We start from the raw sequence: 115343 nt of genomic DNA on the forward strand, positions 1-115343 counted from the left end.
AGCGGGTTTGGCCTGTCAACCACCACAGCCGCAACCGCTGAAGCCCCGTCAACCAGGCTTGCAGCCCAGCGCCCTAAGTCTGTCAACCCGTGTCAACCACCCCGCTGCAGCGGGTTTGGCCTGTCAACCACCACAGCCGCAACCGCTGAAGCCCCGTCAACCAGGCTTGCAGCCCAGCGCCCTAATTCTGTCAACCGGTGTCAACCGCCGCGCTGCAGCGGGTTTGGCCTGTCAACCACCGCAGTCGCCGCCACTAAAAGCCCTGTCAACCAGTCTTGCAGCCCAGCGCCCTAATTCTGTCAACCGGTGTCAACCGCCGCGCTGCAGCGGGTTTGGCCTGTCAACCACCGCAGTCGCCGCCACTAAAAGCCTTGTCAACCAGTCTTGCAGCCCAGCGCCCTAAGTCTGTCAACCCGTGTCAACAACCGCGCTGCAGCGGGTTTGGCCTGTCAACCACCGCTGCCGCTGAAGCCCCGCCAGCCAGGCTTGCAGCGCAGCGCCCTAATTCATGTCAACCGGTGTCAACCACCCCGCCGCAGCGGGTTTGGCACCACAGCCGCAACCGCTGAGGTCCCGTCAACCAGGCTTGCAGCCCAGCTGCCCTAATTCTGTCAACCGGTGTCAACCACCCGCTGCAGCGGGTTTGGCCTGTCAACCACCGCAGCCGCAGCCGCTGAAGCCCTGCCAACCAATCTTGCAGCACAGCCGCAACCGCTGAGGTCCCGTCAACCAATCTTGCAGCCCAGCGCCCTAATTCATGTCAACCGGTGTCAACCGCCGCGCTGTAGCGGGTTTGGCCCTGTCAACCACCGCAGGCGCAACCGCTGAAAGCCCCTGTCAACCAGTCTTGCGGCGCAACGCCCTAATTTTGTCAACCGGTGTCAACCACCGCGCTACAGCAGGTTAGCCTGTCAACCAGTGCAACCACGACCACCCGTAGCCCTGTCAACCAGTGTCAACCACGACACGGGTGGGCTGATAATTTCGGGATGGGGAAATTGCACCCACTTTGACGTGCTCAGCGGTCTTAGCGCGCCACAAGAAGCCAACTAGGGGCGGCCGCTGCCAGCGATGCGACGCGAGTAAGTAAACAGCACCCCGTATTTTGCTTTGTCGTGCTGGCATCCTTGGAAACATAAATTTCCCACGCATGCACACGTGATTATTGTGCTCCACACGCCAGCGATCTGTTCTTGCGGAAACATTCCAGGCCCTCAAAATGCCTTTCTTGACGGAGTACAACCTGCGTCAGCGGGTGTGCCTGGAGGTGTGCAGCAGAAGCATCGCCCTCTTTTCGCACACCAAAGCATCATCATTCTTGGGAGTGCAACAAACTCTCGCCGACGCTAATGGGATCGCAGTTCATCTCCTTTCTTTCGAGATAACCAACAGACACTGGGTCGGCTTTTTTAGCGACCATCCCAATGCCCTGGTCATCACTCCCAAGGCGAGCATTAAGCGAAGGCAAGGGGGATGGGTCGTTCCACGCACTCACCGGGGCAGGCAAAGCAACCACATCGGCAGCCCCATAAATCTTGGGAATCTCATTTGGGACGACTACAGGAGCAAGCTGCAGGGTGTAACTAGAAAGACATTTGCGCTCGCATTCAAACACGCCCTGATCCCTTACCGGCGACATTACGATGGGGCCAGCGGGAGCCATAGGGCGAGCGAAATTGGGGCGTCGAGGGATATGTCATTCGACCTCGGTCCGGAGTTCATCGATGATGTCAGTGGCTCGGCATCTCTTCGTAGCAGCCCCATATCTGAAAGCGGAGACGACGCCAATGTCGATGCTATCTCCAGCGGCCCGGCATCTCTTCGTCCCGAACCCGAAAGCGGAGACGATGCCAATTCAATGGAGAGCATGCCACTCCCAGAGGCAAGAGCAGAGGAAGGCATCTCTGACGACACCTGGACCAAATGCAAACAGGTCATCCCAAATCTCACGACGACTAAGAAGGAAAGCGCCACCCGGCGCCAGCTCGACCGCATCATCTATTGGCATACGCACCCCGAATTAGAATGGAGGAACCTCCGCTGCGGCTGGAACACAATTTATCAGCGCCTTAAACGTTGGTACGATGAAGGGATTTGGGAGAAACTGGTGCCTCTCCTGGACCCTGACAAGAAGTGGCCACGCAAGTTCGGACCTCTAGCTCGTGCCGAGGCAGCGCGGTCATCCGCCACAACCCAACCGGTGCCGCCCGTTGGATGTATCTGTGAGACGAATGAGCTTCCAATGGAGCGACAGGCAGAGTTGCTGGCAGGCTTGGATGCACTTGGCCGCCAGGATGCAATTGACCGCAATCTACAGCAGCTGCAAGCCGAGCTAGCCGGCCTTCATCTCTCTCGCTCAAGCGCGTCTCCAGCGACGGCCGAGTGATCACCGGCATCAACGGCTCGACTATCACGATGTCGCTGGCCGCGCGAAAGCGGAATGCGCTGACGACGTCAGCAAGTGGCTGACTGTTAGAATGGGTCCTCATACCGATCAGGTGGTTCTCGCCTGAGGCGACAGATAGGCAGATTCCTCGCATTGCCGCATGTACATAGGCCTTCTCTTCTCGATCGTGTTCTAGAAATTTGCAGTCTAATTGTGCTTTGAATGAACGACCGGCTCGCGCATGTCCCGCTGGCGACATCCCGGTTGAACGATGTGCAGGCGAACAAATGTGAAAGAGCGCGTGATTGGTGCGGCTTGGCTGGCAAACTAAAAAAGGTGGCCCTGATGGCACACGGGCCGCTCGGTTATGCAAGTCCACGCCGCCACAGCGTTAGGGGCGGGCCGTTCATAGGACGTCACTGTCGTTCCAGGCTGCAATAGAGCAATCGAGCCTTGATGCCGAACCGACTTTTCGTGCCTCACCAATGTTCACCGAGATCGTTGCAATGCTGACCGTAACGGGATGGATGTGCGTCTGGGTTGTGTCTATTCCAATGCTATTCACCAATCGACGGCCTGCCGGGGGCTCAAAAATGCAATATTTTTTGTGACAGGCTGCAGCGCGTCATGCAGAAATATGCCTGCCTTCCAGGTTCATACGCAGCAAGGTTGGATTTGTGGCTGACAATGTCATGCTAAGGGTGTTCGCTGAGCCAGACGCCGACGCAGGATAAAGGAAGCCTTGTCGACCTCTTGACGCTTTCCTGCACCCTTCCATTGTCAAGTTGTCACTCTCGGGCACCTAGCCACCGCACCAAGTCTTCACGACCGGACAATACTTTAAAGATCATTCCATAGCACCTAACAATGGATTGGTTATCGGCGCTGCCGCGCAGTCCTGATCGTACGTTCGCCAACCGACCGCTTACTGGAAATGTACACTTAGAGGACCAAATGGTTTTGGCTATCGGTAGGCCAAACCTAGGCTCCAATCCTGAAGTTCCGCTCGCACACGAACCTCTGGCAGATAATTTTGCGGTATCTCGCGAAACAACTACCACCCCCATTGAAGACCATGATAGCGACGACATCGGTTACTACTTTAACCCAGCTAGCCATGGTGATGACGTACCAGGCGACATAGTTAACTCTTACTTTGACAACACCCAGGTTTTCTCGTCCGCATTTGACCCGCCGAACTATCACGACGACACGACAGTTACAATGCCATGCTACCGGGGCCCGCTGCGGCCCTTCGCATCAGCATTGGGCGGGAATGCTCATGAAGACGATGACAACATCACCGTGATTGAGGAGGAAATGCAGACCGCACTTATTCCGCTCGAAGACGAGCAGGCAAAAACAAAATGCGAACTCTCGTTTTCCTCAGCAGAGAGGGCCGACTGGAAGCTATTGATCAGCGGACTCGAGGTCACTCGAGCTAATGTTGGATCTGAGGTGACTTGTCACGCCGGAGCCACCAATCCCCCTGAAAGACAGAATATTAACTCTTCGTTGATGCAGACCGAAGTGGTACCTGACGGCATCGACGACGGTTGATGCCTTGGTTGGAATATATTAATTCTTTTGGAGCTATCTATTTGGCAGATATGGCTTTTTTCCATACCCCATCAAACCCTGTGGTAACCGTAGCTAGAAACTCAATCGAAGAACAAGTTCACTCGCCCGCTGCCTGTGCTCAACCTCCATAGCGGCCACTGAGAATGCCAATTCATGAGATAATGATGACACGCTTACGTGACTTGGGGGTGGCATGGGGGCCAACTCCGCTAAGGGCTCGTGAGCAGACTGATTTCTCACCGGCGTGAGCCCGACGAGCAGTGCCGAACCATGCCTGATGCTCGTCGAAAGGAGGGAGGGATCAGCAGAACACCTTCATGCGGCCCTAGCCCTAGTCGAGGCACTCCTTTGCGACACGGAGGAGGGCCAGCAATAGTTCCAGCTAGCCCCCCTCCCATCACAATCACACATGTGATGACGCCTGTCATACGCCAGAGCACATCCAGGGCTGATTAGCAGATCCAGGCTGCTCTTAAGGGGCGTGGCCTCGAGCTATAGGCAGGGAGTATTCCGATAGTTGATTTCAGCTGAGACATGACTGACCTAAGGGCAGTTCACCTTACCGGCATAAAAGCTGTCCGCCTTCGACCGGCAAGAACTTCATCACCCTCAGCTGAACCACCTCCCTTGACGCGAGCCGGCAGGATCTCCATCGTCATGTCGCGTTTCCAAGCTGGCGCAGACTTCCTTGGCTTTGTATGCCGGGTCGCGCAGTGGAAATTTTACTTCCTAGACCGCCAGCCAAACGACATCTACCTCCTGGCGCACGCAATTTACGCCTCTGGTCGCTCTCCGCGTCTGATCAGCGTCATCCAGTGCCGCGACGACCTTTCGCCGGACGAACCTGTATCACGGATTGCCACGCCTACCATCCTATGCGGCAACAACGGCATTTGGACCAACTTCGAAGAAGACGATGTGCTGAAGCCAAGCCTCTGGCGCTTTGCACCCCTTACGTGTCCCATGGAACTGAAGGAACTGCTCAACTACGCCTTCGGGTCGGCGAGCCCTTACATCTCCGAAGATGAAGTAGCCCAAGCGATCCTTTCCCTTTGCATAATGCGCATACTTGCTTCGCACCGTGTGACACCTGCCTTAGCAAGCACAAACTATCATTTGCGGCGCGTTGGAGAGCCTATCGAATGCTGCCTCCCAACACCACCGGCATCCGCTACGCCCTCGGCATCCTCCACGCGCCCGGCATCCCCTGACCTTTCTTAATCACTAGGGGCTCCCCGAATGACTTATGGGAAGAAAACCCCGCAGCACGGCAGGCATAATCTGCTCCAGCTTTGTGATCCGCCACGTCCGAGGTCAGTTGCCGTTCATTGGATCACACTCGCAAGCCACCCCCCTGTCGGTGCTCTGCTAGCGCATCGCAGCGGTGCCGTCACAGTTGTTCGTTACAATGGAAGGTCGACAGCCAGGCCCGCGGACTGAGAATAGGAGACGCCCCCGGCCCTTCCTTTCCTTCTCCATGCCCATCTTTATTTCATCCTTTCTTTTCGTATGGCTCCTGCCCCTATGACTAAGTCGTATCTTCTTCAATATGGATTCTGTTTCACAACGGTTATCTTTTGCTTTCGTTGACTTTGATATTACTGTCCTTCCGAAATGCGCACTGCAATCCTATGTCAAGGTGGCGTGTCAACCTGGGGATCGCACCATCAGAATTCCAGTCTGCACCGACGCTTCATTCCTAGAAATCCTTCCTCTCTGTAGGAACAAGCCTCGACTCATGCCAATTGCGAACAATGCGGCTTTCCTTCCATGCAATGACAAGGTCGTTGTCTGGTATTTTTGGCGGGCGACATGGATGTCGGATTTTCTGGCGGCCGCTGTTGCGAATCTTGCCATCGCGACAGCGCACGCTCGGGAAGATTTCAAGAAGGAGTTGAAGGCGGCATTGGACAGGGCTCTTCCCGCACAATGGCCCACGCATGGCGGAAGTACGGTCGCCAGTGACGCCAGTGATTATCCCGATCGCGCTGGTACGATCCCGCAGGTCAAACTCGACCCTGGGGACCTGGCGACGGCATGGGACAAAGCTGTTCGTTTCTGGCGCGAAGACGTCGACGCCGATCGCCGAACCGTTGGCGGCCTCCGCCCCTGCCCGCTCGACCACTTCGTCACCGATGATGAGGCCGTCACACCAGGCTCCGTGCCGACTGCAGCGGATCAACGGACCGAGCCCGGCATAGGTTGTCAAGCCGACCCCGAGCCTCGTGTCCTTGATGATGGGGGAGGCCACCTTGGGAATGTTTTCGCGAGCCTTGGCAGGATGCGGCAATGGTCCGGGATCGTGAGATATGGGCTACGACATCGCATTCCCGCTTAGAGAGCGCACGCTAGTTTTGTTGCAATGAACATGTCCAATTTCATATATATTCGCGTATTTCTTTAGATAGGTCATTCCATTCACATAGCTTCTCATCAATGTTATCAACATCGTATGAAATTGAATACCAATTGTAGAAAACCCGAACGTCAGGCCGCCTCCTCTTTCGTAACCGCGTCAAATCTAGGGTGCTCGAAGCCGTTGGAAGCATCGGCCGCAACTCCACAGCAATGGAAGTGCGCCCTTTCTGGTACATCAGTGCAGATGAAATCCGGTTTGATGGCCTCTTCGGCCCGACCCGGCGTGGCATAGAGCTGTTTGATCATTCTAAGACCGGCTAGCGCCGGCCACGGTACCAAATCCCCAGTCTTGAGATCGTACGTGTAAAACTCTCGAGTGCCATCTGGCAGGGGCAGGGACACATCGTACGCCCTTGTTCCAGTCCCGATTTTCAGATTTTCGAACCCGCCATATGTTCTCGCCCATTTTACGACCTCGACTATGGCGAGCTCGGCATTGACGGCACGCCGGACTTCATCGATATGCATGTCTTTGATCTCGAGAGGATCGACACCGGAGCACATGACAAGAAGTGCAAAGAGGGGCACTCCTTCGTTGGCGAGACTCATCAAGAGCACTTTGCCGACCTCGACAAAGTCCGCGACCGTGTTAGCAGGCATGTGGTATCTAACCGCCAAGGTGATGAGCTCGCTCGGGTACAGGTTGAGCACAAGCTTGACACGCTTTCTCCACCCAGAATAGTGCTCTTTTTTTTCGATTTTCTCAACGAGTTCTGGCCCAGAACTGATGGTGAAGGTGTAGAACATCAACAGAATATTATCATGTTGCGAACTCTTACTGATCCTCGCTGCAAAATCAGCTATGTCGTCATTACGGCAATCGGCCATGAAGGTTCCAGTTGGGACGATTTTCCTGGCCTGCTCGAAAAAATCGTCGAACGTCATAACTGTATCCCCGGAGTGAGTGCCAGTGGGCGCGAAGTCGTTGTGCCGAAACTGCCGGACCAATATCGGTTTGCCCGCGATATCCTTTTGCAACAACTTACGGTAGGAACCCTTGATGCCGGTGGTGCGTAAAGGCGAGAAATCGTGGTCGACAATAGCTCCGTTTTCTCGCGTGACCACGATATCGAACTCGTGGTTGCGAAGCCCTCTTTCTGCGGCCGCTCGCAATGTCGACAGACCGTTCTCGGGAAGTAACTGTCCCGGAAAGTAGTTAAATCGATGGGTGATGACCTGCAAGTGTTCCCATTGCTCATGCCCACGCTGAGCCAGGTTCTCCATCGAGTGGAGAAAGGCAAACAATTCACCTGACATGCCGGGAGGAGCACGCCACGGGTCGGGCTGCACACAGGGGAAGACATAGGTTGGATTCTAAATCCATATTAGCGTATACCGTTGCATGCAAGGTGTTTATGCCTACCGCCATCGTAAATCACCTGGGTCTGTATTGAGATATTGTAAGCTTTTGTGGGTAGAGGGTACATTTATTGGCAAATCTATCATGACACCGAGGTCGTAGGATATTTTGAGGGGTAAACATATCGTGACGCCGAGGTCGGAGGCGCAGAAAATTGGCATGGTTCGCTTATCCGCTCCATTGTATTTGAGGGGCCAGAACTCACTTCCATTATCGTTCCTGATACATTTGACCTTTATTCGCAGGTAATCTGTGCGATCGTGAAGTGAACCGGCGATGGCACGGGTCCTGCGGTTCTTCTCGCTCCTTACGGCATATCGGTATTGCACGTGCGCCAAGGACGGCGTCTATCGCCGTGAATTCGGCCAGTACGACGGGGCGCAGTCTGCCGTGTCGCGGCACCGGTCTACACTCAATGCGGTTGTTGAAAATTGCCGGGCGGAGCCGCAGCTACCCGTGAATGCCTTGAACCGCCTGCTATTTCTAACGCAATTGTTTAACAAAAAGTGCGACGTTATCAGTAGCGGTGTCCCATTGAGCCAACGCTTCGCGACCATTCTGCTCCCAACGCTTATTTTCGAATTCCTTGCAATCTTTGTCCCGTTGCGGATTGAAAGTTGGGGGTTCCTAGCGGCCGGGCTTGGTACGCTGGCTTTCACCCTGATGATCGCGGTGTCACTGGTAGTCCTGTTTCCACCGGCAGATCTCACGCTCGCTCTCGATCATGCCACCTCCAGGTTGCTTTCTGCTCTTCCGGCGCTGCTCGGATTTTCGCTCACTCTTGCTCCCGATTCTGGCTACTTGCGAAGCAATAGGTATTATCGTGCAGGCTTGGTCGTGCTCCAGGTCCTGACACTCGTTGTCCTGACCTATCACAAAGCATTTTTTGAACGGCTGGAACTAAATGATATTCGCCACGACTTACCGTTGCCTGTTAGGCGACACATGGCGAGATATGCCCTACTATTGCTGGCGTCGGACAAGGCCTTCCGCGAGGACGCGGACAACCGGGCAAAGAGGAACGACATCACTGACCACATGGTGATAGCTGTCACATTGCTCAAAGCCGATAGCTACAATTTCATCTGGACGCTCATTGTGCTTTCAGGGGTTCGTGTACGACGAAGAGGTTATGCTCTCGCGCCAAAACTCATTCTAGTGCCCCTGGCGGCTACAATAGGAGGCGTAAATGTATATGCCTATCACACCGAACCGCTGGCCTTTACCGACAAGCTGGGCTGGGCGATCATGGCAACGCTCGTCATGACCTCGTTCGCGATCTTGCCGTACTATTCATTGAGTGCGGCGACTGTTCAGTGTACAAAATGGATCGCAGGCACCGCGGTCAATACGCTTCTTGTCACAGTACCAGTCATCGCAACTCAAAACAGGGTACTGCAAAGTTCGTGGACCTTCGGCCTCCTTGCCGGTGGAAATTGCGCCGTGCTCTTGTTGGCTTCTCACCATGTCAGCGGCGCCTTTGGCTGGGTTGCACTCTTCGTCGCAAAACTGTTATCCGGAACCGATCCCGATACTGAGAGCCACGAGTACTATCTGTCTCTTGTCCAACAGTTGCGAGATTTCGCGGACGGCGGTGGCGAGGCTGACAATGCGCCGGCTGATATCGAGCCCCGCCCGCTATACATCGGTCCGGCGAGTGAAAGCGAAGACAGATAATGGACGAACGAGATTTTGCTTTGTGATGCCACTGGGCCGAGGTGGGTATTCGGATGCGGGTGTCTGTACGGGCTTGACGATCGGGTGTAGCCGGCGCGATTTAGTCCCTCTCTGTCCGTTCCGCTCGGTCAGTCCAACCGGTGCGGAATTCAGGCCATGACGCTTTCCCCTCGGCCTATTCGGCCTTCTCGGGCATCGCATCGGCATGTGTTGAGCAACCCGTTTGGCATCGCGAGCTCCGGGCAGGCGCTAGAGGTTAGGGTCCGGGTTAGGGATAGGGTTAGGGTCTCCCACTAGGGTTAGGGTTAGGGTCTGGCACCCCAGGGTTAGGGATAGGGTTAGGGTCTGCCACCAGGGTTAGGGTTAGGGTCTCCCACCACAGGGTTAGGGTTAGGGTTAGGGTTAGGGTTAGGGTTAGGGTTAGGGTTAGGGTTACAGATACATATATCCTGCCGCCGCCGCCGCCGCCGCCGCCGCCGCCGCGCGATATATGTGTCCTTGGCGCAGATTGGCGAGCGAGGCGCTCCGGGTGGATCACCGAGATCTATAACGTCGAGGATAACATCCGGGACCGGGCGCCCATCATCGTCCATGGCCACCAAACAGCCAACAGGCGCCGCTCGACGGTGGTCCATGATGCCTGTGTAAGGACAATTAGTTCGTAGGGCGACGGCCTTTCTGATCGCGCCCGGGAACCAGCATGTGCAGAGCACATGCTGGCTTTTCCAGCAGCTCGATGTTCGCGACTGCTGCCACCAACACCGAAGCTTGCTCGTTCGGTCCGCTAGAACGAGCGCTGGAAGCGAAGGGCGCCGCCAATGCTGCTCTTCTTATCGGCGCCGGTCCAGTTGCTGAAGTCCGCATCGCCGAACTTGCCAGCGTTGAGATAGTCGACTTCCGCGGTGATGGTGAAGCCTGGTACGATGGTGTAGGCGACGTTCGCCGCGATGCCGAGATTCTTGCCTTGGTCGTAGGAGATCTGGGTGTTGACCGACGTCTTGTCGTTGAACTTGTAGGTGCCGCCACCCCAGATCGCCCAGTGCCCGTACCACTGCTTGTAGAAGCCGCGGCCGCCATTTCCGAGGTAGTCCGACAGGTTGTTATCGGTGCCGTAGCCGCCCATGATCCAGAGCGACAGCTGGCTAGTGGCGGTCACGTCCAGACGAACCTTGCCGGCAAACTCGTCATAGTTGCTGTCGTATGAAGCGACGCCGGTGATCGCGCCCCAGTCCTGTTTGTATTTGACGCCGCCCACAACATGAGGGACGTAACTGTCGATCGTGAATGCCTTGGAACCCTCTTCAAGGGAGACCACGGCCGTGAAGCCGTTGCCTGCATCGAAGTAGTACTGGATGACGTTGGTGTCGTAGGAACCGAAGGGAACGAGGGTGTCGGCGATGACGCTGCCGGCATAACCGATAAATGTATTGAAGGCCGATTCGTCCTTGCCAACGCGCAATCCACCGAGCTGGATCCACGCGAAATTCAGCGAGGCGGGTTTGTTGTAAGCGCCGACACCACCATTGCCGTCGGGGCCAAGACCGCTTTTGGCGGTATTGCCGAAATTGAAGCGGGTCTGTGTGTACGTCTTCAAAGTGCCGAGTTCGGTTTCCTGGCCGCTCCAGGTCATCAAGGCAAAGCGCGCGTTTTTTGCCCAGGTACCGTTGATGCTGCCGTCCTGACGGTCGAGGGCTTGCGCGCCGTCGAGACTGCCGAGGTCGCCTGCCCTGATGTCGTAACGGATGTAGCCGCCCACGCGAAGGCAGGTTTGGGTGCCAGGGATGTAGAAGTAGCCGGCGCCATAGATGTCGCACACTCTGACGTATTCGGCCGGCTCGGGCTCCGCAGTAACGATAGCGTCAGCGGCGCGGGCGCCGGTGACGGCGGCCAAAGCCGCGGCGGAGCCGAGAAGAAGGCTCTTGATATTCATTTTTTGATCTCCACTCAAAAAGATTGAAAAAGGGCCGGGTGTCGCTGCTCAACGACTGCATCCCTTCCCACTCCCCATGTTCGAGAACCAAGCGCAGCGCGCCGTCCCTCGCGGTTTGAGTGCTATCGATTGCCTCCAATAATTCAATAAATTAAAGCGCTTTTACATCGCATTTGTAAGTGCAGTTGCGATTATATCACAAGAATTCAAAGTAATACTGCACATCCTGAGCAAACTGCCCAAATAGTTTATTGAACAATTGGACAATATGGACGTTTTGTGCTTATTTCGTGATGGCGCGCGCCTGCCGTTCAACGACAACCCGTCTCAAACGATGGCCGACTATCGGCGCGCTTTTCTTGAAAGAGAATGATTGAGACGAGGCAAGGCGAGCGCTTCCAGTCGCCAAGCCAGACCGTCCGAGGCCGGCTTCTAGCCGATTACGGGCGTAGCTTCACGGAGCCTCGTCGTTCGCGCCTATGTCGAACGCCGCCAGATAGGCACTGGAGGAAAATGCTCTCGCGGCCAAAGCGACCTCTTCGACCAAATCATGCCTGAGCATCTCGATCGGGATGCGCCCTTGGAGAAGGGTCGAAGGACGTGTCAACCAAAGCCAAGCGAGCCGGGGATTGGTGATCGAGGCAAGCACCTTCCGCATCCCCGGGGCGGGCCTGCCATCGATGAACTGAGCCAACGGGAACACGTGCTTACGCGCACCCTTGCGCAACGCCACCACGTCGTTGTGCCGTTGCCACCAGTGCAGCGTTGATCTCGGTATGCCGTAGTGCTCTTCTAGGAAAGTTGGCCCTGCTACTTCTCCGGCCCAGGCTTGAATCTGAGGGTTCTTCCGATCTCGCGCCTCGGGGACCGGACGTGCGAGTCTCTCCTCGACCTTTCCCGAAGGCGGAACCTCCCCACAGATGCCGACGTCAAAACGCAGCCCTGCTTCGGCGACGAGCCTGCTGACGAATCCGGAAGCCAAGACCGTCAGATCGTCGTGGATTGCTTGCTGGCTGGCCGGCGATGGCAAGCTGGCCGCCACGCACTTGCAATTTCCCTTGCACGACGAGATTGGACTGCGTTCCTTAGCAAACGCATCGTACCGGGCCAGGACACGGTGGATCTCTTTTGCAATGAGGCTAGATAGCTCATCAATACGAGCTTCATTTCCCAAATCAGGTAATTTGGCCATCTGTGGCTTCCCCTTGCCAGAATAGCGCCTTCAACCCTCACGATTAGAGCATCGCCTATGCGCCCATCGCACTCAGCGATAACTCGACCTTGTACTTGGCGGTCTCTCCACCTGCTAAAATCAATGGATCTTCTGCTGAGTTGCTCTCTGGATCGAAATGCCGGGCAGGTTCCAAGGCGAAAGCATATACCCCGGACTGAAAAGCTCTCCAGATGCCAAAATTTGGCAGCTCCTTATGCGAAAACGAGAGCTTGGCGCTTATCCCGCCCAGAAGGGCGCGGTTGCGAAGTTCGATTGAGGCCGTCCAGAGATCGGAAGCGATGGGAATTTCCTGATAGCAGTCGACAAAGTCTTCCCGTGGGCGTTTGTCCTCGCCATTGAACGCCGCAGCCATCTCTCTGCTCAGGTTCCCAGAAATCTCCAACGCCTGATCGACAAAAGGATAGCCGAAATTGACGTGGTAGAGGATTGCATGTGGCGTAGGCCGAAATCCTCGGTTCTCAACCGTGTCGGCAATCCGGATCACATTGCCGAATACGTCGATCTCTATGCGGCGTTGCAGGACAAGGTTTTCTGCGAACACCGAGCTTTGCCTGACAACGCCCTCAGCCCAGATGACAGGGACGTCCGTGCGCCAGTCTATGCCATAGCCCGAGATGGTGGCGCGCTGGCTGGAAATCCTGCCGTGCAGAGGATTGAAGACCTGCTTGCGATGCTTGTGGATATAGCGATCGGCGTTGTCCCGCCGGGCGCCACCTATGTGGTCGAGGCCGCAGGTGACGACAAAGCCGTCGAGGTTCCTGTAGAAACCAACGCCATCTTCGGCATCGACCGGATGCGGTGGCCAGGGCATTCCGTTTGCGCTGTTCCAGCCGATGTTTATCCCACGCCAAGTTGCGGCCGAAATATCGAAGCCCCGGTCTACTGCGATCTCGAATGCGATTCCCATTGCGTTTCGAACGACAAGCAAGCGCTGGCCTCTGCCGGGACCGTCCTCGACCTGAAGAAGCCTAATGTCCGAGACTCCTCTTCCGTCCACGGTGCGACGGCGCAGCTCATCAAGGGACATCCGCAGCTCAGCTGGCGCGAACTTATCCATGGCCAGCCCCGTTCATCATCTTGTTCCCGACTGTCTTCAGCAGCGGACGGACTTTTGCCAGAAGCTCTTCGCTTCCGCATGCGAAGCGCAGTTTCGCCCTTAGATCAATGTGGTCCCAGTTGATGGTATGAGATATCCCGAGATTACCTAGTATGGGCAGCCCAGCCATGACGTCCCAGGTAGAATCTCCCAAGGCGAGATAGCCGTCAGTCTCACCCGTGGCCACCGCAATCAGCGAAAGCGTTGCCGCCCCGCAGCAACGGAAGCCGATACGAAGTTCGTCAGAGATGTAGCGCAGCACCTCCAGGCGGTCTTCGGTGGCAACAGAAGGGTGTAGGCCGATCCCAACGGAGGCCCGCGACAGGTCGAGCTTTGGCAAGGATGGCATTGGCTCGCCATTCAGCCGCGTTTCAACATGCTTTCCCCCAACCAGCATCAGATTGCGCATGGGAGCATAGATCGCTCCAAAGTCCGGCCGGCGGTCTTCATATGAGCCGATCGAGACCGCCCAGTCCTGTCCGCCGCGCACGAAATTGAACGTTCCGTCAATCGGATCGATCACCCATACACGCCCAGAACTGCCAGCCACGTTAGCGCCTTCTTCGCCGTAGACGCCGTCATTGGGAAACGCCCTGCGCAGGGCGGCGATCAGGAATGCTTCGACCTCTCTGTCTGCCTTGGTGACGAGGTCGAGATGCCCCTTGTTTTCAACCGACACGCTTGCCAGCGATTGGAGATGCGACAGTGCGATCTCGCCGGCCTCACGGGCGATTGATTCCACGACAGACCCCATGCTGCCTATGGACGACGTCGGCTCATCCCTGATTGCAGCCATAGACTTCATTTCCTCATGTCACTCACAACGGCAGTTCGTGCTATGGGATGACGATCCCCAACCTCAAACAGCGCGTCAGCAGATGATTCAATCGCCACCCCTGTTTCGCCCGCGGACCGGGCTATTTGTTCAGCAAAGTCCAACCGGGCGGGTACCAGGCCACAACCCTTGATGAACTCGACGATCCAGGCGACATCGTCGCACACCAGCATATCGATCAGGCCTGCGCGCATGTGGGATTCCAGCAAATCGAGATAATCGAATCCGTAGGAGCGCCTGAGTGCAAAGTGGCTCGGTGGCGGGACATAGTGGCTGACCGAAATGCCTGCGGCGTGGAGACCTTCGCCGATGTCGGGCGCAAACTGCGGATAGTCCGTGTTCATAACGTCCATCATCGCAGAACGTGCCGCGGCAGCGGGCTCGACCAGGCGGTGGTAGTTGATGCCCATGGTTCGGATGCAAGGCGCAAGGAGCTTGACGTCGCGTAGCACCACGTAATCGAATGAACTGATCAATACACGTTCGGACATATTCGCCTGTTCAACCAGCCGAACCACCTGCTCGAGATAGGCAGTGCCTTCGAACTTGTCCTTGATTTCGACAATCAGAGCCAGGCCGAGGTCGCGGCAATAATCGAGCACATGTTCGAATCGCTCGATCGGCTGCCCCTCGACGGGAACACCATTTCGGTTCCTGGTCCGGAGCTGAGCGATCTCGGCATGGTCCATCTGCCTGATGAGCCCGGTCCCGGTCGAGGCGTTGTCAAGGATGTCGTCATGGAACACGACCAAGCGACCATCTCGCGTGACCCGCAGGTCAATCTCGCAAAGCGAGGCGCCGAGCTCGGCGGCGCGTTGTAATGCGGGGCGGGTGTTCTCGTGACCCTCGATGGAATGGCCGCGATGACCGCAGACTAGAACGTACCCGGAGCGCGAAGGAAGAAGGTCGAACATCGAATTCCCTTTGTCCAAATTGAAGTCGAGATGCAGTGACCAGCGGCATTGTGAGCAGGCTGACCCCGAACACCAAAGGCCGATCGTTCGCTGAACCCGTTTCACGGCATCGAAAGTCAAGACCCGTGATAGTTTGGGCTCGAGCGAATTACTTAAGTCCGCTCCTTGCGAAGCTTGCGATGAACCTCTTCTGGAGGATCAGGAAGATGACAATCATCGGCAGGGCCGCGAGAACGCCCGCCGCCATGAGCACGTTCCAATCGGTCGTGTATTCCCCCCGCAGCAACGCTAGACCTGGCCCCAACGTCATCTTCTCGATCGATCTGTTGACGACGATCGGCCAAAGCAGTTCCTTCCATTCTGCAAGCGTCGTCAGGATCGCCAGCGAGATAATGCCACTGCGCGCGACCGGCACGACAATCGTCACCAGAATTCGAAGGTGGGACGCTCCGTCCATTCTCGCCGCCTCGATCAATTCCCTCGGGACGCCACGAAAAAATTGATAGAGCAGGAACACGCCAAAAACGTCGAACAACGAAGGCAAGGCGAGAGCCACCAGCGTATCGGTCAGACGCAGCCACGTGATGATGGAATAGCTGGGGATTATGAAAATATCGCTCGGAACCATGATCAACACGAGAACCACAATGAGGATGGCCCTCGCCCCGGGAACCTTGATAATGGCGAGCGCGTAGGCGGCCATCGAACAGACAATGAGGGTGCCAACCACACGGCCGATCGACACGATGACGGTGTTGAACAGCAAGATCGCGAACGGGAGACGATCAAAAACCTCGCGTACGCCGTCAAGCGTCACGGGAGACGGTATCAGGTTTGGTGGAACCTGAAGGGTCTGACTCGTGCTCATCAGCGCGGTGGCGACCATCCATGCGAACGGCGCCAGGATCACGAACCCGAGACCAAACACGACGGGATAGGTCCACCAACGGACACGATATTGTGTTAACATCAGCCATCCTCCCCATAATGTACAAAACGATGCTGAAGCCGCAGCAAGAAGATCGACGCTGCCAGGATCAACACCAACAGGAAGAGGGAAACTGCGGCCGCATAGCCGCGCTGGCCCGTGTCGAAAAATGCGAGATAGTAGTAATAGTAGACCAGCGTCATCCCATAATTGGTCGAGACTGAGTGTTCGACAGGGGGCAGCAGCAGATAAACCGCGTCGAACAGCTTGAAAGTGCCGATTGTCGTCGTGAGGATCACGAAAAACAGCGACGGCGTTAAAAGTGGCAGCGTGATAGAAAAGAACCGCCGCATGGCGCCGGCTCCGTCAAGCATGGCCGCTTCGTAGACATCCGTGGGGATGTCCTGCATGCCCGCGTAGAGAATGATCGCCGGGACGCTGAAGGACAGGTAGACAAAGATTATCGAAACGACGACCGTGACACTGGTTTCGTTCCCGAACCAGCTGATTGGGGTCGCGCCAATTGCATGGATTGCCGCGTTGACAAGTCCGTATTGTGTCTGGAACAGCCACCCGAAGACGAGGATGATGGCCGTCGGCAGGCACACCGCAGGCAGAAACACGATCGCACGAAACGCCGTCTCCCCGCGAAACCGGTATTGCATGAGCAATGCGCAAAGCAGCGAGACGACGACGACGCCAGGTACCGCGATCGCGGCGAACTTGACGGTATTGTACAGCGCGATGACAGCCTGGCTGTCGGACAGCAGTCTGCGGTAGTTGTCCAGGCCGATAAAGCGGGGTGGGCCGAACGCGCCAGCCTTGGTGAAAGATAGCCACACGTTGTAGCCAAACGCATAGAAACGAAAGACGATAAGGCCTGCGAACAATGGGACCAGAAAAAAATAGCCAACCGAGGCCTGCCGCCATCTCAGGCTGACGAGCCAGGGAGTACCGCGGCTCGTCCCTTGCTCGGCGCTTCTAAGGCGCAATGTGAAAGTGTTGGTCAACGCAGGGCCTCGTCGAGAATCTCATCGATCCTCTTCGCGGTATCGGACGCCGACATCGATCCCGCATAGAACGGTCCCATCACAGCACTGCTGACCTTGGCGTTACCGGTGATGATCTTCGGATATTGCGTCGTGGTCCTCAGGTAGCTCCTATCGATTGTCACAGAGAGCGCTTCCTCCAGGCCGGCCAGCTTTTCGTTCGCTTTCACGAAAGCCGCCAACGTGGCTTTGGACCTGTTTGCCGGGAGACCCGCCCCACCCTCAACATGACGCAGCGCGCCCTCATCGGAGGTAAGAAACCTGATGAGCTCCCACGCCTCGTCCTTATGCTTCGAATTGGCATTCATGACATAGACAAGGCCGTTGGTGTCGGTCGTCCACGACCCGTTGACCGAAGGCATCCGCACGACCCGGAAAGTCCCGCTCGGAAGATCGGCCTTGGAGAGAAGGCTGAGGTTCCACGACGGGATTTCTGCCATCGCAAGCTTCCCGGAGATTAGCGCCGATACGGGATTGAAGTCCGAAGAGTCGGCCACTTTCAGGATCAGCCCCTGATCCTGCAGCCCCTTGATCATCTCAAGAGCCCTAATGCCGGCACTCGACGACATCACGCCCTTGTTATTTTCAATCACCTTGCTGCCTAAAGCGTGGACCAGGCTCGCGACGCCATTGTTGAAGGAAAAGTTGTAGTACAGGGCAACGTCGGATGAGGTCTGCCTGGTCTTGATTTCCCCTGCAATCCGGACCATGTCCTCCCAGGTCCAATCCGGCTTGGGGGTCTCAACGCCGAGTTTTTTAAACACGTCGGCGTTATAGACGAACGTCCAGGCATCCATATCTTTTGGAACACCGTACTGCTCGCCACCGATCTTGTATAGATTTACAATCTGCTTATTGTAACCATCGAGAGACAGGTTATCTTTCTTGATGTACCGAGTCAGCGGCTCCAAGGCGCCGCCGTCGACGTAGTAAGAGGCCCTCGAGCTTTGCCACATCACGTCCGGACCTTCGCCGGCACCAAGAGATGCGTCGAGCTTCGTGTAATACTGATCCTGAGGGACCTGGACGAGAGAGACTTTGATGTCGGGATTCGCGGCCTGAAACGCATCTACCGCCTTTTGAACGCCCGCCTTCTGGGCCGGGTCCCATATCATCAGGCTCAGGCTCACACCGCCGGCGCTCCATGCGCAATTGATGCTCGGCACCGATGCAAGCATCATCGCAGCCGCACCGAACACTACACTTCTTCTGCTAAAGGCAAACATGGGGTCCTCCCTGCTTCGTCAAGAAAACTGCTGATAGATGGCGCGACATTGCGGGCTTAGCCTGCGATGACGAATTTCTTGCGCAGCCTTTCGGACGCCGTGTCGATGATGGTTCTTGCGCCAGCGTCGGTGACGACAACGCCAACTTCCTCGATCTCTGCGGCGACTGAAAAGCTGGTTTTCGTAAACTTCGAATGGTCGGCCACGACGATCGTTCGGCTGGAAACTTCGATCATGGCCTTTTGCACGCCCGCATTTACCGGCGACCCGGTGAAGATCAACCCCCGGCCGAGATCGATCGAGGCGGCATTGAGTATGAGTTTGTCGACGTTGAATTGGCGGATGAAATGCTCCGCCAGGGGCCCCCGGAAGGATCGGTTGATTTCGGCAAACTCGCCCCCGACCACATAGATGTTGGATGCCTCGTGCCGTATCAGTTCGGCGACAATGTCGGCCCCATTGGTGATGAAGGTCAGCCCCTTGCGCCCCGCCAGCAGTTTGGCGACTTCCAAGGCCGTGGTGCCGGCGTCCAGCAGGACAACGTCCCCGTCGGCAATCATCGTTGCCGCCACTTCCGCGATGGCCCTCTTCTCAGCGCCATGAGAAACTGCGCGGGCCGCATTGGCCGGATCTTGTGAAACCTGATTGATGCTGACCGCGCCACCATGCGTCCTGCGCAAGAGCCCAGCCTTTTCAAGCTCATTGAGATCGCGGCGTACTGTTGCAACCGAGACCTGGAAGCGCTCGGTCAGCGAACGTAGGTCAAGAAACAACTTCTCACCTAGTAGCGATACAATTTGCGCCTGGCGATCTTCGGTGTTGAGCAAGACGTCCTCCGCCCCAATGTGACCTATATCGCTCATAGCGAACGAAATGTGTCATTGTCAAATGAAGAGCTAATGAAGCTTTTGTGACGGCAACACACGGAGTTAGTCGAAACCAACTCATGGGAGGGCTGCATCGAACGCTCCTGCCGCGTGCCAGCGCTTGCCGTAGGTTGAGCGAAATCGCTCAGATCAATGGCCGGATGCATTATGGGGAGAGACAGCAGACATATCGAAAATCGGTGCTGCTGGTATCGCCACTCTGCCGAGACCTGCCGACCCGAACGACCACTCCCGGCCGGGCGTCGGAGTCCGGGCGGACCGCGGTCGTCCAGGCTCGCCCAACTTGCCGACCACCATCTTTTTGGAAGCGCAGTGCGACTCCTGTCCTCGATCTCCCCTAGGGGATCTTCCACAAAAGGGGAATCCCAAGCCGGACTCTTATGTCAGGCGAGAACCACTAGGATACCGCCGGGAACCTCCATTGCCGATCAGACTGCCCTACCGTTGCAAGCCACAATAGGAAACTTTGAACGAACGCTCCCTCTTACGTTTGAAACCGTTTATCTTTTGATTGTCGGGCGCTTGCGTGTCAAAATTACCTTCGAGTTTTATTATCACGACTTTCTATTTTTACCTATCTTATAAAAGGGAAACTCAAGAAATGGCACTTTGGGATTCTTTAAAGTCGCGTGGCGCTAGACTTGGCTCTCCGTCAATCTCTGAGTCCGACGTCAGCGATTTTGAGTTGTCAGACGAAGGCGCGCTGAGCGATGCGCCCGCGCCTGCTTCGAAAGCATGGTCGACCCTCCAAAACCTTACAGGGTGGCGATCCAACCGCCCAGGCAGCAGAGGATCGTCGTTGGACAGCTCTTCCGTCTTGTTTGACAGTGACCTTTCAGACACCGAAAGCAGCGGCAGCGAAAGCGCGCCACCGTCGCCGAAGGCCAATCACATGAGCTCTCAAAAAGGCGATCGACAGCAAATCGGGCCGGCGCCATCGGAGCATCTAGGATCTTCCGGACCAGCCGCCGATTTCTTAAACAAAGTAGACGCACTAGGTATCAAGAACGCAATCAGACTGGAAGTCGAGGCGCGGCAGCAGCTGAGGATCGACAATTTCAGGGAAACCCTGGCTCAGAATAAGGAAATTCCGCACCGGATCACAGAAACCCAGGCCGTCTCCGCAGCGATTAGGCGAACTGTGGAAGACGTGAAGAGCAACTCTAGAAATGGTAAAAATGAAGATATCCACGAAGGATACGTCGCTGATCGTTACAGCAAAGATCTCAATAAATACGGAGCCGAGAAAGCTCAGGCGTTGGCGGTAGAGGAGATTCAAAACTTCTACCACAAGGGCGCAAAAGGTCCCAGCCTCAGCTCCGAGCAGATAGCGAGCCAGTTTCGGGCAAACGGTTCCGGTGAACAGGCGGCTGAAATTGCCTTGGCCTATATAGACGCCGGCCACGACTATATTCGGGCCAATGAGGTCAACGCACACGACGCTGGCAAACCTCACGCCGAAGAGCATGATTTTTCACAGAAGCAAAATTCCCGACCAGGTCTCAGTGAGCTATACAAGGAGCGCAGCCGCGGCATTTGCCGATAGATGTCGGCGGCAAACCCATCCAATGACGTTTGAGTCGGACGTAGCCTATCTTACGCAGTTGCGGCACTTCCTCATGCGACGGCACTGTCGCGAGAGGATCAGGACATCATTTGAGTGAATCCGCCGGCCTGCACCCGTCGGTGCTCCGGACACGGGGCTGCCCAAGCTGATAGACGCCGGCCATGCGACTGGCGTAGCCGACATCCCCAAGGTCAATCTGTGCGAAGCGGACCGTGCGCTGGCCGCCCAATGGGCCGACGGCCATCCAGCAAGGCGCCAACCAGCGCTCGAGCATCGATTTCGTCCCAGACACGATGACCGACGGATGCCACGCCCGGATGTCTCCGTCATCGATGACCTTGCAGCACAAATGCCTTGGAGCCATTGTCCATAGCTCGATCGGCTGAGCGGACCCAGCCGAGAGTTCAACACTCCTCCGAACGCCGAGCTATCGTGGCATAGCCGCGTTGGACAACGCGACAGAACTGAGAACGCAATCCAGGGCTATTGCGAGATTCTGTGGGCTTACCGGCTTAGTCAGCACCAGCTGGCGACTCGTCGGCGCCAGGCTTGCCGCAGAGCTCTCCTCGCGCACATGGATCCAGCAGGTATCGATCAACATAACTTCGTCAGGCCGGTCGATATCACCCCTGGTGTCGCCAAGAACCACATCTGGCTTTGATCCGGTTTGATGGCACCAATCCTTGAGTGCTCCTATCGTCTCGAAAGCGGCCGGCTCGTATCCTACAATGGCCAGCTTTTCCTCCCATCTCGCGCGAGAGGCCTCAACCGGATCGATGATGGCGACCAATTCACCGTTGCCCAGCGGGACGCCCGGCAACTCGCATGAGAAAGTAAGCGGCAATTCATCGTCGTTGAGAAGCGGAAAGAAGAGCTCGAAGCATACACCTTGCCCGCGCGTGCTCCGGACGTCGATCGCCCCCATCAGCGACCTTACAGTGCTGTGAACGACAGACAGGCCGAGGCCTGCTCCGCTGCCTGGCTTGGTGGTGAAGAAGGGCTCGAATATCCTCGACAGATGCGCGGCTTCGATGCCCGGGCCAGAGTCGGTGACAGCGATCCGCACATACTTGCCTGGCTGCAATTGGCCAAGCAAGACGGAACGAGGTGCGTGCAACACAACTGGTTCGACGACAAGGGACGCCTCGCCTCGGCCCTGCAGGGCCTCACCGGCGTTCTTGCATAGATTGACGAGGATCTGCCGTAGCTCGACGGCGCTTCCCGCCATCACCAGCGGAGAATCGGGCAGCTCGACGCGGAGGCGCACACCTTGGGTTACGCTGAGGTGAAGAGTAGGCAGAGTCTCGACGATAGCTTCGATGAGTTCAAATGGCCTGGCCGGGTCGCGGCGCACGCGACTGAAGGCGCTTATCTGCTCTGTCACCTGCAGAGCTCGCGTTCCCGCGTCGATAATTTCAGCTATGTAGTCCGACGTAGCCGATTGAGGATCCACCTCGTGAGCCGCCATCTCGGCGTAGCCCGTGATGGCTGCAAGCAGATTGTTGAATTCGTGCGCCACGCATGCCGCGAAGGCCCCAACGGCCTCGAACCGCCGCGCCTCGTCGTCCAGTTGGCCTGCATGTGGGTCAGCCTCGGCCAGCACCCTGGCGTAGGAACCCATGTTCATTGCACCCTGGCCTTTGGCTCTTCAATTCTAACATTGCTGTCGAACATGTAGCCCGCCCCTCGCTCGGTCTTGATGTATCTCGGGCTCGAGGCGTCCGCTTCCAGCTTGCGCCTAAGCCGCAGGATCAGCACGTCTATGCTGCGATCGAATATCTCCTGATCGTGCACTCGCGTCGCTGTCAGCAATTGCTCACGAGAAAGAACCTGCCGCGGAGCGCTTAGGAATGCCAGAAGCAGATTGAACTCTCCTGCTGTCAATTTGATCTCGCTGCCCGACGCGTCTCGAAGCCGGCGATGCCTCGTGCTGACCCTCCAATCGTCGAAGATATAGATCTTGTTTTGATTGTCGCTCTTGCGCTCAGGCCTCTCCCTCAGGGCAGCCCGGACCCTGGCAAGAAACTCGCGAAGCCCAAATGGCTTGGTGATGTAGTCCTTCGCGCCGCCTTCGAGCCCAATCACCTTGTCGGATTCGTCAAGCCGATCCCCGCTGATGATGATGATGGGAATATCCAGCTTCGCGTTCAGTCCGCGCACGATTTGCAACCCGTCTTCATCGCCCAGGTTCATGTCCACGATCACCAGATCGGTGGCCTCCGACATCAAATGACGAGTCATCTGCTGGCTGTTTTCCACGGCGCGGATACGGAAGGCATGCTGGGACAGATAGTCCACCAGCAAATTCCTCATCGAGACATCGTCATCGACAACAAGAATATTTTGCATGCTCGCTCCTGCTGTAAGCATCCCGCCGAGGAGATACCGCAAACCTAAGCCGACGCCTCGGTGTCCACAATCGTCACCACAAGCATGCCACGATGACGCAAAGTATGGTGATGGGCATCCTGGTCTTCGAGCGGTCCTTGGGCCGCACAGCGCAGGCTTCCATGGGATTTCTGGCGCGGAACGCGCGTAGGCGCGCGAAACGTGCATGCGCGTCGCGATTCGAGGTTGTCCACATCCCGATTTTTCCCGGGAATGTTCGCCACCTGGAATTGATTACGAATGTAATTCGGCTGAGACCGTCCAATGAACCGCTCACCATTCCCTGAGAGACAGCGGGAATCGGCTGATCGGGCGGCTGCCCGACAGGTTTGCTCTCCAAAAAAGCGCAGTCATAAAACGCGCGCTGCGGCACGCGTGCCGGTCTCGCGATTCGCGGCTTGGCTGCGGCTGAGCGGGCCTATGATCACGCTCGGGAATACCCGCTCGCCGCGAATGTACTTCAAATGTAATTCAACCGAAGCCGCTCGGTGGTCCGCTCTTCAGTGCCGACGACAACCAGGGCAGCCTCGAGCTAGCCAGTTGTTTTTTAGCTTTTTTCCGGGCGAGGTGCCGTTTGACGCCTTACGGATACGAAACATCGCCACCACCTAGAAAAAAGGTGGATTACATTTGAAATCGCAGCGAGCGTTGACTTCTTGGCGTCGAAATTCATCATATACGTACATTGAGTGTTCGTTATCAGAAGAAAATATTGACCTAAGAATTTTGGAACGACGATTGTTGACGTAAAAACTTTGGAAAAGGTATAGCCATGCCTCGTAATTCAGGTAAAGTTGGAAGACATGGTTATATTTATACTGTGGCGACTACCGGTATGACTTCTGTCGCCCTGCTGATCGGGCAGGCCGATTTGGCCCGATCAGCAGTTTTTGAACAACTTGATAGTGGTAGCGTGGTGCAAATGGACGGCGGCGTGTCTGCGGACACGCCGCCGGGATACGCCACCGAAGAACCGTCTCCTCGAATCGACACCAAAGGTGTGAGCCAGTCCCTCCCCGCGGTCCTGGCCGGCTATTCAAGAAAGGAGCAGTCCGATCCGGCCAGGCCCATGGGGACGGTTGTTTTCGATATGTCCGCCTCCACCGCGCCGAGCGCAACGCGGGCGTCCATGCGCCGGTCTCGCTTGCCGAGCCCGCGCCAGTTGTCGAGCACGTTTTCGCCGCAGCAGAGATATATGCGTCAGCTGACGGCCAGGATCGGCCTGAGTTTTGCCCGCCACCCCGGCGTCGTTCGAGCCGGGCTCGATGAGAGGTCGTTCGTCGATCTCTTCACTTCGATGATCCACCGGGAGAGCAATTTCAATCCTGCCGCGGTATCCCCGGCGGGCGCGAGCGGCCTCGGACAGCTTATGCCTCAGACCGCGCATGAGCTCGGCGTCTGCGATGTCTTTTCGGCGCAAGACAATCTTGAGGGATCGGCGCTCTACCTCGCTTCGATGCTGGACGAATTCGGCTCCGCCGAACTGGCGCTTGCCGCCTACAATGCTGGGCCAGGCGCAGTCAGGAGGTATGGCGGCATTCCGCCCTTCCGCGAGACGCGCCAGTACGTCTCCGACATTTCCCACGCGATTGACCGCAAGGCGGACAGCCACGCGCAGATTGTGGTCGATGGCGCTGATGCGATCCCAGACGATTCAGACGGCTCGGTGATCACGGCCTTTTTTGCCAGAAGCGAACCGTGGTCTCGCCCAACACCACGATGCGGGATGGTGCTGGGAACGAAAGGACGGACCCAGGCGATCTACGAATAGCCGACGACGACAATCGCTTAAATAAAAGCTTCCAATTTAGTCTTTTTGATGAGGTTGACTATGAAATATTTTCATAAGTACCTGACCAGCAAGAAGGTGCTCGAGCTGTTGTTCGGCCTTGCGGTCATTACATTGCTGTCCACTAACCCTAGCTTCGCGCAGGATTTCTCGGGCGTTCAGACTTTCCTGGGAGCCATCGTGGCCGCAATCACAGGTCCGATTGGTGTCTCCGTCTCCGCCCTGGCGGTGATCGCGGTCGGATTTTCCTTCATGACTGGACGAATGGACTGGACCTTCGCGGTCTCTGTCGTCGTTGGCATTGCGGTGGTATTCGGCGGCGCGAGCTTCGTTTCCGGTTTGGCTCCCCACTGATCAACACGGCCAAGACTTGCCGGCGAGCCCAGGCTTATGGGCGGTCAGCAGTCTGGGCGACAAGTAGAGGCGCGCCGCATGATGCCGTTCAGGCGCGCCGGGGCGGAGGCTCGGCACGCCGCATGCTCACCTCCGCCCGCTATTTGACCGGCGATACCAATCGTTGAGGAGCAGCCATCATGGACGTAGAGCGTACCCCTCTTTTTCTAGGTTTGACCAGACAGGTGTCGTTTGCCGGCTTGCCTGTCATGTACCTAGTCATGCTGATCATCACCGTCATGCTCGGCTTCATCATCACCCAGTCGTTCGCATATCTATGCGTTTCGGGGTTGGTCGGCTATCTGGCGCTCCGCAGCCTCGCCGCCTATGATCCAAAGATCATCGACGTGTTCATCGCCACGGTGCAGCGGACGCGAATGAGCCCGGCGCTGCTGCGCGGCGAAGGGGTGGTGTATCGTGCTTGAGGCGCCTGCCACACGCGCGACCCGCAGCTTGACTGAAAAGCATATCGACAAGGGCGAGATGCTGGTCAGCGGACTGCCCTATCTTAGCGTCACCGACGATGTCACCCTGATGTTGCGCGACGGCGACCTGATGGCCTCCTTCACGGTCGAGGGCATCAACGCGGACACGGTCGACGCCCGCCACACGAGCGAATTGAGCAACGCACTGTCGCGCTTCATTGCCCAGCAGCGCGGTGACGTCGCCTATTACATCCACCGCATTTCCGTCGAGACGCAACCCAGCCTTCCACCGGTTGCGGGACATCCCTTCAGTGAGGAGATCGATCGACGTTGGCAGGATTATCTGAGGACGATCGGGCTCAGGGACCGGGTCACAATGGTCACGCTGGTCATCCGCCCGCCGCGTCGGATCGCAAAACTCCTTTCCCTTTTTGGCGGCAAGGACGTTCACAGCCGCGATGAAGTCGCCGCACGAGCCGCGCGCCTGGACCAGATGGTGAGCACCTGCATGGTGGCTGTGGGGGAGGCCAAGCCAAGTCGACTTTCCGTGTCCAGCGGCCGATGGCTCGGGCTGTTGCGCACAATCATTGATGGCTCCAGCAGTCGGTTATTGCCTGGCACCAAATTCGTTCCAATTGCCGATCTGCTCGCCACCTCGCACATCACATTTCGCGGGCGCGTCTTCGAATGCGACGGCGTCGATGGTGGCCGCCGTCGTTTTGGGACGATCATTTCGATTAAGGATTATCCGAACGAGACCTATCCCGGTATTCTGGATCGCCTCAGTCTCCCCTACGATACCGTTGTCACGCAAAGTTTCACGCCGATCGATCCGGTTAGCGCCCAGGGCAAGATTGCGCGGGTGAGAAAACAGATGCGCGCGGCAGACGATGCTGCCGTCTCGCTGATGGCCCAATTGGAGGAAGCCGAGGACGATGTTGCCTCCGGCAGGGTCATTTTCGGCGATCACCACTGCAGCATAGCCATCTTCTGCGAAAGCCGGCAGGAGTTGGAGGCGGCGATGGCCTATGTGACCCGTGCCATGCAGGACGCCGGATCCGCGATCGTGCGGGAGAGTTTTGCGGCTCGCGCCGTCTATTTCGCCCAGCACCCCGGCAATTTCACCTATCGCACGAGACCGGCCATGATCTCGTCGCAGAATTTCACCCAGCTCTGCGCCATGCATGGCCTTTCGAAGGGCAACCCGCCCGAGAAATGCCCATGGGGCGAGGCCGTCACAATCATACCGACAGCCCGCGGTGAGACTTTCCGCTTCAATTTCCATCTGCCAGGCAAACGAGGACAGCGCACGGTCGGCCACTCGCTGGTGCTTGGCCAGACCGGCTCAGGCAAGACGCTCGGTACCGCCTTTCTCATCAGCCAGGCGCAACGCCTCGGCGCCCGCACTATCCTGTTCGACAAGGACAACGGCTTTGAGATGGCAGTGCGGGCGATGGGCGGGCGATACTCCGCGGTGCGGATGGGCGAGGAGACCGGCTTCAACCCGATGCGCGCCGAAGCCGATACGCGTGGCGCGGCATGGCTTACCGACTGGTTGACAGCGCTTGCCGATCATGATGGCGGCAGGCTCACCCCCGTACAGATCCAGGCCCTTAACGATGCGGTCCAGGCCAATACGACGGCCGACACCAGGCTGCAGAACTTCGAACAGTTCCGCGGCCAGCTAAGGGCCACAGACGACGACGGCGACCTCTACAACCGCCTCGGGCGATGGGACGAAACCGGCCAGTTCGGCTGGCTGTTCGGCGGCAAGGGGGTCGATCCGCTCGCCTTCGACAACCACTTCACCGCCTTTGACCTGACCGAGATCTTCGACAACGACGTCGTTCGCACCGCATGGCTGAGCTACGTCTTTCGTCGCATCGAGCGCCTGGTCGAGGACGAGCACCCGACCCTGCTGGTCCTGGACGAGGCCTGGAAGCTCCTGGACGATCCGTACTTCCAGACCCGGCTGAAGGATTGGATGCTGACGATGCGCAAGAAGAACGTCGCCGTCATCCTGCTCACCCAGCGCGTCTCGCACATCAAAAACAGCGCCGCCGGCGATGCCATCCTCGAAAGCGCGGTCACCCGCCTGGTCTACCCGAGTTCGTTCAACACCGAGGCGGAGTTGGCACCGCTGCACCTGTCGCCAACGGAAAGCGCCTTCCTGCAGATCAGCAATGTCGACAATCACCTGGTGCTTTTGAAATCAGGCACGGACAGCGTGGTGCTTGACTTCGACCTCGGCGCTCTTGGCAAGGGGATTGACGTTTTGGGCGGCGGGCGCGGCGAGAAGGCGCCGCTCGGCTGGCGCGAAAGACCCGCATTCCAGATGGAGATGTTGCAATGAAGAAGAGCTTGATCGTGCTGGCACTGATGCTGGCCGCCCTTGCCGCCTGCCAGTCCGTACCCGCCGAACGCAAGCCCAACTGCGCCTGCCTGTGGACACCACTGAGCGGCATTCCAGAAGGAGAAGCAGCATGAACAAACATCTTCGAGCCGCGCTGTTGGTTAGCGTCGCCCTACTTGGCACGACCGTTTCAGGAACTGCCGGGGATGATTCGGTAACGCCAGTGCCAGATCCGACGGTCGGCGCAGCGCCCGCCATGCCCACTGGCGCCCAGGAAACCTACGATGAAGTCTCCATCAAGCAGTTGATGAAGATCGTCGAGCTGTCTCGTGTGATCACAGGAGGAATCTCACAGATCTTCGGCTCGACACAAGACCAGAAACAGGCGCTTGGCCAAATCCGCGACGCGCAGACCGGCCCCAAAACGATTCCCGTCCTGAATGGCGCCACCGAGGCTGGAGAGCGCGATGGCGGGCCAGGACTGAATGAGATGGCGGATGCCGCTCTTGAAGGTTCCCCGATCGGGCCCGTGGATATAGCCGACATCCTGAGCACGTTCCAAACGTCATTTAATCTAGACAAGGCCTTTGCTCTCAAGGACGACCCATCGCTAAGCAAGGCGATGGGTGCCCGCGCCGCGGCCAAGGGGGCGATCGCCACTGCCATGGCCGAGATTTCCTACAAGCGAGCCAATGCCAGCATGGCCCGCCTGGACAGCTATATCACAGCCTTGGGCTCCAGCGCCGATTTGAAAACGAGCGTCGATATCAACACCCGCGTGATGGTCGAGGTCGCCCAACAACTCAATGAGTCTCTGCGCACGCAGGCCGAGCTCACTTCGATCGCCGGAACCTACTTTATGATAGTCGGCGGCGAAGCCGCCAAGGATGACGACTTGTCCGCCTTGATAAAATTCAACAGGTAAATCCCATGGGCTTGATCTCTGACGTAGCGACCACGATCGACACCATACTTACCAACTATGTACAGACCGTCTTTACCGGAGTTTCCGAGCCAATTCTGGCCCTACTCAACTCCATGGCGTTAGCTGGATTGATGTTTATTGCCGTAAATCACCTGATACAATTCAGGTCAATAAACTACTCAGAGTACCTGCATTGGATTTTGCGATACCTAGTTATTTATTCATTTGCTAGTGTTTGGGTAAATTTCAAAGGCATATACGATATATTTCATGGAGTATCCGTAGACTACTCAACAATAATGATTGACTCTGTCGCCGGCCATATAACCGGCGAAATGGCAAACCGCAACGTACTGAACCCAAAATTGATACACGACTTATACTCCGGAATGGATGAATTTGGGCATGCCATAATCTGGATAGCGTACGACTTCATTAGGGATACCTCGATCTCCGACGTTGGCGGTTCGCTCAAGAATGTCTTTTGTGGTGTAGTCATCCTCATCATTGGCGGGTTCTTTCTTGGGGCTTGCGCCATTATCGTCATCGTCGCCCAGGTTGGCCTCGCGCTCGCCATAAGCTTGGCGCCTCTGGGCATCATCACGTTGATGATGGATCAGACGAAGTCTTACTTCCAGAATTGGCTGCACTTTACTCTTGGATTCGCTGTCGTTCAGCTGCTGACCGGGGCGTTGATGGCGCTCGTGCTTTACGTTGCCGGAGAAACGCTCATCAATTCGGGTTATACCAACAACAACAAGATTGCCTGTTGGCCTTTTATGTTCGTCATGGTTGCGGCGATAGTGCTTCTGTTCCAGCTTCCCACGATGGCACAGTCGCTCTCCGGTTCAGCCGTGGCAGCGGTTGGTGGGGGGGCGGGCAAGTACGTCGCTTCCAAGGCTATGCAATACGGGTCCAAGGCCCGTTCGGGTGGTCGTCGCCTGGCAGACGCCTCGATGAATGCCGTTGAGGCGCGCAAATCGGGCGCCTCGGTCGGACGAAGCGTCATGTCCGCTTTCGCGGGCTTCCGGCAGAGCGCCGCGATGCGCAGCCAAAGGCGCGATCAAAGGCTTTCTAGTCTTATGCGCGGACAAGCGGGCCCTCAAAGTCCTGCTCGGCGCTACCATGGAGGCCAAGCGGCGAGTGGTGGAGCGGGGTCCGGAAACAACAGCAGCAATGGCCAGGTCTCACCCGAGCAGCAGAATTTGTACAACTCAGATTGAAGACCTCCCTTAGGCCCTGACGGCCTCCCCAAACGCTTCCCAAACAACAGAACGGCATAGTCCATGAACAGCGCGACAAAGATACCTGCCAACCCGGTTCCTCGCCGTGCCGTGTCTCCAGCGGCGGCCGAGATCGGGAGACGGCTGAGCAGTAGAATTGCAATCGCCGTCGGCCGCTTGGTGCCGGAGCGTCCGGGTTCAAATGCTACCCGCCTCCACCAAGGGGATCGGTCTGTCGACGACGTAGGTGTTGGACATGCCTTCGAGGACGAACTGTTCTTTACGCTACGCCAACAGCGAAATAGTTGGGCGAAAGTTGCGGTCGGCTCGATGCTGTTGGCGCTCCTGTCGCTCGGGTGTCTCATCGCCATCCTTCCCCTCAAGGAAGTCAAGCCATTCGTGGTGATGGTCGATAAGACGACGGGAGAGGCCGAGAAGCTGGTCCAGGTCCGCCCCGCGTCCCTGGACCAGCAGGACGCTGTGCTGCAGGCCGAACTGGTGTCTTATGTGGTTGATCGCGAAACCTATGATCCTGCCGACAATTCCCTGCGGGTGCCGGACGTTCTTGCGCGCTCGTCGGGCGACGCGGCAGACACGTTGACGCAGCTGTGGAGTTCTACCTCGCCGCAGTATCCTCCCACTGTCTACGGCACCGAGGTGCGCGTACGCGTCGTTGTCAAGTCGATATCGATCAGCCCCTCTGCCAAGCGTAACGCTCCTGATCTCGCTCGCGTGCGCATCACCAAGTACCGCGAACAGAAGGGCCGTGAAACCGCTGAACGCACCTTCGTGGCCACGGTCGGCTATTCGTTCCAGCCCAAGGAGAATGCCAGGCTTGAAGATGTATGGAAGAACCCTTTGGGCTTCACCGCCGTCAGCTATCGGATCGACGCGGAGACTGCCCAGTAACTAATTTAATCATAAAGGATTTCATATTATGTTGAAACGGACGGCAACTATCTTGCTTGCCTGCGGTTTGGGGGTCGGATCGGCCCTGGCTGATCCGGCGCAGTTGGGCACGGACCCTCGCATCAAGCGCTATGTCTATAATGAGAACACCGTCTATAAGCTGGACCTCTACTTGAAGTCCGTCAACGCACTGCAATTTTCTGACAGCGAAGAGGTGCAGTCAATCCTCATCGGCGACAGCGCCTCGTGGGAGGTGGTGAAGCTGAAGAGCGGCAATGTCGTGAGCATCAAACCGATCGTTGCCTCGGTAACGACCAATATGACGATCTACACCAATCGGCACGTCTATACATTCGAACTGCACTCCCTCGGAGACATTCAGGCGGGCTCGGGAGAGACGCCTCTGTTTCGCTCGATCTTCACCTATCCCGGAGACGTAAAGCCGAAGCCGCCGCGCCGCACCGCGCCGCAGAGGCCCGTCGATTCGAACTATCTTGCCTCCGGTGACGCCGAGTTCAGGCCGCGCTGGGTGCAGGACGATGGTCTTCAGACGTCGTTCTTCCTTCCCGAGGGAGCGCCTCGCCCCGCGATCTTCAAGGTCGGCCCCGACCGCAAGGAACAGCTTATCAATTCACGAACGCAAGGCGACCGCATCGTAGTCGACGGCACGAGCGACTACTGGGTGCTTCGTATCGGGGACCAGGCTGTGTGCGTCGGCCGCACGGGCGTGGTCAATTCAACCTCTTCCAGCGCAAAATCCAAGGAGACGATCCATGTCGGCTAAGGACAAAAGTCACGATCCGGCACCCAACCATGACGCCGAGCGTGAACAGCTTGTAAGCAAGCGAAAGGCAAAGCAGGCGGGCGCGTCAAAACGCAGCAACGACGCCAAGTTGATCATGGCACTCGCGCTGCTCGCCGGGGGCGTGGGTCTGTTCGCTGTGGTAGCTGGTCCCCGCGCGGCCCTAAGGATATTCGGCCTCGCCCACGACGATATCTCCCAGAGAACTTCGCAGGTCGACTTAACGGTCGACAAGGAGACGGATCGTCAGCCTCGGCTTGACTTCATTGTGCCCGGAAACTCGGAACCTCAGGCGAAGGATTCCGGCTTGGATAAGAAGTTCAGTTCAATGCAGGATCAGCTCGATCAACTGCAACGCAGCAAGCAGCAGTCGGGCGTTTCCAGCGCCGAAATCCAGAAGCTGCTCGCCAGCTACAACGATAGCATGAACCGCAAGCTCGATGCCGAGCGCAAGGCCATGGCCGATGAGCTGGCGCGCCAGCGCGCCGAGGACCAGGCGGACAAGGACAAGGAAAAGCTCGAGCAGAAGCAGCGCGAATCGAATGCGGTCATCGTTGATGACAGCCGTGGCCCTGGCGGAATAGAGGCAGCTGTTGACGGGGCGACCGGACCATCGGACTCGAAGGATCTTGACGCCAATGAACGCTTCCTGAAATCCGCGGCATCGAGCGTCGTTCAAACGTCGGTCGCCCAAAAGCTGTCCGATCCTTCACGCACGGTAGTCCAGGGCACCATCATCTCCGCCGTACTGGAGACCGCCATTGACACCGAACTGCCCGGAAGCATCCGGGCGCAGGTGATGCAGCCCGTCTATTCTTTCGACGGCACGCAAGTGCTGATGCCCTCCGGTACGGTTCTCATCGGCGAGTTCAACAACGACGTCGATATTGCCCAAAAGCGCGTCCTGATCGCCTGGAGCCGCGCAGTCACTCCAGAAGGCAAATCGATTGCCTTGGGCTCCATCGGCACCGACACACTGGGGCGCGCGGGCACACTCGGCAACGTCGACAACCGCTACGCCACAAAATTCGGGGCCGCGGTCCTTATCAGCGCGATAACGGCGGCGCCTGAAGCTCTGGCCAGCCGCCAAGGAAGCGGCCAGTCGGGCTCGTCCGGAACCACCGTGAATGTCGGAGGCGCTGGCAAGCTTGCCAGCGGCATCGGCAGCGCCGCCGGCGACCAGGGAAGCAACATGCTTGAGAAGTACCTATCGCTTCCACCGGTCATCCGCATCCCGCAGGGCGAAGAGATCCGCATCTTCACAAACAGAGACCTGGTCTTTCTATGAGCCACATGCAGCCAAGTCGGGAAATCTCCTATGTCGAGCAGTATCTCAGCCCATTGCGCGACTATCTGACAGACGACCGGATTAACGAGCTGGTCATCAATCCGAACGGCTCGATTTTCGTCGAGGCGGCGGGCGCCCATCACATGCATCAGATCGACGTGGAACTGTCACCACACGCCATCAAGCGCTTAGGCGCGCAACTCGCTGGCGAGACCCGCAACACGCTCGGCGCCCTGCATCCGATCGTCTCCGGTCGGGTTGCCGTTTGGGGCAATCCACAGCGCGTCCAGATCGTGGTCGAGCCGGCCATTGAGCATGGCGTGTCGCTGTCGATTCGCAAGTATCTCACCAGGCCGCTCGCCAGTGCCGACATCGGCTTTGTCGATGGGGGTCAAATCCGTGTCGACGACGAGCGCAGGATGCGGCACAAGGCGATCGCCGAAATGGCAAGGAGAGGCGACCTGCAGGGTCTCTTCCGTCAGGCCATCGAGGAAAAATTCAACGTATTGATCTCGGGCGGAACTTCATCGGGCAAGACCACCGTTGCACGCTCGCTGATTTCGATGATGGACCATGGTGAGCGACTGATCACGATCGAAGATGCGCAAGAGCTTTTCCCCCCGCACCGCAACCAAGTCGCCCTGATCGCCGATCGCAAGGAGAAGTCAGCCCGCTTGCCCTCGAAACTGCTGGAAAGTTGCCTGCGCATGCGACCGGACCGCATCATCGACGGCGAGATCCGCGGTCTCGAAGCCTACGACTTCCTCGAGGCGATCAATACCGGCCATCCGGGTGCGATCACAACGATACACGCGGACAGCCCGGCACTGGCCTTCGACCGTCTTGCGCTTATGGTGATGCGTTCCGGCGTCAGGCTGTCGCACGGCGAAATCATCACCTACGCCAAGCGAACGATCGATCTCGTCGTTCAAGTTGGCCGACGCAATGGAAAGCGCGGTGTCCTGGAAATATATCTTCCCAGCCAGGATTCGAACTGACCGTTAACCCCTGAAAACGGCAATGACTGACAGGTGCGGCTAACCGACCGGTGGCTTTGCGTATCTTCACCGGGTGGCAAGCTGGCGTTGTCATGGTCACATCGTCGACCGCGTCTGGCTTGCAGGCGCACTCAGCAGGCGATCGACGCGATGCCTCGGTAAACGCTTCTGTCAAGCGAAGCGAGGATTTGACCCCCGCGTTCGTCCTTTCCTTTCGTGCGCCAGATATGGGGCACGGGCCCGCGGTGTGAAGGATGAGGAAGATCGGTCGCCCTGCTGGGGTGAGCCCAAGCGCAAGTCCTTCACTTCAGCATCGCAGCGCGCAAGCCAGAGGCTGGCTGAAGCGCGGGCGCAGCCGAACGGCTGACAAAATTCGGCTGTTGACGCGGTCGCGATCTCTCCAGGGATCGCGCATGGAGGATGATGCTCCTGCGTCCTGCCGATGGCCGGCGCGAATTGTTCGCTTCAGGCATTCTTTGGCTAGCGGCCAAGCGAGCGTCCACTCGCTGAACGTCCAGCTCCGACGGTGCCGGATTGTTATGCTTTTTGCCGAATGCATCTAGGATAACGCGGGTATTGGCAATTGATCGCAATTGAAGGCGGCCAGCGCCTGCTCCGCGCTGTTAGGCTTTCGCTCGTTCATGGTCTCGACGGTCTCGTAAGAGTTGTCGGCCGTCTTCAGCCACACATTGCAAGCACCAAACTTCTCCTGGATCACTTTTAGCGAACTGTAACCAATATCAGGGTCCAGCTTGGGATAAATCCCGATGTGAATGCCGTCACGGTCCCTTAGCAGCATATCGGGGAGTGTGACGCCCGCCTGAAGCGGATACTCGAACACGCGCTCGTATTGGCGCACTCCCGCGGGGGTCTGAACCATCCGCTCCTCGCCTACGGCAGGTCGGCAGGCGCCGAAATACATCGAGCTCAAGCCGAGCGCATCCATCTCCTGGACGAACTTCCTGTCCCGCGCGTCCCGTCGGGCCGTCGCGGACAACCTGTGATCGACCGGGATCGCATGATAGAAGGCTGTCTTGGACAGGTAGTTGCCGCGATAGTCCTTGATGAGGACACACGTCCTGTCCAGCTCACTGGCGCAAGGCCAGCCGCCGTGCAGGGCTTCGTATTGCTGCACCGTGAGTAATGGCACCTCATGCGGCCGGTCGCCCGGAAGCCCACCCGCAATCAACAGACGCTGGCTGGCGGCTTGTTTGACGGTATCCGCTTTAAGTCTCATTGCTCTGTGAATCTCGTCGGAAAGCCCGGCCAGATCTTCGGTGGTCAACCGTCCATCCGATTCATAGTCATGCCAGGTCAAACCGAAGCCGGACACCATCCGACCAGACGCCAGGCCGACCCGCCTTCGCTCTACGCCAGCCTGGGCCACCAGGCATGTTTCGGTCGCAGCGATCTTTTTGGGCGTAGTGTCCTCGGACATCGGATTGCCTTCCATTAGTGCCTTGACCGGGAATTGCGATCGCGCGACCGCCCGCTTGTCCCGCCGCCTTCCGGACGCGTATTGTCGGTGCCCCCGCTGCCGCTGCCACTTGTGCCGCCTGGCTGAGGGGGCGCGGGGTGTTGCGGTGCATTAGAGCTCCTGAGCTCCATGGGATGAACGGACGGCGCTCCGCTCCGCCTGTTCTCCGCTTCGGCCGTCAGCCGGGCGTTTGTCTGCGCGCGCGTCTCCATCGGATGAACGGACGAGGCCGCATCGCCACGCCAGCGATCCCGGCGTTGCCTGCGTTCTTCCTTCTGGCGTCGTATGCGCTGGCCGCGGGTTTCCATGGGGGGACGGTTTCGGTCGAGGCTCTGGTTGGGACCCGCTCCTGGCACAACATTGCCGGCATCAGGGGCGACGACGCCCTCCATGGGGTCGGCGGCCTGGCGACCAGACATCGGTGCCAACAGCGCCCGCCGCTCGCGTTCCTCTTGGACCGCTCGCTGCTGATCGCGGAAAGCATCGGAGCGTGGCGTCGCCACACCGGCCGGCCCATCATCGTCGAAAAAGACGGAGTCTGGCTCAGCGGTGCCCTCCACCACGCCACCAGGAGTACGCCGGCGGTCCGGGCCGCGGCGCAGCTCGGACTCCTCGCGACGTTCGCGCTCCTCGTCGGCCTGCACGCGACGATGCGATGTCCCCTCGCGGCGCCGCTGCTCATCCACGGACCCGATGGCCCGCGGCGACGATCCGCCAGGCGACCCAGCGTCTTGGGCGGCTGCGGGGTCGGCCTCGGCGATGCCTTCCGCGACGCCGCCAGGCGTGCGGCGGCGATCCGGGCCGCGGCGCAGCTCCGACGCCTCGCGACGTTCACGCTCCTCGTCGGCCCGTTCTCGACGGTGCGATGTTGCCTCGCGCCGCCGCCGCTGGTCCACGGACGATGAGCTTTCGGCGGCTGGCCAGTTGTCCGCCTCCGTGCCCGGAAGCGCCGACGCTACATCTTCTCGCCAAGCCTCGATCCGGTCTTGTCGCCACCTTTGGATCCCTTCCATGCTATTTGGATCCACTTCGATCTGCCGCGGGGGACCCGCCTCCGGCCGCCCGGCCGGTGTCGATCCGCCTTGGCGGGCGCGTTGATGCCTCCGTTCGCCCCCTTCCCCGGTCGACACACCTACAGACCCACCCTGGCCATTTCCAGGATGAGCTCCTCCTTGCTTGCCTGTCCGCGCCCCTTGTCCGGTTGGTCCAGCCACGCCGGAAGACGCCGCCAAGTCGAATTCTGCATTCTCCGCCTCGTCGAGAAAGTTTCTGGCCGCCGCCGCGCGCTCACGCATTTGTTGACGATACTGCCCGGTGGTAGGTGAGCGACCTGGAATGCCTCGCTCGGCGCGCGAGGACGCCTCGAGCTCGATCATGTAGGCCCGATCGTCTCCGTCCCTTTCCCACTCTTTATTCTGTCGCTGAGCGACCTCGACCAACACCTGACGCGGGCTGTCCCAATTTATGTGCTCGTTGCCATGGGAGATGCGCAACAGCGTCGTCTGACGCGTTTCCCGATCCGGAAACGACTCCCGGTTGACCACGATGTGCAGATGCGGATGCGGCCGATCCTCATGGAAGGCAGTGACATAATCCCACCTGGCGCCGTAGCGCCCGCTGTCGAACATTTCGGAAGCCCATTGGCGCGCAAGCTCCTCAGCGACGGCCTTGTATGTGGCTTTGTATTCCTCGGACGTGGCAGGCGCGGGTGGATGAAAGGGTACGACCAGATGCGTCGTGAGCTCCTGTTCGCTATCGGCGTCCTCTTGGCCGCTCAAATATCTGCCGGTTTGCTCCAGCCAACTGCGAGCCCATGCCGGAAGTTCGTCATAGGGTACGACGTCCTCGCCGTAGCGGCGTGAGCGCTTCAGCTCCAGGTCCCCTTTGCGGCACAAGTAGTCCCATTGGGAGCACAGTTCGTCTGGGGTGTGCCTGCCCCCATTTTCCACCATGTGGACGACCGCCTGCATCGACATCGTGTAAGCTCCATTCCATTGCCCGGCGACGGTTCGGCGTCACGATTCCGTGGCGTTCCGGAGCATCAGGCGTCCATCAAGACGACGATGCGAGCCATTCAGGATGGTGCGAAGCTTGGCGTCGAGCTGGGCAAACACGCGCCCAAACGCGGCGTGTTGCGTTGCGAATTCCTTCATGTCGACATGTCCGGTCCGAGCGCAGTCCGATCTCAGATCGACAATTCTTTCCGACATCAGATCGATTGCGGAACTGATCTCCAAGAGCATCCTGCGCGTCTCACTATCGATCTCCAAGAATCCGCCAATACGCCGGGCGGCGATGCGTAGCGCCATGTTGTTGGTAAGCCCAAAGGCGCGGGCTTGCTCGGCAAAAACTTCGAATTCCGCCTCGCGCAGCCGAATACTGACAATCTTGTAACCGTTCGGATCGGCACCTTGCGGGCGTCGTGGCGAGGGCGTTGGGGCAGAGTCAGATTGAAAAAGGTCGTCGCTGTAGGGCACAGGCAATACCTATTAATATTCCATGAAATATTTCAAATGAAACAATTCACATAGCGCTATAACTATGATTGAAAATTCACATTTGGATCCGAATATGTCAATTATGATCGCAATGGGCGCCGTAAAATCACGTTACACCTGAAATTTTGAGAAAAACCTTCAACTACATCTGGCTTCATTGTGATAATCCCGAGATCGTACATTTTTACAAACCGACTTTTTGCATTTCCATACAATCCGCCTTGGAGGCGTGAGAAAGGGATATTCATGAAACTCGTGACGTGCTGTTCGTTCAAAGGCGGCGCCGGCAAGACGACGGCATTGATGGGCCTTTGCTCCGCGTTCGCGACGCTGGGAAAGACCGTGGCGCTTTTCGAGGCGGACGAAAACCGGCCACTGACGCGCTGGAAGGAAAACGCCTTGCATCGCGACGCATGGGACCCGCATTGCGAAGTATTCGCCGCCGACGACCTGCCGCTCCTCGAGGCGGCCTACGAGGAAGCGGAAGGGCGCAAGTTCGACTATGCGTTGGCCGATACCCATGGCGGCTCAAGCGAGCTCAACAACACCATCATCGCCAGCTCCAGCTTCCTGTTGGTGCCCACGATGCTGACGCCGCTCGACGTCGATGAGGCGCTGGCGACCTATCGCTACATCATCGAGCTTCTGATGGGGGAGAACCTCGTCATCCCGACCGCGATCCTGCGCCAGCGCGTGCCTGTCGGCCGGCTGACGACCTCGCAAACCGCCGTTTCGGAGATGTTGAACGCACTGCCCCTGACGGACGCGCCCATGCACGAGAGGGACGCATTTGCGGCGATGAAGGAGCGGGGCATGCTGCATCTGACCATCCGCAAGATCGATGCCGATCCGGCATTGCGTCTTGGGTTGCGCAATCTCCTTGTGGCCATGGAGGAGCTTCAGCAATTGGGCCGGTTCGTGAACGGTGCGCTGGAGCGTTAAGATGGCTATTCGCAAACCCACCATGTCGGCGGAAGAAGCGAGGCGCCTGGCCACCATCCGATTGGAGGCGACGACGCCTCTCGCGGGCGCCGCAACTCTTGCGCAGCCCCAACCCGCTTCTTCGCCGGCAGCAGCCACGGAACCGGTCACTAGAGCTGCTGCGGCCGCCCGGGCCGATCGCGAGTCCGTGATGCCGTCAGGCAATATTGACCCGCCCGTAGCCAGCAGGAACGTATCATCGTCGACTGTCCGGCCATCGGCCACGTTTCCACGCCAGCCGCCTTCCTCTAGCCTCGCCAAGACGCGTCTGGACAAGATCCAGGTCTTTTTGTCGGCACCGCTGCCGGCGCAAGGCGTATCCAGTGTCTTTGCAACGCTTCAGCGTCAATATCCGCCCCCAAAGGCCCTACAGATGATCCTGCGCAAGGCCTTGGACGATTACGAAGACATGCTGGAAAAAGGAGCATTCCAGAAATTGCCGGCAACCTACGCGGAGAACGAGATAAATGGTTCCATCGTGCAAACTTCCCGGATGATCCCCAAGGCGCTTGTGGCAATCGCACGTGCGCATTTTGATCCACTGGGGCTAGAGAGCACACGCTCATTCGGACGCAAGTTCGCGACCGCCGCGCTGGCCGCCTTCTTCGCTAACGAAACCAAACGGCCTGGCTAAGCCACCGCATTTGCGAGGCGCGGCAAGATCGGGATTCACCCTATGGCAGCTTGGTTGTCTCCTCACGTAGAGGGGTTGGCACAGCGGAGACGCTAGCAACTTAATCGCTTCAGGTAGTTGGCTGCACTTCATCGGCGAATGCACCAACTCGTCGTATTTTTTTAGCGAGGTCACAGCGTCGGAGACATCAGCTCTGCTGGTCGCCGCGCCCGGATTTTGGCGCGGTGGACACGACCGGTCCGGTATGATTCCGCGTCTGACTTAGGCCCATCGTTTTCTTGGCAACCGAGGCAATTCGATTGCCACCCAATATTTTATCGCTTATTAAAAACAACTCCCTTACGTCTACCGTTATATTTCCCTTCCGCCACCCTCACGACTTCTGGACCGTGGGTCATACGCTCGGGAACTGGCCGACGTGGCAGGCGCTGCTTCATACCCAATCGTTATTTCGCCGCTGCCCGCCTGCGCCGTGCTACCATTGACCCGCGCTTCTCTAACGCGATCGAGGCTTTGCTGGAGTCGATTTCGATATAGCGGCCGACTTTGCTCCTTCTGATTATTGGGGTCGCGCTGCTGCAGCGCGCCATTGCCGGAGCCTACGGCATCGAGAAAACTTTGGAGTGGCTGCCTCCTGTCCGACGCGAACGATTCACTTGAGGGAGCCGCGTTGTTGGCCACAGGCGCGCCAAGGGTGGTACGAGACGCACCGACCGAATTTCCGTTGTCCAGGATACCACCCAGCTCGCTGAAGACCGTGATGCCACTTGGCGTGCGCGACGCAGACCCTGAGGACAAGCTCATAACTATACTGCGCGGACGCTGGACCTCACGCCGGGCAACTGCCGGTGAAGAAACCTCGGCTGCTTGGACTCCTGCCGTGCGATCAGGTTCCTGTTGCTTCTTATGCTGGGCGAGCTGATCGCGCTCGTCTTTCCAAGCCTCTATAAGACTTTGCAACGACGGTTTCTGCCGCAAGGTCGAAGATTTGTCCGAAATGACGGGGTCCGCATTCGGAAGCGAAGAAACCTGGCCGGGCTCTGCTGTGCGCGCAGCAATCGCCGGTCGCGTGCTATTTATGGAAGTCCTAAGGCGCCCACCTTCCGGTCGCGCTGCCGCCGACGTGGCTGCCGGCGCCTGGGCCAGCAGAGCACCAGCCGGAGCTTTGGTGACGCTCGACAACTCGTCCCGATCCAACCGCCCGTCCTGATCTCGCGAGCCCTCGACGCTGCTTTCCGTGTCAGCACTCCAACGGCTCGTTTTACTGAGATCCGGACGCGTTGTTCTCACCAAGTTAACGGCAGGAGGATTTAAGGCACTCCTGCCATCGTCCGATCCTTCCAGCTTGCTCAGCGTCTCCTCTAGATGTGATCTCCTGTCGGCATCAAAGGTAGCGACGAAAGCTGCGCCGGCGGACAGGGATTCCGTGGGCGACCGCCCTTCTGGATGTGCCAGCGCAAGGTTTCGACTGGACGCCCTCTCTCCATCAATGGACATCGGAGCGGAGGCCCTTTGATCAAGACTATCAGCAGAAATCGTGCTGACCCTGCCGACGGATGTTGGGCGAGATGAGGCCTGGGTGCGCAAGTCCTGCCTGCCAAAATGCTGGGCTAGCGCAGTGGGATCCACGTTGTGCGGATAGACAGCGCTCTGTTGGAGGCCCGGGGGTACCGGTAACAGCTTGTCATTCCAAGGCGCTGGACCCGGGACAGGGCCCGCCGGCAGATCCCTGGGCGGAACAGGCGGCCTTTTCGCCGACGTCTCCCCGAGCCGCTTTACATGCCCACCGCCGGCGCCCTGGCGCGCGAAACCTACCGCCGGCGTTGAGTAATCCTTTGTGATTGCCCCGCCGAGCCACCTCCTAGTGACGACACGCGAACCGTCCTCATAGACCACCACTGCTTTTTGGCGAAGACGACTGCCCTTATCCAAGGGCCGAAGGGTCTTGTTGCCATCGCCGTCGTCCGCCGTTTCGAAGCGGTTTCCCTTCTCCAAGCGCCTAAGGGTCTTTTTACCCTTGGCGTCGATATCCTCGACCTTGAGGTAATTCTTATCGGTGACGATCTTGGTACGCTTGCCGTTGATAGGAGCGCTCACCGTTACAAGGCGGGAACCGTCCCTCATCTCCCGCAGATGCATTTTCCCGCTCGGGTCAATGTCGGCAACCGCGGAAAAGTTGTCGATCTTGGACTGGTAGACCTCGATGGCGCTGCCGTCCTTGTTGTAGTTTCGGATACGCTTCCGCAAGGGATTGGTTTGGATCTTCTCAGTCAACTGCGGCTCGCCAGTCGCGTCGACGCCGTCGAACCGTTCTACCTTCTTGATGCCCAGAATCTTGCGCTCGCGGGCAACGAGCTGCCCCGATCGATCACGCTTCTCTTTGCTGCGGTATAGGCCCTTTATTTCGAAGCCCGAAGAGCCTTGTTGCTTGCTCGGCTTCGTTAGCCGTCCATCTTTCCTTGCCATTATTCCATCCAATCAAACAGAGTTGAAGTCGCCGCTGGCATCCCGATCAACGCTCTTTGGCGCCCGCCAGTCGACTTGTGGAGCCGGCGACGTTGTAGCTGGTCGGCACCGTTCCGCGGCGCACCGAGAGCGGACAGAACAGCGGACAATAATAGCCGCGCTGGACGAGGCAATGGCCAGCTGACTAGTCACGAAAAATCCTCTAAAAATAATCGACGCGATCGATCGTGAAATATTTGTTATGCTATATTGCCGATGGATAACTGTACGATATCCACTATTTCTCCCCTTAACCTACGCAAGTCAAGCGTGATCCCGGGTAATGCAATTACGAATGAAACATGTCTTGCAGCCGACCGACACGACCTCGCCGCGAACGGTACGGCACGCGAGGCTGATAGCGGGTCGGCGCGGCCCGCTCTTTTCCGGCAAAATGAGCGATGCCATTAAAGCAAGGGCGGCGTATTAAATCTTGTTACAGCTGTAACGCGATTGTCGGTACGAATTGGCGATCCAGGTTTGACAACCTCTAAATAGAAAATAAGTTAAAGTCAGATTTTGACGTATATATTTTCCGGTTGCTGGGGAGATTTCTCGCCAGCTTCAGCTTGAGGCACTGCCGCGACTCCTGGCGCAACCGATCTTGCGCAGGCTCTGGCCGCCGCCTGAAGGAACCGCGATGCCTGATGATCGTGACAGTGAAGTCGAAACGGGACCTACCGAAGACGCGGGCAAGAAGCGTGATCTCGAAGCCGCCGGGCTGGGGACCGATGATAGGCGCGAACCCGCTCCGGATCGAGGGGTCCCCGATCGCGTCGCCCTGCCGCCCGGCAAGAAGGTCGCGCACGGTCCTGCCGCGCCGGCCACAGGACCAGGACGGCCAAAGAAATCCGGGACCCTGGACGGTTACTTCAAAAGAACCGACGGGCCGGAAGCGGCGACGGCCCCAAGGGATCTCGCCGCCGGGCCGGCCACCAAGCGCCGCAAGACGAACAGGGCCCGCCCCCGGCACACGCTCGACATCTCTGTCACGAGTTCCAGAGACCGGCTGGTGCTGATCGCGGACCGTGAGCAGCTTCGGAGCAGGGCCGCCGCGGTGACGTTCCGCACCTTCAGCCAGTATGAGCACGAATTCGGTCACACGCCGACGCAGACAGAGCTCGATGAAACCTGCGTCCTGATCTCCAGCGAGGTTCTGAGGTCGCTGGGGACCAACCCGGAGCGCCAGCCGAGCTACCTGACCAAGGCCGAGCTCCGTCGACGCATTCCCGTCGACGAGACCCTCTCGTTCAAGGAACAGGAAAGGCAGCGGGACAAGAAATTCCTCTCCTTGATGGAGAAGTTGCGCCTGAGCGCGAACGCCTTCGCTGCGCAGGAAAAGTACGGCGCGCTCGAGGACTTCGACGCCCTGTACCATTCCACCGCAGGCCCGCGGACGCGCAGCCGGTTCTACAAGGATCATCTGCGGGCCGGCGAACTCAATCCGGACATGCTGGCGCTGCAGGGGGACGCCTTTGTCGGCTTTTATCCGAAGCTGCATGAGGGCACGAAGAATCTGAAGACCCTGGAGGCCGTGACCGACCTTTTCGGCCGCGACAGTCTCTGGCTGAAGACGGACGATTTCAACTATATGACCCCCCACGCCTTCGACAGGGAGCTCAAACCAAAGGACTCGGCCAAGAAGGCTTTTGCGACCTTCACGGGACAGCCATACGAAGAAGACCTTCCCAAAGTGCTGGTGCGCACGAAGAGCGGTCTGTTCGTCAGCAAGGAGCTGTATGACAAGCAATTGCGGGACCCGCTAAAGCGCCGGGACCTTGAGACTGATACCGACCGGCTCGAAACGCTCATCCTGACCGCCAACGGCAACAGCTATGTCCAGCCCAAGACGCTGAAGTGGATGGACGAGAACAATCCGCGCAGCAACGGCTACTTCGACAAAGCGATCGATGCGGCCCACCTGCCAAGAGGGCTGGAGGACACGGAAAACAGCCCTGTTCCGCCCATCTTGATCCGCGTTTCGGCAGATACTTTCCGGCCGCTAGGACCCGGCGAAGGAATCCCGCCCAGTGCCGATGTCGAGCACGTCTTCCTGCAGAACCAGAGCGCAACGGGTCGCCATACCGGCAATTTCACCAACCTGGCGGCTCACGAGCGAGCGGCTCACGGACGCTACGCCAAGGAGATCACTGCGGAGCAGCAGGGCATGGTAGATCGATGGCGTGAAGCCCGATCTCGGCAAGCCAGCCAGACGATTGACCTTGAACACGGCGGGGCTCCAGGTCGGCCCGATGGGCCGGGCGGCGGCAAGAACACCACAGCGTCTCCCAGCCTTGACGGCGCGGACGGGAACGACCGTGGCAGCACGGCGGCCCAGCGCAGAGGGCTTGAGGAGCGCTCTTTCGTCCACTCGTGGTGAACGTCGACGGAGCCAACTCGACCCCGAAAAAAAGAGGATTTGCGGTCAGGAATAGATCGCACTGTCCATTTATAATTACAAATGTAATCCGATCCAGATGGAAAAAACGAGAAACGCTATTATATCTGCATTACATTCTTTACGGCATATCACCTGGATATACGTGGCGGTCGACTACATGATTGCGATGCTATTCATACACTAGCCGACCTGGAGTGCCAACATTGAGCTTGAGTGGCAGCTTCGTGCAAGCGTATCAAAAGGCGAACAACTCTATCTCAAATAGTCAACTTACAGAAAAGGACGCCAGCAAAATGAGTACCCCAGAAGAAAGCAACAAAGAACACAGCACTAACAAAATTGTTAGGCTAAATAGCGAAAATGTCGATTGGTCTGACGCCGATTTATACATCCCAGCAGAAACGTTCCTTGATCATACAGAGATTGATGAACTAGAATCTGACAAAATACTTGAAAATTATAAATAACAATTCTTGTTAAATTCGAACATTACCCAGATTAGAGATTAAGGACAGTTGAAATGGAAAACGACGACGAGATCGGCCCGGTTGCGAAGAAGGCCAAGACCGGTAGTGACCGAAGCAACAACGATGCCGATATGAGGGACGCCGGAGATCCTTCCGATGATGTTTTGAATTCATTCAGTCGATTGCGGATCGAAGACGGCGTTCGTCGCGACGCCTTTGTGATCCATAAGCGTAGTGACACCAAGCGTAGTGGCACCGACAATGCCGAGCCGGAAGCGCTCACCCGTGGGCAGTGGCAGGATGAATACAAGTCGCTTCCACCGATAGCAGTGTTCGATAGAAATGGCTACACCATTCATGGAATTTATACAGGAACCGTGACCGACGAACATTCCCAGCTGCCGCCCCAGGAGTTCGTTCACCGAATTGCAATTCCGGCTGACGTTCAGAAACGTCTTAACGCGATTGTTGATAAAAAGGATAGGTCGCGCGAAAAGTTCAAATACCAAGCTGGGAGATTTAGAGAGATTGCCGAGGAAATCGGCGTCCCATCGAAATTTCCCACTGCAATTCGGCAAGCGGATGGAGGCTATGACCTCGTCGGGGACGCTCAATCCTACTCAACTGCAGGCGGGATACGGCAGCGCCAGACCCTTTACGATAACGAATTGCTCTCTGGCGATTTCAACGCCGAAGCCATGTTCTGGAAAGGCCAGGAGCTCGTCGGCGTAGCATGGCGGCAAAAGGGAGGCAAGTTTGATGGCAAGACTATTGTGGAAGCCGAGGCCATGTACGGCGACGGCGTGGTGGCATCCCTAAAGTCAAGAACTCAGGCATATTCGGGCAGGGAATATCTTAACAGAGAACATGGTGAGCACACCGCGGACAGGCGTTGGAACGGCTATGTCGGAGTGGAGCGTGAGCGCAATGCCACTTTCAAAACTCGCCTGACTGCAATCGCCGGCTCCTCGTATTTTGATGTCGACTGGCTGCTCCACAACAAGCCGGATTCGGCGTTGACTAAAGGGGTTTTGGATGGTTCAGCGGCATACCACCTTCGCGTCTCAAGCGGGACCGGCAATGCGCGACTCAGCGTCCAGTTTGCGATGGAGAAGGATGCGAAAGGAACGACCCAGCTTCTTAAGGATGCAAAAATTCCCCTGACGGTTGCGGACAGCCGTCCCGGGGACAGAGAAAACCTCAGGCTGGTCGGCGAGGGTCTGTCTCCTGTCACCATAAAACTTACTGACTATCGCGATGGGCCGCCGCCGGCTGGGGTGAATGTGCTCGACAGCCATAAACCGCAAGAGATCTTGATCGCGAACCGCGACAGTCGCGGCGAGCGAACAGGAATGTCCAGGACCCTCAGTGAGTACCAGGAGCAAAAACTGCGTCTGCCCGACGACGCCGCAAAAGAACTCGACCTTGAACCGGACGTATATTCGAGAACATCCGCACGCGCGTCCAGATATGCAGAACGAGATCGCGACCGTGGCGCTGGACTGGGCGGATACTAGTAGCGGCTTAGTCTTGCCGGCACAGAGACATTCAGCTGAAGGAGCCAGACCGTGAATAAGATCAAGAAGCGATCGGCGGCGGGCATGAACGCTGCAAATCGGAGGCGGGCTGATAGGCGAAGACAACAGCTCGACCAGGCAGCCCTCGACGTAGAACGCGACGCCGCAAGGTTGTGGGCGAAATACGAGGGAGACGACGATAAGCAGGCAAGGCATGCCGAGGACCTGAAGCTCCTTGAAAATGTAAACTGGCAAAATTTCGATGAACCGGTGGTTCTCGCTCGAAATCGCTTTCTCGGCAATAAGTCCCTGGTGATCGAGCGTCCAGGAGAGCTCAAACGTCAAAGGGGCAGGCTCAGGACGACGACCAAGATCACCACGGCCGGGGAGGAGCCTGGAGCATCCAAGCTCAGGATGCTTCAGAAGGGAGGCAAGGGTAGGCAAACGAGAAAGACCCATCGCTTCGACGACAAGGGAAAGCTCACATCACGAAATATCTCTCGAAAGGATGGACGCTTCCAGGAAAAATGGGAGCGAGAGGACGGGAAGCTTGTGCGAACGTCGTTTCGATCGAATCGCAAGAGGGACGGTATTCTCGTCTCCGCAAAGATGAGCAAGCGTGGGGAGGATGGAAGCCGCTCACTCACCTGGAGAGAGGGAGCGCTGACGGAAGTTTTTGTCCACGAAGCGGACGGCAAGCTTACTTATGTCGGGCAACAGAACGGGCGCGGAACAGACTACCTGGTAAAGTCCGAAAATGGCAAGACAACGACCAGAGAGATCCGAAACCGCAATGGCAAGCTAGAGAAAGCATATACCCTGCGGCTTGCGCCGGATGGCGAGACGATACTCGGCGAAGATCTGGCGTTCGAACGAGGTAAGACGGGAATCACGATAACAAAATTTAACAAAGACGGATCCCTCAAGCAGGTGATAGACACCGGCCTGTTCGGCGGGACGGTCAAATATATCGGAAATAACCATAAGGTCGTCTCCAGAAAAATCCTCTTTTTCGAATTGGACCCAAAATTGAAGACGCTGAGCGTGTCAGAGCGCTTGGATCAAAAGCGACGACTGCAGGAAGCATCGGAACATCTGAAGGCTTGGGATGGATATCGGCCACCCTCGAAGGGTCCCGTCAAACGTCTCGGAATTTCGTCAGCGAAACCAGGCGATGAAGAGAGCTTCGATGACGCGCTCGCGGACAAATGGAAGGCCAGGCCGGGCGAGCTAGGCGAGGATGATGGGTCTTCGAACATGGTAAAAGCTCAAGATGACGGGGAAGAGCAATTCCCCAAGACCATGTCCAGAACCGGTTCGACCTCGACAAGCCAGAAACGCCAGACAGATGATGACGATGAACTTCTCGACAGCTGGAAGCCGGCCAAGGCAATAACCGAACAGGATGAGTCGGCCACCAAACGCCAGGAGCGCGCAACTTACGATGACGATGAACTTCTGGACAGCTGGAAGCCTCTAGCAGAAGAGAGCAGGCGGAAGGACCTGAGAGGACTTGAAGAGCGTGATCGGCGCGACAGCGTAGGGCGTGGATGGTGAGATCAACCATCACGTGTCCTTCGAATTGCGGTCTTGCGAACCATTTCGATCGACGCATTCGCAAGAGCATGGGTCGCGTCAGCGCCGTCCTCCCCGTCGCGGAAGACGTCGTCTTTGGCCTCGAACCCGATCACTTGCCTATGGACGCTTATCAAGAAAGGTAACCCCAATGCCAGAAGAGGAAAGAGACAAGACGACACCGGCAGGGCACCCTGGCGGCGAGCCGGCGAAGCAACCAGAGCCCGGTGACGCCGCCCCCACGCAAAGAGATCGTATAATCGGGCTAAAGAACCTGCAGAAGCTTGTCGGAGGCGACGATCCGTACACCGAGCACCCAGCCAGGAAGGGCTAGGACGGCATTATGGACATGAAGGACGTTACGCAGGGTCTCATGGTCAGCCTGCACGACCGCAGTGGGCTTCCCAAGTCCAGTCGGGATGCTCTCATGGCCATACTGGGAAGCCTGAATGCCAGCAGGCCCCTCACCCCATCGACCGAACTTGTAAAACAGGTAAAGGAAGCACGGGCGCGCAGGCGAGCAGATTGCCGCGACCTGCGCGGACGACTTGCGCGATGCAGACGGGCCAGAGGGCGCCGTGCCGCTGGTCGCGACGTCCGCTCACAAGGGCGCCAAGAGCGCCCCGAGCGAGACCTTCCCCACAGCATCGTTTACGGACGCTGACCACGAATGGCGAGATCGATCCCATGAATTCCGGCCAAAACCTTGGGACGTTTCTGTTCGCCCTTGTCCTGTCGCTGGTCACGGGACTGTTCCTGGCGACCGCCTACGCCAACTTCCAGCACGGTTTCACGCCCCAGGCGATCGCGACATTCGACATCTTTGCCTTCTGGTACGAGACGCCTTTCTACAACGGCTTTGCGACGCGGGTCTTCTATCATGGGCTGATGATCGTCGGCTTCACCGCCGTCATCACCGGGCTCGTGCTGGCTATGGTTCTGTTCAAGCCGCAGCATCACGGCACCGCCCGCTGGGCGCTTCTCAGCGAGATGAAGAGAGCGGGCTACATCCTGCCCTACCAGCGGATTTCAGGACCGATCTTTGGAAAGACGACCGGTCCACGCTGGTTCGGCCAATATCTGACCAATGGCGATCAGCCGCACAGCCTTGTCGTGGCGCCTACCCGCGCCGGCAAGGGTGTCGGCGTCGTCATTCCGACGCTGCTTACCTTCAACGGCTCCGTTCTGGCGCTCGACGTCAAAGGTGAGCTGTTCGAGCTGACGTCGCGCGCGCGCAAGGCCCGCGGCGACCGCATCTTCAAGTTTGCACCAATGGACAGGGCCGGCCGCACCCATAGCTACAATCCCGTTCTCGATATCGTGGCCATGCCACCCGAACGGCGCTTCAGCGAGGCGCGCCGCCTCGCCTACAACCTGATTGCGCCAAAGGGCAAAGGATCCGAAGGCTTCATCGACGGCGCGCGCGATCTTTTCGTCGGCGGGATCCTGGCCTGCATCGAGCGCGGGACGCCGACGATCGGCGCGGTGTACGACCTGTTCACCCTGCCTGGCGAGAAATACAAGCTCTTCGCCCAATTGGCCGAGGAGTGCCAGAATCCGGAGGCCCGGCGCATCTTCGACAATATGGCCGGCAATGACACCAAGATCCTGACTTCCTACACCTCGGTGTTGGGCGATGGTGGCCTGAACCTGTGGGCGGATCCGCTTATCAAGGCTGCGACAACGACGTCGGACTTCTCGATCTACGATCTGCGCCGCGACCCCACATCGATCTATCTCTGCGTCAGCCCCAACGATCTCGAGGTGATCGCCCCGCTGGTCCGACTCTTCTTCCAGCAGGTCGTCGCGGTCATGCAGCGCAGCATGCCGGCCAAGGACGAGACCTTCGAGGTACTTTTCCTACTCGACGAATTCAAGCACCTCGGCAAACTGGAAGCCATAGAGACAGCTGTCACCACGATCGCCGGGTACAAGGGCCGCTTCATGTTCATCATTCAGAGCCTGTCGGCATTGACCGGCGCCTATGAGCAGCCGGGCAAGGAAAATTTTCTCAGCAACACCGGCGTTCAGGTGTTCATGGCGACGGCCGATGATGAGACCCCTACCTACATCTCAAAATCAATTGGGGACTACACCTTCCGAGCAAAGTCGAAATCATTCAGCCAGAGCCACATGTTCGATACCAACATCCAGCTCTCCGACCAGGGTGCGAACCTTCTGCGCCCAGAGCAGGTGCGCCTGATCGACGAAAACAGGCAGATCGTCCTGATCAAGGGGCGACCGCCCCTACTCATGCCAAAGGTGAAATATTACTCCGACCGGGTGCTGAAGCGCATCTTCGAGGACCAAACGGGGCCGCTGCCCGAGCCGGAGCCGATCGGTTCCCTCGGTCCGCCCGCAATGGAGCCACCCTCCCCGCCGGCGAGCGAGCGCGCCGCAAGCTCCGGCGGCGGACCGGACAATGGCGTGGCCACCGAGCGCTTCGCGGCGGATCAGGCCGCCAAGAACTATTTGCAGGCGCCCGTCGACCCCGTCGTGCAGTATCTCGACGACTACCAGGTCACGGCTGGACAAGGCGCGGACGAACAGGCAGCAGACGAACAGGCCATGGCAAGGGAGTATCAGTTCAGACAAGCGCAAGCAGCAGCGGAGGAACAACGTCGCGCGCGAAACCACCCGCAGGCCGATGATGACCGGCATGACCATGACCAGGCCCATCATCAGGTGCCTGCGCCCGCTCCCGAACCTGATCCGGCCATGGATGCCCAAAGAGCGCTGCTCGACCGCATTATCGCGCTGCAACAGCGCCAAAATGCCAATGCCCTGAACCGCTGAACTTGCGATCTAGAATAACAGGGATAGCGACGTGTTGACCCACGAAGAAGCACAAGCGGACACCTCCAGCCGTTGGGTGCTCCTGGCAAAGCACGCCAAGCTTTCCCAGCAAGCCGCCAAGCTCGCTTCCCATGACGGCACCGTCGAGGCAGCTGCCGGTCAGGCCCTTGACCGGCTCAGGGCATTCGCGCTCGAATACAGCGCCTTAGAACTTCATAGGCGCGGTGGCGACATGAATCGCATCCCCGAACTCGCGCCTGAGCTACAGAACCGCTTTGACCAGATAAGTGGCGTCCTGGACTGTTGCATCGGCGTGGGGCCGCAAGGCACTGCCAAGCGCCGGGAGGTTCTCGAGCTTGCAAGCTCCCATCTAGCTGGCAGCCGCGATGGGCCGATCGACTACGCTGATGTCGCGGACGCGTTGAACGTAACGCAGAACGCGCCGATGGACACCCGCTCCAAAGTCCGACGCCGCCTCACCCCGAACGACACGAAAGAACTGATCGATGCAATTGGCGAACTGCAGGCGGAATTGAATGACCGCATCCGACAAATGCGCAGCTTGTTTCAAGATCCGGGCATGGACGCCATCAATGGATTCCAGGTCGAGCCAGGATTGAGCGGCGAGATCAGCAGGCTCGACGCGCAAATTCGCGAAGGTGCTAGTCCAACAGAGCAAGCGGCACTGAGGCGAACAACAAAACAATTGCAGAACGCAAAATACGCACACACGCTCTCGTGGGACCATGATCGCCAACCTGACAAGTTCGAAGCGGGACTGAGCGGGCCATCGTCGCCACTCATTCGAGAGAGTATTTCGCCAATATCATCGTTTCGACCTAGCCCAGGTCCTGCTGCCCCAGGCCATGGAGACAACCCCGCGGGCTTTCCGGTCGATGCCAGCGAGCCTGGTCGGCATGATGAGATGTCCGGCGGCATATCGCCCTTGGGCTCGAGAACGTCCTCCGTCTCTCCTCGCCGGCAGGCCAGCGTCGCCAGCACCGAGTTTCCTGTGCTTTCCGGACCGCAACTCGATGTTGAGCGGAACTGGGACCACGATGCCCAACCACGATCGTCACCATTGCGTGGCGCCGACGGGACACCGTCCTTACTCTTGTCTGAAGGATCGGACTTGTCGCTCGCCTCCGGTCAGGGCTCTATCTTGCTCAACACAAGAAAGCGCGCTCGTTCTGAGGTGGACAACAGCGAACCCAATGACATCGAACCGGCTGCGCAGCGCCAGAGAGCGAGCCTGTACCCTGGTTCGGGCGGGACGGTGGGCGCCCGCGCATCGGCTGAGATCGAACACAACTCGGTGGAAGGAAATTCCGGGAGCCCGGCGCACTCGTCTCCCGGGCAGAGGCGAGGCGATCGTCAGCTGCAGGCAGACACCCGATCCAGTCGATATGAAACACGCTCGCGCAGAACCGAAAATGGACGGTGAAGCGCCCTCCCCTGATTTGAGCTTACTATTTGCGCATTCGTCTCTTGCGCGTGCGGTCCGAGGCAATCGCCGCGAGGCTCTCAAGTAGACGACGGCCAGTCCGCAAGCCACACTGCCGGCTAGCTGCGCCATGGAGTTGCGACGCCGAGACGGCTACTCGGTCCTGCGCGGCGGTATGGAGCGGCCGTGGTTGCACGATGAGGCAGCGAGCCCGAGGAAAGTTTGCAAAATGCGGCCGCTGCCAGGCCGATTTGCGAGCTGTCAGCGTCCGTCCTCGAGGACATATGCAGCAATCATGCTGCGCACGCCGGCGTGGATGCTGTTGCGGTGCCATCTCTCGTGCCAGATCAACGACACTTGATAGGTCGGCATCACTGGCCCCTTCGTCGGTACAAAAGTTGCCAACTCGTAGCGGGATGAAATGAAGCGGGCGGAAGGTTCTGGCAGCACCAGCACGGCGTCCGTGCCCTGAACCAACCGCGCCGCCGTATGGATATCGGGCACCGTCAGGGTTTCAGTGCCACGCGGGCGCAACGCCTCGATGCCGTCGTGAACTTCGCCGAATCCGGTGTTGTAGGTAGGGCCGATGCGAACAGAGAGGAACCGTCCGAGATCTCCGTAAGGAATCTGCCCTTTGCTCGCCACGTGTCCGGGGCGGCTGATACACAGTGAGCTCACCGCAGGAAGTGTTCGGCAATAAAAACCTGGAGGAGCATCGTCGATAATGCCGAGCGCGAGGTCGAGTTGTCCGTTCTCGAGCTGGTTCAGAACGTTGGACAACCCAATGACGGGAAGAAACACCGTTGTTGGCGAGACTTCGCGAAAATATCCTGTCAGATTGCTCGCCAGGAACAGGGCGAGATGATCCGGCATAGCCAGGGTGAAACGTTCGGGTGGAGGAACCCAGTTGCTGAAGACGCTGCTGATGTTCTTCAGTGCCGCCTCGACCTTGGGCCTCAACTTCTCGGCCATTGGTGTCAACTGGAATGAACGCTGATGCCGCATCAAAAGCTCATCGTCGAACATTTCGCGCAGGCGCGACAAGGCTCGGCTTGTCGCTGGCTGGCTCAGGCGCAACTCATTGCCCGCATGTGTGATATTGCGCAGGCGAAGCAAAGCGCTGAGCACAAGTAGGAGATTGAGGTCGAATCCGCCAAGGTCCTGTGACCGATCAATGTCGCCGAAATTTATGGCGGCACTGGCTAACATTACCGCTGGATCCTACGCTTTCGGCGGCACCAACCGCAGTACGCGGATGGATGCCTGATCGTGTGCTATGGCTTCTCTTGTCGCGACGACTATCTCATCGATAAGCCGTCGCCCTGTGACGTCGTTCAAATCGGCCAGCCAACTTATCGCGATCTCGTGGTTCGGGATCGAGATCGGCGGATGTAGAGCCGCAAGTGGCATCGTCTTCATCAGCCAGCCAGCTATTGAGCGCGGAACCGTCAGCGCCAACCTGCTTTCTGCGACAATGAGTGCAGCGGACGTCACATCAGACACTTCCAAGAACCGCGATCGGCGAATGCCGCAACTGATCAGGGCCTCGGCGAACTGCGGAAAGAATTCCTCTCCATCATGCGCCAGATTGATATGCGTGAGGTCGAGAAACGCATCTATTGGCGGACGCGTGCCTCCGAGATTGTGGCGTTCGCCGGCCACCAGGGTCACGAAATCCTCGGCTATGACAATCTCGGAACGAATCTCGGCGCCGGTCTCGAGCACACGGCCCAGCATAAAGAGAGCGGAGTGCGAGCGGAGTTTCGCCATGCCCTCTTGCGGAGACCTATGGGTGTCGACCTTCAGAAGCTGATTCTCGCGAGTAACGCTTTGCAAAAGGTGCGGAAACAAGGCTGGCATTAAATTGGCGTCAATGCTGACCCGAACCTCCGTACTTAGCTCTCGCGAGGAGATCACGTCACGCACATGAGACATGGCCGCTGGCACGATCCCGGCAAGATATTCGCCACGCGCGGTTAGCTTCAACCCCGTCGAACTGCGCACCAGAAGGTCGTCTCCCAAAAGATCCCGCAATCGGGCGAGTGCTCGGCTCATTGCCGGTTGCGTCTGCCCAATCCGCCGCGCGGCATGGGTGACGTTGCGGTAGACCAACAAAGCATCGAGCGCGATGAGAAGGTTGAGGTCGATGCTGGCGAGCTTCGTGTCGAGGGAAGTCGCAGAATGGGATTTGTCGGCGCTCTCGCCCTGGTCCATCGGCGCATGGGGCTGTCTATCCATAATAGCCTACCTATGTTCCATCGGCGAGTTCGACGATCGGTCGGGACAGCACGCCGCTGAAAAGGCGAGCGACCCTCTTGAACTGGCCGTGCGCCGTCGCAACGATCTTGGGATGCAAATGTCCGAGAAGCGCGTTCATATGGCCTGAGGTCGAATCGAGTATCGGCCGGGAATCCGCGTCTTAGACGAACGACCTTCGACCCTTTCGACAGTTGCCGGCGCGAAAGGACCGCCATACCGGATGAAGTGATTTCGCACCGCTAACCAGAACGCATTGTTCAGATATTTTGACACCTGACAGCCTCCTAAGCTTCTGACATCACTAGCACCAGCGATGCTCCGGGGAAATTGATAGAGATTGCATTCCAATATCAACGGAATTGATATGTCCGCACCTTTCGATCTCAGGTTTCTGACGACTTTCGTTCGCGTTATTCGGTGACGCTCAGCACGACCGCCGGTCGGGCGCACGCAACCAGCGCTAGCGATGCAGATGCACCCGCTGGAGGGGGCACTCGGTGTCTGCATAACGGAGATCATTGCGAAAGTATCACGTCGCCAATGGCCTGGCTCATGCAAGTAAGGACATAACCGGTTCCAATGTCTGCTTCCGACAGCAGAGATTGTCCATCTGTCTTCACCTGCCCAGATACCTTGCGCATCCTGCAGGTTCCGCAAATTCCTGCGCGGCAGGAGTGCTCCAGTGCCACACCTGACGCATCGGCCGCTTCTAATATCGTTTGTTCTGGTTGCGCGACGAAGGATGCGCCGCTCCCCTGGATGGTGACCTTCCCGCCTTTGGGCACACCCGCGGCAGGCGCGGTGCCGGATGACGGTAACGGCGCGGGAGCTCGGGTGGCCTGGGGCGGCGGTCGCGTGGCGGCAGGGGTCGGTTTCAGGTCTGGGGGAGCTGCTAGCGACTGCTTGGTGCCATTGTTGCCAACCCCTGACGAGGGACCGGCCGGCGGCTTCAACGCCGATGCGGCCGCCGTTTGGGCGGTGGTGGGCGCCGGTCGAGATGCCTGCGGTAAAGGCCGTGGCGTAGGCGCAGTTGGCGTCGATGCGGTCGATGTTGCGGGGCTGCCCGCTGGCGGCGCAACGGCTGGCGCCATGGGCACGGGCGCGGCTGCGCCGAAGCTCTCGTCGTGGTAGCGACCGAGAGGAAAGCCGATGGATTTCAGCAGTGCCTTGGCCGCACTCATATAGCCTGGAGGGCCACAGACGAAGGTTTCGCGTTCAACCAAGTCTGGAACCAATATGCGCAGCAGCGCCTCGTCGAATTTGCCAACGGGTCCATTCCACGCCCCCCCTCTTGAGACGGCCGCCGGCACTATCGCCAGGCGCATCCTTTCGCCCATTCGTGTGGACAGATGAAGCAACTCCTGATGAAAAATAACGTCGTCGGGCGTGCGGACATTGTTGATGAAAACGACATCCGCTCTCGATGAGGTATCCACCAGCCAGCGCAACATCGACATGGACGGTGTGATGCCACTACCGGCAGCAAGGAACAATAGCTTCTCAGCAGGATGGTCGAGACACGTAAACTTCCCCGCCGGACCATTGATTGTGCATTCGAACCCTTCAACCATATTGTCGAAGAGCCAGTTGGACATCCATCCCATTGGCACCTTCTTGACTGTGATCGAAAGCGTATATGGTCGCGATGGCGACGAGGAGATTGTATAGCTGCGCCGCAGGACATTGCTTCCAACCGGCACCTCGATGGTAATGAACTGGCCAGGTTTAAAGTGAAAAAGCGTGCGCGGCTCGGCCACGAATACATAGGTCTTGGTATCGTGCGTTTCCGTCACGACCGAAACGCATCGCACCCTTGTCTTGCCGGCAGTCCAGACTTTGGCTTCGCCTGGGGAATAGCGAGCGGCAGGCCAGATTGGCAAATTGGGAGCCGTGCTCATAGCAGTGCTGTTCGCAAGATCAGGTTTTCGGCCTGCCGCAACCGGCTGTTGGTCCTGTGCGTTGAGGATGGTCAGCAACTCCTCGCGAGCCTGAGCCCGCGCCCGCTGGTCGCTCTGAACAAGCTTTGCCACGTACGGACCACGATCCAGCTGTTCGAGGAAGCGGTACAACTCTCGCCGGATGAGCTTGCTACGCTCTTCGCCCAACTGGCCGCACACACGATTTAGTCCCTCGGCGATCGAGGCCGGATTCGCAGCGAATACACCCTCCTCATAATTTGCCCAGAAAGAAGAGTATCTTTCTTGCAGCTCAATAAGGCCACGGCGCAGATCTTCATTCTCGACCCACGCCGTTTCATCGAGGAGAGCCTGAAAGCGCCGAACTTCCTGTGGAGTGACGTTCTTCTCGATATCAGCCACGTAGACGAACATCGAAAATGCGACGCGAGCTATTTCTGCGGCGGACTGCGATACGATTGGTTCCATTATCGTCATCTGTGCAATCTCTTTAAAAGGTTCTTGCTGGAAAACATTCAATCGTCACGGCTGGGTCTCCAATTACATCCGGCTGCTTATGGCCGCCGTTGCATCGAACGAAATGGTGGCACGCTGATGAGCTTGCATCGTGGACCTGCTTGCCAGGTCCGGCGGAACGTGCAGTACGATCGCGAAATCACTGGCAACTTTGAGAAAGGCTGGCGCGCGCAGATTGACCAGATCGGAATCGATCAGATCCCCAGATCCGAAAGCCGATGAGCGAAGATTGATCAGATCGGAATCGATCAGATCTCCCGATTCGAACGCAAGATTTGGCAGGAAATCGGCCTTGATCGGGTCGAATAGTTTTATCTGGCCCTCGTGAATCAGAAAATATCGCTCTTCCCCAAGAACGGCTTCGAGCTTGGCGCCGCGCGCATAGCGCTCTGCCCGCGACCGAGAGGCGATATCAGCAAGAATATCCAGCGGCAGGTGAGCCAACTTGTAGTTCTTAGCCAGCATGGCCAGTTGCAAAATTGTGGGCAGGCCGCTGCCAATGTCGCCGTTATCCATCCCAGGATGCCAGACGGCAGCTGCGTCGACCATGTATTCAGCCGTAGACAACAACAGTGAATGGCCAGAGGCAGTCTGGTCGACAAGCATCCGCTCGGCAACCTCTAGCGCTAATGCCGGCTTAAGGTATCCGCAAATTACCAGCCCGATCGCTCGTATCAATGGATCGTCGAGGGCGACCAGTTCAATCAGATTGCGTTCGACGTCCTCGCCGGACGGGATCATCTTGCCGTTAGGTCGCCGCTCCAGCTCGGACCTGCGTTGGCTTGCAGGTGCGGTTCCGCGCGACAGAATTGCGAGTATGTCTGGTTCAAGCGTATCGCGCCACCGGCGGGTCGAGGCCGGCGAAACGGTTTGGCGCAAAGTCAAACTAAGGTCATGACCGGACAACGAGGCGAGAGCTTCGGCGTGGCGTCGCGCCTCGTGTCCGGGTCCGAGATCACAGATAGCGGACAAAACGTTGATTTGGATCCCCTGCTGATGCGCATCAAGCGCGTCGAGCAGCAGGCTCATCAAAGTGCCACCCAGAGGATCAGAGATTTTCACCGCCTCCATGCAGGGCCTTATGGAATCCAGTCGACGCAGGGCTTCGACATCGTCATCGACGTTCGTATCTGCGACGCCAAATTCCTTGGACAGAGCCTCAATTATTGCTTGGTGGTCTTGTTCGGCGATCTGCAGGCTCTGCCGCAGGACATCTATCGTGGACTGCAAGGCAGGATCTTGCAGGACATCGATTACCGACACACCGGGGCCGAGCCGGCTTGCAACGGTGCTGCTAAGGATGCTTCGGTAATAGTTAAGGGAGGCGGCCTTCTCCTCCGCCGTTACCGCCCCTTCGTTGTCTGTGTTTGCAAGGCTCAACTCCTCGAGCAACTTGGTGTGCTCTTCCTCGGTTATGTTCATCTGGTTGCGGAAATCTTCCAGGAGCTTAACCGCGACGGTGCTGGCGGTATTGCCCCTGGTGACGGCCTCGTCCAGGATTTTGCGGTAGGCGCCGAGCTTCTGATGCTGGGAGAAACCTGGAAGGACCTTCGACATCAGATAGATCTCGTTGGGCTTCAGACTCTCAAGCCTCCTGCCATCAAGCAGCTTGGCCACGTCGACCTTGAGTTTCTTGAGTTCGGCTATCAGACTCGATGCCATGCTCTCTTGTTGATAGCGAGAGGGCGAATGCATAAGGGCGCGGCGCAGCCAAATGGTGGTCAACGCGACGATTGCAATGTCGACCACTCGCGCGCCAAGGGTGGGTAGTAGGAGAATGTTGGGACGCCCACCGAAGATGTAGAAGGCGTTGATCGATAGCCAGGCCGAGATGCTTAGGCACTGATGAACGATGACTTCCTCTGACACGCCTTCTTCGGAAGGCAGGACTTTGCGGTACAATGCCTCCAGGACCCGACCGACCATAAGTGCGATAGCGCAGGCTGACGCAAGGGTCAGCGGAGCAGCTATTAACTTGGGAATTGCAATCGTATGGCCTAAGATGAAGAATCCCGGCGCCAGCAATTTCTGACGAACACCATCCTCATGCGTCCAAACACCTGAGAAATAGTAATCCCAATTTCCAGAGTATAGATAATAATATCCATAGAATCCTATTATCAGACCGAAAAACATATAGTACACATTGCGCCGCTGCGGATCGAGAACTCCGCTCCAATAGGATCTTTGCAGATCAATATCTCCGCAGACGGCGGCGCAGCCGACGCAAGCGCTGACATCCCCTTTCGCGGAAGGTTTGCGGCACATAGACTGCGGGAGCGCGGGACGCGAAAAATGTGGCGAGCTTTCGAAGATCCCGCCGGGTTCGGTATAAATCTTTTGGACAACATTGGCGGGGCAAAAGTAGTTGCACCATGTCTTGCCGCCCCATAAAACTCCGGTGAGCATGGCTGCGCCTATCACCACGAGGAGCGCAATTCCCAACGCCTGTCTGTCGGAGTTGATGATCAGCAGTCGCGTGCTGATGCCGGCGAACAGCAAGCCAAATTGCACATACCAGCTGTTGCGGGCGAGCCAACTCTGCCGCTCGATAAGCGCGAAGTTGGGCTTAGCTATACCGGTCTGTTTCCGATCCTGTTTCTTACGAGACCGCCGAAGGCCGAGAAAGCCAGGAATCTGCGACGCCAGGGAAAGCGGGCAGACCCGCCGCCAAGCCTCATGGCCGAAGACCATTAGATAGAACGGAACAATCGGGACGATCATCGTCCAGAAAATGCGGGCACCCATTGAATAGGGTGAAACTCTAAGGTCATCGTTTTGGACGTGAACGACGTCGGTTGTTATCCTAAAGGGGCTATAAATGGCGCTCGGATTGGTCAGCGAGACCGAATAGGGATCCCAGAACAGTGACGCTATCAGGATGAACCAGGCGAGCAACAAAAGCCCGCGAACACTTAGCATCTTTCGTTCTGGCACCCTTGAAAGCATGAAGTATCCCCAACTTTAGGCGCACGGCCGCGCGGCAAGCGAACCGGCGACCTCCCTATTGCAGAAGCGAAGCTTTCATGATCCAGATTTAGAGCGTTTCTCGGAACCGTGATTTCTCTGCTGCCTTGGTAGACGTGCCGCGAGTATACGAACGCAGTGGAGGCCGCCAATCATCGTGGCAAGCATGTAGGTATGGTGTTTATGCATGATGCCGTCGGCGAGCATATCGTGCATAAGATATGTTCAGGTCCAGGGACGCTCAGGCTTGCAGGCGACCTTGACGGAGAGGGGAAACGACTCCGCATGATCAAGGATAGATTTAAGTTGCGCCTGCCACGCAAAGCGGTTCACCACGTGCCAAGCGATCGGCCTCTGGACGCTCTGCCATCGAAGTCATCGTCCGGGTGGCGGAAAGCAAGTCTGGCGAGCATCGCGAGCCTCGGCTGTGCCGTTGCCACTTTTTTTTCTGGGCAACTGCTAACAGCACCCTTTTCCGCGGCTGCCGAAGCAACCGTTGCGGAGCCAATCACCCCAGTGCCGATCGAACTCAACCTCGACCAGCGCAAGGTGCAGCTTGGCCGTCAACTGTTCACCGATAGCCGTCTTTCGGGAGACAATGGGACATCGTGCGCAAGTTGCCATTTTTTCAATCGCGGCCTGACCGACGGCGCGCCTATCTCGCACGGTCAGCCCGGACACCCCGGCGCAACCAATACACTTTCGCTGTTCAACGTCGGACTGAGTTCGAAGCTGGGGTGGGATGGCCACCTTCTGACACTCGAGCAGCAGGCCGCCGGTGTGGTCGAGAACCCAACCACAATGGGTTCCAAGTGGGGCTATGTCCTCGATATTCTGAAGCGAGATTCGGGGCTGACCACGACATTTAATCAAATCTATCCAGATGGGATCCAGCGTGACAATGTGATCGACGCACTTGTCGAATACGAGAAGTCGCTCACCACGCCCAATGCGCCTTTCGACCGCTACTTGCGAGGCGATCAAGACGCTATCAGTTCCGAAGCCAAGGAAGGATACCAGCTTTTCAAGGATTACGGTTGCGCGTCCTGTCACCAAGGCGTCAATGTCGGCGGTAACATGCTGCAAGTCTTCGGTATCTTTGGGAAGCCGGAAGCCGCCGCGCAGGGCTCACATACACCGGGAGCCGCACAGAATTCAGGGATTTCAGACGACCAACCGGTCTTCCGGGTCCCGGTGCTGCGTAACGTTCAAATCACTGGTCCTTATTTTCACGACGGTTCCGTCCAGACATTGCCCGAGGCTATTGCCATAATGGCAAAAACCCAGTTGGGACGTGACGTATCCAACGAAGATATCGCGAAACTCGAAGCTTTCTTGGATTCCTTGACAGGCGAGTATCAAGGGGTATCCGTTGGAAAATTGTAGTATCGGCAAGATCAGCCAACCACGATAGGGTCAAGACCTTGAACAGGTTGTCAATCAACGACGTCGTCACTTCCAAACGCGCTTGGATAGCATCCATCGTTTTGATCGCTGTTCTGTCGGCGAGCCTCGGCTGGCTCCTTTGGATCATGCAGCAACCAAATCAATCGTTGCCTGATTTTCGCGATCACTTTGCCACGCTGCGGAATATGGAGGCGAAATGGGACACCGAAATCCTGTCCCTTCAACTTGGAATCGCTCCGAACTATGACGGGGTGACCAATGCCGCCCGTGACCTGAAGTTGAAGTTGGCCGAGACTGAACACATTGCAGCGCTCGATGGGCTTGCGGCCCTGCGGCCCGACGTGAAGAGCTATCGGGAGGCGATCGAGCAAAAGGACTGGCTGTCGGAGCAAGTCAAGGCGAGCTACGCCATGTTGCGCAATTCCGCGACCGTCTTGCCCAGAGCCATCTCGGATTCTTTCAGGCACCCAGAAATTCTTGCGCCAATCGAGGGACTGGACAAACGTCCTGCGGATTTCATGACCGAGACTATCACCGGTATGATGAGCTTCACGATCTCGCCGACGGCGCTGTTGCGAGATACGGTACAAGAACGCATATCGGCAAGCCGCGCGGCAGCCCAGAAGCTGTCGCCGGAACTCGCGGATGCCATAGAGCGCTTTCTGGTGCAGATCGAGGTGGTAACGAAGGAGCGTCAGCGCGGTAACCAACTTATGCTCGCAGTAACCTCGGTTCCGACCGGCGCTGCGGCGGATCGCATCCAGGCCGGGCTCCAATCCCTTGAAGAAGCCAACGCCGAAAGACAAAGAGCCCTGTGGGATCTGGCACTCCTTCTAGGCGCACTGCTTGCGCTCGCCTTCGCCGCCTTTGCCTTCGTGCAATGGCGCCGCTCTGCTAAACTCGCCGAGGATAATCGCATGTTGCTGCAAGTGAACGAAGATGCAGAAGAACAATTGGTGCAATCGGCAAAGCTATCCGCACTCGGCCAGATGGTTGCGGGCATAACACACGAGATCAATACGCCGCTCGCCTACGTGAAGGCGGTGTTCGAGCTGATTAAGGAGCGTGTTCTTGCAAGCTCCGAGATGACGGCGCTGAGCGGGAACGAAGAGGATGAGGCCAGGCGTGAAGAGTTGCAAATGCTGCTCGACGACGGCCTTCACGGCCTTGAGGAGATGGCCACGCTTGTCCGCACGATGAAGAACTTCAGCCGCCTTGACAAAGGCAATATCGAGAGTTTCTCCGTCGAGGAGGGGATCGAAAGCGCGCTACTGATCGCGCGACCGCAGATCAAGTATGTCGCCGATGTTAATTGCGAATTCGATTCCGTACCGCCGATCATGGGATCGGCCTCGCAGCTCCGCCAAGTCCTCCTCAACCTGATTGTGAATGCTGCTCAGGCCATGGCAACTATGGATCGGCGCGGCCTGTTGACCCTGCGGACCCGCCTTACGTCTTCCGACACAGTGCAGATAGATGTCTGCGACAATGGGCCAGGCATCCCAGAGGAGCATCTTGGCAAGCTGTTTGATCCCTTCTTTACCACGAAGCCTGTTGGCGAAGGCAGCGGAATGGGTTTGTCCATCTGCTACCGTATCATTGAGAACCACGGTGGAACCATCACGGTAAATTCCAAGATCGGCAAAGGGAGCATTTTCACCCTCACCCTTCCGAGACAGGACGAGAAATTTCTGCAGGCCGGCGTCGTCCCTGGGATCAGCGATGCAAAAACTAAGTCACATAAGTCATCAGAATTTGCATAGAAGCTCCGAAGATATCGGGAGCACTATGGCCGATCATTAACACGATAGAGGAACTGAGGATCGACCGAGATGAATGACAGACCGACACTCCTTTTCGTGGATGACGAAGAGCGAATCGTCCGATTGCTCAAGATAATGTTCCGCGAGCAATATGAGGTCCACACGGCGCTAAGCGCCAGGGAAGCGCTGGGAATTCTGGAAACCATACCGGTCGATGTCATCGCGAGCGATCAGCGGATGCCGGAAACCACGGGCATCCAACTCCTGGCGCAGGTCCGCGAGCGCTGGCCTGAAACGGTCCGCCTTCTGCTGACAGGCTATAGTGACCTGGTGGCAATCATTGGGGCGGTCAACGAGGGCGAGGTCTACCGCTTTCTCAACAAGCCATGGAATCAGGCTGAGTTGCGCGCCGTAATCGCCGAAGCCGTGGACGCTGCACGCAGCTCGCGCGCGACTCGGCAAAACATGGCTCCTGTCTGGGAAGGGAACACCAACAGTCCCCAATTCAGCATAGCATCCCAATTGCTCGCGATCGAAGGTAGCGATCCGGATAGACAGGAAGTCGTGGAGATGTTCACCTATGACTACCGGGTGCACGCTGCCTCCACAATCCAGGATGCGGTGAGAATCCTTAGTCAGGAACAGATCGGCGTGATCGTATCCAATGCCATTGTGGACGGCATCGACATCACAGACCTCTTGGCCGAAGTAGCACGGATCGATCCCGCTATCGCGGTGGTTGTGATGACCGCATCTCCTCAAAGTGACACCATCATCAAGCTGATCAATAGCGGCAAGATCTATCGGTTTGCCATCAAGCCAATCAGCCCGAACGTGTTCCGCCTTGCAGTGAACGCGGCCATGCGTGAGCACCATCGTCGACTTGCAGATCCACGTGTGGTTCGGCAAAGGATGCAGCGCGAGGCCGCCAAGGAAGCTGGCAGCGAAGATATGTACGCAAGTTTTGTGAACAGTCTTAGCCGGTTTACACAAGTCAGCTGAGGTCGACTCAGGAATATTACTCGACAGGTCGCTGAATTTTCTTGTGTGAGAGCTGACTCCTCTCACACGAAACTATTTTCCTAAGAAATGGTGAGTAACAAGAGAAGATGGGAACACTCAGGTTCTGAAACTCGCCTGCCGATTCGTTGATGCCTGGAATAGAAAGCTAGAAAATCATCCAGTTCTTCGTTCCCTGACGCTAGCTTGACAAATGTCCCGTACACAAAACAGCAAAATTTCTTCGAACCGACCAATGCATAGTTGTTATGCCGCCATGATATAGTTAGAGATTATATTTACCCGCCCCCAAGGCATGATTGTCCAAACCCATCAAGGAGCTGGCCGTTCATGCGATTGATGATCGTCGAAAGCCCCACCAAGGCCCATAAAATAAGCTCGATTCTCGGCTACGACTGGGTAGTCAGGGCCAGCTTGGGACACATTGTCGACTTGCCCAGCGACTCATTGGCGGTCGAACCAGGCAGCTATCGCCTATCGTATGTCCTCAGCCCACAGGGGCAAAAGGTTGTCGCCTCCCTGCGAGAGCTCGCCCGTAGGGCCAGTGAAATCTATCTCGCAACCGACCCCGACCGGGAAGGCGAGGCTATCGCCGCACATTTGAAGGTCCACTTGGGCCTCGATCGCCACAGGCGCGTAACATTCCATGAAATAACCGAACGCGAAATTCGGGCGGCGCTAAGTGCACCGCGACAGATAGATTTGCGGCTGGTGGGCGCGCAGGAGGCAAGGCGTGCCCTCGATCGGCTCATCGGCTACCGGGTGTCACCTTCGCTCTCATCAATCGCCGGGCTGAACCTTTCGGCCGGCCGCTGCCAATCGCCGGCCGTCAGACTGGTTGTTGAGCGCCAACTGGAGATCGACGCCTTCAAGGAAGCCGCTCATTTTTCGGCGGCGGTTGAGTTCGAGAACGGCGAATGGACCGCAGAATGGAAAACCGAACCATATGTCGGCCAGGAAGACCAACATATGGTTGACAGGGCGTTGGCAGAACGAGCGGCGGCGTGTCGGCATTTCGTCGTCGTAGGCTGCTCAGAGAAGTCCTTGCATCAACCCCCACCGCCGCCGTTTACCACTTCAGCGCTTTTGCAGGCGGCAGGGGCATCACTCGGATATTCCCCTACCCTGACCCAGAGTCTGGCACAAAAGCTTTTTGAGCACGGACATATCAGCTATCACCGGACGGACAGTCCAAATCTCTCGGATGCTGCGATTGCAGCCATTAGAGCTCGGTCCAAAAGCGCGGGCTGGCCAATCGCGGAAGAAATGCGCCGGTGGCCCATCCCGGATGGAGCGCAAGCCGCACATGAGGCGATTCGGCCTACGCATTTTGAACACGAAGAAGCCGGGGAGAATGGCCAACAGCAGGCTCTCTATCGACTGATATGGCGGCGCGCCGTCGCCTCTCAGCTCGCCGATGCCGAATACCACATACTCGAGCTAAATATGGAGTCGCAATCCGAAGGGGACAAATTCGAGTTCGTCGCCAGAAGCACACGACCGGTTTTCCAGGGATGGAAAGCCGTCATTGCCGCAGACAAGGACAATGATGAGGAGGAGGAGGCGCAGCAGGAACACAATAATCAAGTTCCCACATTGCAGCATGGGACCGAAATCAAGGCCTCGGATGGCACGGTGTTAAACCATGCGACAAAGCCTCCTCGGCGCTACACCGAGACCAGTCTCATCCGAAAGCTCGAACAACTGGGAATTGGGAGACCTTCGACATATGCCACCATAATCCGGCATATCTGCGATAGAGGATACTTGACGGTTGAGAAGCGCTATCTCGCCCCCACGCCCTCCGGTTATGCGGTCGTCGAAAACCTGCGGGGCAAGTTCTCCTTCATTGACTACAGCTTCACGAAGGAGCTGGAAGAGCGCTTGGATCTGATCGCCGAAGGTAAGGCTAACTACTTAGCAGTTGTCTCTTCCCTTGACGGAAAGCTCGACGAGGAACTCGCGAGGCTTCCTGAACGAAAGCCAGCCTACTCCTGCCCGGCCTGTGGGCGCAGCTTGAAGATGATCACAGCGAATGGACGTTCCTTCTGGGGTTGCTCTGGCTATCGTGAGGGCTGCCATGTGATCTGCGAAAATGACGGCGGGAAGCCGGGCAGCAGCCTCGAACGTACGCACGGACCGAGCGATAAGGCATTGGCCTTCGCTCGCAAGATCGAGTCGGCGCACGGGCTGACCATCCCTGCAGAAGCGATTGCATCGGCCAAAAAATTGGGGACTTGGATCGATGACGCGCTTAAGAAAAAGCCGTTGCGCAAAGGAGGAAGGGGGGCGCAACGGGACCGCCGGGTTTCCCGGACGGCTCTGCGCCGGAACCGACCGATTGGGTCCAGGGTATCCAAGCCGTTCGACAAGCTGCCCGATGACGACGGCTAAGATGGCGCCGGTCGCGCACGTCGAAATCCTTCTCTCGGTACTGTTTCCCATGAGGACCTGTAATCACCACCTGGCGCCCGGTCAGCCTTCAGATCGCACAATGCGGCCGTCAGCAGTTTCGCGGGTCACATCGTCCAAGTTTATCACGTTAGCTGATGCTAACTGATTTGAGCTTCGTCCATTTCGTCATTGCCTTGCCAGGAGAAGGCGACGTGACTGCCGTCGCCCGCACCGAATCTGCCCGGTGACGCAGCTGAAGGCGAAATCGCCGGGGCCATCTGCCGCGAACTCGATGTGGGCGGGCTCCATTATGTCGATATAGTCCTCGACATAATCGGGCATTTCTACAATCCGCCAGCGGCCTGCGATGCTCATCAGGCAACCTCCGCGCTGCGCTGAATCGGTCTAAGAGCTGGTTGGGCGTGGTCCCGCGCCACCGTGACGACGGCCTGTGTCGCTTGCCCATCGAGGCCCGCATGAGACCTGCTGTGTTGTGGTGGCCGGAAGCCGCAGACGGGCTACAGGAAGATGCGCATGGACATGTCGGCTAAGATGCGTCCAGAACGCCGATTGATGAGCAACCTGTGAGGGCTCCCGGCACCGGGCACCATACGGCAGCTTTGCGAGGTGCATCCATGCCCATTTTCGTTGGGCTCGATTGAGGCGGCTCGAGCCATGCCGTTTGTATTGTCGAGGCGACCGGCAAGGTTCTCGACCACTTTGTCGTGGCCCATGACCACGACGGGCTTGCCGATCTCGTCGCGCGCCTGCGTCGGCCTGGCTAGCCCGGCGAGATGGCGATCGCCATTGAACGGCCGAGCGGGCTGCTCGTCGATGTTTTGGTCTAGGCCGGTTTCGTCGTGACGCCGGTCCATCCTAATATCGTCAAGGCGTGCCGGATGCGATCCATCATGGTGAGCGCGGCCTTGCGCTCGGCTGTGCCCGTGGCCTGGGTGATGCTGCCGTCGACGGCCAGGCCGTGACGGTTCTCCATCAATGCATGCCCATGTAGCAGAGCTTCGCCGGCTGACCGTCGCCCTTCTTGTAGAGCCGCGCCTGCGGGTCGCTCGTGCTCTGGTGGGTGTCGTTGGAGCGCTTCTCCTCGTGAAAGCCCCGCTCAGCGTTGCGGCTAGTGCCATCTGGATCGTTGTCGCCGCCATCCTTCGGGTTTTTGCGGATCGCGGGGCAGTCGTGACGCTGGATGATGACGCTGCCGGTACTGTGGCAAAGAGCAGCGCACCGCTTCATCGGTTAGTCACCGTCAAAGGCTAAGATCGTTGGTGCCTGCCATCTTTGATCAACTAGGGATTCGCGAATTGACGATTGCGCCCCGGACTCCGGCACTGGTCAGCGCGTGAAAGAGATCACACCACACTCCCTTGGCCGCCCAGCGGACATACCGGTTGTAGAGGGTCTTGCGCGGCCCGCATTCCAGCGGTGCGTCGATCCAGCGCCCGCCAGACTTCACCACATGAACGATGCCGCTGATCACACGCCGATCATCTACCCGCCCCTTACCGTGGGTGTCGGTCGGCAGATAAGACTCAATGCGGCGAAACTGCTCCTGCGTCGTGGAGATCCTTCGGAAGTCCTGAAGACCATAGAACAAGCGTTCGATTGCGTTGCGGCCGAACTGCAAGCGATGCCATCATTTTTATAGACCCGGACCGAGTGGATTGATCGAAACAGACAAGTCCGGGTGTGATTCCCTCTGCTGATGCGGCGCAACAGACCACGGATTGGTTTGAAGTCAGCCCTTCGGGCGGTTTTGGGACGCCTCATCTCCCATCTTCGACATAGTCCCGCAGGGGCATACGAGCCAGTTCGAAGTGCACGCCAGTAAGAGTTCCCACCCGGGCCGAGCTGATCCGGCGCGGCAGGAGCAACGCGTGAAAGACCTTATTCTCCGCGGCCTTGCCCGTGCCGGCTGCGTTCGTCATAAATAGCTCGGGCGCCGGCATCGCCTGAAGGCCTCTGCGGATCATCTTTCATGTATAGATCAAGCGCCTCTGCGTAGCTTTCTGACGCATGCTTTGCGACAATTTCAAGCTTTTCGAACTCTCTGGATCGATTGTTATCAGCATCGATGCTGTGATCTTGTAAGTCCGGTAAATTGTTAGATAGCGACAGGAACTCATTGCTGAGCTTATCGATCTTTCGATCGATTTTCACGCCCTCGTGAGCAGCGTTAAGTTCTCCCGAAAGCCGCTCTTTAAATTCTTGTCCTCCAATGAAGTTGGGACGACTACCAATGCCAAAAACGTTCGGTTTCTGTCTATCGAGAGTGCCGGGGGCCAATTTGGCTATTTGCTGTTCCGTCAGATGGTTTCTCTCGTGGGCTTCCTTGAGGGCGTAGAGCGCGGACTCCCTTAACTCGTCGTTGGACGCCCAGCTGTAGCCTTTCCTGTTCCTGTTGTATGATCGAATAGCGTCCTCTATCAGATTGTTCCTATCCTGAGGATCTGTATGTTCCGAAGCTATCAGCGGAACTGATGCTTCCGCTCGAACCCCGAAACGATCCGAGAGATCGGAGACCTTGGCGACAAGTTCCGCCCTTTCCGCCGGCGGACGAGATCCCTGAACTGCCGCCCCTATGGCAACATGGCCATGCGTGCCGCCTGGTTCCTCCGCACTTTCTTCATGCAGCGCGCCTTTGGGGATTGCTGCGTCATATATAACTTTCTCCAATTCGCCCAACCGCTTGACCCGACCGACAAAGCGCTCCGTTGCGGGCGTCTCTTTTATGAATGTATTCGCAGTTTGATTGACTCGACGGAAACTGTTGAAATTGCGAGCTGTTTCATTGAGATCGAGCGTAGCAAAATGTTTGACGACCCGCGCCATCACTTCAGGGGGCAAGTCGAAAAGACCGCGCTTAGGCTCGGTCACTGATTTCTCAGCCCGCTCTTCATCGTCATTCATGAACCAACTCCAAGCCGAGATATCGTTTGCAATATCTCAACGGTGCTTCCAAATATTTCGTGAAGCAAACTATTTCGTATTACATTCGTAATGACGGAGCGGTTATCGTGGTTCGTCGTATCGTCTAATTGAAACATGGCGACTTCCGAGGAATTGATCGTAACGTTTGATGGCCACGCCGGACGGCTGCAATGATGTCGCGCGGGTCAGCCCTCCAAGCGAAAGGTCGTGGTTCCTGATTGTGCTCCTTGATGAAGGGGTTGATGGCGGCCTGCAGGTCGACGACGGACTGGAAGACGCCATTTTTCAGGCGCCTTCGGCTGAGCTTTGCGAAGAAGCCCTCGATGGCGTTGTGCCATGGGCACGAAGTTGGGACGAAGGGGAAGGCCCAGCGCGGATGGCGGACCAGCCAGGCGCGCTCCTTGGGCAGCTGTTGGGTGGCATAGTTGACGAGAATGACGTGGACGGCCTTGTCGGCTGGCATTTCGGCCTCGACTGCATTGATGAACCGGATGAACGCCCGATGCCGGTGGCGCTGCATGTTGGGGCCGATCACCGAGCCGTCAAGGATGTTGAGCGCGCCGAAACGGGGGAGTGATGCCGTTTCGCTTGTAGTCGTGCGTCATGGTCGCCCCACGACCACGCTTTACTGGCAACCCCGGCTGAGTGCGATCAAGCGCCTGGATTTGGCTCTTTTCGTCGACCGACAGCACGATGGCATGATCGGGCGGCGAGACGTAGAGCCCGACCACGTCATGAAGCTTCTCGGCAAAGGCAATCCCCTAATCGGACTCGTCAGTCCCGATCAATCCACTAGAACCGATAGGCGATACCCACACGCAGGTCCCGCGAGGTAAGACGAAGTGTTTGCTCGTTCGCAAATGCCGGGAGGAAGGGCTGTCTCGCCACACTGCCGAAATCCGAAAAGCGATATTCGAAGCGGAGGGTCACGTTTGCGGCCGCAGCATACTCGATGCCCGCACCCAGCGTCCATCCAGTTGCCGTTTCGTTTATTTCCCCGTCCACATTGACGTAGTCATAGAGGCCGCGAATCCTTCCTATTGCCATGCCGCCCGACAGATAAGGTAGGAAGCGGTCGACGGCTAATCCGAGCCGTCCGCGAAGGCTAGCATTCCACTCGAGGTCGGCTGAGACGTAGTTCGGTGGACTACAGGTGCATAGAACAAATCCGTCCGGCCCTCCTTCCTGTCCACTCCAAGTGAAATCAGTCTCAATGCCAAGCACGACATTGTTGTCAAACTGATAATTGTACCCGCCGTAGAAGCCAAACAGAGAGCCATTGACACGGTTGGATATCGTCACGTCCAGGTCGTCGAGCCGATGGTGCGCATTGCCCCAACCATAGCCGCCCGCGGCGCCAACATAACCACCTGTCCAAGACAGATTCGGACCTGAAAGAGGGCTTGAGATCAGATCGGCAGACAAAGCGGGGGACAATCCAAGAACGAAAGGCGCGATCAAAATCAAGCTAATTCTTTTTAGAAACATTTCATGAAACCTTCAGGTAAAATCCAATTTACTTTAATATGAATTAATCTATATATATATCTTCGTATACGAAGATTTTAGAATTTATCTCAGATATTTCCGCTCAACACCTCTAACGCCGGCAACTAACTCAAGATCGCACATTTGAAGAAGACAGCGATGCCTGAACCCGTAAACGACACTTGGCGGTGGTAGCACTGCGCTCCACTCCGGGTCGCAACGGAACTCTGAAACCCGCCCGTAAGACGAGAACCTCGCATTGCAGCACCTCGGATCTCTCAGCAATTGCCAACGACGCTGGAGGGATTCAACCACGAGACCGCCAGACATTCCGAGAGCAGCTGACACAAGTCCAGACGACAATCGGTGATCTCGTTGATTTTTGATACTTGCTTCGGTTCAAGATAACGAAGCGACTGCACAATGGAGTCAGCAGCGCACAACCGGCGAAAGGTGTCATGGGGACCATCTTCGCCAAACAGATCGATCGCCTCATCAATGAGTCGCGACCTATCGCTCTGATCCAGATCCTCGAAAAAGGCTGTCGTTGCGAGGATTGTGTCTGCCCGGGATTCTGGATTCGGCATTGTAAGAATGTCCGTGACAAGTCGGGACTTGCGGGCGAGTGACTGAACCTTGATAGCTGGGCTAATCTTCAAAATAGCATTCATTTGAGAGAACTCCTTCGTTTGTGTGATCACGGTGCCCTTGTTCGCCGCGTTAGACAACTTGCATCTGATTTCACTGGTAACAATGTGTCGATCCCGCGTTTCATTGGTAATAAACGCCCCCGCTCCAACCAATGTGTTCGAAAACGACCGGTACGGCTGATGGGATCGCTTTTCGACTGACTTCTATCGGTAAGCGCCAACCGATTCGTCGTGCGGCGGACGAGCTGGCCCGAACCGATGCCGGTCGAGCACCCAAGCCCAATAAGCCGAAGGTGGGCGATTGACTCATCACATCCCTGGTTCACCCACCGGCGGCGCTTCTGCGCAGGCCTTTGAGCCGAGAACCGATCCTCTGTGTATGAATTCGAGGGCGCCGCCTCTCTGGAAGACCTCCCTAATTCGGTCAGAAACGGGAAGGCTTGGCCTCCTTGCCATGGTACCGGCGGAATTGGTCGTGGGACTCGTCGTGTAAGTGCCCGCGAGCCAGTTGGCATCCCGTCGAGCCGAATCGGCAAAGACTGGAGCGCCCGTGAAGCACCCTCTCGCTGGCGATACATGGTCGAGAACTATCCCGCCAAGTTCGACTCCTTAAGGCGTGTCACGACCTGTGCGGCCCACATGCATACACTTTCCTTTTGGTCATCTGCATCGCAGCCGCGATCACGCGATCACGTCCTGCCCCCATCAGTAAACCAGTGCTGGCTCTTGGTGCCCTGCCGTAGAACCGTGCCGTTCAGGTATTCTCTCTCCAAGGTCGGATGCATTGGTTGCCACGTCATCATTATCATCATTACAAATGAAACGCCGTTTGCGTTGACACGTTCACCGACGCGTTGAATATTTTTGGCAAGCAAACGACGTAAGGATAATCTTATGCGGATTAGACGGACGCGTTTTTATGATCGAGGCTGCTCATTCGATTCAGTTTTTGCAACTCGATCGTGAGACGCCTCGGTCGATGATGGCAGAGCAGCGGCAATGCGCCCCCTCGCGTCGCGCCCCGTCATTGACCGAGGCTACCCATAGCGGCGGTTCGATTGGCAGTCATAGAATTGTCGTCGCTACACCACATCCTAGCCAATAACGCCAGGCCGAGCGGTAACCGGTCACCATTTGCGCACGCTCGCCGTTCGCCCGACCCGACGATGATGCTGACATTGGTTGATTCATATGGCGGCGTAATCTTTCATCAACTGGCGGTGACCGCGTTTTTTCGGTTCTTTTGTCATTCAACGGTCAGCAACATCGAGGAAAGTTCATTCGCGCGAGAAAACCATGATAACTAGGGCGGGTGGCGAAAATCGCGCGATCAGCAACGACAGCCGCTCCCATGATAACATTGTGCCGGTGTCGCCTTGAACATCACTCGACAGTGGCGAGCCTTCCAGTTTGTCACGGCAATTGGTGGTCATGAAGGTTCGCAGGCGCCAAGGCCCGAGGCGGCTGTTGATCGGCCGGTTTGGAATGGAGACGACCGTGAACCTGCTCGACCTTGTGAGATATCAAAGCGGGAACAGTTCCCAGCCTGACCGTACCGGCGACACCGACAGACCTATCGTCTTTGGACGCTGGCGATGCTATGTCGGTTGGGCGCGCCATATCGTCCGGAGATCAATACGAATGTCAAAGTACAAGCTGACCTGCCGGATGATTGTTCCTGTCAGCCTGCTGCTCAACTGTTTTTTCGCGATGCCTGCCTCACCTCAAACTGGCCCTGCATCGGTACCTGCGGCCTTTGGTGTCGCCAATCACGAGACTATTCTGGTGGTTCAAGCCACAGGAGCCCAGATCTACGAATGCAAAGCTGATGCAAATGGTGCGACAAGCTGGACCTTTCGCGAGCCTGTCGCCACTCTCGTCCGCGGCGGCGAAACCGTGGGGCGTCACTATGCTGGTCCCACTTGGGAATTGTCCGATGGTGAGGCTGTCCAAGCGAAGCAGTCGGCCACGGCACCGGGAGCCACTTCGAATGACGTGGCGTTGCTGAAGCTCGACGTTGTCAATCACCGCGGAAGTGGCATTCTCCAGAGTGCGAAGTTCGTGCTGCGGTTGAACACAAGTGGCGGCGTTCTGAAAGGCGAATGTCCGAAAGCGGGCGAGCTTCGCGCGGCCGCCTATTCAGCCGACTATACATTTCTGAAATAGTCGGCGCGGGCAAATCGCCTTCTTCACACCGAGCTCTGCAGAGGTAACACGCGAGCGCGCCATTGGTTAGCGGGTGACCATTGGGCTCTCCGGTCGGGTTGGCCGTTGGCGCCAGCCCGCTTCACCAATCTTCCAACCTGCCGGGAGAAATGGTTGACCAAGAGGGCAGTGGGTGAGACCGGTTTAGTACGTTGAGCTGTCAGGCCCAAAAATCGCCGGATGACGTAGGACGTCGCCGTTTTCAAGACCGTCCCTGGCGGCGGTACCGGCCTTCAACTCGAGCACAAAGCTCACCGGCTGCCCAGGCGATATAAGCGATACCGATTCCGGCTCACCTTGCTTTATAGACCTGATCCTGTGATCCTGGCCTACGAACACCAGATCCAGGGCCATCGGCGTGTTCTTCATCCAGAAACTCACCTCGCCTGATCGATTGAAGACGAAAAGCATCCCGTGATTGTCGTCCATGGACTGGCGGTACATCAGTCCGGCCTGACGTTCTTTGGAAGTGTCGGCGATTTCGACAAAAAACGAGCGTTCCCCGGAACTGGTCTCTACCACCAGTGGCGTTAAATCGACTGGAAGCATCATTGGCTGTCCGTTCACCCGACCCGGCAGGCTGAGGTAACCCATCAAGGTCAACGCAGTGCAGATCGTGCCTCCCACCAACCAACCGCGATGAGTCATAGAATATCCCATCGGGTCTTGGCCCAATGCAACGCGTCAGGGATTGATGTAACGTGGCCTTCAAACAAGAATTTGACCTCACTTCAGGGTACGCCAGCACGCGCTGGCGAATGAAGCCAACGATCTCCCAAAGAGATCCGGAGCAGGAGAAACCGCCAGGCAAGCCATAAGCTAATTGAGCGTCCTATAGGTATTGCTTGCGCGAATATACTGCGGAGAGCAACTGTGTCTCATGCAGAATATGAATGGCACCATAGCACGACGAACCTGTGCCGCCATTCCAGACTGATGTAGACTTGTCCTGCGTTTCGGCCCCCCTCCGCGACGCCTAGGGCTGGCCAGCCGCCCCCCTCCGGGCTGGCCGGCCCTCCAATCGAGCCTAAGTTCAAGGGTTGGGTAATTCCGCACGCGCGGCCAAAGCCGCCAAGGGTGCCGTTCGACGATGTCGACTGGAACGACAACCCGTCAGCAAATTGTTCGTCTGCACCGCGCTGAGATCTCCGTATCCGGGAGCAAGCTGCTCAGCGAGAACTGCCGTCCATCGCACAGGTACGACCGATGGGTAGCCAAACTTTTTAACATCCGACCGCACCAATCGAAGATACCTGTCGGTATTTCTTCTGCTACCCGATCATTTCTCGCGCGCCAGCATCCTGATGAATGATGACGTTATGCGATTTACGCATGCGACGCTTTAGCTCCGGATGGATACCTTGCTTTCAAAGACACCTCGCCGCCCGGCGACAGTGGGCGGAGCGGTAGATACTGGCCTAGCGTTGACGTAATTCGTCCACGACAACTTGCAGCCGACATCTAAATATTAAAGGAAGATCAATGCTTTCCCGAAGAATTTTGTCTCCAATTCTCCTCTGCCTTTTCGCAGACACTGCCAGCTTCGCAGCCAATCTTGATGAATCGGTGGCGCCGCCGATGGCGCCCACCTGGACTGTGGGTTTAGAGGGAAGCCCCGAGTTCTATGCCATCGACAATGCTAGCAACAGCGCCCGGTCGCTTGCTGACACGTATTTCAAGTTCAGCGTTTCACACAATTTCGACGACAGTTTCATCGGAGGGGTATTTTTCCAACCCACCTTCAAGACCGGAGGAAAATCACAGTATTTTGGCGAGGCGAGCCTCGGTTACAAAATCAAGCTAACCGACAGCTTTACCCTCACACCGAGCCTTGGCTTGGGTTATACATGGCACGACACAGGCATTCCCAAGGATGGAAATGCCAATGTGCAAGCTCCCTACTACGTCTTTTATGTTGCAGGTGACTGGAAATTAACTCACCAGTGGACCTGGAACGTATTCAATCTGCGTTACCGCAACGCCTTCAACGCCGCATGGGAGACACCGAAAGTGGCCACTGGCGTGACCTACAACATCGACGCCGCCAATGCGATCTATACTAGCATCGGTCTTTCGTGGAGAAAGATCAATACAATCTCATCGCCCTATAACGATTTGTCGGAAGACAAGCTCAATATCGCAATTGGATATAAATATGCATTTTGAACCACTCCAAAATACCGATCCTTCGCGGTATTTATCTATGATCCGCGTCGATTGCCTTTATCTTTTTCAGCGTATCGCGGAATTGGGAGAGTTATGCAAGTCGTGGATGGGCGCGACACAGACGCACGTCTCGGATGGTGCGGCGCGAATTACAGGCAGTAGCATTGAACTAAGGCGCCCCGGATGGGTGCTGAGTAGACGTGTAACTCGATGCCACCAAGCGGATTGGCAAAACAGGAAGGCGCTCGCTCTGGAATTGCAGGAGAAGTGCCGTCATTGATGGATCTGTCGAAAACAGTGATCCAAATTGAGGCGCAACCGCTCGAAACCGGAACGAGCGCGGGCGCCTTCTTGTATCGGTTCGACTCTCCCTTTGAAGTTGAGCTGATAGACGCGACCTTTGGCTTACAATGGTTTGCCGGAAGCCATAGCGGCCAATACTAGGGACCGAATATGGAAAGCGTAATGACGGCTGCCGCCCGACCGAGCGTTCATCACATGCGAGATCGCGCTTTAGCCGCGACGGCTCTCGGCTGTTTGGGAGTGGTCTTTGGGGATATTGGGACGAGCCCGCTCTATGCGCTGCAGGTCGCGATCAATTCGGCAACGCCGGCTGGGAGTGCGCCAGCCCCGCAGGCGATTATCGGCATCGTTTCGCTGATCTTTTGGTCGCTTCTCGTCATTATTTCGATCAAATACGCGATCCTGATCATGCGCGCTGACAATGGCGGCGAAGGTGGCATTCTAGCTTTGCTTGCTTTGGTGAGCCCGCGGCGCGCTACGCAAAATCGCACAGGAGCACTGATGGTGCTGGTCGGTCTCTTCGGCGCGACGCTGCTCTACGGCGACGGTGCGATCACGCCTGCGATGTCGGTGCTCAGTGCCATAGAGGGCCTCAAGATTTATGCGCCACAGACGGACCACGTCGTGGTCCCGCTGACTGGTGCGATTCTCATGATGCTGTTCTTCTTGCAAAAGAAGGGCACGAACTGGATCGGCGGCATCTTTGGGCCGGTAATGCTAGTCTGGTTCGCGGTCATTGGTATTCTGGGGATCAGCGGCATTGTCAAGGAGCCCGCGGTTCTCGGGGCTCTCAGCCCCTGGCCCGCCCTCAGCTACTTGTGGCAGGCTGGACCGATAGCCTTCACGGTGATCGGGACCGCTTTCTTAGCGGTCACCGGTGGTGAGGCTCTCTATGCCGATATGGGCCATTTCGGGCCTTTTCCAATCCGTGTCGCGTGGTTCGGCGTGGCGCTACCGACACTGACGCTGAACTACTTCGGGCAGGGAGGATTGCTCTTGGCCGATCCGTCGGCAATCGAAAATCCGTTCTATCGTCTTGCGCCCGAGTGGTCGCACTATGGTCTGGTCGCGTTGGCGACGGCGGCTACCGTCATTGCCTCGCAGGCCATTATCACCGGCGCTTATTCGCTGACGCAGCAGGCGAACCAGCTCGGTTTGCTGCCACGACTGAGAATCATCCATACGGCCCGGCACGAACGCGCCCAGATCTACATTCCGCTGGTCAACTGGACTCTCGCACTCGCAACCCTCACGGCTGTGCTAGGCTTCCGATCGTCGGACGCGCTCGCCGGCGCTTACGGCATTGCCGTGTCGCTGCTGATGGTGATTACTACCGCGCTCGCCGCCTTTGTCGCATTGCACTGGAAACACAATCCGCTGCTTATCGTGATCGTGAACGGCAGCCTCCTGCTGCTGGAACTTCTGTATTTTGCCTCGGCTTCGACAAAACTACTGGACGGTGGTTGGTTCCCGCTGACGATATCCCTGGTGATCGCCTTTCTCATGCTTACATGGCGCCGCGGCGTGGAGATGTTGGATAAGGCACGCCTTGCCGTCCGCCAGACGGTTGACGAGTTCGATGCCGAAGTGAAGGCGAACCCGCCCTTTCGGATCGACGGTACCGCAGTCGTGCTCGGCCGGTTGACGAAAGGGATTCCGCTTGCCCTATCACTCAACCTCAAGCTCAATCGCGTGTTGCATCAAAAAGTCTTGTTGGTCGCCATTGATGTCACGGGAACCCCCCGTGTTTGCGACGAGGAGCGTGCCGTAATCCAGCGGATTTCAGACGACATTACCCGGGTCGAGTTGCGGTACGGTTTCATGGAGAGTCCGGATGTGCCTGGCGGCCTCAAAACGGCGCTGACGCGCGGGCAGATCGGCAAATGTGAATTGTCGTCAATCACCTATTACATAGGACATGATACGATCGTCGCGGGGAGGCCAGATGAGGGAATGGCGCTGTGGCGTGAGCATCTCTTTGCCCTGATGCACCGAAATGCGCAGCGACCTGGCGCCTCCTTTAAGATCCCAGCCGAGCAAGTCATGGAAATCGGACTCGAATTCAAGATCTGATCGCGAAACGGTGTCTCATACGCTTCTAGCCGCCAAATCGGGCTCGATGTGTCTTCGAAAAAGTCAAGAGTCGCGCTAAAGAGGCTCACGGTGCTCGGGCTCGAACAACGGTCACCAAAAAGCTGATCTCATTGCGTTGCAGACGACGGGGAGAGCCAACATAAACTGACGTTTTGCTCAGGTCAGGAGCGAATAGTAAAGATGTCTTGTGCGTGGCCACCGCCGCATGCCCGAAAAATTTGCGGCGGCGAATAATTCAACTGGACAATCAGACTGCTCAAACTGCACAAATGGGACATCATTGGCTATTAGCAAGGAATCACAATGAGCCCGCCCGACGACCAGCAAGACAGCAGCGATCTCGTATCACTCGCGGCTGACATAGTTTCTGCATATGTATCGAACAATCCGGTTCCGGTGCCGGAACTGCCAAAGCTGATCGCAGATATTCATGCTGCCTTACGAGGCATCGAGACTCCAACGACTGAACCGGCGGTCAAGCAAGAACCAGCGGTTTCGATAAGAAAATCGGTGACCCCAGGCTATATTATTTGTCTGGAAGATGGAAAAAAGTTCAAATCGCTGAAGCGCCACCTCAATGTTCACTACAATCTTAGTCCGGATGAATACCGGCAGAAATGGGGACTGCCTGCCGACTATCCAATGGTGGCGCCGGACTACGCCTTGGCCCGATCGGCGCTGGCAAAAGCGTCAGGATTGGGACGAAAGTCATCCGAGCCGACTGCAGATACTAAATCGAAGCAGAAGCCTCGCACCGCCGCAGCCTCGACAAGGTCATCCAGCGCGAAGTCACCGGTGAAGAGATAGGAGCGTCGCGAGCGCGGGCTTGGGGCGGAAGGGATCGCGCCGCTGGCGGATCTTTTCGAGGTGTGCCCCCTGCGTCTCGCGCACCGCCTTGTTGTCTGGGTCGAGGATATCAATCTTGTCCTGGTTCTCGGGACGATACTGATTGACGACGACTAGTCGCCGCCGCGCTCGACCGGCGGTCTATCAGAGCCCGACTCGCAAGGCGAGCCTTCCCCAACGTTACCCCTCAACAGTGTCGCGTGTGAAATATTTTGTGTGAGGGCGAAGGGATAAAAAGGCCCCATGGCACAGCGCTTAACGCATGACCAAACGTGCCACAAAGTTGTATTAAATCGATTCAGTTGCTTGACGGTGAAGCCTAGCGATCAATTTGGCAAATGCGCGACCACCCAGCACGAACCGAAAACGTCGGCCCCGTTCGAAACGGCCGCGATATCAATGTGGACCTGATCGCTGTTGTCGCCGCCGTGGTCGACCGCGAGCCTTGCGTTCTGACCGTCGGGCCTCGGAGTACCCTCCCCTCGGGTCCGTTCGAACTCAGTCACCGTTCCCTGCAATCTGGCCTGCGGGACTGGGTCGAACAGCAGACGAGCCATCCGCTAGGGTACATCGAGCAGCTCTACACCTTCGCTGACCGCGACCGAATGGAGGTCGGGCGCGACCAGCGCAACATCTCCATCAGCTATCTCGCGCTGACGAGGCAGGAAGCTATGGCGGATTCGCCAAGGTCCCACTGGAAAAGCTGGTATGAATATTTCCCTTGGGAGGACCACCGCTCCGGCACGCCGGAGGCGCTGAACGTCTTCGGCCCGCACCTGATTGCCTGGGCGAAAGAAGGAAGCGACCCCACAGCACGCCGCGACCGTCGAAAGCGCGCCGCAGTCGCCTTCGGCTTGGACGACCGTCCCTGGAACGAGGAGCTCACGCTCCAGCGCTACGAGCTCCTCTACGAAGCCGCTCTGGTCGAAGAAGTTGGCGGCCGACCCAGAACAGCTCTCGCGGCGTCAATCTCAGGCAAAGCGATGGTTGCCGATCATCGCCGCATCTTGGCCACAGGCATCGCACGGTTGCGCTCCAAGATCAAATACAGGCCGGTGGTGTTCGAGCTCATGAGAGCGACCTTCACGCTGCTCCAACTGCAGCAAACCGTGGAGGCGCTCGCTGGCAGGCTCATTAACAAACCGAACTTTCGCCGCCTCGTCGAGCAGCAAGAGCTGGTTGAGGAAACGGGCGGGACATCACTCGATACGGGTGGCCGGCCAGCAAAGCTCTATCGATTCCGCCACGCCGTCCTCGATGAACGGGCATTTGCTGGAACAAAATTGCCGTTGGCGCGGTCTTGACAGACCTTGTAGTCAAGATGGATATATACCCTATTATTGTCAATCGGACTATAAGAGGAGGCGTGAATGAACGGCGCGTTAACTACGGCCGCGTCCCTCTACGACCGCGTCCGGCGGGTGATCCCGCCCATCGAATGGCCAGCCTTCTGCGATGATATTGACGGGATCCTTTCGCTGAAGCGCGAGCGCAACGCCGTCATCCTGGCGCACAATTACCAGACGCCCGAGATCTTCCATTGCGTGGCCGACATCGTCGGCGACAGCCTGGCGCTGGCTCGCAAGGCGATGTCGGTCGATGCCGAGGTAATCGTGCTCGCCGGCGTGCATTTCATGGCCGAGACGGCCAAGCTCCTCAATCCCGGCAAGACGGTGCTCATTCCGGATCTCGGCGCCGGCTGTTCGCTGGCAGACTCCATCACCGCTTCTGATGTGCGGCTGATGCGGCAGCGCTATCCCGGCGTGCCGGTCGTGACCTACGTCAACACCTCCGCGACGGTAAAAGCAGAGTCCGACATCTGCTGCACCTCGGGCAATGCGCTGGCGGTTGTGGAATCGCTCGGCGTGCCGCGGGTGATCATGCTGCCCGACGAGTATCTGGCGAAGAACATCGCGGCCCAGACAAAGGTCGAGATCATCGCCTGGAAGGGACATTGCGAGGTCCATGAGCGCTTTACGCCCGCCGACATACGCGAGCTGCGCGAAGCCTATCCCAACGTCAAGGTGCTCGCTCATCCCGAGTGCCCGCCGGAAGTTGTCGCCTCGGCTGACTTCTCCGGCTCGACCGCAGCGATGTCCGACTATGTCGGGCGGCACAAGCCGGCGCGCGTCGTGATGATGACCGAATGCTCGATGAGCGACAACGTGGCCATCGACCATCCCGAAGTCGAGTTCGTCCGGCCCTGTAATCTGTGTCCGCACATGAAGCGGATAACGCTCGCGAACATCCGCGCGGCGCTGGAGCAGAACCGCTACATCGTCGCCATCGACCCAGAAGTCGCCGAGCGGGCACGCTGCGCTGTGGAGCGCATGCTCTTCCTATGACGCCATACATCCATGACATTGGCGGGGTGCCGGTCATTATCGGGGCTGGCATCGCCGGACTGATGACGGCGCTGCATCTGGCGCCACAACCGGTTGTCCTCCTCTCCAGCACCCCACTTGGCGCTGAAGCCTCGAGCACACTCGCCCAGGGCGGGCTCGCGGCCAGTCTTGGCGAAGACGACAGCCCCGAACTGCACATTGCCGATACGCTTGCCGCCGGTGACGGGTTTTGCAACGAACCAATGGTCAGACGAGTGATCGAGGCTCTGCCTCAAGCTGTCGAGAACCTCATTCGTCTTGGCGCTCCCTTCAACCGCACTTCAGACGGAAAACTGCGGCTGGGCCTGGAGGCGGCCCATTCACGGCGCCGGATCGTTCATGCCGGCGACGCCACAGGCCAAGAGCTGTTCCATGCACTGCTCGCCGTAGCGAGGCGGACCCGCTCGATCACAATCATGGAAGGTATAACAGCCCTTCGCCTTGTGGCCGCCGAAGGCAGCATCGCGGGGGTGGTGGCTGTCCTACACGGCAACGTTTTCGCATTGCCCACGCGCCGTGTGGTGCTGGCCACAGGCGGTATCGGCGGCCTCTTTCGCGATACGACGAACCCGCTCGGGTCATTCGGCCACGGTCTGGCGCTGGCTGCCTCCGCTGGCGCCGAGCTCGCGGATCTGGAATTCGTGCAGTTCCATCCGACCGCGCTTGACACGCCGCGCCGCCCAATGCGGCTTGTGAGCGAAGCGGTGCGGGGCGAAGGCGCGGTGCTGGTGGACGAACACGGTCACCGCTTTCTCGCCGCTACACCTGGCGCTGAACTCGCTTCTCGCGACGTGGTGGCGCGGACGATCTCCAATCAGCTCGCCGCAGGTCATCGTGTGTATCTCGACGCCCGGGACTGCCTCGGTAGGAACTTCGCAGAACGCTTTCCTTCGATCGAGGCAGCTTGCAAGCAGGACGGCATCGATCCGGCGCTGGAGCCCATCCCGGTGCGTCCTGCGGCTCACTATCACATGGGCGGCGTGGCTGTTGACACCGAAGGTCGCAGTTCCGTTTCGGGCCTATGGGCGTGCGGAGAGGTCGCCTGCACCGGGCTCCACGGCGCCAACCGGCTTGCCAGCAATTCGCTGGCCGAAGTTGTTGCAACAGCCGCTTGGGTGGCGGCAAGCGTCGCGGGTACTTGCGCCGGCTGGCGATCGCACAAGTTTCCTGCATCCGTACCTCCTGGGCCCGACCCTTCACCTATGCGCCAAATCGTTTCCGACGCGCTCGGCATCACCCGCAGTGGGAAGCGGCTGCGCGAGGCGGTCGCGACGCTGCTCCCGCACGCGGTTGGCGAAACGGCCGTGGCCGATCCGGCCTTGGTGGCGCTGCTGATCGCCGTGGCAGCCCTTCGGCGTGAAGAAAGCCGCGGCTCGCACTACCGTTCCGATTTTCCGGAGCGCAATGCTGCCGCCCTGCCCGCGCGCCTTACGCTCTGCACAGCGTTTGAACATGCCGCCGCGGTCAGCTGGCAGAAATCCGAACGGAGCCCGTTGACATGAGTTCACTTGCACCGCTTCCCCATATCATCATGGAACCGATCGTGCGTAGTGCGCTTCTTGAAGACTTTGGCAGGGCCGGGGACATCACCAGCAACGCGATCATCCCGGCGGACTGCAAGGCCGCGTTCATGTTGAATGCTAGGCAAACAGGCCTTGTCGCCGGGCTCGATCTTGTCATGCTCACCTTTCTGCTAGTCGACCCCGGGATCAGCCTGCAGGTGCGCTGTCCCGAGGGCGGAAAGGTCTCGATTGGAGAAACCATCGCGATCGTAAGTGGGCCGGCACGCAGCCTGCTGACAGCCGAACGGACCGCGCTCAACTTCCTATGCAAGCTCAGCGGCATTGCGACCGCTACAGCCGCCTTGGTCGATGCTGTACGCGCTCATAAGGCCAAGATCGTGTGCACACGCAAGACGACACCCGGCCTGCGTGCGCTGGAAAAATATGCGGTGCGCGCCGGCGGGGGCGCCAATCACCGCTTCGCGCTCGACGACGCCGTGCTCATCAAGGACAACCACATCGCCATCGCCGGCGACATCCGCACCGCAATCGAGCGAGCGCGCCGCGCGGTTGGCCACATGGTCAAGATTGAGGTCGAAGTCGACACGCTCGACCAGCTTGAGATGGCGCTCCAAGCCGGAGTCGAAGCCGTACTCCTCGATAACATGACGGTCGAGGAGCTAGCCCGGGCCGTAGCGATGGTCGGCGGCCGCGCGGTGACTGAAGCCTCTGGTCGAATAACGCAGGCGAGCGCGGCAGCGATTGCCGCGACCGGCGTCGACCTCATATCGGCAGGTTGGCTCACCCACAGCGCCCCGATCCTCGATATCGGCCTCGACCTGCCGTCCGACAGAAATTGCAGCAGACACCTCAACTGATGGAGAAGGACATGAACCAGGATGGTAGGATCTCCTTTGGCCGCCAACTATGCGGCGCCAGTTCGTCGCCATTTGCAACGATTACCGACGCAGGCACGCCCGCTGCAGAGGCGTGAGAAATGAAGGATGAGAAACAAGCGAAAGGTCGCGTGGAAACACTTGGATCTGTCATCTGCCGCCTCGACGAACTGCGGCAGATGGCTGCCTCTCACGGTCTGGAACCACTGGGCTCTTTGCTGGACGTCGGCTTCAACGAATCCTGTGAAGCGATTAGACGGGAGGGTGCATCCACTGAAGCCGGATAGTGCCTGCGATAGGCACCCACGATGCGCAAAGCCGCTGCCGGGAAGCTGAACAAGCATGCAAGTCACCGAAGCTAATTCAAGTATCGGGCTCAACCATGCTTCATCCCGACCGTCCGAGCCCGTCAATTGACCGCGCAGACCGTACCGCAATCGCAGCGACCAGGCGTCGATTCCGGTTGGCTTCACACGCTGCGCGCCGGGCCTTTCGCGAGTAGTCCCATGTTCCCGAGCAGAGACCGATAACGCACCCTTGCAGTTGTCTGTTTGAAATTTGTTAACTACGCAAGTCGGCCCGTCGCAGGATCCTGCCTACCCTTCGCCAGAAAAATGCATCGCAAAGTCCAATAGTAACTCGTTCGTCCCTCCGGAGCACAAAAAGGATGCGGAAAATCGTCGCCGGCAAGCTGCATGGCATCTATGTCACCGAAGCCAATCTCGAGTACCATGGCTCGATCACGCTCGACCCCGAGCATTGCGAGGTGGCGGGCATCCTGCCGATGGAATTCGTTGAAATCTGGAACAAGAATTCGGGCGCACGGATATCGACCTATGTGATCCTCGGTAAACGCGGATCCCGCTGCTGTATTCTCAACGGAGCTGCGGCCCGCACCTGCCAGCCGGGCGATCAAATCATCATTTGCAATTCGGTCTATGTGCACGAGAGGGAGCTGACCGCACTCAAGCCGCGGGTGCTGACCTTCGACCAGGACAATCGCATTGTCGACCGGCTGACCTATTCGGTCGAGCGAAACCCGGATGGAGGCTACAGCTTTTCGATATTGGACGTCGCCAACAAGCCGCTCCCCATACCCGCGTTTGTTGCCAAATAGGAAGGTCTCGGTCGCCTGGTCTTTCGGCCTGCCGACCACCGTTGCCGCAGCAATTACAGGCGACATCCGGTTCTTCCTGTGATTGGACCATGCCGAACGCAATCCAAGCGGGTAGCAGCCGTCGTCGCGCGGAGATCATCCTAGCCGCGAAGGAACGAGATTCCCTTAAATATGCGGTAGATTGTCTCAAGATTTGCGCGATTCCCGTATGCGAATGCGGACTGCCTTATCGGGCACGCTCCGACCGACGCGGATACGTTACGACAGTGTCTGGCAGAGTGCCGGCCTACTAGAATCCAAACCGCTTGGATTGCAGACCAGCGGCTCTGTCAACAGAAGCGGTAGCTAACGACATCTTCCCCGAACTACATGAGACCAAATACGGCGACATCGATCGAGGCAGAGTTTGGGAACCTAACCAATCCACAGAAATATTTTGTTGGTATTTTTGTTGGTCGCTACCGCCACTGAGCAATCTCCAAACATTTGAAAACAAAGTCAGATTCTTCTTGTTTGGATTCCGCCTCTGGGCACCATCCCTCCCTTTTCAGATATCTTTGCTGAAGCCTTTACGCTTCCGTTCCCCTCGAATCGCGGCGGCACGCAATCAGCCGCAATTGGACGTTGGCGAAAGCCAACCGTCATACGCCCAATCTCTCCTCCCTCATCGCCCCAGGAGATTGCGCTCCACCGTCCTGAGATGCGCCAGCATCGCAGCGCTTGCGGCTTCGGAGTCGCGCGCCAGCAAGGCGTCCAATATGGCCTGATGCTCGTTGCAATAAGTGGCGCGGCGTTCCTCCGAGAAGGAACGCTTCTTCATCTCGAACCACGGCCGCTGATTGCGCAGGATGCGCATCAGATTGTGGATCTCCTTGAGGAAGTCGTTGCGCGAGCACGCAAAGATGCGGTGGTGAAATTCGGCATCCCAGTGCTCGAAGGTCGGCATGTCTTCGGACGCCCAGGCGATCTTGTGCGCCTCGCGCACCGCGTTGAGCTCGCCGGCGCTCGCATTGGTGGCGGCGAAAGACGCGGCCGCGGGCTCCAGAAGCTGCCTGATCTCCATCATGTCGGCCGGGCTGGTTCCTTCCATCCGCGCGACGGTCGCGGCCATCGAATCCGGATTGGCCGCGGTCAAAAAGGTTCCGCGGCCGACATGGCGCACGACGGTGCCGTCGTCCTCGAGCAGGCCGACGGCGCGGCGCACCGTGTTGCGCGCTACGCCGAACTCGCTGGCAAGGTCACGCTCCGGCGGCATTCGGCCGTTTTCCATCCATTCGCCCAGCGAAATGCGCTTCTTCAAGGCGATGGCGATGTCGTTGGCGACAAGCTTTGGCATATTCGGCGACGTCTATCTGATCCAATATTGAACCACGCATAGCAGCTTCGCGCCCGCTCGTCCACAGCGCAAACCTGCCCCTAACCCCTGGCGCTCAAGGGTGGATTCTTTTTGTCGCGGCTGGTCCGAATGCCGCTTGCGGACTAAGCCAATTGACGTTAGCGTGTATCGAAAGAGCGAGAAATTGGCTCAATATTGGTTCACGGGAGGAATGGATGCGGGTCGCGACTTTCTCGCTTGCCGGCGAAAGGCGGGTTGGCCTGGTGGACCTTGCCGCGCAGACCGTCGCGCCATTCGACCTCGCCGTCGAGCGCGCCGAAGCGGGTCTGCTGGCGCTGATCGAGCGCAACGGAGCCGGCCTGCCGCGCACCCTGTCGCCGATCCCGCTGGCGCGGGTCGACATCGAGGCGCCAATCCCGCAGCCGCGCCGCAACATCTTCTGCGTCGGCAAGAACTATTACGAGCATGCGCATGAGTTTGCCCGCTCAGGCTTCGATTCCAGCGCCGGCGCGGGCGCCGTGCCGAAGCACCCGATCATTTTCTCCAAGGTGCCGGAATCGGTGGTCGCCAACCACGCCAGCGTGCAGATCGATCCCAGTGTGTCTACGGCGATCGACTATGAGGCGGAGCTGGCCGTCATCATCGGCACGGGCGGGCGCGGCATCTCGAAGGAAGAAGCGCTCGACCATGTCTGGGGCTATACGATCGTCAACGACGTCACCGCGCGCGACCTGCAAGGCAAATACAGCCAGTGGCTGATCGGCAAATCGCAGGACACGTTCTGTCCGATGGGCCCGTGGGCCGTCACCAGGGACGAGTTCGACCTGGCAAATGCCGGGATCCGCTGTTTCGTCAATGAGGATTTGCGGCAGGATTCCAGGATATCGCTGCTCATCTTCGATATCCCGACCATCATCGCGACGCTCTCGCAGGGCATCACGCTGAGGCCCGGCGACATCATCGCCACCGGCACGCCCGTCGGCGTCGGCATCGGCTTCGACCCGCCGAAATACCTCAAACCCGGCGATGTGGTGCGCATCGAGATCGACGGCATCGGCACGCTGGAGAACCGTTTCGTGGAGAGGCCGCAATGACGACCGTGACAGTCGGCCCCGTCGTCGCGGAGGTCGTCGGCGAAGGTGCGGCCGTGGTGATGGTCCACGGTCTCGGCGGCACCTCGAACATGTTCCAGCCGCAGATGGGCGCGCTCTCCGGCTACCGCGTCATCCGCCTCGACCTGCCGGGCTCGGGCCGCTCGCCGCGACCGGTCGAGCCGCTGACCATCGAGTTCATGAGCGAGGCCGTGATCCGCGCCATGTCCGGCATGGGCGTTACCTCGGCGCATTTCGTCGGCCATTCGATGGGCACCATCGTGTGCCAGCAGATCGCGGCGGCGCAGCCGGCGCTTGTCGCCTCGCTGACACTGTTCGGCGCCCTGGCCGAGCCGACCGAAGCAACCCGGCGAGGCCTGGCGAACCGGGCGCGCCTGGCGCGATCGGGCGGCATTGCGGACATCGCCGACCAGATCGCCGCCAATGCGCTTTCGGCCCATACCAGGGAAACCTCGCCCGCGGCGGTGGCCTTCGTGCGGGAATCGATCACCCGCCAGGATGCCGAATCCTACGCCCGCACCTGCGAGGCGCTGGCAAAAGTGACCGCGGTCGACGCGCGGCGGATTTCGGCGCCGACCCTGCTCGTCACCGGCGATGCCGACACGGTCAATCCGCCGGGCGTCGGCCAAGCGCTCGCTGACAGGATCAAGGGAGCCGTATTCTCGTCGCTGGACCGGTGCGGACATTGGGCGACGGTGGAGAGCCCGCGCGAGAGCAGCCAGAAGCTCGCCGATTTTTTGAGACGGGTTGATAGGTGAGGATTTCGGATCGAGCGTAGAATTCTACGTTCGGCAAGTTGGGAGGCTTGTTATGGCAGACGACAGCTGGACCGGAAACGGATCGGGCGGCACGCTGTTCACCAATGTGCGCGTCCTCGACGCTACAGGTGAATATCCCTTCACCGGCGAGGTGCTGGTGCAGGGCAACCGCATCAAGCAGATCACCAAGGGCTCGTCCCGCTTCGGCTCCTCCTCGTCCTATGGCGGCGGTGCGACCGTCATCGACGGCATGGGCGCGACGCTGATGCCGGGCATGATCGACGCGCATCTGCATCTGTCCTGGAACAACGCGCCCGGCATCGATCCCATCCAGATGATGGAGATCGAGGAGCACATGCTGGTCACCATGGAGATGGCCAAGCTGGTGCTCGATGCCGGCTTCACCGCCGGACGGGGCGCGGCCGCCGCCAAGCCGCGGCTCGACGTCGTCGCCAAGAAATTCATCAACCAGGGCCGCTTTCCAGGCCCGCGTTACCTCGCTGCCGGGCCCGAGATCACGACGGTCGGCGGCCTTGGCGATTCCGCGCCCTCGCATATTCCGCATGAGGGGCTCAATCTCGGCATCGTCGTGTCCGGCCCGGAGGAAATCCGCCGCACGGTGCGCCAGCTGATCAAATACGGCGTCGATTCCATCAAGCTCAACCTTTCCGGCGAGAGCATCACCGGCATGGGCGCGGAAGAGACCCCGATGTCCGAGGAAGAGGTTGCCATGGCCGCTTCCGAGGCGCGCTGCCGCAACAAGGTGCTGTCGGCGCATGCGCGCTCTTCCGGGTCGGTGAAGCAGTGCATCCGCCACGGCATCCAGAACATCTACCACGCTTCCTTCGCCGACGAGGAGGCGCTCGACATGCTGGAAGCAGTCAAGGACAAGCACTTCGTCGCGCCGGGCATCGCCTGGCTGATCAACACCGCGCGTTATGCCGAGCAATGGGGCATCAAGCCCGGCTCGCCGCTGTCGCTCGAATATGAGCGAGAGCTCGAAATGTGCATCGACACGATGAAGAAGATGCACCGGCGCGGCATCCGCGTCTGCATCGGCGGCGATTACGGATTTGCCTGGACGCCGCAGGGCACCAACGCCAAGGACATCCAGACCTTCGTCGAGATGCTCGGCTTCTCTCCGATGGAGGCGATCCAGGCCGGCACCAAATATGGCGGCCAGATCATGGGCATGGGCGACGAGCTCGGCCTGATCAAGGAAGGCTACCTCGCCGATATCCTTCTGATCGACGGCGATCCGATCTCCGACGTGCGCATCCTGCAGGACAAGAACCGCATCCTCGCCATCATGAAGGACGGCAAGTTCCACAAGGCGCCGCGCATGAACGAGCAGCGCCGGCGGCTGACCGCATGAGCATACTCGACCAGCCATCGTCCTCACCGCTGTCGGGCGGCGGCGTGACGCGCCGCCAGGCCTGGGCCCTCGTCGGCCTGCTGGCCGCGGCGATCGTCGCCTGGCTGGTCTTTGCCGTCTGGCCCGACTGGCTGAACGCGATCCTGATCTCCAAGAAGGCGTTCGTCAGCGCCATCCTGAACGGCCTGACGCTCGCCGGCCTCTATTTCCTGGTCGCCAGCGGATTCACCCTGATCTTCGGCCTGATGCGCAACATCAACCTGGCGCATGGTTCGCTCTACCTGCTCGGCGCCTATATCGGCTATGAGGTCACCAGCCGCACCGGCTACTGGCTGCTCGGCGTCGCGGCCGGCTTCGTCGCCATGGCCATCGTCGGCGTCGTCATGCAGGTTTTCGTCTTCCGCCGGCTGGAGGGCGACGACCTCAGACAGACACTGGTCACTATCGGCATCTCGATCGTCGCCGCCGACCTGATGCTGGCGGTGTGGGCCGGCGGCACCTATCAGATCGCCACGCCGGAATGGCTCGACGGCGCCTTGACCCTGCCGGTCATCACCGCCGTGCGCTCGAACGGCGCCTCGGTTTTCCTGACGTATCCGCTCTACCGCATGGTCGTGCTGGCGGCGGCGATCGTCATCGGGGTCGGGCTGTGGCTGATGCTCAACAAGACGCGCGTCGGCATGATGATCCGCGCCGGCGTCGACGACCGCGCCATGCTGTCGGCCTCGGGCGTCAATGTGCATGCGGTGTTCGCCATCGTCTTCGCGGTCGGCGCGGGACTTGCGGGTTTCGCCGGCGTCGTCGGCGGATCGGCGCTTTCCGTCGCGCCCGGCGAGGACGTACGCTATTTGCTTGCCTCGCTCGTTGTGGTGATCGTCGGAGGCATGGGCTCCATCACCGGCGCGGCGATAGGCGCGCTGCTGATTGGCCTCGCCGAGCAGATCGGCCTCGTCTACTTCCCGACCTATGGCATCGTGCTGACCTTCGTCATCATGGTGGTGACCCTGGCGGTCCGCCCGCAAGGCATCATGGGGAAGGCGAGATGAGCCTGACCGCCGCCACCGACGGCGCGATGCCGCAGCAGAACTGGCTGGACAAGCTCGGCGCCGCCCACATCCTCCTCGCCGTCGCGCTGCTTCTCTATCCGTTGGTGGCGTCGGATTTCTTCCTGACGCAGATCGCCGGCTACTCGATGATCTTCGGCGTGCTGGCGCTGTCGTTGATGCTGCTGGCCGGCTATGGCGGGATGCTCAGCCTGGCGCAGATCACCGTCGCCGGCATCGCCGCCTACGCCGTCGCCATCCTCGGCAACAACACGTCCAACGTGCTGGGTTTCGGCTGGCCCTGGTGGATCGTCGTCCCCTTCGCGGTAGCGGCTGCGGCGGTGTCATCGGCGCTGATCGGCTGGATCTCGGTGCGCACGGAAGGCATCTACACGCTGATGATCACGCTGGCGATCGCCACCGCGACCTTCTATTTCGCGCAGCAGAACTACGCGATCTTCAACGGCCATTCCGGCTATGCCGGCATCCACGCGCCGGTCTTCTGGGGTATCGACTGGCGCGACCCGAAGCCCTTCTACTATCTCTGCCTCGGCCTTGCCGCGCTGTCCTACGCGGCGGTGCTCTACGGCTCGCGCTCAACCTTCGGCATGACCTTGCAGGCGATCCGCGACAACCCGCGCAGGATGCGGGCGCTGGGTTACCATGTCACCGCGCACAAGGTCTTCGCCTGGTTCCTGGCCGGCATCCTCGCCGGACTGGCGGGTGTGCTTCTGGTGTGGTTCAACGGGCGCGTCTCGCCCGGCACCATCGGTGTCGACGTGGCGATCGACGTCCTGGTGATTGCCGTCATCGGCGGCCTGCGCCACCCGATCGGGTCGTTTCTCGGCGCGATCGTCGTCATACTGATGCAGACCTTCGCCATCGACATCGTCGGCGCCGAGCGTTTCAACACGCTGATCGGCCTGGTGTTCCTGGTGATCGTCTTCGTCTCGCCGGATGGAATTCTTGGGTTGTGGGGGAGGATCAAGCCACATTTTGCCCAGGAGTCCTTGCGCGCCGGCCCCTAGCGGCCGGCGCGGATGAAGCACTGCAAACCAATCAATGGGAGGAACTGAGGATGCACAGACGTACATTGCTGGCCCTGGCGCTGTTCACCGGGCTGACCGCGCCTTCGATGGCGCTCGCCGCCGACGACGCGATCAAGATCGGCCTGCTGGCCACTTTCGAGGGACCGTTCACGGTGCTTGGCGAGGATAGCGAACGCGGCGCCATGACGGCCCTCGCCGAGGCCAATGGCAGCGTCGCCGGCAAGAAGATCGAGATCGTCAAGGGCTCGTCCGACGCCTCGCCCGACAGCGCGGTGCGCGCGGCGCGCAAGCTGGTCGAGCAGGATGGCGTGAAGGTGCTGGTCGGCCCGCTTTCGGGCGATGAAGGCCTCGCCGTCAAGGACTATGCCAAGACCAAGCCGGACGTGACGTTCATCAACGGCACCTCGGCGGCGCAGGACACGACGCTGCGCAATCCGGCCGAGAACTTCTTCCGCTTCTCCACCGACGGCGCGCAATGGATGGCGGGTCTCGGCACCTATGCCTTCAAGGACAAGGGCTACAAGAAGGTCGCCACCGTGGCCGAGGATTATTCCTTCCCCTACACGCAGGTGTTCGGCTTCATGGCCGAGTTCTGCAAGGCCGGCGGACATGTGCCGTCGAAGTCCTGGGTGCCGATCGGCAACAAGGATTTCTCCTCGGTCATCGCGGCGATCCCCGAGGATGTCGACGCCATCTATGTGGCGCTCGGCGGCGCCGACGCCGTCAACTTCCTGACCCAATACCAGCAGGCCGGCGGCTCGGCACCGCTGATCGGCGGCTCGATCACCGTCGACCAGACAGTGCTGACCTCGAAGGGCAAGCTGCGCGACGTGCTCAAGGGCACGCCCTCGGCGGGACCGACCGCCGACACCAATGACGCGCCGGCCTGGAAGGCGTTCGTCGACGCCTACAAGAAGCAGCCGGGCGCCTTCCCCTCGCCGTCGCTCTTTGCCCATGGCTATTATGTGAACATGAAGGCGACGCTGCTGGCGCTCGACCAGGTCGGCGGCGACGTCTCCGACGGCGGCAAGAAGCTGCGCGAGGCCCTGTCGAAGCTCTCCTTCGACACGCCGACCGGCAAAGTGTCGCTGGACAAGAACCGCAACGCGGTCGCCGACATCTTCCTGACCGAAGTGACCGAGGGTTCGGACGGCAATCTTTTGAACAAGCTGGTCAAGGTCGTGCCGCAGGTCAACCAGACGCTCGGCATTCCCGAAGACGAGTTCATGAAGCTCGGCGCGGTCAACCGCGACAATCCGAGCTGCCCGTAACAGAACCTGCCGAGAGTACCGTCAGTGACCGAAAACCTGGCCGCGAACCGTCTGCAGAGCTCCGGCGCCTATGCGCTGGAGCTCGATGGCGTGGCGCGGCATTTCGGGGCGCTGGTGGCGCTTTCGGGCATCGACATGAGGATCGCGGCCGGCGAGCGGCGCGCGGTCCTCGGTTCCAACGGCGCCGGCAAGACCACCTTGTTCAACGCCGTGACCGGCGATTTCCTGCCGACCGCCGGCCGCATCCGCTTCTTCGGCGAGGACATCACCGACCTGCCGCCGCATGAGCGCATCCGGCGCGGCCTGCGCCGCACCTATCAGATCTCGCAACTGTTCAAGGGCCTGTCGGTCCTCGATTCGATCTTTCTCGCCTGCCGCGGCGTCTCGCGCCGGCGCTTTTCGCTGCTGAGGCCCGCCGCCGCCGACGTCAATATGGTGCAGGCGCGATCGATCCTCGAGGCGGTCCATCTCGACGCGCATCGCGACGCCCTGGTGGCGACGCTCAGCCACGGCCAGCAGCGCCAGCTGGAGATAGCGCTGGCGCTCGCCGGCGCGCCGCGCTTCATCCTGTTCGACGAGCCGGCGGCGGGTCTTTCGCCGACCGAGCGACGCGACCTCGTCGCCATCCTCAACGCGCTGCCGAAGCATATCGGATTCATCATCATCGAGCACGATCTCGATGTCGCGCTGCGCGTGGCGGACTATGTCTCGATGATGCACAATGGCCGCCTGTTCAAGGAAGGCACGCCGCAGGAAATCGAGGCCGATCCGGAGGTCCAGCAGATCTATCTCGGAGGCAAGCATGGCTGAGCGCCCCGCCGGCAAAAGCGCCAGGGCGGTGCTGAAGATAGAAGACCTGCAGGTCTTCTATGGCGAGAGCCATGCGCTGCAGGGAATTTCGCTGACGCTGGAGAGCGGCGTGCTTTCCGTGGTCGGCCGCAACGGCATGGGCAAGTCGACGCTGTGCAACACCATCGTCGGACTGAAGCGCGCGCGCTCCGGCTCGATCCGCTTCGACGGGCGCGAGATCACCGCGCTCGAACCGCACGAGATCCATCGCCTCGGCATCGGCTACGTGCCGCAAGGACGCCGCGTCTGGCCGAGCCTGACGGTCGACGAGCATCTGCGCCTTGCCGCCGGCAACCGGCGCGACGCGAGCTGGACGGTCGAGCGCGTCTACCAGACCTTTCCGCGCCTGGCGGAGCGTCGCGGCAATGGCGGTTCGCAATTGTCGGGAGGCGAGCAGCAGATGCTCGCCATCTCGCGCGCGCTGCTCAGCGACCCGAAACTCCTGGTGATGGACGAGCCGACCGAAGGCCTGGCGCCGATCATCGTCGACCAGGTCGAAAGGATGCTGGTCGACCTTGCCGCCGACGGCGAGATGGCGGTGCTCGTCATCGAGCAGAATATCGGCGTGGCGACCGCCGTCTCCAGCCAGGTCGCGATCATGGTCAATGGCCGCATCAACCGGCTGATGGAGGCGGCCGCGCTTGCTGCCGACCGCGACCTGCAGCAGCGGCTGCTCGGCGTCGGGCGCCACGCCGAGGAAGCGCCCGTCACGCCGACGGAAGCGGCGCAGGCAAAGGAGCAGCTGGCGGCCGTCTATCGCGTCGACCGCTCGGCAGGCGGATCGGTCGATCCGACGGCGCGCGACGACGTCTACCGCCCCGTCACCGAATTGCCCAACCGCTGGAACGTGCCGGTCACCGAGCTGCGGCAGGCGGCGGTCTCGAAGAACCTGCCGCAGGAGGATCCGAAGAAGGTCTTCGCCATACCCTTCGCCGAACGTATCGGCAGAACGGTGCTGGTCGCCGGCACCTTCGACACCAAAGGCAAGGAATTGCGCTTCATCGCCGACCGGCTGAAATCGCTCGGCGTCCCGGTCCGCACCGTCGACCTGTCGACATCGGGGAAACCGGCGAGCGCGGACGTGCCGGCCATGCAGGTGGCTGGCATGCATATCCGCGGATCCTCGGCCGTCTTCACCAATGATCGCGGCGGTTCGGTCAGCGCCATGGCGGAGGCTTTCGCGCGCTGGATCGAGCGCGAGCCGCGCATCGGCGGCATCGTCTCGGCGGGCGGCTCCGGCGGCACGACGCTGGCGACGGCCGGCATGCGGGTTCTGCCCGTCGGCATCCCCAAGCTGATGGTGTCGACGGTGGCCGCCGGCGACGTCGCCAAATATGTCGGCGGCGCCGACATCATGATGTTCCATTCGGTCGCCGATGTTCAGGGGCTGAACTCGATCACCGAGCAGGTGCTCTCCAACGCGGCTCACGCGATGGCCGGCATGGTGGCGCAACTGCCCAATGCCGAGACTTGGGAGGCCAGGCGCAAGCTGGCGCGCCCTGCCGTCGGCATCACCATGTTCGGCGTCACCACGCCGGCGGTGCAGGCGGTGACGAAGCGGCTCGAAGCCGATTATGACTGCCTTGTCTTCCACGCCACCGGCATCGGCGGAAGCGCGATGGAAAATCTCGGCGATTCCCGGCTGCTTTCGGCCTTCCTCGATCTGACCACGACCGAGGTGGCCGATATGATCGTCGGCGGCGTGTTCGCGGCGACCGAGGACCGTTTCGGCGCGGCGATCCGCACCAGACTGCCTTATGTCGGCTCGGCCGGCGCGCTGGACATGGTCAATTTCGGGCCGCGCGAGACCGTGCCGGAGAAGTTCCGCGGCCGCAAATTCGTCATCCACAATCCGAACGTCACGCTGATGCGTACGACCCGCGACGAGAACCGCGCCTTCGGCGAATGGATCGGCGCGCGGCTCAACGCCATGGACGGACCGGTGCGCTTCCTGCTGCCCGAGGGCGGCGTGTCCATGCTCGACGCGCCCGGCCAGCCGTTTCACGACCCGGAGGCCGACAATGCGCTGTTCGAAGCGATCGACCGGACCGTTCGCCGGACGCCGCAGCGCCATGTCGAGCGGGTGCGCGCCAACATCAACGACACGCCTTTCATCGATGCGGTGATCAGCGCTTTTCACGCGATCACCCCGAAGCTGCAGAGGCGGGCATGACCTGGACCTCGCCTGACGGCGGGCGAAACTTTGAGATTGGTGCCGGCCGCCTCGCGCTGACCGGATTGTGCAGGGGAGGATAGATGATGGACGCGCAGACCTTTGGCGCTTTCCTGTTGTGGCTGATCGTTGCCGCGGTCGTGGTGGTGATCGCCGTCTATGTCTTGCGGTGGCTCTATCGCCGCTCGACAAAGGAGACGGCGTTCGTGCGCACCGGCTTCATGGGCGAGAAGGTGGTGGTCAATGGCGGCGCTTTCGTCATTCCGGTGCTGCACGAGATCACCCCGGTCAATATGGGGGTGCTGCGCATCGAGGTGCGGCGCGAGGACGCGCTGGCGCTGATCACCAGGAACCGCATGCGCGTCGACCTGATCGCCGAGTTCTTCGTGCGCGTCGGAGCGAGCCGCGAACTCGTCGCCGCCGCCGCGCAGACGCTCGGCCGCCGCACGCTGCAGCCGGACAGCCTGCGCGAATTGCTGGAGGGCAAGTTCGCCGGCGCCATGCGCACCGTCGCCGCCCAGATGACGCTGGAAGAGATGCATGAGCTGCGCGGCGACTATGCCGCCAAGGTGCGCAGGCTGGCCGAGGAGTCGCTTGCCGCCAACGGGCTCGAGCTGGAGAGCGTCGCCATCGTCGATCTCGACCAGACAAGCCTCGAATATTTCGATCCGTCGAACGCCTTCGATGCCGAAGGCCTGACGCAGCTGACGGAATCGATCGAGACCCGGCGCCGCATGCGCAACGAGATCGAGCAGCGCACCCTGGTCGACATCCGCAACCAGAACCTCGACACCCAGCGCAAGGTGCTGGAGATCGAGCGCGACACCGAATACGCCCGCCTCGAACAGGAGCGCGAAGTGGAGATCCGGCGCGCCGCGCAGCGCTCCGAGCTCGCCAGGGAACGGGCGGTGCGTGACCAGGAGGCCGAACAGGCGCAGCTTTCGGCACGTGAAGCCGTCGAGAAATCGCGCCTCGCCCAGGAGCGCAGCATCACCGAGGAGCGCATCCGCAGCGAGGAGGATACGCAGCGTCGCGAGATTGCGCGCCGCCGCGCCCTCGACGAGGCCGAAATGAAGATGCGCGAACTGACCGAGCGCGAGCAAATCGCGCTCGAACTGTCGCTGGAGAAGGCGCGCATCGAGCGCGAGGGCGCGCAGAGCGGGCTTGAGATCGAACGCAAGAAATCGCTCGAGATCGCCGAGCTCGAACGCCAGATCGCGCTCGCGGAAAAGGCGCTGGAAGTCACCAGGGCCGAGGCGGAGAAGCGCCGCGCCGAGATCGTCGAGAGCCAGGCGACCGAAACCGCGCGGATCGAGCAGGAGCGCGCCGTCGACGATGTGCGGATCGCCAGGGAGCGCCATCTCGAAGCCCTGCAGATCGCCAAGCGGCAGGCCTTCGAGGAAGCTGAGATCGCGGCCGGCGAAGAGGTCGAGCGGGCACGCATCACCACCGAGCGCGGCATCGAGGAGGCGCGCCTGATCAAGGAGCGCGACCTGCGCCAGCTCGGCGTCGACCGCGACCAGAAGATCGAGATCGCCGAAATCCAGAAGGCCATCGACGTCGCCAAGAAGACGCAGGAGCGCTCCTCCGCGATCGCCGCTTCTGAAGCCGTCCGCGCCAAGGCCATCCAGGCCGAGGAACAGGCGCTGACCGCCCGCGAGCGCGAGATCGCCGAACGCCGCAAGCTGACCGACCTGATCGCGGCGCAACGCGAGGCGGAGCGCGAGACGCTACGCGTCACCGCCGCCGCCGAGGCGGAGATGAAGGCCGCGAAGAGCCTGGCCGAGGCACAGAAGATCGCGGCCGTTGCCGCCGCTGAATCGGAGAAGATCCACGCCCTTGCCGCGGCCCAGCGCTACGAGGTCGACGCGGCCGGCCACCGACAGCTCAACGAAGCGGAGAACCTGCTTTCCAGCGAGGCCCGCGCCGGCCGACTTCGCGGCAAGCTGCTCGAGCACATGGAAGGCATCATCCGCGAGAGCGTCAAGCCGATGGAGAAGATCGACGGCATCAAGATCCTGCATGTCGACGGCATCAATGGTGGCGCGGGCGGCAACCGCAACGTCACCGACGAAGTGATCGACTCCGCGCTGCGTTACCGCGTGCAGGCGCCGATGATCGACAATCTGATGAAGGAGATCGGCATCGAAGGCGGATCGCTCGGACGCATGACCGACGTGCTGCGCGACGCCAAGGACATTTCGAGCCTGACCCGGGACAAGAAGGGCAAGGGCAAGGCCGCCAAGGATGATGATGACGACCGCGATCACTGAGATGACGGCGGTGTTTCCTGGCGCTTCGTGGGGCCGTGCGAGGCGAGGCCATGCCTCGCCGGTTCGCGGTCATGGCCAGGTGGTTCCCCCACTCCGTCGCTGCTTCGCAGCGCCACCTCTCCCCCCTCCGGAGGGAGAGGAAAGGAGCCAGCTGGAATCGCCTCGCGCCCTTCCTCTCCCCCGTCGATCGGGGGAGAGGTGTCGAGCGAAGCTCGACGGAGTGGGGGTCGATCTGGCGCGACGTCAGACAATGCTTGCGCGGACTGCTATCCCCACAGCCGGCTCGCAAGCATGACCAAGGTCTATGTCTCCTCGGTCATCCCGGCCCCCGCCGCGGACGTCTGGAAGGTCGTGCGCGACTTCAATGGCCTGCCGGGCTGGGCGCCTTTCGTCGCCGAAAGCCGCATCGAGCAGAACGCGCATGCGGACCGGATCGGCTGCATCCGCAGTTTCACGCTCAGGGACGGCGGACGGATCCGCGAAAAGCTGCTGGCGCTGTCGGACTACGATCTCTCCTGCAGCTACGTGATCCTGGAGAGTCCGATGCAGGTGGAGAACTACGTCGCCACTCTGTCGCTGACGCCGATTACCGACGGCAATTTGACCTTGGCCGAATGGCAGGCCGAGTTCGATTGCGCTCCCGAGCGTGAGGCGGCGCTGACGCGCCAGATCGGCAGCGGCGTGTTCCAGGCCGCGCTGACGGCGCTGAAGCAGCGCTTCGGGCGCTGACCGCCGCGAATGGTCGAGGTCCGCCAGAGCACGATCATCGATGCCCCGATCGAGGAGGTCTGGGCGATCCTGCGCGATTTCAACGGCCACGACCGCTGGCACCCGGCCATCGCGTCGAGCGAGATCGATGGCGGCGAGCCGGCCGATGCGGTCGGCGCGGTGCGCCATTTCCGGCTGGCCGATGGCGGCGAGCTGCGCGAGCAGCTTCTGGCGTTGTCCGACAAGGACCACCGGCTGAGCTATTGCCTGCTCGAGGCGCCGCTGCCGCTGATGGGCTATATCGCCTCGATCAGGCTGAAGCCGGTGACCGACGGCGACGCCACCTTCTGGGAATGGCGCTCGGAATTCCATCCGCCGGCGCATCGCCGCGACGAGCTGGTCAAGCTGGTCAGCGAAGGCATCTATCAGGCCGGTTTTGCCGCGATCCGCAATCTGCTCAGGCGCCGCGATGTCCTCACACCCGCCGAGGCGCGGCCGGTGCCTGCAATCGCGCCATCGAAGTCGTCAGCCGTTGCGCCACGCCCCTCCCCTGCACCTTCCTCGGAGAGCGGGGAACCAACGCGCGCGATCCTGGTCGAGCGCTATGGCGGTCCGGAAGTGCTGCAGCTGCAGGAAATCGCGTTGCCGCCGCCGGCGCCAGACCAGGTGCGGATCCGCCATACGGTGATCGGCGTCAACTTCATCGACGTCTACTGCCGCACGGGCTTCTTCGATCTGCTGCAGCCGCCGGGCGTGCCGGGCATGGAGGCCGCGGGCGTCATCGAGGCAATCGGCCCGGCGGTGTCCGGCCTGTCGGTCGGAGACCGTGTCGCCTATGCCTGCCCGCCGGTCGGCGCCTATGCGGAGCGCCGCAACATGGCGCCCGACCTGCTGGTGCGGCTGTCGGACGACATATCGGACGAGATCGCCGCGGCGAGCCTGCTCAAGGGCGTGGCGGCCAGTTTTCTGCTGCATGACGTCCATGCCGTCAGGCCGGGTGAAGTCGTGCTCGTCCACGCCGCCGCCGGCGGCATCGGCCAGTTGCTGGTGCAATGGGCCCGCCATCTCGGCGCGACCGTGATCGCAACGGTGTCGAGCAACGACAAGGCACGGATCGTCGAAAACCTCGGCGCGCATCACGTCATCGTCTATTCGCGCGAGGATTTCGCGGAGGCGGTCATGCGGCTCACAAACGGCGCCGGCGCGGATGTCGTCTATGATGCCGTCGGCGCCGACACGTTCGGCGGCTCGCTCGCCGCGCTCGCCAGGCGCGGCCATCTCGTCAGCTTCGGCCAGGCATCGGGACCGATCGGCAACTGGGACGTCGGCCGTTTCGCCTCCAAGTCGATCACCGTTTCGCGCCCCAATTACGGACACTACACCGACACGCCGGAGAAGCTCGCGCCGCATGTCGGCCGTTTCTTCACGGCCTTTCGCGAGCGCGCCGTCAGGATCGCAGCGCCGGTGCCGTATGAGCTGGCCAAAGCCGCGGACGCCCACCGGGATCTGGAAGCCCGCAAGACAAGCGGTGCGCTCGTTCTGCTGCCGTAGCCACGGATCGCCAGCCGTCAGGCGCTCTTTTCCAGGGTCAGGCGTCGCTCCACATCGCATCCGGCACCACAACTAGCTTGCCGACAAAATCCTTGGCCATGAAGTCGGTCTGGGCGCGGTGGAAGTCCGACAGTCTGTAGACGCCGCCGACCAGCGGCTTGATCTTCTTTTCCTCGATATAGCGGACGATGCGGCGGAAATCCGCGCGTGTGCCCTGGCTCGAGCCGTGCAGCTGCAACTGCTTCAGATACATGGTGCGCAGATCGAGCTGCACCACCGGGCCGGCGATGGCGCCCGCCGTAGTGTAACGACCCTCTGGCCGCAGGATGCGCAAGAGGTCGTTGAAGATGGCGCCGCCCACCAGATCGGCGACCACATCGATGGGCTCGCCGCCGGTCGCCTCGTTGACAGCGGTGAGCAGGTCGGGCACGCCGCGCGTGATCACCTTCTCGGCGCCGATGTCGAGCACGGCCCGTTCCTTGCCCTTGCCGACGACGGCATAGGGGATGGCGCCGCGCGCCCTTGCCAGTTGCACGATGCCGGAGCCGACGCCGCCGGATGCGCCGGTGACCAGCACCCGCTCGCCGGCCTTCAGCGCCGCGCGTTCCAGCATCTGCTCGCCGGTGAGATAGGCGCAGCAGAAGGTGGCGAGCTCGACGTCGCTGAGCTCGGTGTCGACGACATGCGCGTTCTCGGCCGGCAGCGCCTGGTACTCGGCATAGCCGCCATCGCGGCCGTGGCCCATATAGTCGATGTCGGCCAGCGAATCGTCGTCGCGGTTGTAGATGGAGAAGTCGACCATCACGCGTTCGCCAACGCGGCTGGCAGGCACACCGTCACCGACGGCGACGATGGTGCCCACCGTGTCGGTGCCCTGGATGCGCGGGAAGGTCAGCGTGTTGCCCTGCCGCCGCCAGGTCGACACGGCCGCCGCGTCCTCCTCCGTGCCATAGGCGCCCTGCCGCACCCAGACATCGGTGTTGTTCATGCCGCAGGCGCTCACCTTGACCAGCACTTCGCCGGCTGCCGGCGCTGGCACTTTCACATCGGTGCGGTAGACGAGTTTTTCCGGGCCGCCATGGCCGGTGAGCTGCACGGCGGCCATGGTGGCCGGAACGGTTCTGGTCATGGCATTCATGTCGCTTCTGTCACTTGTTTCCACGCAATTCCGGACGGAAAACCGTTCAACACCTTTCCTGGAATTGCTTCAGAGGCTGGCAAAGACGCCGTTGACCGCGTCGGCGGTTTTGCCGACGATGATGTCGGCCTCCTCGCACGTCAGGCAGAGCGGCGGTGCGAAGCCGAGGATATCGCCCTGTGGCATGGCGCGGCCGATGACGCCGCTGGCGGCAAGCGCCGTGGCGATCTGCGGCCCGACTTTCAGCGCCGGATCGAAGAAGACGCGGTCGTCGCGATCCTTGACGAACTCGACCGCCGCCAGCATGCCATCGCCACGCACTTCGCCAACGTGCTTGTGACTACCGACGGCCTTGGCGAGCTCGGCACGGAAATAGGCGCCGGTCTCGCCAGCGTTCTTGACCAGGTCCATCTCGTCGATCAGCTCGAGATTGGCGACGCCGGCGGCAACGCAGATCGGATGCGCCGAATAGGTCCAGCCATGGCCGAGCGAACCGAGCTTGTCGGAGCCCTTGACCAGCACCTGCCAGACCTTGTCGGCAACGATGGCACCGGAGAGCGGCGCATAGGCCGAGGTCAGGCCCTTGGCGATGGTGATCAGGTCCGGCTTGATGCCGTAGTGGTCGGAGCCGAACATGGTGCCGAGACGGCCGAAGCCTGTCACCACCTCGTCGGCGACGAGCAGCACGTCATATTTGTTCAGCACAGCCTGGATTTTTTCCCAATAGCCGGCCGGCGGCGGCACGATGCCGCCGGTGCCGAGGATCGGTTCGCCGATGAAGGCCGCCATTGTATCCGGGCCTTCGGCCAGGATCATCTCCTCGAGCTTGTCGGCGCAATGCTGCGAGAACTGCTCCTCGCTCATCGAGCGGTCGGCGCGGCGGAAATAATAGGGCGCCTCGGTGTGCAGGATCGGCGCGCGCGGCAGGTCGAAGGCGTTGTGGAAGAGCTCGAGCCCGGTCAGCGACCCGGTCATGACGCCCGAGCCGTGATAGCCGCGCCAGCGCGAGATGATCTTCTTCTTTTCGGGGCGGCCGAGAACGTTGTTGTAGTACCAGATCAGCTTGATGTTGGTTTCGTTGGCGTCGGAGCCGGAGAGGCCGAAATAGACTCGGCTCATGCCTTTCGGCGCGCGGTCGATGATCATCTTGGCAAGCGTGATCGAGGCCTCGGTGCCGTGCCCGACATAGGCATGGTAATAGGCGAGGTTCTTTGCCTGTTCGGCGATGGCATCGGCGATCTTCTGGCGGCCATAGCCGACATTGACGCAATAGAGGCCGGCAAAGGCATCGATGCTCTTCTTGCCGGTGTTGTCCCAGACGGTGACGCCTTCGCCGCCGGCCATGATGCGCGCCGGCGACTCGCCCCGTGCATGCGTGCCCATATGCGTCGAGGGATGGAAGAAGTGGTCGCGGTCCCAGGCGAAGAGTTCGTTGGACTGTTCGAGCATTTTTTGACTCCTGACGAAAAAGAGGCCTGCGCAGCTTAGGCTACATCGAGGCAGAGGTATTTGAGATCCGTAAAAGCTTCGAGGCCGTGGCGTGAGCCCTCGCGGCCGATGCCGGACTGCTTGATGCCGCCGAAGGGGATCGGCGCGCCGGTGATCTTGACCCGATTGATCGCGACCATGCCGTACTCCAGGGCGCGGCCCATGCGCGCCTGCCGGGCGCCGTTCTCGGTGACGACATAGGCGACGAGGCCATATTCGGTGGCATTGGCGCGGGCGACGACTTCCGCCTCGTCGTCGAAGGGCGTCACGGCGGCGACCGGGCCGAACGTCTCTTCGCGCATGATCAGCGCGTCGTCCGGCACATCGACGAGCAGCGTCGGCTGGTAGAACAGCGGTCCGGCCGCGTGGCGCTTGCCGCCGGTCAGGCAGCGCGCGCCGTGCTCAAGCGCATCGGCGACCTGCTCCTCGACCTTCTTGACCGCGCGCTCATGCATCAGCGGCCCGAGATCGGCGTCCGCGGATAGCCCGTTGCCGATGAGGAGCTGCTCGACGCGGCGCGCGAAAGCGGCGCAGAAGCGGTCGTAGACCGGACGCTGCACATAGATGCGGTTTGCGGCGAGGCAATCCTGGCCGGAGGTCGCGAACTTGGCATCGAGCGCGATCGTCACTGCTTTGTCGATGTCGGCATCGTCGAAGACGATCAGCGGCGCATGGCCGCCGAGCTCCATCACCAGCCGCTTCATCGTCGCAGCACTCTGCGCGGCGATCAGCCGGCCGACTTCGGTCGAGCCGGTGAAGCTCATGGCGCGGACCCGTGCGTCGGCGCACATCGCGCCAACGATGGTGCGCGCATCGCCGGTGACAATGTTGAAGACGCCCGCCGGAAGCCCGGCGCGCTCGCCGAGTTCGGCCAGCGCCAAAGCCGAGAGCGGCGTTTCGGAGGACGGATGCGCCACCACCGTGCAGCCGGCGGCAAGGGCGGCTGCGGCCTTGCGGGTGAGCATGGCCGACGGAAAATTCCAGGGCGTGACGACGCCGACCACGCCGAGCGGCTCGCGGCGCACCGACATCTCGGCATTCGGCAGATGGCTGGTGACGCTTTCGGCGTTGAGGCGCTTCGCTTCCTCGGCATACCACTCGACGAAGGAAGCGGCGTAGTCGATCTCGCCCAGCGATTCCTTCAGCGGCTTGCCCTGTTCAAGCGTCATCAGCAGCGCCAAGTCGTCCTTGGCGGCGATGATCAGATCGAACCATTTTCGCAGGATTTTGGAGCGCTCCTGCGGCAGCGCCGAACGCCAGGCAGGAAGCGCGCGGGATGCAGCGTTGATTGCCTTCGTCGTCTGCACCGCGTCGAGCGCGGCCACGAAGGCCACGGTGGCTCCGGTCGCCGGATCGGTGACCTCGAAACTTGCCGCCGCATCGCTCGCCGTCCACTGGCCGTCGACATAGGCGAGCGCGCGCAACAGCCGGCGATCGGCGAGCCGGTCGAGCGCTTCATGGTGGTTGGTGCGGGCAAAATGCGCGGACATCGATCAGGTCTCCCGGTGCCGTGGCGATCTGGAGAGACTAGCCGCGCGGTCGAGACAGAGAGGCTGTTTCGGCGGTCCGATGTAGAGAGATTGTCTCTATTTGTCGGGAGAGCAGGTCGATCTCTCTAGCTTGCCGGCGGGCAGGTGCCACCAAACGGTGAAAATTGGCCGAGCCCCCTCAGCCTCGTCATCCCTGGGCGAAGCAGGAGCGCAGCTCCGTCGCGGAGACCCAAGGATCCATGCCGTTACCTTGACCGAAGGGCGCAGCGGCGCAGAATTTTGCACCGTTGCAACACCTTGGCGTCACGGCATGGATCCTCGGGTCTTCGCCGCGTCGCTTCGCTCCTTGCTCCGCCCGTGGATGACGACGGCTTTCATTGTTCCGGCAGCAGGTCGGCGACCGGCAGCACGGTCTCGTCCTTGACCGTTTTGGTGACGATGTAGGTGAAGTAGCGGTCGATGCCGATCTCGCGTTCGAGCAGGCTGTCGACCAGCCGCTGATAGGCATCGATGTCGCGCGCCATCACCTTCAGCACATAGTCGACCCCGCCGCCCACCGACCAGCAGGCGACGATCTCGGGAACGTCGCGCACGACGCGCTCGAAGCGGTCGAAGTCGGCCTGGCGATGGTTGGCCAGGGTCACCTCCATCAGCACGGTCGCCACCGGCGCGATGCCCCGCATGGCGATCGCGGCGTGATAGCCGGACACGATGCCGGCCTTCTCCAGTTTGCGCAGCCGCATCCAGCATGGCGTCGGCGACAGGCCGACCTTCTCGGCCAGCGCCAGCTTGGTGATGCGCCCGTCGCGCTGGATGGCGTCGAGAATCCTGAGGTCGATTTGGTCGAGTTTTAGTGCCGCCATGCGGGGCTCCGCCTTTCGTTCCGGACACCATGAAGGTGCATTATTTCGATTGTCAATTGCACTGATTTCGATCTCTAATAAGTCATGACATTATGGCAGCCAGATCCTGCTCTCATCCGCCGTCCGGCCTATCTTTCGCTGGCCGACCAGTTCGCCCGCGCCATCCATGACGGACGGCTTGCCAATGGCGAGCAACTGCCGACGCATCGCCGGCTGGCCGACGACCTGAAATTGTCGGTTCAGACCGTCAGCCGAGCCTATGAGGAACTGATCCGCCGCGGCCTGATTTCCGGCGAGGTCGGCCGCGGCAGCTTCGTGCAGACGCAGCGTCGCGAGCCGGAGCCGCCCTACATTCCGGAGCGGCTTGGCGAGGTCATCGATCTCTCCATCCTGAAGCCGGTCTGCGAGCCGATGCATCTGGAGAAGCTGAAGCAGGCGCTGGGCTGGCTGGCCGAAAACCTGCCGTCGAGCTCGGCGCTGTCGTTCCGACCGAACATGGTATTCCCGCGCCACCGCGCGGTCGCGGTCGAGTGGCTGAAGCTTTGCGGATTGGAGGCATCGGCGCAGAACATCAGCCTGACCAATGGCGCCACCGCCGGCATGACGGTGGCGCTGATGAGCGTGGCGCCGCCTGGCTCGACCGTCGCCACCGAGGCGATCGGCCACCACACGCTGGTGCCGCTTGCCCGCTACCTCGGCTTCAACCTCGAAGGCCTGCCGATCGACGGCAACGGGCTGATCCCCGAGGCGCTCGACGAGGCCTGCCGCCTGTCGGACATCCGCGCCGTCTTCGTCCAGCCGTCGGTGATCAACCCGACGGCGACGTTGATGGACGCCAAGCGGCGCGAGCAGATCGCCGCGGTCGCCCGCAAGCACGACATCGCCATCATCGAGAATGACGTGCTCGGCCCGCTGGTCGAAGGCCGGCCGCCGGCGGTCGCCGCCTTCGCGCCGGAGCGCACGCTCTACGTCACGTCCTTCACCAAGATCACCGTGCCGGGGCTGCGCATCGGCTACCTGGCCGTGCCGGACCGCTATGTCGCGGCCGTCGCCAATCGCCACCTCGTTTCGAACTGGATGGCGACGCCGATGGTGGCGGAGATCGCGACACGCTGGGTCACCGACGGCACCGCGATGGAACTGGTCAACTGGCAGCGCGCGGCGTTGAAGCGGCGCCAGGAGATCGCCGCCGAAATGCTGGCGGGTGTCGATTATCGCGTCCATCGCGACGGGCTGCATCTTTGGCTCGAACTGCCGGGCGACCGCTCGGAGGAGAGTTTTGTTTCGCAGGCGCGCCTGCGTGGCGTGGCGATCGCGCCAGGCACCTCGTTCAGGATCGCCGACACGCCCTGGCATCCGGCGGTACGCATCTCGCTCGGATCGACCACCGAGGGGGAACTGCGCGCCGGCTTGAGCGTTGTCGCCAAGCTACTGCTGGGCGATCCGGAGCATCTCCTGCTCGCCATTTGATGCACAGGCAGAGCGCAGATTGCCCTGAAATTGAGTCGAGTCGGAAATATTGTCATGATATTATTTTCCCAATTGACATGATTTGACGCGTTTCGCATCGTTAAGGGCATAGGCTTCTCCAGAACGGGGAAATGGATTGCCCGCGCCCATCATCAAGGTTGATGCGATTTCGAAGAGCTTCGGCGCCTTCAAGGTGCTGGATGGCCTGTCGATGCAGGTCATGCCCGGCGAGAAGCTGGCGCTGATCGGTCCGTCCGGCTCCGGCAAGACGACGATCCTGCGCATCCTGATGACGCTGGAGAAGATCGACGGCGGTCACATCCAGGTCGACGGCGAGCAGCTCTACCACATGGAGCGCAATGGTGAGTTGCTGCCGGCGAACGAGCGGCATCTGGCCAGGATGCGGCAGAAGATCGGCATGGTCTTCCAGCTCTTCAATCTGTTTCCGCACAAATGCGTCATGGACAATGTGACGCTCGCGCCGATGCTGACCAAGGGCACGCCACGCGCCGCCGCCGAGAAGCGGGCGATGGAACTGCTCGACATGGTGGGCCTCGCCGACAAGGCGAAGGCGATGCCGGCGCAGCTCTCGGGCGGCCAGAAGCAGCGCGTGGCGATCGCAAGGGCGCTGGCGCTGTCGCCCAAGATCATGCTGTTCGACGAGGTCACCTCGGCGCTCGACCCGGAGCTGGTCGAGGAAGTGCTCAACGTCATGCGCAAGCTCGCCGCCGAGACCGACATGACGATGCTTCTGGTCACCCACGAGATGGGCTTTGCCCACGACTTCGCCGACCGCGTGCTGTTCTTCGATCGCGGCAGGATCGTCGAGGAAGGCAAGCCCGATGAGATTTTCCGCCATCCCAAACAGGAACGAACGCAGAGCTTCCTGAAGAAGATCATCGCGGCCGGACATCGCGTCTGACCGCAATGCAAATGGGCGGCGTAAGCCGTCCCAAGGCGACGAGAGCCGTCGCAAAACCGAGCAAACCAAGAAGACAAACAAGGAGTTGGGAACAATGAAGAAACTTGGCATTCTGGCTGGCGTCGCCGGCCTTGCGATCACCACGATGCTGCTCGCTTCTGGCGCCCGTTCGGCGGACGACGCCAAGCTGGAGCAGCTCAAGCAGCAGGGCTTCGCCCGCGTGGCCATCGCCAACGAGCCGCCTTATACGGCGGTGGCCGCCGACGGCAAGGTCTCGGGTGCGGCGCCCGACGTGGCGCGCGAGATCTTCAAGCGCCTCGGCGTCAACGACATCGTCGCCTCGATCTCCGAATATGGCGCGATGATTCCCGGCCTGCAGGCTGGACGCTTCGACGTCGTCACCGCCGGCCTGTTCATGAAGCCGGAGCGCTGCGCGGCGGTCGTCTATTCCGAGCCGGTGCTGTGCGATGCCGAGGCTATGCTGGTGAAGAAGGGCAATCCGAAAGGCTTCAAGAGTTACGAGGATATCGCCAAGGACTCGTCCGCCACAGTCGGCGCACCGGGTGGCGGCACCGAGGAGAAGCTCGCACTGAACGCCGGCGTGCCGCGCGACCGCGTCATCGTCGTGCCGGATGGCCAGAGCGGCCTGAAGATGGTGCAAGACGGCCGTATCGACGCTTATTCGCTCCCCGTTCTGTCGATCAACGATCTGGTCAAGAAGGCCAACGACCCGAACCTCGAAGTCATCGCCCCGGTGGTCGGTGCTCCGGTCTACTGCGACGGCGCTGCCTTCAAGAAGGGCGACGAGGCGCTGCGCGACGCCTATGACGTCGAGCTCGCCAAGCTGAAGAAGTCCGGCGAGTTCGCCAAGATCATCGAGCCCTACGGCTTCTCCGCCAAGGCGGCGATGTCGACGACGCGCGACAAGCTCTGCGCGGCGAAGTGATCTTTCCTTCTCCCCGTTCACGGGGAGAAGGTGGCCCGAAGGGCCGGATGAGGGGCGGCGCCATGCCTTCGCAAGTTCGCGCTGCCCCTCATCTGCCTGCCGGCATCTTCTCCCCGTGAACGGGGAGAAGGCACCAAGAACGCAAACGTTGGAACCCCATGACCCAGTGGTCCGGCTATCTCGGCCTGATATTGCAGGGAGCGCTTGTCACCATCGAGCTGACGCTGATGGGGTCGGTGCTGGCGCTGATCATGGCCTTCCTGGCCGGCATGGGCCGCGTGTCCCGCTTCTTCATTTTCCGGGCGCTTGCTACGATCTACATCGAGTTCTTCCGCGGCACGTCGATCTTCGTGCAGCTGTTCTGGGCTTATTTCGTGCTGCCCTTCGCTGGCCTCTCGCTGACGCCGCTGCAGGCGGGCGTGCTGGCGCTCGGCCTCAATGTCGGCGCCTATGCGGCGGAAGTGGTTCGGGGCGCCATTCTGTCGGTAGGCCGCGAGCAATATGAGGCCTGCACGGCGCTCAATCTCGGGCGCTGGCAAGGCATGCGCCACGTCATCCTGCCGCAGGCACTGCTCGTCATGCTGCCGACCTTCGGCAACAACGCCATCGAGTTGCTCAAGGCGACATCGGTCGTGTCGCTGATCTCGCTTGCCGACCTGACCTTCCAGGCGCAGGTGGTGCGTTCGCAGACCGGCAGCACGCTGATGCCCTTCCTGTCCGTGCTGATCATCTATTTCGCGCTGGCGCTGATCATCTCCTGGGGCGTGCGCTCTCTGGAGCGCCGCATGGCGCGCGGACTTGATGGGGTGCGCGTCTGATGGATTGGGATTGGAACTTCGTTTGGGAGATCATGCCGACCCTGATCCAGGGCGTGAAGATCACCATTCTGGCGACCATTCTGGGCTCGATCCTAGCGGCGATCGTGGGGCTTGGGATAGCGCTGGCGCGACGCTCCGAGAACCGGCTCGTCTCGCGCAGCGTCGGCTGGTTCGCCGAGTTCATCCGCGGCACGCCGCTTCTGGTCCAGCTCTACTTCATCTTCTACGTGCTGCCCGATATCGGCATCCTGTTGCCGCCGCTGGTGGCGGGCGTCATCGGCCTTGGCCTGCACTACGGCACCTACACGGCCGAGGTCTACCGCGCCGGCATCGACAATGTGCCGCGCGGTCAGTGGGAGGCGGCCAAGGCCTGCAATCTCAGCGGCCATCACACCTGGACGCATATCATCCTGCCGCAGGCGATCCCGCCGATGATCCCGGCCTTGGCCAATTATTTCATCGCCATGTTCAAGGAGACGCCGTTGCTGTCGGCGATCACCGTGCTGGAGCTGATGAACCAGGCCAAGAGCGTCGCCAACACCTACTACCGCTATATCGAACCGATGACGCTGGTCGGCGCCTTCTTCCTCGTCATCAGCCTAGGCTCCGTCGTGCTGTTGCGCTGGCTGGAGCATCGCTACGGCAGGATCGAAAGATGAGAAGCATGAAGCCATTACCCGAGATCCGCCTCGAAACGGCGCGCCCCACGCTCGATGCGCGTCCGCTGCAAAAGCGCGTCGGCCTGATCGCCCTGGCTACCGACCACACCAGCGAGGTGGACTTCCGCCGCATGGTGGCGAGCGAGCGCATCGGCGTCTATGTCGCGCGCATCCCCTATGCCAACCCGACGACGCCGAAGAATTTGCGCAAGATGCAGCCGTCGCTTTCGGCGGGCGCAGCACTCATTTTGCCGGACGAGACACTCGATGCGATCTGCTATTCCTGCACGTCTGCTTCGGTGGTGATCGGCGATGCAGAGATCGAAGCCGCGATCCAGGCAGCCAAACCGGGTGTGCCCGTGGTCACGCCGCCAATGGCGGGCGTGCGCGGCCTGAACACGTTCGGCGTGAAGCGCATCAGCATTCTCACGCCCTACACCGTCGAGACCAGCCGGCCGATGGCCGCCTATTTTGCCGCGCACGGCTTCGACATCCAGAGTTTCTCCTGCCTCGGCTTCGAGGACGACCGCGAGATGGCGCGCATAACGCCGGCGTCTGTGGTCGAGTTGGCGCGCAAGGTCACGCATCCGCAGGCCGATGCGCTGTTCGTTTCGTGCACAGCGCTGCGCGCCGCGCTCGCGGTTCGCGGCATGGAGGAGGCGATCGGGCGCCCGGTCGTCACCAGCAACCAGGCCAGCGCCTGGAACTGCCTGCGGCTTTGCGGCGACGAGACGCCGCGACCGGAGTTCGGCCGCTTGTGGACCAAGCCGCTGGCCGCGTGATCGAAATGCTGGTTGCGCTTCAGCATATTCGCGCCGCGCGCGAACGCATTGCCGACAAGATCGAGCGGACACCCTGCGTGCTGTCGCAAAGCCTGTCGGAGCACGCGGGCCATCCCATTCACCTCAAGCTGGAGCACCACCAGACCACCGGCGCGTTCAAGCTGCGCGGCGCCTCCAACGCCATCGCCGCGTTGAGCCGAGAAGAGAAATCGCGTGGCGTCGTCGCCGCGTCGACCGGCAATCACGGCCGCGCGCTGGCGCATGCGGCGAAGCTCGAAGGCATCCGCGCGGTGATCTGCATGTCGAAGCTGGTGCCGGAAAACAAGCTCGATGCGATCCGTCGCCTCGGCGCGGATATCCGCATCGTCGGCAACAGCCAGGACGACGCCCAGCAGGAGGTCGACCGCTTGGTAGCCGAGGAAGGGCTGGTCATGCTGCCGCCCTTCGACCATCCCGATATCATCGCCGGGCAAGGAACGCTCGGACTGGAGCTCATGGAGCAGGTGCCGGATGCCGCGGCGGTGCTGGTGCCGCTCTCCGGCGGCGGGCTCGCGGCCGGTGTGGCGGCGGCAGTGAAAGGGGTGAGCCCAGACACGAAAGTCATCGGCATATCGATGGCGCGTGGTGCGGCAATGAAGGCCAGCCTTGACGCCGGCCGCCCGGTGCAGGTCGAGGAACTGCCGACATTGGCGGATTCGCTTGGCGGCGGCATCGGCCTCGACAACCAACTGACCTTCGCCATGTGCCGAGGCCTGCTCGACGACGTGATCCTGCTTGCCGAAGACGAGATCGCCGCCGGCATCCGCCATGCCTATGAACAGGAGCGCGAGATCGTCGAGGGCGCCGGCGCCGTCGGTATCGGTGCGCTGCTGGCAGGGAAGGTGAAGGCGAACGGTTCCACCGTCCTCATCCTGTCCGGTCGCAATATCGACATGAGCCTGCATCGCAGGATCGTTTGTGGTGAGATCCCCTCATTTGCGGAGCGCGCCGCATGAAAAGTCATCCACGTCGAGTTCCCGCCCACCTCCCTCTGTCCTGCCGGACATCTCCCCCGCAGGGGGGGAGATTGGCTGTATCGATGCCGCCGCTTTTTTTGCGGCGCTTGAGATTGGCGAAAGCAGAGGCGCGGGCTGATCTCCCCCCTTGCGGGGGAGATGGCCGGCAGGCCAGAGGGGGGTGTGCCGGGACGCCTTCCTTCGCAACTGACACCTTTGCGGAGAGCGCCGCATGAGCCGCATGACCATCCTCACCGAAGCCGATTTGCGCAAGATCGTGACGCTCGACCTGGACGCCGTCGCCTGCGTCGAGAACGCTTTTCGGGCTCTCGCCACGCTGCCGGTGGCGATGCCACCGATTCTGCGGCTCGACATTCACGAGCATCGCGGCGAGGTCGACGTGAAGTCGGCCTATGTGCCCGGCATAGACGGCTTCGCCGTCAAGATCAGCTCCGGCTTCTTCGACAATCCGAAGCTCGGCCTGCCCAGCGGCGGCGGCATGATGGTGCTGCTTTCGGCCAAGACCGGCGTGGTCGAGGCGCTGCTGCTCGACAATGGCTATCTGACCGATATCCGTACTGCCGCCGCCGGCGCGGTCGCGGCCAGGCATTTGTCGCGCGAGGACTCCAAGATAGCGGCGATCTTCGGCGCCGGTTTGCAGGCCGGCCTGCAATTGGAAGCGTTGCGGCTCGTCCGGCCGATCGCGGAAGCGCGGATCTGGGCGCGCGACGTCGCCAAGGCCGAGGCAACCGCTGCCCGCCTGCGCGACAGGCTCGGCATCATGGTGCGCGCCGAACCGGATGCAGCGAATGCGGCGGCCGGCGCCGACATCATCGTCACCACGACGCCGTCGACCGAGCCGCTGATCAAGCCGGGCTTCATTTCCGCCGGGCAGCACATCACCGCGATGGGCTCGGATGCCGAGCACAAGAACGAGATCGCGCCGGCGATCCTGCGCATGGCCGATCTCTACGTCGCCGACAGCGCCAAGCAGACGCGGCGTCTCGGCGAACTCCATCACGCGCTCGATGCCGGCGTGATGGCGGCAGACGCGGAAGTCACCGAGCTTGGCCAGATCATCGCCGGGGAAAAGCACGGCCGGCGCTCGGCCAGCGACATCACCATCGCGGACCTCACAGGCACCGGCGTGCAGGACACTGCTATCGCCACTCTGGCCCGCGACCGTGCGCGCGCGGTCAATGCTGGGACCACCATTGAAAGCTGATGCTGGCCGCAAGGCCCAACAAACGAGGATCAACAAAATGCAGCCGAACCTGAAATTCTCGCGGAGCGAATTTGCCGATCGCCTCGCCAAGACGCGCAAAGCCATGGAGGCCAAGGGGCTTGATCTGCTGATCGTCAGCGATCCCTCCAACATGGCCTGGTTGACGGGTTACGACGGCTGGTCCTTCTATGTGCATCAGGCGGTGATCGTGCCGCCGTCGGGCGAGCCGGTCTGGTATGGCCGCGGCCAGGACGCCAACGGCGCCAAGCGCACCGCGTATCTCGCGCACGACAACATCATCGGCTACGCCGACCACTACGTGCAGTCGACCGAGCGGCACCCGATGGACTACCTCGCCAGCGTGCTTGCCGAGCGCGGCTGGGACAAGCTCAGCATCGGCGTCGAGATGGACAATTACTGGTTCTCGGCCGCAGCGTTCGCAGCACTTCAGAAGCACCTGCCCAACGCCCGCTTCGTCGACGCGACCGCGCTGGTGAACTGGCAGCGCGCGGTGAAGAGCGCGACCGAGATCGAATACATGCGGAATGCCGCCCGTATCGTCGAAGCGATGCACCGGCGCATCGTCGACCGAATAGAGGTCGGCATGCGCAAATGCGATCTGGTCGCCGAGATCTACGATGCCGGCACGCGCGGCGTCGACGGGATCGGCGGCGACTATCCGGCGATCGTACCGCTGCTGCCCTCGGGCGCGGATGCCTCGGCGCCGCATCTCACCTGGGACGACAAGCCGATGAAGGTGAACGAAGGCACGTTCTTCGAGATCGCCGGCTGCTACAACCGTTACCATTGCCCGCTGTCGCGCACCGTCTTCCTCGGCAAGCCGACGCAGGCCTTCCTCGACGCCGAGAAGGCGACACTGGAAGGCATGGAGGCGGGCCTCGCCGCCGCAAAACCCGGCAACACCTGCGAGGACATCGCCAACGCGTTCTTCGCGGTGCTGAAGAAGTACGGCATCGTCAAGGACAATCGCACCGGCTATCCGATCGGCATTTCCTATCCGCCGGACTGGGGCGAGCGCACCATGAGCCTGCGCCCCGGCGACCGCACCGAGCTTAAGCCCGGCATGACCTTCCACTTCATGACCGGACTGTGGCTGGAGACAATGGGGCTGGAGATCACCGAGTCGATCCTGATCACCGAGACCGGCGTCGAATGCCTGGCCAATGTGCCGCGCAAGCTCTTCGTGAAGGACTGAGGCCGATGTCCGCTTTGCGCCCGTCGCCGATCACGCCCACCGTCGACTTCGAGCGCGACGGCGTCCAGCACGGCTTCCTGCGTCTGCCGTACAGCCGCGACGATTCCGCCTGGGGGTCGGT

Annotated in this window: 91 protein-coding genes and 5 pseudogenes (1 of these 96 cut by a window edge); 60 read left to right on the top strand and 36 right to left on the bottom strand. The window is 59.7% G+C overall.

Annotation, left to right across the window (positions count from 1 at the left end; all coding sequences use genetic code 11):
- Positions 1-1219: 1219 nt before the first annotated feature.
- The 3 genes from KVT37_RS23615 to KVT37_RS23625 all read left to right on the top strand — a co-directional run bounded on the left by KVT37_RS23615 (position 1220) and on the right by KVT37_RS23625 (position 6305).
- A complete protein-coding gene (locus KVT37_RS23615) occupies positions 1220-2386 on the top strand; it encodes a transposase (RefSeq protein ID WP_217577422.1) in 1167 nt (388 codons plus the stop codon).
- Between the two features lie 954 nt (positions 2387-3340).
- A complete protein-coding gene (locus tag KVT37_RS23620; protein ID WP_217577423.1) occupies positions 3341-3946 on the top strand; it encodes a hypothetical protein in 606 nt (201 codons plus the stop codon).
- A 1837-nt stretch (positions 3947-5783) separates the two neighbouring features.
- On the top strand, positions 5784-6305 hold the full coding sequence (locus tag KVT37_RS23625; RefSeq protein ID WP_217577424.1) for a hypothetical protein: 522 nt from the start codon (positions 5784-5786) through the stop codon (positions 6303-6305).
- Between the two features lie 149 nt (positions 6306-6454).
- Here the strand turns inward: KVT37_RS23625 and KVT37_RS23630 are convergent, their stop codons facing one another.
- Positions 6455-7642, bottom strand: a complete 1188-nt coding sequence (locus KVT37_RS23630) for a glycerophosphodiester phosphodiesterase family protein (RefSeq protein ID WP_217577425.1) — start codon at positions 7640-7642, stop codon at positions 6455-6457.
- Positions 7643-8021: 379 nt separating this feature from the next.
- Here KVT37_RS23630 and KVT37_RS23635 point away from each other — a divergent pair, with 379 nt between their 5' ends.
- Complete coding sequence (locus KVT37_RS23635) at positions 8022-9422, top strand: hypothetical protein (protein WP_217577426.1); 1401 nt, start codon at positions 8022-8024, stop codon at positions 9420-9422.
- 784 nt (positions 9423-10206) lie between these two features.
- Here the strand turns inward: KVT37_RS23635 and KVT37_RS23640 are convergent.
- The 9 genes from KVT37_RS23640 to KVT37_RS23680 form a co-directional block, all read right to left on the bottom strand.
- On the bottom strand, positions 10207-11352 hold the full coding sequence (locus tag KVT37_RS23640; protein WP_217577427.1) for a porin: 1146 nt from the start codon (positions 11350-11352) through the stop codon (positions 10207-10209).
- A 454-nt stretch (positions 11353-11806) separates the two neighbouring features.
- The gene (locus tag KVT37_RS23645; protein ID WP_217577428.1) at positions 11807-12544 is read right to left on the bottom strand and encodes a hypothetical protein; all 738 of its coding nucleotides are present in this window, start codon (positions 12542-12544) and stop codon (positions 11807-11809) included.
- Between the two features lie 55 nt (positions 12545-12599).
- Complete coding sequence (locus KVT37_RS23650; protein ID WP_254634212.1) at positions 12600-13643, bottom strand: aldose 1-epimerase family protein; 1044 nt, start codon at positions 13641-13643, stop codon at positions 12600-12602.
- Positions 13636-14478 carry an inositol monophosphatase family protein gene (locus KVT37_RS23655; protein ID WP_217577429.1) on the bottom strand — a complete coding sequence of 281 codons (843 nt, stop codon included), beginning with the start codon at positions 14476-14478 and terminating at the stop codon, positions 13636-13638. The genes KVT37_RS23650 and KVT37_RS23655 overlap by 8 nt, the downstream gene beginning before the upstream one ends.
- A gap of 5 nt (positions 14479-14483) precedes the next feature.
- Positions 14484-15431, bottom strand: coding sequence for a glycerophosphodiester phosphodiesterase family protein (locus tag KVT37_RS23660; protein WP_217577430.1), 948 nt, complete (start codon positions 15429-15431; stop codon positions 14484-14486).
- A 148-nt stretch (positions 15432-15579) separates the two neighbouring features.
- A complete protein-coding gene (locus KVT37_RS23665) occupies positions 15580-16401 on the bottom strand; it encodes a carbohydrate ABC transporter permease (RefSeq protein WP_217577431.1) in 822 nt (273 codons plus the stop codon).
- Positions 16401-17369, bottom strand: coding sequence for a carbohydrate ABC transporter permease (locus KVT37_RS23670; RefSeq protein ID WP_217577432.1), 969 nt, complete (start codon positions 17367-17369; stop codon positions 16401-16403). Before KVT37_RS23670 ends, KVT37_RS23665 begins: the two co-directional genes overlap by 1 nt.
- Positions 17366-18634, bottom strand: a complete 1269-nt coding sequence (locus KVT37_RS23675) for an ABC transporter substrate-binding protein (protein WP_217577433.1) — start codon at positions 18632-18634, stop codon at positions 17366-17368. Before KVT37_RS23675 ends, KVT37_RS23670 begins: the two co-directional genes overlap by 4 nt.
- A 56-nt stretch (positions 18635-18690) precedes the next feature.
- Positions 18691-19497, bottom strand: coding sequence for a DeoR/GlpR family DNA-binding transcription regulator (locus KVT37_RS23680; RefSeq protein ID WP_217577434.1), 807 nt, complete (start codon positions 19495-19497; stop codon positions 18691-18693).
- A 625-nt stretch (positions 19498-20122) separates the two neighbouring features.
- Between KVT37_RS23680 and KVT37_RS23685 the strand changes: the two genes are divergently transcribed.
- Positions 20123-21067 (top strand): hypothetical protein, encoded by a 945-nt coding sequence (locus tag KVT37_RS23685; protein WP_217577435.1) that lies wholly within the window; start codon positions 20123-20125, stop codon positions 21065-21067.
- 448 nt (positions 21068-21515) lie between these two features.
- Here KVT37_RS23685 and KVT37_RS23690 read toward each other — a convergent pair whose 3' ends face one another.
- Complete coding sequence (locus KVT37_RS23690) at positions 21516-22709, bottom strand: ATP-binding protein (protein WP_217577436.1); 1194 nt, start codon at positions 22707-22709, stop codon at positions 21516-21518.
- Between the two features lie 2 nt (positions 22710-22711).
- Positions 22712-23437: a winged helix-turn-helix domain-containing protein gene (locus KVT37_RS23695; RefSeq protein WP_217577437.1), complete on the bottom strand. Its 726-nt coding sequence runs from the start codon at positions 23435-23437 to the stop codon at positions 22712-22714.
- Between the two features lie 874 nt (positions 23438-24311).
- On the opposite strand from KVT37_RS23695, the gene KVT37_RS23700 reads away from it, so the two are divergent.
- From KVT37_RS23700 to virB11, 11 genes are all read left to right on the top strand, one after another.
- Positions 24312-25247, top strand: a complete 936-nt coding sequence (locus KVT37_RS23700) for a lytic transglycosylase domain-containing protein (RefSeq protein WP_254634213.1) — start codon at positions 24312-24314, stop codon at positions 25245-25247.
- A gap of 60 nt (positions 25248-25307) precedes the next feature.
- The gene (locus KVT37_RS23705) at positions 25308-25619 is read left to right on the top strand and encodes a TrbC/VirB2 family protein (RefSeq protein WP_217577438.1); all 312 of its coding nucleotides are present in this window, start codon (positions 25308-25310) and stop codon (positions 25617-25619) included.
- A 179-nt stretch (positions 25620-25798) separates the two neighbouring features.
- Positions 25799-26083, top strand: coding sequence for a VirB3 family type IV secretion system protein (locus KVT37_RS23710; RefSeq protein ID WP_217577439.1), 285 nt, complete (start codon positions 25799-25801; stop codon positions 26081-26083).
- The gene (locus tag KVT37_RS23715; RefSeq protein ID WP_308642743.1) at positions 26076-28436 is read left to right on the top strand and encodes a DUF87 domain-containing protein; all 2361 of its coding nucleotides are present in this window, start codon (positions 26076-26078) and stop codon (positions 28434-28436) included. The genes KVT37_RS23710 and KVT37_RS23715 overlap by 8 nt, the downstream gene beginning before the upstream one ends.
- Positions 28433-28570 (top strand): hypothetical protein, encoded by a 138-nt coding sequence (locus tag KVT37_RS23720; RefSeq protein ID WP_217577440.1) that lies wholly within the window; start codon positions 28433-28435, stop codon positions 28568-28570. Before KVT37_RS23715 ends, KVT37_RS23720 begins: the two co-directional genes overlap by 4 nt.
- Complete coding sequence (locus tag KVT37_RS23725) at positions 28567-29361, top strand: type IV secretion system protein (RefSeq protein ID WP_217577441.1); 795 nt, start codon at positions 28567-28569, stop codon at positions 29359-29361. The genes KVT37_RS23720 and KVT37_RS23725 overlap by 4 nt, the downstream gene beginning before the upstream one ends.
- 5 nt (positions 29362-29366) lie before the next feature.
- Positions 29367-30584, top strand: a complete 1218-nt coding sequence (locus KVT37_RS23730; protein ID WP_217577442.1) for a type IV secretion system protein — start codon at positions 29367-29369, stop codon at positions 30582-30584.
- Positions 30585-30647: 63 nt separating this feature from the next.
- Complete coding sequence (locus tag KVT37_RS23735; RefSeq protein ID WP_254634214.1) at positions 30648-31493, top strand: virB8 family protein; 846 nt, start codon at positions 30648-30650, stop codon at positions 31491-31493.
- A gap of 28 nt (positions 31494-31521) precedes the next feature.
- The gene (locus KVT37_RS23740) at positions 31522-32277 is read left to right on the top strand and encodes a TrbG/VirB9 family P-type conjugative transfer protein (RefSeq protein WP_217577443.1); all 756 of its coding nucleotides are present in this window, start codon (positions 31522-31524) and stop codon (positions 32275-32277) included.
- Positions 32267-33583 carry a TrbI/VirB10 family protein gene (locus tag KVT37_RS23745; RefSeq protein ID WP_254634215.1) on the top strand — a complete coding sequence of 439 codons (1317 nt, stop codon included), beginning with the start codon at positions 32267-32269 and terminating at the stop codon, positions 33581-33583. Before KVT37_RS23740 ends, KVT37_RS23745 begins: the two co-directional genes overlap by 11 nt.
- The gene (gene virB11, locus KVT37_RS23750) at positions 33580-34581 is read left to right on the top strand and encodes a P-type DNA transfer ATPase VirB11 (protein ID WP_217577444.1); all 1002 of its coding nucleotides are present in this window, start codon (positions 33580-33582) and stop codon (positions 34579-34581) included. Before KVT37_RS23745 ends, virB11 begins: the two co-directional genes overlap by 4 nt.
- A 559-nt stretch (positions 34582-35140) precedes the next feature.
- Here virB11 and KVT37_RS23755 read toward each other — a convergent pair.
- From KVT37_RS23755 to KVT37_RS23765, 3 genes are read right to left on the bottom strand one after another with little or no spacing between them, the layout of a single operon-like run.
- Positions 35141-36019: a hypothetical protein gene (locus KVT37_RS23755; RefSeq protein ID WP_217577445.1), complete on the bottom strand. Its 879-nt coding sequence runs from the start codon at positions 36017-36019 to the stop codon at positions 35141-35143.
- Positions 36020-36033: 14 nt separating this feature from the next.
- Positions 36034-38034, bottom strand: coding sequence for a relaxase/mobilization nuclease domain-containing protein (locus KVT37_RS23760; RefSeq protein ID WP_217577446.1), 2001 nt, complete (start codon positions 38032-38034; stop codon positions 36034-36036).
- Between the two features lie 39 nt (positions 38035-38073).
- The gene (locus KVT37_RS23765; protein WP_217577447.1) at positions 38074-38535 is read right to left on the bottom strand and encodes a DNA mobilization endonuclease VirD1/MobC family subunit; all 462 of its coding nucleotides are present in this window, start codon (positions 38533-38535) and stop codon (positions 38074-38076) included.
- Positions 38536-38802: 267 nt separating this feature from the next.
- Here KVT37_RS23765 and KVT37_RS23770 point away from each other — a divergent pair, with 267 nt between their 5' ends.
- Entirely contained in the window at positions 38803-39498 is a 696-nt protein-coding gene (locus tag KVT37_RS23770) for a conjugal transfer ATPase VirC1 (RefSeq protein WP_217577448.1), read from the top strand.
- A 1-nt stretch (position 39499) separates the two neighbouring features.
- Positions 39500-40171: a VirC2 family conjugal transfer protein gene (locus tag KVT37_RS23775; protein WP_217577449.1), complete on the top strand. Its 672-nt coding sequence runs from the start codon at positions 39500-39502 to the stop codon at positions 40169-40171.
- Between the two features lie 351 nt (positions 40172-40522).
- On the opposite strand, the gene KVT37_RS23780 is transcribed toward KVT37_RS23775, so the two are convergent.
- Positions 40523-42637, bottom strand: coding sequence for a hypothetical protein (locus KVT37_RS23780; RefSeq protein WP_217577450.1), 2115 nt, complete (start codon positions 42635-42637; stop codon positions 40523-40525).
- A 679-nt stretch (positions 42638-43316) separates the two neighbouring features.
- Between KVT37_RS23780 and KVT37_RS23785 the strand changes: the two genes are divergently transcribed.
- The 6 genes from KVT37_RS23785 to KVT37_RS23810 all read left to right on the top strand — a co-directional run bounded on the left by KVT37_RS23785 (position 43317) and on the right by KVT37_RS23810 (position 52876).
- On the top strand, positions 43317-45056 hold the full coding sequence (locus tag KVT37_RS23785; RefSeq protein WP_217577451.1) for a hypothetical protein: 1740 nt from the start codon (positions 43317-43319) through the stop codon (positions 45054-45056).
- A 224-nt stretch (positions 45057-45280) separates the two neighbouring features.
- Positions 45281-45544, top strand: coding sequence for a hypothetical protein (locus KVT37_RS23790; protein ID WP_217577452.1), 264 nt, complete (start codon positions 45281-45283; stop codon positions 45542-45544).
- Positions 45545-45597: 53 nt separating this feature from the next.
- On the top strand, positions 45598-47061 hold the full coding sequence (locus tag KVT37_RS23795; protein ID WP_217577453.1) for a VirE2 family protein: 1464 nt from the start codon (positions 45598-45600) through the stop codon (positions 47059-47061).
- Positions 47062-47112: 51 nt separating this feature from the next.
- Entirely contained in the window at positions 47113-48618 is a 1506-nt protein-coding gene (locus tag KVT37_RS23800; protein WP_217577454.1) for a hypothetical protein, read from the top strand.
- A 705-nt stretch (positions 48619-49323) separates the two neighbouring features.
- The gene (gene virD4 / locus KVT37_RS23805) at positions 49324-51432 is read left to right on the top strand and encodes a type IV secretion system ATPase VirD4 (RefSeq protein WP_217577455.1); all 2109 of its coding nucleotides are present in this window, start codon (positions 49324-49326) and stop codon (positions 51430-51432) included.
- 34 nt (positions 51433-51466) lie between these two features.
- The gene (locus KVT37_RS23810; protein ID WP_217577456.1) at positions 51467-52876 is read left to right on the top strand and encodes a hypothetical protein; all 1410 of its coding nucleotides are present in this window, start codon (positions 51467-51469) and stop codon (positions 52874-52876) included.
- A gap of 261 nt (positions 52877-53137) precedes the next feature.
- On the opposite strand, the gene KVT37_RS23815 is transcribed toward KVT37_RS23810, so the two are convergent.
- The 5 genes and pseudogenes from KVT37_RS23815 to KVT37_RS23830 all read right to left on the bottom strand — a co-directional run bounded on the left by KVT37_RS23815 (position 53138) and on the right by KVT37_RS23830 (position 60516).
- Positions 53138-54085 carry a LysR family transcriptional regulator gene (locus KVT37_RS23815; protein ID WP_217577457.1) on the bottom strand — a complete coding sequence of 316 codons (948 nt, stop codon included), beginning with the start codon at positions 54083-54085 and terminating at the stop codon, positions 53138-53140.
- A gap of 12 nt (positions 54086-54097) precedes the next feature.
- A complete protein-coding gene (locus KVT37_RS23820) occupies positions 54098-55114 on the bottom strand; it encodes a LysR family transcriptional regulator (RefSeq protein ID WP_217577458.1) in 1017 nt (338 codons plus the stop codon).
- Positions 55115-55136: 22 nt separating this feature from the next.
- Positions 55137-55372: pseudogene (locus KVT37_RS33515) on the bottom strand (aminotransferase class III-fold pyridoxal phosphate-dependent enzyme); the annotation flags it as partial.
- Positions 55373-55650: 278 nt separating this feature from the next.
- Complete coding sequence (locus tag KVT37_RS23825) at positions 55651-57570, bottom strand: hybrid-cluster NAD(P)-dependent oxidoreductase (RefSeq protein ID WP_217577459.1); 1920 nt, start codon at positions 57568-57570, stop codon at positions 55651-55653.
- Between the two features lie 21 nt (positions 57571-57591).
- Positions 57592-60516, bottom strand: coding sequence for a hypothetical protein (locus tag KVT37_RS23830; protein WP_217577460.1), 2925 nt, complete (start codon positions 60514-60516; stop codon positions 57592-57594).
- A gap of 303 nt (positions 60517-60819) precedes the next feature.
- Between KVT37_RS23830 and KVT37_RS23835 the strand changes: the two genes are divergently transcribed.
- From KVT37_RS23835 to topA, 4 genes are all read left to right on the top strand, one after another.
- A complete protein-coding gene (locus KVT37_RS23835; RefSeq protein WP_217577461.1) occupies positions 60820-61920 on the top strand; it encodes a cytochrome-c peroxidase in 1101 nt (366 codons plus the stop codon).
- A 38-nt stretch (positions 61921-61958) separates the two neighbouring features.
- Entirely contained in the window at positions 61959-63704 is a 1746-nt protein-coding gene (locus tag KVT37_RS23840) for an ATP-binding protein (RefSeq protein ID WP_217577462.1), read from the top strand.
- Between the two features lie 69 nt (positions 63705-63773).
- Positions 63774-64706, top strand: coding sequence for a response regulator (locus KVT37_RS23845; RefSeq protein WP_217577463.1), 933 nt, complete (start codon positions 63774-63776; stop codon positions 64704-64706).
- Positions 64707-65054: 348 nt separating this feature from the next.
- Positions 65055-67118, top strand: a complete 2064-nt coding sequence (gene topA, locus KVT37_RS23850; protein ID WP_217577464.1) for a type I DNA topoisomerase — start codon at positions 65055-65057, stop codon at positions 67116-67118.
- Between the two features lie 186 nt (positions 67119-67304).
- Here the strand turns inward: topA and KVT37_RS23855 are convergent, their stop codons facing one another.
- The 8 genes and pseudogenes from KVT37_RS23855 to KVT37_RS23890 form a co-directional block, all read right to left on the bottom strand.
- Positions 67305-67493 (bottom strand): hypothetical protein, encoded by a 189-nt coding sequence (locus tag KVT37_RS23855; protein ID WP_254634217.1) that lies wholly within the window; start codon positions 67491-67493, stop codon positions 67305-67307.
- Positions 67494-67636: 143 nt separating this feature from the next.
- Complete coding sequence (locus KVT37_RS23860) at positions 67637-67993, bottom strand: hypothetical protein (protein WP_217577465.1); 357 nt, start codon at positions 67991-67993, stop codon at positions 67637-67639.
- Between the two features lie 29 nt (positions 67994-68022).
- A pseudogene (locus tag KVT37_RS23865) lies at positions 68023-68249 on the bottom strand (IS5/IS1182 family transposase); the annotation flags it as partial.
- A gap of 226 nt (positions 68250-68475) precedes the next feature.
- Positions 68476-68697: pseudogene (locus KVT37_RS23870) on the bottom strand (transposase); the annotation flags it as partial.
- 320 nt (positions 68698-69017) lie between these two features.
- Positions 69018-70040: a hypothetical protein gene (locus tag KVT37_RS23875; RefSeq protein WP_217577466.1), complete on the bottom strand. Its 1023-nt coding sequence runs from the start codon at positions 70038-70040 to the stop codon at positions 69018-69020.
- A gap of 124 nt (positions 70041-70164) precedes the next feature.
- Positions 70165-70816: pseudogene (locus tag KVT37_RS23880) on the bottom strand (IS630 family transposase); the annotation flags it as partial.
- 37 nt (positions 70817-70853) lie between these two features.
- Complete coding sequence (locus KVT37_RS23885; RefSeq protein ID WP_217577467.1) at positions 70854-71528, bottom strand: outer membrane protein; 675 nt, start codon at positions 71526-71528, stop codon at positions 70854-70856.
- A 299-nt stretch (positions 71529-71827) separates the two neighbouring features.
- Positions 71828-72220 carry a hypothetical protein gene (locus tag KVT37_RS23890; protein ID WP_217577468.1) on the bottom strand — a complete coding sequence of 131 codons (393 nt, stop codon included), beginning with the start codon at positions 72218-72220 and terminating at the stop codon, positions 71828-71830.
- Positions 72221-73696: 1476 nt separating this feature from the next.
- Between KVT37_RS23890 and KVT37_RS23895 the strand changes: the two genes are divergently transcribed.
- A complete protein-coding gene (locus KVT37_RS23895) occupies positions 73697-74365 on the top strand; it encodes a DUF3455 domain-containing protein (protein ID WP_308642744.1) in 669 nt (222 codons plus the stop codon).
- A 183-nt stretch (positions 74366-74548) separates the two neighbouring features.
- Here the strand turns inward: KVT37_RS23895 and KVT37_RS23900 are convergent, their stop codons facing one another.
- Positions 74549-75052 (bottom strand): DUF192 domain-containing protein, encoded by a 504-nt coding sequence (locus KVT37_RS23900; RefSeq protein WP_217577469.1) that lies wholly within the window; start codon positions 75050-75052, stop codon positions 74549-74551.
- Between the two features lie 834 nt (positions 75053-75886).
- Between KVT37_RS23900 and KVT37_RS23905 the strand changes: the two genes are divergently transcribed.
- The 4 genes from KVT37_RS23905 (at position 75887) to KVT37_RS23920 (ending at position 79774) form a co-directional block, all read left to right on the top strand.
- Entirely contained in the window at positions 75887-76570 is a 684-nt protein-coding gene (locus KVT37_RS23905; protein WP_217577470.1) for a hypothetical protein, read from the top strand.
- Between the two features lie 279 nt (positions 76571-76849).
- Positions 76850-77014, top strand: a complete 165-nt coding sequence (locus KVT37_RS23910) for a hypothetical protein (RefSeq protein WP_217577471.1) — start codon at positions 76850-76852, stop codon at positions 77012-77014.
- A 21-nt stretch (positions 77015-77035) separates the two neighbouring features.
- Positions 77036-78946 (top strand): potassium transporter Kup, encoded by a 1911-nt coding sequence (locus tag KVT37_RS23915; protein WP_217577472.1) that lies wholly within the window; start codon positions 77036-77038, stop codon positions 78944-78946.
- Between the two features lie 324 nt (positions 78947-79270).
- A complete protein-coding gene (locus KVT37_RS23920) occupies positions 79271-79774 on the top strand; it encodes a MucR family transcriptional regulator (RefSeq protein ID WP_217577473.1) in 504 nt (167 codons plus the stop codon).
- On the opposite strand, the pseudogene KVT37_RS33990 reads toward KVT37_RS23920, so the two are convergent.
- A pseudogene (locus KVT37_RS33990) lies at positions 79757-79930 on the bottom strand (methylmalonyl-CoA mutase family protein); the annotation flags it as partial. The gene KVT37_RS23920 and the pseudogene KVT37_RS33990 sit on opposite strands and share 18 nt — an antisense overlap.
- 221 nt (positions 79931-80151) lie before the next feature.
- On the opposite strand from KVT37_RS33990, the gene KVT37_RS23930 reads away from it, so the two are divergent.
- The 6 genes from KVT37_RS23930 (at position 80152) to panD (ending at position 85712) form a co-directional block, all read left to right on the top strand.
- Positions 80152-81117 carry a hypothetical protein gene (locus tag KVT37_RS23930; RefSeq protein ID WP_217577474.1) on the top strand — a complete coding sequence of 322 codons (966 nt, stop codon included), beginning with the start codon at positions 80152-80154 and terminating at the stop codon, positions 81115-81117.
- A gap of 66 nt (positions 81118-81183) precedes the next feature.
- A complete protein-coding gene (nadA, locus tag KVT37_RS23935) occupies positions 81184-82158 on the top strand; it encodes a quinolinate synthase NadA (protein WP_217577475.1) in 975 nt (324 codons plus the stop codon).
- Complete coding sequence (locus tag KVT37_RS23940) at positions 82155-83699, top strand: L-aspartate oxidase (protein WP_217577476.1); 1545 nt, start codon at positions 82155-82157, stop codon at positions 83697-83699. Before nadA ends, KVT37_RS23940 begins: the two co-directional genes overlap by 4 nt.
- On the top strand, positions 83696-84577 hold the full coding sequence (gene nadC, locus KVT37_RS23945; RefSeq protein WP_217577477.1) for a carboxylating nicotinate-nucleotide diphosphorylase: 882 nt from the start codon (positions 83696-83698) through the stop codon (positions 84575-84577). The genes KVT37_RS23940 and nadC overlap by 4 nt, the downstream gene beginning before the upstream one ends.
- A 119-nt stretch (positions 84578-84696) precedes the next feature.
- Complete coding sequence (locus KVT37_RS23950; RefSeq protein ID WP_217577478.1) at positions 84697-84882, top strand: hypothetical protein; 186 nt, start codon at positions 84697-84699, stop codon at positions 84880-84882.
- Between the two features lie 380 nt (positions 84883-85262).
- Entirely contained in the window at positions 85263-85712 is a 450-nt protein-coding gene (panD, locus tag KVT37_RS23955) for an aspartate 1-decarboxylase (RefSeq protein ID WP_217577479.1), read from the top strand.
- Positions 85713-86376: 664 nt separating this feature from the next.
- Here panD and KVT37_RS23960 read toward each other — a convergent pair.
- Positions 86377-87048, bottom strand: coding sequence for a FadR/GntR family transcriptional regulator (locus tag KVT37_RS23960; protein ID WP_217577480.1), 672 nt, complete (start codon positions 87046-87048; stop codon positions 86377-86379).
- Positions 87049-87263: 215 nt separating this feature from the next.
- Here KVT37_RS23960 and KVT37_RS23965 point away from each other — a divergent pair, with 215 nt between their 5' ends.
- The 11 genes from KVT37_RS23965 (at position 87264) to KVT37_RS24015 (ending at position 101210) form a co-directional block, all read left to right on the top strand.
- Positions 87264-88142 (top strand): fumarylacetoacetate hydrolase family protein, encoded by an 879-nt coding sequence (locus KVT37_RS23965; RefSeq protein ID WP_217577481.1) that lies wholly within the window; start codon positions 87264-87266, stop codon positions 88140-88142.
- A complete protein-coding gene (locus tag KVT37_RS23970) occupies positions 88139-88918 on the top strand; it encodes an alpha/beta fold hydrolase (protein WP_217577482.1) in 780 nt (259 codons plus the stop codon). The genes KVT37_RS23965 and KVT37_RS23970 overlap by 4 nt, the downstream gene beginning before the upstream one ends.
- Positions 88919-88970: 52 nt before the next feature.
- Complete coding sequence (locus tag KVT37_RS23975) at positions 88971-90293, top strand: amidohydrolase family protein (RefSeq protein WP_217577483.1); 1323 nt, start codon at positions 88971-88973, stop codon at positions 90291-90293.
- A complete protein-coding gene (locus tag KVT37_RS23980) occupies positions 90290-91339 on the top strand; it encodes a branched-chain amino acid ABC transporter permease (RefSeq protein ID WP_254634218.1) in 1050 nt (349 codons plus the stop codon). Before KVT37_RS23975 ends, KVT37_RS23980 begins: the two co-directional genes overlap by 4 nt.
- Entirely contained in the window at positions 91336-92364 is a 1029-nt protein-coding gene (locus KVT37_RS23985) for a branched-chain amino acid ABC transporter permease (protein ID WP_217577484.1), read from the top strand. The genes KVT37_RS23980 and KVT37_RS23985 overlap by 4 nt, the downstream gene beginning before the upstream one ends.
- Positions 92365-92414: 50 nt before the next feature.
- Entirely contained in the window at positions 92415-93656 is a 1242-nt protein-coding gene (locus KVT37_RS23990) for an ABC transporter substrate-binding protein (RefSeq protein ID WP_254634219.1), read from the top strand.
- Positions 93657-93680: 24 nt separating this feature from the next.
- Complete coding sequence (locus KVT37_RS23995) at positions 93681-94466, top strand: ABC transporter ATP-binding protein (RefSeq protein ID WP_217577485.1); 786 nt, start codon at positions 93681-93683, stop codon at positions 94464-94466.
- A complete protein-coding gene (locus KVT37_RS24000; RefSeq protein ID WP_217577486.1) occupies positions 94459-96678 on the top strand; it encodes an ABC transporter permease in 2220 nt (739 codons plus the stop codon). The genes KVT37_RS23995 and KVT37_RS24000 overlap by 8 nt, the downstream gene beginning before the upstream one ends.
- 83 nt (positions 96679-96761) lie before the next feature.
- Positions 96762-98951, top strand: a complete 2190-nt coding sequence (locus KVT37_RS24005; protein ID WP_217577487.1) for a flotillin family protein — start codon at positions 96762-96764, stop codon at positions 98949-98951.
- A gap of 291 nt (positions 98952-99242) precedes the next feature.
- On the top strand, positions 99243-99680 hold the full coding sequence (locus KVT37_RS24010; RefSeq protein WP_217577488.1) for an SRPBCC family protein: 438 nt from the start codon (positions 99243-99245) through the stop codon (positions 99678-99680).
- A gap of 9 nt (positions 99681-99689) precedes the next feature.
- A complete protein-coding gene (locus KVT37_RS24015; RefSeq protein ID WP_217577489.1) occupies positions 99690-101210 on the top strand; it encodes a zinc-binding dehydrogenase in 1521 nt (506 codons plus the stop codon).
- Positions 101211-101247: 37 nt separating this feature from the next.
- Here the strand turns inward: KVT37_RS24015 and KVT37_RS24020 are convergent, their stop codons facing one another.
- From KVT37_RS24020 to KVT37_RS24035, 4 genes are all read right to left on the bottom strand, one after another.
- Positions 101248-102348 carry an alcohol dehydrogenase family protein gene (locus KVT37_RS24020; RefSeq protein ID WP_217577490.1) on the bottom strand — a complete coding sequence of 367 codons (1101 nt, stop codon included), beginning with the start codon at positions 102346-102348 and terminating at the stop codon, positions 101248-101250.
- Between the two features lie 69 nt (positions 102349-102417).
- Entirely contained in the window at positions 102418-103797 is a 1380-nt protein-coding gene (locus KVT37_RS24025) for an aspartate aminotransferase family protein (protein WP_217577491.1), read from the bottom strand.
- 35 nt (positions 103798-103832) lie between these two features.
- Positions 103833-105326, bottom strand: a complete 1494-nt coding sequence (locus KVT37_RS24030; protein WP_217577492.1) for an NAD-dependent succinate-semialdehyde dehydrogenase — start codon at positions 105324-105326, stop codon at positions 103833-103835.
- A gap of 374 nt (positions 105327-105700) precedes the next feature.
- Positions 105701-106189 carry an Lrp/AsnC family transcriptional regulator gene (locus KVT37_RS24035; RefSeq protein ID WP_217577493.1) on the bottom strand — a complete coding sequence of 163 codons (489 nt, stop codon included), beginning with the start codon at positions 106187-106189 and terminating at the stop codon, positions 105701-105703.
- Positions 106190-106273: 84 nt separating this feature from the next.
- Here KVT37_RS24035 and KVT37_RS24040 point away from each other — a divergent pair, with 84 nt between their 5' ends.
- From KVT37_RS24040 to doeB, 10 genes are all read left to right on the top strand, one after another.
- Positions 106274-107659 (top strand): PLP-dependent aminotransferase family protein, encoded by a 1386-nt coding sequence (locus KVT37_RS24040; protein ID WP_217577494.1) that lies wholly within the window; start codon positions 106274-106276, stop codon positions 107657-107659.
- Between the two features lie 136 nt (positions 107660-107795).
- Positions 107796-108581: an ectoine/hydroxyectoine ABC transporter ATP-binding protein EhuA gene (gene ehuA / locus KVT37_RS24045; protein ID WP_254634220.1), complete on the top strand. Its 786-nt coding sequence runs from the start codon at positions 107796-107798 to the stop codon at positions 108579-108581.
- 94 nt (positions 108582-108675) lie between these two features.
- Positions 108676-109527: an ectoine/hydroxyectoine ABC transporter substrate-binding protein EhuB gene (gene ehuB, locus KVT37_RS24050; protein ID WP_217577495.1), complete on the top strand. Its 852-nt coding sequence runs from the start codon at positions 108676-108678 to the stop codon at positions 109525-109527.
- 158 nt (positions 109528-109685) lie between these two features.
- A complete protein-coding gene (gene ehuC, locus KVT37_RS24055) occupies positions 109686-110345 on the top strand; it encodes an ectoine/hydroxyectoine ABC transporter permease subunit EhuC (RefSeq protein WP_217577496.1) in 660 nt (219 codons plus the stop codon).
- Positions 110345-111004 (top strand): ectoine/hydroxyectoine ABC transporter permease subunit EhuD, encoded by a 660-nt coding sequence (ehuD, locus tag KVT37_RS24060; protein ID WP_217577497.1) that lies wholly within the window; start codon positions 110345-110347, stop codon positions 111002-111004. The genes ehuC and ehuD overlap by 1 nt, the downstream gene beginning before the upstream one ends.
- Positions 111005-111009: 5 nt before the next feature.
- Positions 111010-111786: an ectoine utilization protein EutA gene (gene eutA / locus KVT37_RS24065; protein WP_217577520.1), complete on the top strand. Its 777-nt coding sequence runs from the start codon at positions 111010-111012 to the stop codon at positions 111784-111786.
- Positions 111787-111791: 5 nt separating this feature from the next.
- Positions 111792-112781 (top strand): hydroxyectoine utilization dehydratase EutB, encoded by a 990-nt coding sequence (gene eutB / locus KVT37_RS24070; RefSeq protein WP_217577521.1) that lies wholly within the window; start codon positions 111792-111794, stop codon positions 112779-112781.
- Positions 112782-113013: 232 nt separating this feature from the next.
- Entirely contained in the window at positions 113014-114006 is a 993-nt protein-coding gene (locus KVT37_RS24075) for a cyclodeaminase (protein WP_217577498.1), read from the top strand.
- A gap of 37 nt (positions 114007-114043) precedes the next feature.
- Positions 114044-115222 (top strand): ectoine hydrolase DoeA, encoded by a 1179-nt coding sequence (gene doeA / locus KVT37_RS24080; RefSeq protein WP_217577499.1) that lies wholly within the window; start codon positions 114044-114046, stop codon positions 115220-115222.
- Between the two features lie 5 nt (positions 115223-115227).
- Positions 115228-115343 carry the start of a N(2)-acetyl-L-2,4-diaminobutanoate deacetylase DoeB gene (doeB, locus tag KVT37_RS24085; RefSeq protein ID WP_217577500.1) on the top strand. It continues 886 nt past the right edge of the window, so only the first 116 of its 1002 coding nucleotides appear in the window; the start codon lies at positions 115228-115230; its stop codon lies beyond the right edge, outside the window.

The organism is Mesorhizobium sp. GbtcB19, from assembly GCF_019091085.1.
In the GTDB taxonomy this organism is placed as follows: domain Bacteria; phylum Pseudomonadota; class Alphaproteobacteria; order Rhizobiales; family Rhizobiaceae; genus Mesorhizobium.

What these genes read in the sequence shown, in the direction of transcription:
- KVT37_RS23615 (WP_217577422.1), top strand. Translation starts at nt 1,220, where the DNA reads ATGCCTTTCTTGACGGAGTACAACCTGCGTCAGCGGGTGTGCCTGGAG.
- KVT37_RS23620 (WP_217577423.1), top strand. Translation starts at nt 3,341, where the DNA reads ATGGTTTTGGCTATCGGTAGGCCAAACCTAGGCTCCAATCCTGAAGTT.
- KVT37_RS23625 (WP_217577424.1), top strand. Translation starts at nt 5,784, where the DNA reads ATGTCGGATTTTCTGGCGGCCGCTGTTGCGAATCTTGCCATCGCGACA.
- KVT37_RS23630 (WP_217577425.1), bottom strand. Translation starts at nt 7,642, where the DNA reads ATGTCAGGTGAATTGTTTGCCTTTCTCCACTCGATGGAGAACCTGGCT.
- KVT37_RS23635 (WP_217577426.1), top strand. Translation starts at nt 8,022, where the DNA reads ATGGCACGGGTCCTGCGGTTCTTCTCGCTCCTTACGGCATATCGGTAT.
- KVT37_RS23640 (WP_217577427.1), bottom strand. Translation starts at nt 11,352, where the DNA reads ATGAATATCAAGAGCCTTCTTCTCGGCTCCGCCGCGGCTTTGGCCGCC.
- KVT37_RS23645 (WP_217577428.1), bottom strand. Translation starts at nt 12,544, where the DNA reads ATGGCCAAATTACCTGATTTGGGAAATGAAGCTCGTATTGATGAGCTA.
- KVT37_RS23650 (WP_254634212.1), bottom strand. Translation starts at nt 13,643, where the DNA reads ATGGATAAGTTCGCGCCAGCTGAGCTGCGGATGTCCCTTGATGAGCTG.
- KVT37_RS23655 (WP_217577429.1), bottom strand. Translation starts at nt 14,478, where the DNA reads ATGGCTGCAATCAGGGATGAGCCGACGTCGTCCATAGGCAGCATGGGG.
- KVT37_RS23660 (WP_217577430.1), bottom strand. Translation starts at nt 15,431, where the DNA reads ATGTTCGACCTTCTTCCTTCGCGCTCCGGGTACGTTCTAGTCTGCGGT.
- KVT37_RS23665 (WP_217577431.1), bottom strand. Translation starts at nt 16,401, where the DNA reads ATGTTAACACAATATCGTGTCCGTTGGTGGACCTATCCCGTCGTGTTT.
- KVT37_RS23675 (WP_217577433.1), bottom strand. Translation starts at nt 18,634, where the DNA reads ATGTTTGCCTTTAGCAGAAGAAGTGTAGTGTTCGGTGCGGCTGCGATG.
- KVT37_RS23680 (WP_217577434.1), bottom strand. Translation starts at nt 19,497, where the DNA reads ATGAGCGATATAGGTCACATTGGGGCGGAGGACGTCTTGCTCAACACC.
- KVT37_RS23685 (WP_217577435.1), top strand. Translation starts at nt 20,123, where the DNA reads ATGGCACTTTGGGATTCTTTAAAGTCGCGTGGCGCTAGACTTGGCTCT.
- KVT37_RS23690 (WP_217577436.1), bottom strand. Translation starts at nt 22,709, where the DNA reads ATGGGTTCCTACGCCAGGGTGCTGGCCGAGGCTGACCCACATGCAGGC.
- KVT37_RS23695 (WP_217577437.1), bottom strand. Translation starts at nt 23,437, where the DNA reads ATGCAAAATATTCTTGTTGTCGATGACGATGTCTCGATGAGGAATTTG.
- KVT37_RS23700 (WP_254634213.1), top strand. Translation starts at nt 24,312, where the DNA reads ATGACTTCTGTCGCCCTGCTGATCGGGCAGGCCGATTTGGCCCGATCA.
- KVT37_RS23705 (WP_217577438.1), top strand. Translation starts at nt 25,308, where the DNA reads ATGAAATATTTTCATAAGTACCTGACCAGCAAGAAGGTGCTCGAGCTG.
- KVT37_RS23710 (WP_217577439.1), top strand. Translation starts at nt 25,799, where the DNA reads ATGGACGTAGAGCGTACCCCTCTTTTTCTAGGTTTGACCAGACAGGTG.
- KVT37_RS23720 (WP_217577440.1), top strand. Translation starts at nt 28,433, where the DNA reads ATGAAGAAGAGCTTGATCGTGCTGGCACTGATGCTGGCCGCCCTTGCC.
- KVT37_RS23725 (WP_217577441.1), top strand. Translation starts at nt 28,567, where the DNA reads ATGAACAAACATCTTCGAGCCGCGCTGTTGGTTAGCGTCGCCCTACTT.
- KVT37_RS23730 (WP_217577442.1), top strand. Translation starts at nt 29,367, where the DNA reads ATGGGCTTGATCTCTGACGTAGCGACCACGATCGACACCATACTTACC.
- KVT37_RS23735 (WP_254634214.1), top strand. Translation starts at nt 30,648, where the DNA reads ATGAACAGCGCGACAAAGATACCTGCCAACCCGGTTCCTCGCCGTGCC.
- KVT37_RS23740 (WP_217577443.1), top strand. Translation starts at nt 31,522, where the DNA reads ATGTTGAAACGGACGGCAACTATCTTGCTTGCCTGCGGTTTGGGGGTC.
- KVT37_RS23745 (WP_254634215.1), top strand. Translation starts at nt 32,267, where the DNA reads ATGTCGGCTAAGGACAAAAGTCACGATCCGGCACCCAACCATGACGCC.
- virB11 (WP_217577444.1), top strand. Translation starts at nt 33,580, where the DNA reads ATGAGCCACATGCAGCCAAGTCGGGAAATCTCCTATGTCGAGCAGTAT.
- KVT37_RS23755 (WP_217577445.1), bottom strand. Translation starts at nt 36,019, where the DNA reads ATGTCCGAGGACACTACGCCCAAAAAGATCGCTGCGACCGAAACATGC.
- KVT37_RS23760 (WP_217577446.1), bottom strand. Translation starts at nt 38,034, where the DNA reads ATGTCGATGCAGGCGGTCGTCCACATGGTGGAAAATGGGGGCAGGCAC.
- KVT37_RS23770 (WP_217577448.1), top strand. Translation starts at nt 38,803, where the DNA reads ATGAAACTCGTGACGTGCTGTTCGTTCAAAGGCGGCGCCGGCAAGACG.
- KVT37_RS23775 (WP_217577449.1), top strand. Translation starts at nt 39,500, where the DNA reads ATGGCTATTCGCAAACCCACCATGTCGGCGGAAGAAGCGAGGCGCCTG.
- KVT37_RS23780 (WP_217577450.1), bottom strand. Translation starts at nt 42,637, where the DNA reads ATGGCAAGGAAAGATGGACGGCTAACGAAGCCGAGCAAGCAACAAGGC.
- KVT37_RS23785 (WP_217577451.1), top strand. Translation starts at nt 43,317, where the DNA reads ATGCCTGATGATCGTGACAGTGAAGTCGAAACGGGACCTACCGAAGAC.
- KVT37_RS23795 (WP_217577453.1), top strand. Translation starts at nt 45,598, where the DNA reads ATGGAAAACGACGACGAGATCGGCCCGGTTGCGAAGAAGGCCAAGACC.
- virD4 (WP_217577455.1), top strand. Translation starts at nt 49,324, where the DNA reads ATGAATTCCGGCCAAAACCTTGGGACGTTTCTGTTCGCCCTTGTCCTG.
- KVT37_RS23815 (WP_217577457.1), bottom strand. Translation starts at nt 54,085, where the DNA reads ATGTTAGCCAGTGCCGCCATAAATTTCGGCGACATTGATCGGTCACAG.
- KVT37_RS23820 (WP_217577458.1), bottom strand. Translation starts at nt 55,114, where the DNA reads ATGGATAGACAGCCCCATGCGCCGATGGACCAGGGCGAGAGCGCCGAC.
- KVT37_RS23830 (WP_217577460.1), bottom strand. Translation starts at nt 60,516, where the DNA reads ATGCTTTCAAGGGTGCCAGAACGAAAGATGCTAAGTGTTCGCGGGCTT.
- KVT37_RS23835 (WP_217577461.1), top strand. Translation starts at nt 60,820, where the DNA reads ATGATCAAGGATAGATTTAAGTTGCGCCTGCCACGCAAAGCGGTTCAC.
- KVT37_RS23845 (WP_217577463.1), top strand. Translation starts at nt 63,774, where the DNA reads ATGAATGACAGACCGACACTCCTTTTCGTGGATGACGAAGAGCGAATC.
- topA (WP_217577464.1), top strand. Translation starts at nt 65,055, where the DNA reads ATGCGATTGATGATCGTCGAAAGCCCCACCAAGGCCCATAAAATAAGC.
- KVT37_RS23855 (WP_254634217.1), bottom strand. Translation starts at nt 67,493, where the DNA reads ATGAGCATCGCAGGCCGCTGGCGGATTGTAGAAATGCCCGATTATGTC.
- KVT37_RS23860 (WP_217577465.1), bottom strand. Translation starts at nt 67,993, where the DNA reads ATGGACCGGCGTCACGACGAAACCGGCCTAGACCAAAACATCGACGAG.
- KVT37_RS23875 (WP_217577466.1), bottom strand. Translation starts at nt 70,040, where the DNA reads ATGAATGACGATGAAGAGCGGGCTGAGAAATCAGTGACCGAGCCTAAG.
- KVT37_RS23890 (WP_217577468.1), bottom strand. Translation starts at nt 72,220, where the DNA reads ATGAATGCTATTTTGAAGATTAGCCCAGCTATCAAGGTTCAGTCACTC.
- KVT37_RS23900 (WP_217577469.1), bottom strand. Translation starts at nt 75,052, where the DNA reads ATGACTCATCGCGGTTGGTTGGTGGGAGGCACGATCTGCACTGCGTTG.
- KVT37_RS23905 (WP_217577470.1), top strand. Translation starts at nt 75,887, where the DNA reads ATGCTTTCCCGAAGAATTTTGTCTCCAATTCTCCTCTGCCTTTTCGCA.
- KVT37_RS23910 (WP_217577471.1), top strand. Translation starts at nt 76,850, where the DNA reads ATGGATCTGTCGAAAACAGTGATCCAAATTGAGGCGCAACCGCTCGAA.
- KVT37_RS23915 (WP_217577472.1), top strand. Translation starts at nt 77,036, where the DNA reads ATGACGGCTGCCGCCCGACCGAGCGTTCATCACATGCGAGATCGCGCT.
- KVT37_RS23920 (WP_217577473.1), top strand. Translation starts at nt 79,271, where the DNA reads ATGAGCCCGCCCGACGACCAGCAAGACAGCAGCGATCTCGTATCACTC.
- KVT37_RS23930 (WP_217577474.1), top strand. Translation starts at nt 80,152, where the DNA reads ATGCGCGACCACCCAGCACGAACCGAAAACGTCGGCCCCGTTCGAAAC.
- nadA (WP_217577475.1), top strand. Translation starts at nt 81,184, where the DNA reads ATGAACGGCGCGTTAACTACGGCCGCGTCCCTCTACGACCGCGTCCGG.
- KVT37_RS23940 (WP_217577476.1), top strand. Translation starts at nt 82,155, where the DNA reads ATGACGCCATACATCCATGACATTGGCGGGGTGCCGGTCATTATCGGG.
- nadC (WP_217577477.1), top strand. Translation starts at nt 83,696, where the DNA reads ATGAGTTCACTTGCACCGCTTCCCCATATCATCATGGAACCGATCGTG.
- KVT37_RS23950 (WP_217577478.1), top strand. Translation starts at nt 84,697, where the DNA reads ATGAAGGATGAGAAACAAGCGAAAGGTCGCGTGGAAACACTTGGATCT.
- panD (WP_217577479.1), top strand. Translation starts at nt 85,263, where the DNA reads ATGCGGAAAATCGTCGCCGGCAAGCTGCATGGCATCTATGTCACCGAA.
- KVT37_RS23960 (WP_217577480.1), bottom strand. Translation starts at nt 87,048, where the DNA reads ATGCCAAAGCTTGTCGCCAACGACATCGCCATCGCCTTGAAGAAGCGC.
- KVT37_RS23965 (WP_217577481.1), top strand. Translation starts at nt 87,264, where the DNA reads ATGCGGGTCGCGACTTTCTCGCTTGCCGGCGAAAGGCGGGTTGGCCTG.
- KVT37_RS23970 (WP_217577482.1), top strand. Translation starts at nt 88,139, where the DNA reads ATGACGACCGTGACAGTCGGCCCCGTCGTCGCGGAGGTCGTCGGCGAA.
- KVT37_RS23975 (WP_217577483.1), top strand. Translation starts at nt 88,971, where the DNA reads ATGGCAGACGACAGCTGGACCGGAAACGGATCGGGCGGCACGCTGTTC.
- KVT37_RS23980 (WP_254634218.1), top strand. Translation starts at nt 90,290, where the DNA reads ATGAGCATACTCGACCAGCCATCGTCCTCACCGCTGTCGGGCGGCGGC.
- KVT37_RS23985 (WP_217577484.1), top strand. Translation starts at nt 91,336, where the DNA reads ATGAGCCTGACCGCCGCCACCGACGGCGCGATGCCGCAGCAGAACTGG.
- KVT37_RS23990 (WP_254634219.1), top strand. Translation starts at nt 92,415, where the DNA reads ATGCACAGACGTACATTGCTGGCCCTGGCGCTGTTCACCGGGCTGACC.
- KVT37_RS24000 (WP_217577486.1), top strand. Translation starts at nt 94,459, where the DNA reads ATGGCTGAGCGCCCCGCCGGCAAAAGCGCCAGGGCGGTGCTGAAGATA.
- KVT37_RS24005 (WP_217577487.1), top strand. Translation starts at nt 96,762, where the DNA reads ATGATGGACGCGCAGACCTTTGGCGCTTTCCTGTTGTGGCTGATCGTT.
- KVT37_RS24010 (WP_217577488.1), top strand. Translation starts at nt 99,243, where the DNA reads ATGACCAAGGTCTATGTCTCCTCGGTCATCCCGGCCCCCGCCGCGGAC.
- KVT37_RS24015 (WP_217577489.1), top strand. Translation starts at nt 99,690, where the DNA reads ATGGTCGAGGTCCGCCAGAGCACGATCATCGATGCCCCGATCGAGGAG.
- KVT37_RS24020 (WP_217577490.1), bottom strand. Translation starts at nt 102,348, where the DNA reads ATGAATGCCATGACCAGAACCGTTCCGGCCACCATGGCCGCCGTGCAG.
- KVT37_RS24025 (WP_217577491.1), bottom strand. Translation starts at nt 103,797, where the DNA reads ATGCTCGAACAGTCCAACGAACTCTTCGCCTGGGACCGCGACCACTTC.
- KVT37_RS24030 (WP_217577492.1), bottom strand. Translation starts at nt 105,326, where the DNA reads ATGTCCGCGCATTTTGCCCGCACCAACCACCATGAAGCGCTCGACCGG.
- KVT37_RS24035 (WP_217577493.1), bottom strand. Translation starts at nt 106,189, where the DNA reads ATGGCGGCACTAAAACTCGACCAAATCGACCTCAGGATTCTCGACGCC.
- KVT37_RS24040 (WP_217577494.1), top strand. Translation starts at nt 106,274, where the DNA reads ATGACATTATGGCAGCCAGATCCTGCTCTCATCCGCCGTCCGGCCTAT.
- ehuB (WP_217577495.1), top strand. Translation starts at nt 108,676, where the DNA reads ATGAAGAAACTTGGCATTCTGGCTGGCGTCGCCGGCCTTGCGATCACC.
- ehuC (WP_217577496.1), top strand. Translation starts at nt 109,686, where the DNA reads ATGACCCAGTGGTCCGGCTATCTCGGCCTGATATTGCAGGGAGCGCTT.
- ehuD (WP_217577497.1), top strand. Translation starts at nt 110,345, where the DNA reads ATGGATTGGGATTGGAACTTCGTTTGGGAGATCATGCCGACCCTGATC.
- eutA (WP_217577520.1), top strand. Translation starts at nt 111,010, where the DNA reads ATGAAGCCATTACCCGAGATCCGCCTCGAAACGGCGCGCCCCACGCTC.
- eutB (WP_217577521.1), top strand. Translation starts at nt 111,792, where the DNA reads ATGCTGGTTGCGCTTCAGCATATTCGCGCCGCGCGCGAACGCATTGCC.
- KVT37_RS24075 (WP_217577498.1), top strand. Translation starts at nt 113,014, where the DNA reads ATGAGCCGCATGACCATCCTCACCGAAGCCGATTTGCGCAAGATCGTG.
- doeA (WP_217577499.1), top strand. Translation starts at nt 114,044, where the DNA reads ATGCAGCCGAACCTGAAATTCTCGCGGAGCGAATTTGCCGATCGCCTC.